This is a genomic window from Corynebacterium pseudotuberculosis, assembly GCF_002155265.1.
Classification (GTDB): domain Bacteria; phylum Actinomycetota; class Actinomycetes; order Mycobacteriales; family Mycobacteriaceae; genus Corynebacterium; species Corynebacterium pseudotuberculosis.
Window position 1 is genome coordinate 1,495,580 of sequence record NZ_CP021251.1, and the last position, 115,343, is coordinate 1,610,922.

Annotated in this window: 100 protein-coding genes, 5 tRNA genes and 2 pseudogenes (2 of these 107 running past the window's edge); 62 read left to right on the forward strand and 45 right to left on the reverse strand. The window is 49.5% G+C overall.

Features of this window, described 5'->3' with window-relative positions:
- Nucleotides 1–1,215, forward strand: partial view of a uracil-xanthine permease family protein gene (locus tag CpATCC19410_RS06970; RefSeq protein WP_013242097.1) — the 3' portion only. It extends 72 nt beyond the left edge of the window; the window shows 1,215 of its 1,287 coding nt (coding positions 73–1,287); the start codon falls outside the window, past its left edge; its stop codon occupies nt 1,213–1,215.
- A gap of 103 nt (nt 1,216–1,318) precedes the next feature.
- Here the strand turns inward: CpATCC19410_RS06970 and CpATCC19410_RS06975 are convergent.
- The 6 genes and pseudogenes from CpATCC19410_RS06975 to CpATCC19410_RS07005 all read right to left on the reverse strand — a co-directional run.
- Nucleotides 1,319–1,978 (reverse strand): annotated as a pseudogene (locus CpATCC19410_RS06975) (FMN reductase); the annotation flags it as partial.
- A gap of 3 nt (nt 1,979–1,981) precedes the next feature.
- Nucleotides 1,982–3,097 (reverse strand): CE1758 family FMN-dependent luciferase-like monooxygenase, encoded by a 1,116-nt coding sequence (locus CpATCC19410_RS06980; RefSeq protein ID WP_013242095.1) that lies wholly within the window; start codon nt 3,095–3,097, stop codon nt 1,982–1,984.
- Nucleotides 3,098–3,308: 211 nt separating this feature from the next.
- Complete coding sequence (locus CpATCC19410_RS06985; RefSeq protein ID WP_013242094.1) at nt 3,309–3,575, reverse strand: HPr family phosphocarrier protein; 267 nt, start codon at nt 3,573–3,575, stop codon at nt 3,309–3,311.
- Between the two features lie 261 nt (nt 3,576–3,836).
- Complete coding sequence (locus CpATCC19410_RS06995) at nt 3,837–5,885, reverse strand: PTS fructose transporter subunit IIABC (protein WP_014401232.1); 2,049 nt, start codon at nt 5,883–5,885, stop codon at nt 3,837–3,839.
- A gap of 147 nt (nt 5,886–6,032) precedes the next feature.
- Nucleotides 6,033–7,013, reverse strand: coding sequence for a 1-phosphofructokinase family hexose kinase (locus tag CpATCC19410_RS07000; RefSeq protein WP_013242092.1), 981 nt, complete (start codon nt 7,011–7,013; stop codon nt 6,033–6,035).
- Nucleotides 7,010–7,813 (reverse strand): DeoR/GlpR family DNA-binding transcription regulator, encoded by an 804-nt coding sequence (locus CpATCC19410_RS07005; protein ID WP_013242091.1) that lies wholly within the window; start codon nt 7,811–7,813, stop codon nt 7,010–7,012. Before CpATCC19410_RS07005 ends, CpATCC19410_RS07000 begins: the two co-directional genes overlap by 4 nt.
- Nucleotides 7,814–8,022: 209 nt before the next feature.
- On the opposite strand from CpATCC19410_RS07005, the gene ptsP reads away from it, so the two are divergent.
- Nucleotides 8,023–9,726 carry a phosphoenolpyruvate--protein phosphotransferase gene (ptsP, locus tag CpATCC19410_RS07010; protein ID WP_013242090.1) on the forward strand — a complete coding sequence of 568 codons (1,704 nt, stop codon included), beginning with the start codon at nt 8,023–8,025 and terminating at the stop codon, nt 9,724–9,726.
- 66 nt (nt 9,727–9,792) lie between these two features.
- Here ptsP and sugR read toward each other — a convergent pair whose 3' ends face one another.
- Nucleotides 9,793–10,569 carry a transcriptional regulator SugR gene (gene sugR / locus CpATCC19410_RS07015; protein WP_013242089.1) on the reverse strand — a complete coding sequence of 259 codons (777 nt, stop codon included), beginning with the start codon at nt 10,567–10,569 and terminating at the stop codon, nt 9,793–9,795.
- 291 nt (nt 10,570–10,860) lie between these two features.
- Nucleotides 10,861–11,568: a transcriptional repressor LexA gene (lexA, locus tag CpATCC19410_RS07020; protein ID WP_013242088.1), complete on the reverse strand. Its 708-nt coding sequence runs from the start codon at nt 11,566–11,568 to the stop codon at nt 10,861–10,863.
- Nucleotides 11,569–11,858: 290 nt separating this feature from the next.
- Between lexA and CpATCC19410_RS07025 the strand changes: the two genes are divergently transcribed.
- Nucleotides 11,859–12,233 (forward strand): hypothetical protein, encoded by a 375-nt coding sequence (locus CpATCC19410_RS07025; RefSeq protein WP_014300746.1) that lies wholly within the window; start codon nt 11,859–11,861, stop codon nt 12,231–12,233.
- Nucleotides 12,234–12,345: 112 nt separating this feature from the next.
- On the forward strand, nt 12,346–12,801 hold the full coding sequence (nrdR, locus tag CpATCC19410_RS07030) for a transcriptional regulator NrdR (RefSeq protein ID WP_013242086.1): 456 nt from the start codon (nt 12,346–12,348) through the stop codon (nt 12,799–12,801).
- Here nrdR and hrpA read toward each other — a convergent pair.
- Entirely contained in the window at nt 12,798–16,796 is a 3,999-nt protein-coding gene (hrpA, locus tag CpATCC19410_RS07035) for an ATP-dependent RNA helicase HrpA (RefSeq protein WP_014522731.1), read from the reverse strand. The genes nrdR and hrpA overlap by 4 nt on opposite strands.
- A 242-nt stretch (nt 16,797–17,038) precedes the next feature.
- On the opposite strand from hrpA, the gene CpATCC19410_RS07040 reads away from it, so the two are divergent.
- Nucleotides 17,039–18,067, forward strand: coding sequence for a hypothetical protein (locus CpATCC19410_RS07040; RefSeq protein WP_013242084.1), 1,029 nt, complete (start codon nt 17,039–17,041; stop codon nt 18,065–18,067).
- A gap of 76 nt (nt 18,068–18,143) precedes the next feature.
- Here CpATCC19410_RS07040 and CpATCC19410_RS07045 read toward each other — a convergent pair whose 3' ends face one another.
- Nucleotides 18,144–19,085: a hydrogen peroxide-inducible genes activator gene (locus CpATCC19410_RS07045; RefSeq protein WP_014401229.1), complete on the reverse strand. Its 942-nt coding sequence runs from the start codon at nt 19,083–19,085 to the stop codon at nt 18,144–18,146.
- 315 nt (nt 19,086–19,400) lie between these two features.
- Between CpATCC19410_RS07045 and CpATCC19410_RS07050 the strand changes: the two genes are divergently transcribed.
- Both CpATCC19410_RS07050 and ahpD read left to right on the forward strand, forming a co-directional pair.
- Entirely contained in the window at nt 19,401–19,997 is a 597-nt protein-coding gene (locus CpATCC19410_RS07050) for a peroxiredoxin (protein ID WP_014300742.1), read from the forward strand.
- 141 nt (nt 19,998–20,138) lie between these two features.
- Nucleotides 20,139–20,663: an alkylhydroperoxidase, AhpD family gene (ahpD, locus tag CpATCC19410_RS07055; protein WP_013242080.1), complete on the forward strand. Its 525-nt coding sequence runs from the start codon at nt 20,139–20,141 to the stop codon at nt 20,661–20,663.
- Nucleotides 20,664–20,760: 97 nt separating this feature from the next.
- Here ahpD and CpATCC19410_RS07060 read toward each other — a convergent pair whose 3' ends face one another.
- Nucleotides 20,761–23,301, reverse strand: coding sequence for a DEAD/DEAH box helicase (locus tag CpATCC19410_RS07060; protein ID WP_014401228.1), 2,541 nt, complete (start codon nt 23,299–23,301; stop codon nt 20,761–20,763).
- Nucleotides 23,302–23,453: 152 nt separating this feature from the next.
- On the reverse strand, nt 23,454–24,467 hold the full coding sequence (locus CpATCC19410_RS07065; protein ID WP_013242077.1) for a PAC2 family protein: 1,014 nt from the start codon (nt 24,465–24,467) through the stop codon (nt 23,454–23,456).
- Between the two features lie 385 nt (nt 24,468–24,852).
- Here CpATCC19410_RS07065 and CpATCC19410_RS07070 point away from each other — a divergent pair, with 385 nt between their 5' ends.
- On the forward strand, nt 24,853–25,920 hold the full coding sequence (locus tag CpATCC19410_RS07070; protein ID WP_013242076.1) for a DUF4192 domain-containing protein: 1,068 nt from the start codon (nt 24,853–24,855) through the stop codon (nt 25,918–25,920).
- Between the two features lie 39 nt (nt 25,921–25,959).
- On the opposite strand, the gene galE is transcribed toward CpATCC19410_RS07070, so the two are convergent.
- From galE to CpATCC19410_RS07100, 6 genes are all read right to left on the reverse strand, one after another.
- A complete protein-coding gene (gene galE, locus CpATCC19410_RS07075) occupies nt 25,960–26,943 on the reverse strand; it encodes a UDP-glucose 4-epimerase GalE (protein ID WP_013242075.1) in 984 nt (327 codons plus the stop codon).
- Nucleotides 26,944–26,954: 11 nt separating this feature from the next.
- Nucleotides 26,955–27,635: a metal-dependent transcriptional regulator gene (locus CpATCC19410_RS07080; protein ID WP_013242074.1), complete on the reverse strand. Its 681-nt coding sequence runs from the start codon at nt 27,633–27,635 to the stop codon at nt 26,955–26,957.
- 263 nt (nt 27,636–27,898) lie between these two features.
- Nucleotides 27,899–28,888: a sigma-70 family RNA polymerase sigma factor gene (locus CpATCC19410_RS07085; protein ID WP_013242073.1), complete on the reverse strand. Its 990-nt coding sequence runs from the start codon at nt 28,886–28,888 to the stop codon at nt 27,899–27,901.
- 138 nt (nt 28,889–29,026) lie between these two features.
- Nucleotides 29,027–29,461: a D-aminoacyl-tRNA deacylase gene (gene dtd, locus CpATCC19410_RS07090; protein WP_013242072.1), complete on the reverse strand. Its 435-nt coding sequence runs from the start codon at nt 29,459–29,461 to the stop codon at nt 29,027–29,029.
- 4 nt (nt 29,462–29,465) lie between these two features.
- On the reverse strand, nt 29,466–30,992 hold the full coding sequence (locus tag CpATCC19410_RS07095; protein ID WP_014401226.1) for a DUF7782 domain-containing protein: 1,527 nt from the start codon (nt 30,990–30,992) through the stop codon (nt 29,466–29,468).
- A 148-nt stretch (nt 30,993–31,140) separates the two neighbouring features.
- Nucleotides 31,141–31,647, reverse strand: a complete 507-nt coding sequence (locus tag CpATCC19410_RS07100) for a DUF3099 domain-containing protein (protein ID WP_014401225.1) — start codon at nt 31,645–31,647, stop codon at nt 31,141–31,143.
- Nucleotides 31,648–31,706: 59 nt separating this feature from the next.
- On the opposite strand from CpATCC19410_RS07100, the gene CpATCC19410_RS07105 reads away from it, so the two are divergent.
- The 3 genes from CpATCC19410_RS07105 (at nt 31,707) to CpATCC19410_RS07115 (ending at nt 34,318) form a co-directional block, all read left to right on the forward strand.
- On the forward strand, nt 31,707–31,946 hold the full coding sequence (locus CpATCC19410_RS07105) for a DUF3039 domain-containing protein (protein ID WP_013242069.1): 240 nt from the start codon (nt 31,707–31,709) through the stop codon (nt 31,944–31,946).
- Nucleotides 31,943–33,652, forward strand: a complete 1,710-nt coding sequence (locus tag CpATCC19410_RS07110) for a DEAD/DEAH box helicase (protein ID WP_013242068.1) — start codon at nt 31,943–31,945, stop codon at nt 33,650–33,652. The genes CpATCC19410_RS07105 and CpATCC19410_RS07110 overlap by 4 nt, the downstream gene beginning before the upstream one ends.
- Before the next feature lie 144 nt (nt 33,653–33,796).
- Complete coding sequence (locus CpATCC19410_RS07115; protein ID WP_013242067.1) at nt 33,797–34,318, forward strand: DUF4190 domain-containing protein; 522 nt, start codon at nt 33,797–33,799, stop codon at nt 34,316–34,318.
- Nucleotides 34,319–34,381: 63 nt separating this feature from the next.
- Here the strand turns inward: CpATCC19410_RS07115 and CpATCC19410_RS07120 are convergent, their stop codons facing one another.
- Nucleotides 34,382–35,935: an RNA polymerase sigma factor gene (locus tag CpATCC19410_RS07120; protein WP_013242066.1), complete on the reverse strand. Its 1,554-nt coding sequence runs from the start codon at nt 35,933–35,935 to the stop codon at nt 34,382–34,384.
- Between the two features lie 368 nt (nt 35,936–36,303).
- Entirely contained in the window at nt 36,304–37,056 is a 753-nt protein-coding gene (ppgK, locus tag CpATCC19410_RS07125; protein ID WP_014300737.1) for a polyphosphate--glucose phosphotransferase, read from the reverse strand.
- 233 nt (nt 37,057–37,289) lie between these two features.
- Here ppgK and CpATCC19410_RS07130 point away from each other — a divergent pair.
- Both CpATCC19410_RS07130 and CpATCC19410_RS07135 read left to right on the forward strand, forming a co-directional pair.
- Nucleotides 37,290–38,233 (forward strand): annotated as a pseudogene (locus CpATCC19410_RS07130) (inositol monophosphatase family protein).
- Between the two features lie 194 nt (nt 38,234–38,427).
- Entirely contained in the window at nt 38,428–38,721 is a 294-nt protein-coding gene (locus CpATCC19410_RS07135; protein ID WP_013242062.1) for a DUF4193 domain-containing protein, read from the forward strand.
- Nucleotides 38,722–38,876: 155 nt separating this feature from the next.
- On the opposite strand, the gene CpATCC19410_RS07140 is transcribed toward CpATCC19410_RS07135, so the two are convergent.
- Complete coding sequence (locus CpATCC19410_RS07140) at nt 38,877–39,374, reverse strand: DUF3093 domain-containing protein (protein ID WP_013242061.1); 498 nt, start codon at nt 39,372–39,374, stop codon at nt 38,877–38,879.
- A gap of 217 nt (nt 39,375–39,591) precedes the next feature.
- Here CpATCC19410_RS07140 and dut point away from each other — a divergent pair, with 217 nt between their 5' ends.
- The 5 genes from dut to dxs all read left to right on the forward strand — a co-directional run bounded on the left by dut (nt 39,592) and on the right by dxs (nt 45,130).
- A complete protein-coding gene (dut, locus tag CpATCC19410_RS07145; RefSeq protein WP_013242059.1) occupies nt 39,592–40,053 on the forward strand; it encodes a dUTP diphosphatase in 462 nt (153 codons plus the stop codon).
- 79 nt (nt 40,054–40,132) lie between these two features.
- Nucleotides 40,133–40,936: a DUF3710 domain-containing protein gene (locus tag CpATCC19410_RS07150; protein ID WP_013242058.1), complete on the forward strand. Its 804-nt coding sequence runs from the start codon at nt 40,133–40,135 to the stop codon at nt 40,934–40,936.
- A 24-nt stretch (nt 40,937–40,960) separates the two neighbouring features.
- The gene (locus tag CpATCC19410_RS07155; RefSeq protein ID WP_013242057.1) at nt 40,961–41,665 is read left to right on the forward strand and encodes a DUF3159 domain-containing protein; all 705 of its coding nucleotides are present in this window, start codon (nt 40,961–40,963) and stop codon (nt 41,663–41,665) included.
- Nucleotides 41,666–42,985 carry a class I SAM-dependent RNA methyltransferase gene (locus tag CpATCC19410_RS07160; RefSeq protein ID WP_014401224.1) on the forward strand — a complete coding sequence of 440 codons (1,320 nt, stop codon included), beginning with the start codon at nt 41,666–41,668 and terminating at the stop codon, nt 42,983–42,985.
- A gap of 222 nt (nt 42,986–43,207) precedes the next feature.
- Complete coding sequence (gene dxs, locus CpATCC19410_RS07165) at nt 43,208–45,130, forward strand: 1-deoxy-D-xylulose-5-phosphate synthase (protein ID WP_014401223.1); 1,923 nt, start codon at nt 43,208–43,210, stop codon at nt 45,128–45,130.
- A gap of 28 nt (nt 45,131–45,158) precedes the next feature.
- Here the strand turns inward: dxs and CpATCC19410_RS07170 are convergent, their stop codons facing one another.
- Nucleotides 45,159–46,364, reverse strand: coding sequence for an HRDC domain-containing protein (locus CpATCC19410_RS07170; protein ID WP_013242054.1), 1,206 nt, complete (start codon nt 46,362–46,364; stop codon nt 45,159–45,161).
- 10 nt (nt 46,365–46,374) lie between these two features.
- Nucleotides 46,375–46,983 carry a DUF3000 domain-containing protein gene (locus CpATCC19410_RS07175; RefSeq protein ID WP_013242053.1) on the reverse strand — a complete coding sequence of 203 codons (609 nt, stop codon included), beginning with the start codon at nt 46,981–46,983 and terminating at the stop codon, nt 46,375–46,377.
- A gap of 329 nt (nt 46,984–47,312) precedes the next feature.
- Here CpATCC19410_RS07175 and hemQ point away from each other — a divergent pair, with 329 nt between their 5' ends.
- Nucleotides 47,313–48,017, forward strand: a complete 705-nt coding sequence (hemQ, locus tag CpATCC19410_RS07180) for a hydrogen peroxide-dependent heme synthase (protein WP_038616464.1) — start codon at nt 47,313–47,315, stop codon at nt 48,015–48,017.
- Nucleotides 48,018–48,091: 74 nt separating this feature from the next.
- On the opposite strand, the gene msrB is transcribed toward hemQ, so the two are convergent.
- The 7 genes from msrB to CpATCC19410_RS07215 all read right to left on the reverse strand — a co-directional run bounded on the left by msrB (nt 48,092) and on the right by CpATCC19410_RS07215 (nt 51,299).
- Nucleotides 48,092–48,502 (reverse strand): peptide-methionine (R)-S-oxide reductase MsrB, encoded by a 411-nt coding sequence (msrB, locus tag CpATCC19410_RS07185; protein WP_013242051.1) that lies wholly within the window; start codon nt 48,500–48,502, stop codon nt 48,092–48,094.
- A 219-nt stretch (nt 48,503–48,721) separates the two neighbouring features.
- Nucleotides 48,722–50,029 (reverse strand): glycosyltransferase family 87 protein, encoded by a 1,308-nt coding sequence (locus tag CpATCC19410_RS07190; protein ID WP_013242050.1) that lies wholly within the window; start codon nt 50,027–50,029, stop codon nt 48,722–48,724.
- Between the two features lie 44 nt (nt 50,030–50,073).
- Nucleotides 50,074–50,871, reverse strand: coding sequence for a pyrimidine reductase family protein (locus CpATCC19410_RS07195; protein ID WP_014522725.1), 798 nt, complete (start codon nt 50,869–50,871; stop codon nt 50,074–50,076).
- Between the two features lie 58 nt (nt 50,872–50,929).
- Nucleotides 50,930–51,002: transfer RNA gene (locus tag CpATCC19410_RS07200), tRNA-Gly, on the reverse strand.
- A 37-nt stretch (nt 51,003–51,039) separates the two neighbouring features.
- Nucleotides 51,040–51,114, reverse strand: a tRNA-Val gene (locus CpATCC19410_RS07205).
- An 8-nt stretch (nt 51,115–51,122) separates the two neighbouring features.
- Nucleotides 51,123–51,193: transfer RNA gene (locus CpATCC19410_RS07210), tRNA-Cys, on the reverse strand.
- Between the two features lie 33 nt (nt 51,194–51,226).
- Nucleotides 51,227–51,299, reverse strand: a tRNA-Gly gene (locus tag CpATCC19410_RS07215).
- Nucleotides 51,300–51,622: 323 nt separating this feature from the next.
- Between CpATCC19410_RS07215 and CpATCC19410_RS07220 the strand changes: the two genes are divergently transcribed.
- Nucleotides 51,623–51,694: transfer RNA gene (locus CpATCC19410_RS07220), tRNA-Val, on the forward strand.
- Between the two features lie 40 nt (nt 51,695–51,734).
- On the opposite strand, the gene CpATCC19410_RS11120 is transcribed toward CpATCC19410_RS07220, so the two are convergent.
- Nucleotides 51,735–51,938, reverse strand: a complete 204-nt coding sequence (locus tag CpATCC19410_RS11120) for an excalibur calcium-binding domain-containing protein (protein ID WP_077176867.1) — start codon at nt 51,936–51,938, stop codon at nt 51,735–51,737.
- 344 nt (nt 51,939–52,282) lie between these two features.
- Between CpATCC19410_RS11120 and CpATCC19410_RS07230 the strand changes: the two genes are divergently transcribed.
- The 9 genes from CpATCC19410_RS07230 (at nt 52,283) to CpATCC19410_RS07270 (ending at nt 61,193) form a co-directional block, all read left to right on the forward strand.
- The gene (locus CpATCC19410_RS07230) at nt 52,283–52,855 is read left to right on the forward strand and encodes a copper resistance CopC family protein (RefSeq protein ID WP_014300733.1); all 573 of its coding nucleotides are present in this window, start codon (nt 52,283–52,285) and stop codon (nt 52,853–52,855) included.
- Nucleotides 52,856–52,858: 3 nt separating this feature from the next.
- Nucleotides 52,859–53,464, forward strand: a complete 606-nt coding sequence (locus CpATCC19410_RS07235; protein WP_013242047.1) for a copper chaperone PCu(A)C — start codon at nt 52,859–52,861, stop codon at nt 53,462–53,464.
- Between the two features lie 111 nt (nt 53,465–53,575).
- Nucleotides 53,576–54,883 carry a Dyp-type peroxidase gene (locus CpATCC19410_RS07240; protein ID WP_013242046.1) on the forward strand — a complete coding sequence of 436 codons (1,308 nt, stop codon included), beginning with the start codon at nt 53,576–53,578 and terminating at the stop codon, nt 54,881–54,883.
- Between the two features lie 234 nt (nt 54,884–55,117).
- Nucleotides 55,118–57,187 carry a threonine--tRNA ligase gene (gene thrS / locus CpATCC19410_RS07245; RefSeq protein ID WP_013242045.1) on the forward strand — a complete coding sequence of 690 codons (2,070 nt, stop codon included), beginning with the start codon at nt 55,118–55,120 and terminating at the stop codon, nt 57,185–57,187.
- 159 nt (nt 57,188–57,346) lie between these two features.
- Nucleotides 57,347–57,940 carry an ATP adenylyltransferase gene (locus CpATCC19410_RS07250; RefSeq protein ID WP_013242044.1) on the forward strand — a complete coding sequence of 198 codons (594 nt, stop codon included), beginning with the start codon at nt 57,347–57,349 and terminating at the stop codon, nt 57,938–57,940.
- The gene (gene pgsA, locus CpATCC19410_RS07255; protein WP_013242043.1) at nt 57,933–58,622 is read left to right on the forward strand and encodes a phosphatidylinositol phosphate synthase; all 690 of its coding nucleotides are present in this window, start codon (nt 57,933–57,935) and stop codon (nt 58,620–58,622) included. Before CpATCC19410_RS07250 ends, pgsA begins: the two co-directional genes overlap by 8 nt.
- A complete protein-coding gene (locus tag CpATCC19410_RS07260) occupies nt 58,619–59,536 on the forward strand; it encodes a phosphatidylinositol mannoside acyltransferase (RefSeq protein ID WP_014522723.1) in 918 nt (305 codons plus the stop codon). The genes pgsA and CpATCC19410_RS07260 overlap by 4 nt, the downstream gene beginning before the upstream one ends.
- Before the next feature lie 92 nt (nt 59,537–59,628).
- Complete coding sequence (locus CpATCC19410_RS07265) at nt 59,629–60,729, forward strand: glycosyltransferase family 4 protein (protein WP_014367166.1); 1,101 nt, start codon at nt 59,629–59,631, stop codon at nt 60,727–60,729.
- A 5-nt stretch (nt 60,730–60,734) separates the two neighbouring features.
- Entirely contained in the window at nt 60,735–61,193 is a 459-nt protein-coding gene (locus CpATCC19410_RS07270) for a LemA family protein (RefSeq protein WP_013242040.1), read from the forward strand.
- Nucleotides 61,194–61,208: 15 nt separating this feature from the next.
- On the opposite strand, the gene CpATCC19410_RS07275 is transcribed toward CpATCC19410_RS07270, so the two are convergent.
- Genes CpATCC19410_RS07275 through CpATCC19410_RS07285 form a run of 3 tightly spaced genes read right to left on the reverse strand, consistent with a single transcriptional unit; the run spans nt 61,209 to nt 64,684 of the window.
- On the reverse strand, nt 61,209–62,420 hold the full coding sequence (locus tag CpATCC19410_RS07275) for an aminotransferase class I/II-fold pyridoxal phosphate-dependent enzyme (RefSeq protein WP_014300730.1): 1,212 nt from the start codon (nt 62,418–62,420) through the stop codon (nt 61,209–61,211).
- Nucleotides 62,417–63,148, reverse strand: coding sequence for a 6-carboxyhexanoate--CoA ligase (locus CpATCC19410_RS07280; RefSeq protein ID WP_013242038.1), 732 nt, complete (start codon nt 63,146–63,148; stop codon nt 62,417–62,419). Before CpATCC19410_RS07280 ends, CpATCC19410_RS07275 begins: the two co-directional genes overlap by 4 nt.
- Nucleotides 63,149–63,208: 60 nt before the next feature.
- Complete coding sequence (locus CpATCC19410_RS07285; protein ID WP_013242037.1) at nt 63,209–64,684, reverse strand: glycosyltransferase family protein; 1,476 nt, start codon at nt 64,682–64,684, stop codon at nt 63,209–63,211.
- Between the two features lie 212 nt (nt 64,685–64,896).
- On the opposite strand from CpATCC19410_RS07285, the gene CpATCC19410_RS07290 reads away from it, so the two are divergent.
- The 11 genes from CpATCC19410_RS07290 (at nt 64,897) to CpATCC19410_RS07340 (ending at nt 78,230) form a co-directional block, all read left to right on the forward strand.
- Entirely contained in the window at nt 64,897–65,793 is an 897-nt protein-coding gene (locus tag CpATCC19410_RS07290; RefSeq protein WP_013242036.1) for an acyl-CoA thioesterase, read from the forward strand.
- A gap of 238 nt (nt 65,794–66,031) precedes the next feature.
- Nucleotides 66,032–66,784, forward strand: coding sequence for a YebC/PmpR family DNA-binding transcriptional regulator (locus CpATCC19410_RS07295; protein ID WP_013242034.1), 753 nt, complete (start codon nt 66,032–66,034; stop codon nt 66,782–66,784).
- A 333-nt stretch (nt 66,785–67,117) separates the two neighbouring features.
- Nucleotides 67,118–67,699, forward strand: a complete 582-nt coding sequence (gene ruvC, locus CpATCC19410_RS07300) for a crossover junction endodeoxyribonuclease RuvC (RefSeq protein WP_014401215.1) — start codon at nt 67,118–67,120, stop codon at nt 67,697–67,699.
- A gap of 159 nt (nt 67,700–67,858) precedes the next feature.
- The gene (gene ruvA / locus CpATCC19410_RS07305; protein WP_013242032.1) at nt 67,859–68,470 is read left to right on the forward strand and encodes a Holliday junction branch migration protein RuvA; all 612 of its coding nucleotides are present in this window, start codon (nt 67,859–67,861) and stop codon (nt 68,468–68,470) included.
- A gap of 21 nt (nt 68,471–68,491) precedes the next feature.
- A complete protein-coding gene (gene ruvB, locus CpATCC19410_RS07310; RefSeq protein ID WP_013242031.1) occupies nt 68,492–69,589 on the forward strand; it encodes a Holliday junction branch migration DNA helicase RuvB in 1,098 nt (365 codons plus the stop codon).
- 46 nt (nt 69,590–69,635) lie between these two features.
- Nucleotides 69,636–69,971, forward strand: coding sequence for a preprotein translocase subunit YajC (yajC, locus tag CpATCC19410_RS07315; RefSeq protein WP_013242030.1), 336 nt, complete (start codon nt 69,636–69,638; stop codon nt 69,969–69,971).
- A 333-nt stretch (nt 69,972–70,304) separates the two neighbouring features.
- Nucleotides 70,305–72,173 carry a protein translocase subunit SecD gene (gene secD / locus CpATCC19410_RS07320; RefSeq protein ID WP_013242029.1) on the forward strand — a complete coding sequence of 623 codons (1,869 nt, stop codon included), beginning with the start codon at nt 70,305–70,307 and terminating at the stop codon, nt 72,171–72,173.
- Nucleotides 72,170–73,291 (forward strand): protein translocase subunit SecF, encoded by a 1,122-nt coding sequence (secF, locus tag CpATCC19410_RS07325; protein ID WP_014401214.1) that lies wholly within the window; start codon nt 72,170–72,172, stop codon nt 73,289–73,291. The genes secD and secF overlap by 4 nt, the downstream gene beginning before the upstream one ends.
- A gap of 225 nt (nt 73,292–73,516) precedes the next feature.
- Nucleotides 73,517–75,157 (forward strand): ABC transporter substrate-binding protein, encoded by a 1,641-nt coding sequence (locus tag CpATCC19410_RS07330; protein WP_013242027.1) that lies wholly within the window; start codon nt 73,517–73,519, stop codon nt 75,155–75,157.
- Between the two features lie 160 nt (nt 75,158–75,317).
- On the forward strand, nt 75,318–75,875 hold the full coding sequence (locus tag CpATCC19410_RS07335) for an adenine phosphoribosyltransferase (RefSeq protein ID WP_014300726.1): 558 nt from the start codon (nt 75,318–75,320) through the stop codon (nt 75,873–75,875).
- Between the two features lie 75 nt (nt 75,876–75,950).
- Nucleotides 75,951–78,230: a RelA/SpoT family protein gene (locus CpATCC19410_RS07340; RefSeq protein ID WP_014522423.1), complete on the forward strand. Its 2,280-nt coding sequence runs from the start codon at nt 75,951–75,953 to the stop codon at nt 78,228–78,230.
- Nucleotides 78,231–78,338: 108 nt separating this feature from the next.
- Here CpATCC19410_RS07340 and CpATCC19410_RS07345 read toward each other — a convergent pair whose 3' ends face one another.
- On the reverse strand, nt 78,339–78,680 hold the full coding sequence (locus tag CpATCC19410_RS07345; protein WP_013242024.1) for a hypothetical protein: 342 nt from the start codon (nt 78,678–78,680) through the stop codon (nt 78,339–78,341).
- Nucleotides 78,681–79,006: 326 nt separating this feature from the next.
- The gene (locus CpATCC19410_RS07350; RefSeq protein ID WP_013242023.1) at nt 79,007–79,861 is read right to left on the reverse strand and encodes a peptidylprolyl isomerase; all 855 of its coding nucleotides are present in this window, start codon (nt 79,859–79,861) and stop codon (nt 79,007–79,009) included.
- Nucleotides 79,862–80,060: 199 nt separating this feature from the next.
- Between CpATCC19410_RS07350 and tpx the strand changes: the two genes are divergently transcribed.
- The 3 genes from tpx (at nt 80,061) to hisS (ending at nt 82,608) form a co-directional block, all read left to right on the forward strand.
- The gene (gene tpx / locus CpATCC19410_RS07355; RefSeq protein ID WP_032802544.1) at nt 80,061–80,558 is read left to right on the forward strand and encodes a thiol peroxidase; all 498 of its coding nucleotides are present in this window, start codon (nt 80,061–80,063) and stop codon (nt 80,556–80,558) included.
- 59 nt (nt 80,559–80,617) lie between these two features.
- Nucleotides 80,618–81,256, forward strand: a complete 639-nt coding sequence (locus tag CpATCC19410_RS07360; RefSeq protein ID WP_014300724.1) for an MBL fold metallo-hydrolase — start codon at nt 80,618–80,620, stop codon at nt 81,254–81,256.
- Between the two features lie 80 nt (nt 81,257–81,336).
- The gene (gene hisS / locus CpATCC19410_RS07365; RefSeq protein WP_013242020.1) at nt 81,337–82,608 is read left to right on the forward strand and encodes a histidine--tRNA ligase; all 1,272 of its coding nucleotides are present in this window, start codon (nt 81,337–81,339) and stop codon (nt 82,606–82,608) included.
- Nucleotides 82,609–82,835: 227 nt separating this feature from the next.
- On the opposite strand, the gene CpATCC19410_RS07370 is transcribed toward hisS, so the two are convergent.
- On the reverse strand, nt 82,836–83,975 hold the full coding sequence (locus CpATCC19410_RS07370) for a CaiB/BaiF CoA transferase family protein (RefSeq protein WP_013242019.1): 1,140 nt from the start codon (nt 83,973–83,975) through the stop codon (nt 82,836–82,838).
- A gap of 556 nt (nt 83,976–84,531) precedes the next feature.
- The gene (locus CpATCC19410_RS07375; protein WP_013242017.1) at nt 84,532–85,077 is read right to left on the reverse strand and encodes a MaoC family dehydratase; all 546 of its coding nucleotides are present in this window, start codon (nt 85,075–85,077) and stop codon (nt 84,532–84,534) included.
- 496 nt (nt 85,078–85,573) lie between these two features.
- On the opposite strand from CpATCC19410_RS07375, the gene CpATCC19410_RS07380 reads away from it, so the two are divergent.
- Nucleotides 85,574–86,476, forward strand: coding sequence for an HpcH/HpaI aldolase/citrate lyase family protein (locus CpATCC19410_RS07380; RefSeq protein ID WP_013242016.1), 903 nt, complete (start codon nt 85,574–85,576; stop codon nt 86,474–86,476).
- Nucleotides 86,477–86,646: 170 nt separating this feature from the next.
- Here CpATCC19410_RS07380 and CpATCC19410_RS07385 read toward each other — a convergent pair whose 3' ends face one another.
- The 3 genes from CpATCC19410_RS07385 to CpATCC19410_RS07395 all read right to left on the reverse strand — a co-directional run bounded on the left by CpATCC19410_RS07385 (nt 86,647) and on the right by CpATCC19410_RS07395 (nt 89,313).
- Nucleotides 86,647–88,053: an L-serine ammonia-lyase gene (locus CpATCC19410_RS07385; protein ID WP_013242015.1), complete on the reverse strand. Its 1,407-nt coding sequence runs from the start codon at nt 88,051–88,053 to the stop codon at nt 86,647–86,649.
- A 133-nt stretch (nt 88,054–88,186) separates the two neighbouring features.
- Nucleotides 88,187–88,723: a CE1759 family FMN reductase gene (locus tag CpATCC19410_RS07390; protein ID WP_013242014.1), complete on the reverse strand. Its 537-nt coding sequence runs from the start codon at nt 88,721–88,723 to the stop codon at nt 88,187–88,189.
- The gene (locus CpATCC19410_RS07395) at nt 88,711–89,313 is read right to left on the reverse strand and encodes a TetR/AcrR family transcriptional regulator (protein WP_013242013.1); all 603 of its coding nucleotides are present in this window, start codon (nt 89,311–89,313) and stop codon (nt 88,711–88,713) included. Before CpATCC19410_RS07395 ends, CpATCC19410_RS07390 begins: the two co-directional genes overlap by 13 nt.
- 161 nt (nt 89,314–89,474) lie before the next feature.
- Between CpATCC19410_RS07395 and CpATCC19410_RS07400 the strand changes: the two genes are divergently transcribed.
- Genes CpATCC19410_RS07400 through CpATCC19410_RS07410 form a run of 3 tightly spaced genes read left to right on the forward strand, consistent with a single transcriptional unit; the run spans nt 89,475 to nt 95,103 of the window.
- A complete protein-coding gene (locus CpATCC19410_RS07400) occupies nt 89,475–90,287 on the forward strand; it encodes an ATP-binding cassette domain-containing protein (protein WP_013242012.1) in 813 nt (270 codons plus the stop codon).
- The gene (locus tag CpATCC19410_RS07405; RefSeq protein WP_013242011.1) at nt 90,284–92,305 is read left to right on the forward strand and encodes a YhgE/Pip domain-containing protein; all 2,022 of its coding nucleotides are present in this window, start codon (nt 90,284–90,286) and stop codon (nt 92,303–92,305) included. Before CpATCC19410_RS07400 ends, CpATCC19410_RS07405 begins: the two co-directional genes overlap by 4 nt.
- A 35-nt stretch (nt 92,306–92,340) precedes the next feature.
- Nucleotides 92,341–95,103 carry a DEAD/DEAH box helicase gene (locus CpATCC19410_RS07410; RefSeq protein ID WP_013242010.1) on the forward strand — a complete coding sequence of 921 codons (2,763 nt, stop codon included), beginning with the start codon at nt 92,341–92,343 and terminating at the stop codon, nt 95,101–95,103.
- A gap of 44 nt (nt 95,104–95,147) precedes the next feature.
- On the opposite strand, the gene ypfJ is transcribed toward CpATCC19410_RS07410, so the two are convergent.
- A complete protein-coding gene (gene ypfJ, locus CpATCC19410_RS07415) occupies nt 95,148–96,023 on the reverse strand; it encodes a KPN_02809 family neutral zinc metallopeptidase (RefSeq protein WP_014522830.1) in 876 nt (291 codons plus the stop codon).
- Nucleotides 96,024–96,357: 334 nt separating this feature from the next.
- Between ypfJ and aspS the strand changes: the two genes are divergently transcribed.
- From aspS to nusB, 15 genes are all read left to right on the forward strand, one after another.
- Nucleotides 96,358–98,151: an aspartate--tRNA ligase gene (gene aspS / locus CpATCC19410_RS07420; protein ID WP_014300723.1), complete on the forward strand. Its 1,794-nt coding sequence runs from the start codon at nt 96,358–96,360 to the stop codon at nt 98,149–98,151.
- A gap of 135 nt (nt 98,152–98,286) precedes the next feature.
- Nucleotides 98,287–99,618, forward strand: coding sequence for a phosphotransferase family protein (locus CpATCC19410_RS07425; RefSeq protein WP_013242007.1), 1,332 nt, complete (start codon nt 98,287–98,289; stop codon nt 99,616–99,618).
- Between the two features lie 185 nt (nt 99,619–99,803).
- Entirely contained in the window at nt 99,804–101,141 is a 1,338-nt protein-coding gene (locus CpATCC19410_RS07430; RefSeq protein WP_013242006.1) for a replication-associated recombination protein A, read from the forward strand.
- 233 nt (nt 101,142–101,374) lie between these two features.
- Nucleotides 101,375–104,047: an alanine--tRNA ligase gene (gene alaS, locus CpATCC19410_RS07435; RefSeq protein ID WP_013242005.1), complete on the forward strand. Its 2,673-nt coding sequence runs from the start codon at nt 101,375–101,377 to the stop codon at nt 104,045–104,047.
- 337 nt (nt 104,048–104,384) lie between these two features.
- A complete protein-coding gene (gene ruvX / locus CpATCC19410_RS07440) occupies nt 104,385–104,978 on the forward strand; it encodes a Holliday junction resolvase RuvX (RefSeq protein WP_013242004.1) in 594 nt (197 codons plus the stop codon).
- A gap of 3 nt (nt 104,979–104,981) precedes the next feature.
- Nucleotides 104,982–106,130 (forward strand): endolytic transglycosylase MltG, encoded by a 1,149-nt coding sequence (mltG, locus tag CpATCC19410_RS07445; RefSeq protein WP_013242003.1) that lies wholly within the window; start codon nt 104,982–104,984, stop codon nt 106,128–106,130.
- Nucleotides 106,131–106,231: 101 nt separating this feature from the next.
- Entirely contained in the window at nt 106,232–107,107 is an 876-nt protein-coding gene (locus CpATCC19410_RS07450; RefSeq protein ID WP_013242002.1) for a shikimate dehydrogenase, read from the forward strand.
- A 54-nt stretch (nt 107,108–107,161) separates the two neighbouring features.
- Nucleotides 107,162–107,692, forward strand: a complete 531-nt coding sequence (locus tag CpATCC19410_RS07455) for a prepilin peptidase (RefSeq protein ID WP_013242001.1) — start codon at nt 107,162–107,164, stop codon at nt 107,690–107,692.
- 81 nt (nt 107,693–107,773) lie between these two features.
- Nucleotides 107,774–108,988, forward strand: coding sequence for a chorismate synthase (gene aroC, locus CpATCC19410_RS07460; RefSeq protein WP_014522829.1), 1,215 nt, complete (start codon nt 107,774–107,776; stop codon nt 108,986–108,988).
- Nucleotides 108,989–108,996: 8 nt separating this feature from the next.
- Nucleotides 108,997–109,593, forward strand: a complete 597-nt coding sequence (locus CpATCC19410_RS07465; RefSeq protein WP_013241999.1) for a shikimate kinase — start codon at nt 108,997–108,999, stop codon at nt 109,591–109,593.
- A gap of 50 nt (nt 109,594–109,643) precedes the next feature.
- On the forward strand, nt 109,644–110,723 hold the full coding sequence (gene aroB, locus CpATCC19410_RS07470) for a 3-dehydroquinate synthase (RefSeq protein ID WP_014367126.1): 1,080 nt from the start codon (nt 109,644–109,646) through the stop codon (nt 110,721–110,723).
- 2 nt (nt 110,724–110,725) lie between these two features.
- Nucleotides 110,726–111,166, forward strand: coding sequence for a type II 3-dehydroquinate dehydratase (gene aroQ, locus CpATCC19410_RS07475; RefSeq protein ID WP_013241997.1), 441 nt, complete (start codon nt 110,726–110,728; stop codon nt 111,164–111,166).
- Nucleotides 111,167–111,244: 78 nt separating this feature from the next.
- On the forward strand, nt 111,245–112,336 hold the full coding sequence (locus CpATCC19410_RS07480; protein ID WP_013241996.1) for a M24 family metallopeptidase: 1,092 nt from the start codon (nt 111,245–111,247) through the stop codon (nt 112,334–112,336).
- A 161-nt stretch (nt 112,337–112,497) separates the two neighbouring features.
- Nucleotides 112,498–113,061, forward strand: a complete 564-nt coding sequence (efp, locus tag CpATCC19410_RS07485) for an elongation factor P (protein WP_013241995.1) — start codon at nt 112,498–112,500, stop codon at nt 113,059–113,061.
- An 8-nt stretch (nt 113,062–113,069) separates the two neighbouring features.
- Nucleotides 113,070–113,696: a transcription antitermination factor NusB gene (gene nusB / locus CpATCC19410_RS07490; RefSeq protein WP_013241994.1), complete on the forward strand. Its 627-nt coding sequence runs from the start codon at nt 113,070–113,072 to the stop codon at nt 113,694–113,696.
- Nucleotides 113,697–113,793: 97 nt separating this feature from the next.
- On the opposite strand, the gene CpATCC19410_RS07495 is transcribed toward nusB, so the two are convergent.
- The 3 genes in view from CpATCC19410_RS07495 to CpATCC19410_RS07505 are tightly spaced (at most 4 nt apart) and all read right to left on the reverse strand, a layout consistent with a single transcriptional unit that may run on beyond the window.
- A complete protein-coding gene (locus tag CpATCC19410_RS07495; protein WP_013241993.1) occupies nt 113,794–114,222 on the reverse strand; it encodes a YbjN domain-containing protein in 429 nt (142 codons plus the stop codon).
- Entirely contained in the window at nt 114,215–114,688 is a 474-nt protein-coding gene (locus tag CpATCC19410_RS07500) for a type III secretion system chaperone family protein (RefSeq protein WP_014300721.1), read from the reverse strand. Before CpATCC19410_RS07500 ends, CpATCC19410_RS07495 begins: the two co-directional genes overlap by 8 nt.
- 4 nt (nt 114,689–114,692) lie before the next feature.
- Nucleotides 114,693–115,343 carry the final stretch of a TIGR01777 family oxidoreductase gene (locus CpATCC19410_RS07505; RefSeq protein ID WP_013241991.1) on the reverse strand. It continues 729 nt past the right edge of the window, so only the last 651 of its 1,380 coding nucleotides appear in the window; its start codon lies off the right edge, out of view; its stop codon occupies nt 114,693–114,695.

Consider the following 115,343-nt stretch of genomic DNA (forward strand, 5'->3'; position numbering starts at 1 on the left):
CCAGAAGAACGATTGAGTTGGGGTCGGACCATAGGTATCGGCATGCAGCACGTAATAGCAATGTTCGGTGCAACGTTGCTGGTGCCTACCCTGACTGGTTTCCCTGTGAATACCACGTTGCTCTTCTCTGGAATCAGCACCATGCTGTTCCTCCTGATCACTCGGAACCGGCTTCCCTCTTATTTGGGAAGCTCGTTTGGCTTTATCGCGCCGCTGATCGCCTCCCAAAGTGAGGGTATCGCTGTCCAGCTGGGTGGCGTAGTGGCCACAGGCCTTGTGCTTATCGCGGTGGGTTTTATTGTCAAAGCCGCTGGTAAACGAGTTATCGATCTTGTTATGCCACCTGCTGTCACGGGTGCTATTGTTGCGCTCATCGGGCTTAATCTTGCTCCGGCGGCTACCTCTAATTTTCAAGCGCAGCCGCTGGTAGCAACGGTAACTCTGGCTGCGATCCTCTTTTTTACGGTTGCTGGGCGCGGAATGATAGCCAGGCTGGGGATCCTCATTGGTGTCATCATAGGCTGGGTCTTTGCCGCCCTGACCGGAAACCTTTCTGAAGGCGCAACTACCGCTATTCACGATGCCTCATGGATTGGGCTGCCGCAGTTCCATACACCGCAATTTACTGTGCACACCATCCTGGTGACATTGCCAGTGGTGATCGTTCTTATCGCGGAGAATGTAGGACACGTCAAAGCCGTGAGTGAGATGACCGGGCGTGATCTAGACGATTTGGCTGGCGACGCACTCATCGCGGATGGTCTAGGAACTACTTTTGCCGGAGGCTTCGGTGGATCAGGTACCACCACATATGCAGAAAACATTGGTGTTATGGCAGCAACGCGAGTCTACTCAACAGCTGCTTATTGGATTGCGGCTTTGACCGCAGTTGTTTTGGCTTTCATCCCGAAGTTCGGAGCGCTCATTTTCACTATTCCTACGGGTGTTCTCGGCGGCGCGGCTATCGTCTTGTATGGCCTTATTGGAATGCTTGGTGTGAGGATTTGGCAGGATAACAAGGTCAATTTTAATAATCCTGTGAATCTTACTGCTGCAGCCGTGGCACTTATTGCGGGAATCGGGAACCTGACTCTCACAGTCTTTGGCGTTGAGCTTCAAGGTATCGCTTGGGGTTCCATGGGCATCATCGTCTTCTACCCAATCCTGCGATGGTTGTACACTCGCGTTGGCGAGGGACAAACAGCACGATTTTAAAAGAGTCCCGTGTCCCGATCTGTGAACTCTGATCGGGACACGGGATTCTTCTTTTTCTCGGGATGCTGACGTGGGTTTCCTGTTTCCCTGATCTCAGGAGTGAGCTCCCTGTATGCCCCCGTAGTAATTCGCTAAAGGGAATCAGATTCTCCTGTGGATTAGTGCCGCTGTGTCGTCGGACTTCGTTTTTTCCCATAAAGTCTCCGAGACCGTCTACCTGCGAGGAAACATTAACTATATGCTCTGCTAGTTCAGTGGCGGCTCGCTGAATTCTTGTCCGGAGCTCTTCTGACTCGATGCTGCCAAAATCTTCTGTAGCAACAAATATCCCTGTGGGTATAACTACTGCGCGCATGTAGGTGAACAGCGGGCGCAGCGCGAAGTCCAGAACCAAGGAATGGCGCGCAGTACCTGCAGTTGCACCGATCAGCACCGGCATATCGATGAGAGCTTCTTGATCAAGAACATCAAAAAAAGTTTTGAATAACCCGGAGTAGCTTGCTTTAAAGACTGGGGTCACCGCAACGAGAGCATCCGCAGACGATATTTTTTGCTTGATCTCTTCTAGACGTGGAGTTCCGATGCCCGTCGATAATGCGGTACTAAGATCCGGGATTAATTCAGATAATTCAACTACGTGAGTCTCTAAAGATTCGCCACGTGCAGTCACCGCAGCAGATACAGCGCGAGCAATAGTGTCGCTAACATTTGTGGTAGCTGAAGGGGTGGACAAACCTGCTGATATGACAACAAGAGAGCGCATAGTTTAAGACTCCTTAGGTGTTGGATCAACAAGGAAATGAGGCGAATCCCTATGTTCGGCAAGCCATTTATGGCTAGGGGGATTGCTAGGAACATGGTCTGGACGGCGGGCTTCCATACGTTTACGCAATTCCGGTACCACCTGTTTTCCTAGAATCTCAATTTGTTTCAGAACAACTTCTTGCGGAAGTCCCGCATGATCAATGAGAAACATTTGGCGCTGGTAGTCGCCGACCCAGTCTGCAAATTGCATCGTTCGTTCGATAACCTGCTCAACTGTACCCACAGTTAAGGGGGTTAACGAGGAGAATTCTTCTAGTGACGGGCCGTGACCGTAGACAGGGGCATTATCAAAATAAGGTCGGAAAAAACGTTTGGCTTCGGATTCTGTTTCTGCAATAAATACTTGTCCGCCAAGCCCAACGATCGCCTGATCTGCTTGCCCATGCCCATATGACTCATAGCGTTTGCGATAAACCCTAACCATTTTGGCTGTGTGCTCTTTGTTCCAGAAAATATTGTTGTGGAAGAACCCGTCTCCGTAATATGCGGCTTGCTCAGCAATCTGTGGAGAACGGATAGAGCCATGCCAAACAAAAGGTGGTACGGCTTCAAGCGGTGCTGGGGTAGACGTATAGCCTTGTAAAGGGGTACGGAATTTACCGTGCCAATTAACAACTGGCTCGCGCCAGAGCTTGCGAAGCAGATGATAATTTTCTACGGCTAGCGGCAGGCTGTCGCGAATATCTTTACCAAACCAAGGGTAAACAGGGCCAGTATTCCCACGGCCTAGCATGAGATCGACTCGTCCCTGTGCAAGGTGCTGGAGAAAAGCGTAGTCCTCGGCAATCTTTACTGGGTCATTTGTTGTGATGAGTGTGGTCGACGTGGAGAGCTGGATATTGGTGGTTTTAGCGGCGATATATCCCAGATGCGTAGTAGGGGAGGAAGGTACAAAAGGTGGATTATGATGCTCGCCGGTAGCAAAAACATCGAGTCCTACTTCTTCTGCTTTGAGGGCTATTTCGGTGATCCGGTTAATACGTTCGTGTTCCGTGGGATTCTCACCAGTAATAGGGTCCGGAGTTAAATCGCCGATGGTAAAAATTCCAAATTGCATGGTAATTCCTTTTTTATTATCTGAGGTATTTTAGAAAATATTTTATATGACATGTCAACAAAAATATTTTCTATCTATTCCATGCTGATTGGTAGGAGAGGTTTTCTGGCTAAGTTCTTGTGTATGGCAACGTAAGACAGAGGATGACGGAAGGCATAAGAAAAGCGCCGAGGTGCGGTGATTACCTAACCTCAGCGCTTTCTAGAAAAGATTATTCAGCGTCAAGATCTTTTTCAATCAAGGCTGCGATCTTTTCAACTGCTTCTGCATTCTCAGAAGTAACGGTGACTTTATCGCCTTTTTCTGCACCGAGGGCCATGATCATCAAGGATGAAGCTGCATCGGTTTCATCATCATCTTCTCCCTCAAGAGTAAGGAAGATTTCCTCATCGAACTCGCCAGCTGCTTCTGCGATGATGGAAGCGGGGCGTGCATGGAGGCCAACTGCGGAGCCGACTGCAACGGTCTTAGAAGCCATGGAATATTCCTTTCATAGTGCTGAATTCAGCTCTAAAGCGCCAAATTCTAACGCTTTCTTTAACCTCGGAGAATCTTATAGTTGCTTTTAGTGTGCATGAGAGCCTCAACGCCGCACAAAAAGCATGATTAAAGTTTCCTCTGTAGGTTCTATGCCCAATTCTATTCCGATTCTGTCGGTTTTTCCATTAAACGGGCATAGAATTGTCATAATGCTTTGCATTTGGTTGTTTTAGGTATCCTGGCGAGGCCTGGGATAGTTTTATGTTTGGGACTGAGCAGCTTCCTGTTGCGTTGTATTGTTCGGCCAGAAGCTTTTTAGTGAGATTACAGAAAAAGCGGAAACCAATACCCCAGATGCTATTCCGAGAATGAAACCCCAAAAAGGTTCGATGGCAAAGGAAACAAAAATTCCACCGTGCGGAGCTCGGGAGATAGCGTGGGTTGCCATAGTGATCGCACCGGTAACCGCGCCCCCTAGCATCATTGATGGGATGACGCGGAGTGGATCGGCCGCTGCAAAAGGAATGGCGCCCTCAGATACAAAGGAAAGGCCAAGTAACCAAGCCGATTTACCGTTCTCCTGTTCCACGGGGGTGAAAAGATTTTTTCTGATAAGGGTGGCAAGGGATAGCGCAATGGGTGGAACCATCCCAGCCGCCATAACTGCTGCCATGATCTGCAAGGAAGCCTGATCGCCTGTTGATAAACCGGCTGTGGCAAAAAGGTAGGCAGCCTTATTAACCGGGCCTCCTAGGTCAAAGCACATCATTAAGCCAAGGATGATGCCTAAAAGAACAGCGGAAGAACCAGACATTGTTCCTAGCCAGTTTTGAAGTCCCATCATAACCGCAGATAAAGGACGGCCTAGCAGTAGGAACATAATGAGCCCTATGAACAGTGATGTGAGAAGTGGGATGATAACCACTGGCATGAGCGATTGAACAATCCGATGCGTCTTCCAGGAACTAATCCAAAGTGCAATGACACCTGCTAACAATCCAGTAACAAGACCACCAATAAAACCAGCGCCTAAGGTTACGGAGATGGCACCGCCAACAAAACCAGGGGCTATGCCTGGCCTACCTGCTAGAGCATAAGCAATATAGCCAGACAAGGCTGCAACAATAAAACTCATTGCTGCTTGCCCCGTGGCAAAAAGGACAGCACCGAGATAAAGCAAGAGTCCTGATCTATCAAAAGTTATATCGGAACCATTGATAGTTACAGTGTTGCTAGGCAGGTTAGTAATCGAATATTCACTAGCAATCGTTTTCCAACCATCAGCTATGTCATACCCACCAAAGAGGAATCCCAATGCGAGGAGCAGCCCACCTGCGGCGACAAAAGGAACCATGTAGGAAACACCAGTCATGATTGACTGCTGCACTTTCTTTCCTAGACTTAGGCTCCCGCTTGAAGCTGATTTGTGAGTTGTTTGTTGATAAGACGAAGTTCCTGGAACTTTGTATGCTTGTGGATCGTGAGCTGCAAGAATAGCTTCTTCCAACATTGCTACTGGTTCGTTGATAGCTCGTTTAACCCCAGATTCGATCAGCGGTTTACCCGCAAAGCGTTCTCTGTCTTTTACGCCGACATCAGTGGCAAAAATAACCACGTCGGCGGCGGTGATTGTTTCTTGTGAAAGAGGGGTAACCGCCGAAGACCCCTGGGTTTCTACCGCCAATTCAATATCGTTGCGCTTGGAGGCCTCTTGACTAAGTGCATCCGCAGCCATATACGTGTGGGCTATGCCGGTAGGGCAAGCTGTTACCGCGACGACGCGAATAACCTGATTTTTATCGTTCGTTGTAGCTTCTGAAGAACGGGAAACTGTCGGGCTGTCAGTGTCTGGAGCTGGATGGATGACCCTATTTACCAAGTTAACCACTTGTGTTTCAGAAGCAGCGTTTTCTAAAGCCTCGATAAAATCTTTCCGAACGAGTGCTCTAGCTAGTTTGGAAAGAATCTTTAGGTGCTCTTTTCCGCCGTCGGCAGGGGCTGCAATCAAGAAAATAAGGGAAGCAGTGCCATCGGGAGCCCCAAAATCCACTCCTTTTTTGAGCCGGACAAAAGCAAGAGTGGGGGTGTGAATAGATTCGGATCGACAATGGGGGATGGCAATCCCACCGGGGACGCCAGTACTAGCATTTTTTTCTCGTGCCATTGCATCGGCGAAGAGCGTTTCTGCATGTTCTGTTCGCCCAGCATCAGAAACAATGGAGGTGAGAGAAGAAATAACATCTGCCGGAGTTGGACCGAACTCAGCGTCCAACCTCACCAGCGAGGTAGTGATTATAGGTTGAGCCATGTTTTTCCTTGAGGCTAGCTTCCGTTCGCCTCAAGGAGGATGAGAAATAGCTGTCCTTCATAGTGGCGGTGGAAGGTGAACTGTGCGAGAGAAGAGGCGGTAACTAAAAAACAGTGCTACGCGGCATTCCGAGCGAATCCGAGTATGCTAGGAAACTTTGATCTTAGTAAAAGCAAAAACTCGAGTGCCTGCCACATCTACAAGATCAGGCGTTGGGATAGTAGTACCAGGCAAGGCAGCTGCCGCGCTGCCGTACGCAACGCCTAGAGCAAGAGACTCGGGTTGGGACAAACCTGAGCTTTGTCCCATGATAAAGCCAGCGAGGGTGCAATCGCCAGCGCCTACGGTGGAAACAACGGTGGTTTTTGGAGGCTGAGCTATCCATGCCCCAGCTGCGGAGACAAGTACCGCTCCTGAAGCACCCAGCGTTACCAATACGGCTTCCAGCCCCTGTTTTAATAATTTTTCTGCTGCAGACACTACGGGCTCGTAGTTACCTTTTTCAGCTTCGGCTTCAAAATCTATATCCTCAACTCCAACGAGCTGTCCTAACTCCATGCCATTGGGCTTGATTATTGTGGGCGCTGCCTTATCAAAATCATTGGCTAGTGCAACAAGCGACTTATCGGAGGTGTCAACCGCGATGTTAATTCCGGGAATCTTTTGTTGCAGCTTTTCCACGAGTAGGGAGTACCAATTTATCGGCGCTCCGGGTGGCAAAGAACCAGAAAGAACGACCCAAGATGCGCGTTGAGAAAAAGCAAGAAGTTCAGATTCCAAAGTTTCAATGTTTGTGGAATCTAGCTTTGCGCCTTGATCATTGAATTTTGTCGTTGTCCCGTCAGGCTCGGTGACGGCGGTGTTGACGCGAACATGGCCACAGACTGGTACCGCATGTCCAGGAATGTTAGCTTGCTTGACCAGCTCTATAAAAGGATCATTGGTGGCGGAAGGGAAGAGAGCGATAGTTTCCTGGCCTGCTTTTGCTATCGCTTGAGATACGTTTACCCCCTTTCCGCCGGCTACGCTTTTGTTCGAGATTGGGCGCTGTACAGATCCACGTTGTAGCGCGGTATCTAAAGTAAGCGTTGTATCAATACTCGGATTAGGCGTGAATGTAAGTATCACGGGATCACCACCTGGGTGTTGAATGGGTTGAAGCTATCTTGTAGTTGTTTGGGAGCATGCCGGTCAGTTACTAGGAAGTCGATATCGTTAATGCTGGCAAAAGTAACGTCAGAAGTTCGGTTCAGTTTTCCAGAATCACATAGCGCGACTATGCATCGAGATTGTGCGATCATAGTCGCTTTAATGGATGCTTCTCGCGGGTCGGATGTTGTTAGCCCTGCTTTGAGGCTGAGGCCGGTTGTCCCCATGAAAGCGATGTCTGCTTTTAGAGTGCGTAAAGATGCTTCGGCTCTTTTCCCAACAATTGCTTGAGTTCTTCCTTTAAGCGTCCCACCAAGAATCATCACATCGGGAACCCCGGCGCCGCTAAGGGTTTTAGCCACGTTTGGTGAGTTGGTAACAATCAGCCAGTTTTGTCCGACGTAGTTGCGGGCCAGGATTCCTGCGAAACTCTCTGTTGTAGACCCTGCATCAATAAAAATGGCCGCGTTTGGGCTTGGTATGAGTGGCAGAGCTGCATGCGCAATAGCTTGTTTGCGCCGTTGCGACTGATGGATAGGAAGATCGTCATCATCATCCACTGCGAGTACTTCTACGTGAGGCATGGAGAAGCCAGATACGGCGCCACCGTGGACCCGCGTCAGTAATCCTTGGTGCTCAAGACTTTTTAAGTCGCGTCTGATTGTCTCGGGAGTAACACGAAATTGTTGAGAAAGCTGTGTCACACTACAGCGGCCCAGATCATTTGTCAGAGTGACAATTGCGGGCTGTCTAAGCTGAACCTCTTCGACGGTGGCCATAGTCACCTCCTAACAAAATGGCATTTTGTGAAGAGTTGAAACATGTTGATTTCCGCCGTTTTTACCGTTTCTGCTGGAAAAATGTTGAAACCAATGCCCAATTTATGCCCACTTGTGTCTGTTTGTCAATAGTTCTCTGTTTGTTTGGTTGCGGAAATGTTGAGTTTATGGTGATGTGTAGGGAGAATAAACTTCAACTGTGAAGATGGGTGGAAACCTTGAATAACGTTGCAACTGACACAGTTTTTAAAGGCACTGGAGTGGTCTCGGGTGTTCGTTATGCAAAAGCTGTGTGGATTAGCCCGCGTCCCGAGTTACCGCAGGCTGGTGAAGTGATCGAGGAGTCCCTACGTGAGGCTGAGTTTGAACGTTTTATAACTGCTGCAGACGCCGTCGCTAAGCGTTTGCTTGATCGCTCACAACGGGCAGAAGGCGCTGCTTCTGAGGTCTTGAAAGCTACTGCAGGCATGGTTAACGATCGTGGCTGGAGAAAAGCTGTGAAAAAGGGCACACAAGGTGGCCATCCAGCTGAGTATGCTGTTGTCGCTGCTACTACTAAATTTGTTTCGTTGTTTGAGGCTGCCGGTGGAATCATGGCTGAGCGCACCACAGATCTTCGCGATATTCGTGATCGCGTTATTGCACAGCTTCGCGACGAACCGGAGCCAGGTCTCCCCGATGTAGAAGAGCAGGTTGTGCTTTTCGCCGATGATCTCTCTCCTGCGGATACTGCCGCGCTCAACACTGATTTCTTTGTGGGATTAGTAACTGAATTAGGTGGTCCAACCAGTCATACCGCTATTATCGCTCGACAACTGAACGTTCCTTGTATCGTCGCAGCTGGAGAGAAGATTAATAAAGTGCAGCTCGGCGAGCCTGTGCTTGTCGACGGCGCCCTAGGGACCGTGACCCTTAAAGCAGACCCGGAAACCGCCCGTGCTGCGGAACAAGAGTCCAAGTTGCTTGCGGAGCGTATTGCGCAATGGCGAGGGCCAGCGACCACCAAAGACGGGCATCGTGTGCAGCTGCTGGCTAATGTTCAGGACGGCAAGGCTGCCCGCATTGCTGCCACTGATAGCCAGGCAGAAGGCATCGGACTGTTCCGTACCGAGATGTGCTTCCTCACTGCAACGGAGGAGCCAAGCGTTGAGGAACAGTCAGAAGTCTATAAGAAAGTCTTGGAGCAATTCCCAGACTCTAAGGTTGTTGTTCGATCCCTAGACGCCGGTTCTGATAAGCCCGTTGCCTTTGCCTCTATGGCAGATGAAATGAACCCAGCCCTTGGCGTAAGGGGACTCCGGGTAGCGCGCGCCAATGAGGCTCTTCTGACTCGACAACTTGATGCTATTGCTAAGGCCACCGCAGATCTTGGTCGTGATGAGAAATCACCGACTTGGGTTATGGCACCGATGGTGGCAACTGCGCGTGAAGCGAAATGGTTTGCTGGTTTATGTGCAGACCGAGGTTTGATTGCCGGCGCCATGATTGAGGTTCCAGCTGCTTCTTTGATGGCGGATAAGCTTATGCCACATCTTGATTTTGTCTCGATTGGCACAAACGATCTTACTCAGTACACCATGGCGGCGGATCGCATGTCTCCACAGTTGGCATACCTGACTGACCCATGGCAGCCTGCAGTATTGCGTCTTATTGCGCATACATGCAAAGAAGGCGCTCGATTTGGTACCGCGGTGGGAGTCTGTGGTGAAGCTGCTGCTGACCCATTGTTGGCTTGTGTGCTTACCGGATTAGGCGTTAACTCGCTATCGGCTGCCTCCACAGCTATTGCGGGTGTTGGGGCTCAGCTTGCTGCTGTTGATATGGAAACCTGCAAAAAAGCAGCGGAAGCAGCATTGGATGCTGAAGGCGCTAAAGAAGCACGTGCGGCTGTGAGATCTATCATTCAGCCATAAAATAGCTCACATAGAGCTACGGCCATGCGGGCGACCACTTAAAGTGGCCGCCCGCATGGCGTTTATTTATGCAGTTATAACTTCAACGTCATGCTCACGGAGGGCTTTGATAAAGGATTCAGGAGCATTTGAATCTGTAATCACTACGTCTATGTCTTTAACTGAACCAAAGCTGACTAGATAATCGGTTCCCATTTTTGTTGAGTCGCACAAAACGACCACTTTATGGGCATTAGTGATCATGGCAGATTTGATGGCTGCCTCCTGAGAATCGGCAGTGGAAAGACCGTGATCGATTGTTAGCGCATTTGTTCCGATAAACGCGACGTCTGCTCTCATGAGGGCCAAGGTTCGCAGTGCAGTGTCACCCACAACTGCTTGAGTAATTGCGCGGACGCTTCCGCCAAGGAGCTGAATCTCATCGAGGCCTGAGTTTGCAAGCGTCAACGCAATAGAAAGGCTGTTGGTAACGATCGACCAGTGCTTTGCGGCAGGTTGGACTGATAAGAGTTCCGCTAGCGCGGCCGTAGTTGTTCCTGCGTCGAGGAACATTCCACCATGAGATTCAGGGAGGTAGGATAGAGCAGCATGCGCAATGGAATTTTTAGCTCCGGATGCGGAACGCGCACGGGTATCTAAACTAAATTCGGTGGTTTGAAAAGTTTGGTTTGCTACCGCGCCGCCGTGAACGCGATGAACAACCCCTTCACGGTCGAGCACCGCCAAGTCTCGACGAATAGTCTCAGCAGTAACATCAAACCGGGCGGCAAGCTCAGTGACATTGACGCGTCCTTCTACCGCCGTGAGAGAGGCTATTTGGCGCCGTCGTTCTTCTGAGTACATGTCCAATCCCTTCGAGTGAAATCAAATATCGGAAAAGTCCGATGCCCGAACCGTGGTTTTTCACAAAACTTATCTCTTGTCATTTTGTCATGACTAAGTGGATAAAACAGTCAAACAGACAAATGAATCACGAATGTTCGGACATGAATCAAAATCTTTTTTGGGAAAAGTGGACGTTAGTCAAGGTGTCAGTGTCCGTTTTCCTTTGAATGTGATGTTTATCTTGATTTCTATGTTCTCCCTGAAATAGGGGGAGTAATGCTGTGCGATCTAAAAAGATAAGGGTGTGAGTTAGAGCTTCCGGATGACGGAGACTACTTTGCCCATGATGTCTGCTTGATCACCGGGAATTGGCGAGAACGCATCGTTGTGGGGGAGCAGCCACACTCCTGAGGCGTCTTTGTGGAATTCCTTTACTGTTGCTTCTCCATCAATTAGGGCTGCAACAAATTCTCCTTGTTCTGCGACTGGTTGGGCCCTCACGACCACCCAGTCTCCGTTGAGGATCCCGGCATCTCGCATGGACTCGCCTACAACCTCGAGCATGTAGAGTTCACCGTCTCCCACAATGTCTTGAGGGAGGGGATAGTAGGCATTGACGTTTTCTTCGGCCAGAATTGGGCTACCTGCGGCAATGGATCCGACAATAGGAATGAAGCTGGTGGGGGACGTCTCGGAGGGGACGGGTGATTTTTTAGCTTTGAGGTTTTGCTTCCTGCCTGGTTTTGACGCGCTGGATTCAGGTAGCGTCCTAACGTCGACTGCGCGCGGCTTGTTGGGATCGCGGCGTAAATAGCCTTTCTTCTCCAGCTCTTTGAGCTGATAGGCCACAGAAGAAGTGGACTGCAGCCCTGCAGCATCTCCGATTTCTCGAATACTTGGTGGGTAGCCTCGCAAGACAACGGCATCTCTAATTACTTCAAGGATGCGTCGCTGGCGCTCGGAAAGCTTCTTTTGGCCAGTTTCGGTGATGTTTTGTTTATTTGGTTGTTTTGTCATGGTGTTATGCCCCCTTTAGAGTTTTGAAAATTTTATTTGATGCTCCGTGAACGTGTTCGTTCTCTACTGCTGTTTACCTTAGCTTATCTTTGCCGGCTTAGGTTCATCTGTTCGAAAAAATGGATGAAAAACTTGACCATATGTTCGAAAGGGTGTAAAAATCGAACATGTGATTGATTACTCGAACATATGAACGCATCTTTGTGTTATGTGTTTGGGGAGATTTTTATAGTGACTCTATCGCTTGATTGATAGAGATAATTCTTTGCTGGGAAAAGTTAGGAAATGCAATGACGCTGGCTTATCGCCCTCAAACGGTGGTTAATTCCCGTATGGATCGCGCTCAAATTGTTCCCGCGTCTGAGGTGTGGGATATAGACGCGAATTACGATAATAATGTTGAAACGAGTGTTCGTACGCTTTCTTTAGTTGAAAAAGCTGGATATTGTGAATCCAGTCATAAGACGCGCCGGAGTTCGTTGAGCACACTAACTCCGGGTTGGAAAGAACACCTCAGTAATGCGCTTGCTGGTGCTGCCTTTGGACTTTGTCTTCTTCTTGGCATTATCGTTGCTGGTGAAATCGACGGAAACTCGTCTGAAGTTCTCCCGCAAGAGGTTCCTGGTTCTGCGATGCTACAAGCAGGAGTGACCTCTCAGCGATAGAAGCAAGTGCTGCACTTTCTTAGAAGCTCTTTTTAATATGTATGTTTGGGTTGGTGCGGTAGCCTTTAAACTACGTTAGTTAAACGGTTATCGAATGTAGGGATTATTTAAAGTGTACTGCCCGTTTTGCCATCATGAGCATTCCAAAGTTATCGATACCAGAATGATTGATGCTGGTTCAGCGATTCGACGGCGTCGTGAGTGTTCGGAATGTCGTGGTCGTTTTACTACTGTAGAAAAAGCACAGTTATTAGTAGTAAAGCGGAACGGGTTAACGGAACCATTTAGCCGAGATAAAGTTATCGTCGGAGTGCGGAGAGCTTGTCAAGGGCGCGATGTGAGTGAAGACGCACTAAAACGATTAGCTCAGCAAGTAGAAGAGCGTATTCGGAAACACGGAAGTTCTCAGATCCATGCAAATGACATAGGGCTAGCGATTCTGGATCCTCTGAGGGAACTAGATGAGGTTGCCTATCTTCGTTTTGCCTCTGTGTATAAATCATTTGAGAGCGCCGATGATTTTGAATCTGAGATCCGGTTGATGCGTCGTCGTGATCGTAGCCTTTAGAGCTGTTCGATTGCTTTTGCGATTTTTCTCTCAGAAACTGATTGCGTAGTCCCTAGCCGTTGGGCAAAAAGGCTGACACGTAATTCCTGAATCAACCACTGAATATCACGTACTTGGTGAGCAGATTTTCCTTGTCCAGATTTTTGGATTTTTTGTGCTAAGCCTCGCTCTAGTCGATTAACTAGTAACTGCCTGTCTGCATCCCGGTCTGGCATGCGCTCCATATCTTCGAGCCGAAGCGTGATTGCTTGCACGTACCTTGGGAGATGCTTGAGGCGGTGTGCCCCATGTTGGGATATCGCCCGCGGTGGAAGGAGAAAATTGAGCTGATTATTAATGTCGTCGATGGCTGGGCCGGTCCAGTTGTTTATCTCGGATTTAACGCGGAGATAAGAGTTAATGCCAGGGGCTAGCTCGACAACTATTGCGCGTACCTTACTCGGAACTAATGGTTTAATAATCGTTTGTAACTTAGAAAACTCTTCTGGTGATCTCACAGCGCCACCGTTAGCAATGATCAAGTCTCTTACAACTGCAACTTGAGCATCGTTGACAAAGCCTGTGGCCCCACCGTGAGGATAGTTTTCTATAGCAACTCGTTGCTGAAGTGGGAGGCCATTGAGCATCTTCTGAGTATTTACAGGCGTTGCTTTAAGCAGCAACGTTAGTGTGGCCGTAAACATAGAGATATCGGCCTCACGCTTAGTGGGCATGGCTTTGACCGAAATACCCTCTGGGGTAACAACGAGGGCTGGATACGTGGTAACCAGCTGTCCATCGACCTTTGTAGTCACTTCTTGTGAGATAGTGCCTAGAGACTGAGGCGTCCATTCTTTAGCAGAGGATTGCTCGACGGCATGGGACACTCGTGAAACTGAAGCTCGGATTTGTTCAGAACGTCGGGATTTGAGGGAATCGAGCGATTTGTCCCGATCAATGATACGTCCGCGTTTATCTACAGCAGCGAATGTTATTTTGAGGTGTTTAGGGAGTGTGTTCGGGTTAAAATCATCCGCAGATATTCCAGGACGCCCCAATTCAGATAGACATTCGGCGATGCGTTGATAGAGGAAACCATCGCGATAATTCAGCATGGTGGTGATTTTATGGGCAAAATCTGGTGCAGGAACAACGGTTTTACGCAGGTGTTTTGGTAAAGAACGGATCAGCTCAGTAACCAGATCTTCTAACAAACCAGGAACTAGCCATTCGAACCCGTCTGCATCGAGTCCTCCCAGTAATGGTACCGGAACAAGAACAGTGACACCGTCATCTTCGGCGCTGGGATCAAAGTGGTAGGTTAAGCCGAATTCTAAAGAACCTCGGCGCCAAATATCGAGGAAGTCTTCTTCATTGACGTTTGCTGACTCACCTCGGCGCAATTTTTCCAGATCAAAGTCTAGAAGATGAGGCGTTTTATGGACGGCTGTTTTCCACCAGCGGTCAAAGGAACGTCCTGTAGTGATGTGATCTGGGAGCCTGGAATCATAGAAGTTATAGAGAGCATCTTCATCGATTACAACATCGCGACGTCGGATTTTTTCTTCAATTTGCGCAGCTGAGAGTAGTTTTTCTGCGTTACGACGATAAAACTTATGATGAGTAGTCCAATTACCATTGACTAGGGCTTCTCTAATAAACATATCGCGAGCAGCACGAGGATCGATGGAAGCATACCCGACTGGCCTATCAGCAATAATCGGAACACCGTATAACGTAGATCTTTGGTGCACCATGGCTGCTACGCGCTTTGTAGACCAATACGGCTCAGAATAATTGTGCTTGAGCAGATTTTTACCTATATGTTCGACCCACGCTGGATCGATCTCCGCTACATTACGCGCCCATAACCGTGAAGTTTCCACAAGCTCTGCCGCCATAAGGAATTGCGGGGGACGCTTGGCCAATGAGGAACCAGGAAACACCAAAAACCTGGAGTTTCTGCTTCCTATGAATTCCTTAGAATCGCCATCTCTTAAACCGATGTGAGACAGTAGTCCGGCTAGGAGAGCTTTGTGCAGGTTATCTGGGATGAGATGACCTGCAATGTCATCTGGGTTGGTCCATCCAATTTGTTCGCCGATGCTACGTAACTGACGAATAAGATCTGACCATTCCCTAATGCGCATGTAGTGTAAGAATTCGGACTGCATGGTACGTCGAAAAGCATTACCAGAAAGCTCGGTGCGTTTTTCTGATATGTATTCCCAAAGTTTAAGGTAGCTAAGAAAATCGCTGCTTGTGTCTTTAAAACGTGCGTGGAGCTGATCAGCTTGACTTTGTTTTTCTAGCGGACGCTCGCGAACATCCTGAATACTCAGCGCAGCCACCACTATGTAGGCTTCTCTTAAACAACCAAATTCTTCTGCCGCGATCAGCATGCGAGCTAAACGAGGGTCCAAAGGTATCTTGGCCAGAGTACGGCCGACTGTAGTGAGGAGTGGGGAGTTTGTTTTGGCTGAATCTGCAAGGACTCCTAGCTCCTTGAGCAGTAAAAATCCGTCACGGATAGCTCTGGTATCGGGTGCTTGTATAAAAGGAAAATTTTCAATGTCTCCCAATTTGAGGGAAGCCATCCGGAGAATGACGCTGGCCAAGTTTGTTCGTAAAATCTCTGGATCAGTAAATTCTGGCCGAGATTCAAAGTCTTGCTGGGAGTACAACCTAATTGCTATGCCGTCTGTAACACGACCACAGCGTCCTGATCTCTGGTTAGCGCTTGCTTGAGAGATAGGCTCGATAGGAAGACGCTGGCCTTTGGTCCGGGTGGAATATCTTGAAATACGGGCTGTTCCGGTGTCCACGACAAAATGAATACCCGGAACAGTCAGCGAGGTTTCCGCGATGTTAGTAGCCAAAACAATTCGGCGCCCGGAATGTGGGGAAAAGACTCGATGCTGTTCTTGGTTGGAGAGACGCCCAAAGAGGGGTGTGACCTCTACGTTTTTCCACCGTTTGGCTTCGATAGCATCCATCGCTTCGCGGATATCTGCTTCGCCAGCAAAGAAACAAAGAATATCGCCGGGACCATATCCCATAAGCTCTTGGATGGCTTGGATGAGCCCATCAATGGGATCTACGTCTATAAGCTTTTCCCCATCGGGGATTTCAAGCGGACGATAAAGGATTTCAACAGGGTACGTACGTCCGGAGACCTCAATAATGGGCGCAGGTTCACCGTTTGCGTTGGCAAAGTGCTGCGCAAACCGCTCTGGGTCAATCGTGGCAGAAGTAATGATGACTTTAAGATCAGGACGGCGCGGAAGAAGCTGTTTGAGGTATCCAAGAATAAAATCGATGTTGAGGCTGCGCTCATGGGCTTCGTCGATAATTATCGTGTCATAAGCGTTAAGGAATCGATCCCGCTGCATTTCTGCGAGCAGGATGCCGTCAGTCATCAGCTTGATGGATGTAGAAGCAGAAACACGGTCATCAAAGCGGATGGCATACCCCACTGAAGAACCGATTTTTTGGTCAAGTTCTTCGGCTATACGCTCGGCAACAGTGCGTGCCGCGAGTCGACGCGGTTGCGTATGTCCGATTAATCCACGTACCCCGCGACCTAGCTCTAAACAGATTTTGGGTATCTGGGTGGTTTTTCCTGATCCTGTTTCTCCAGCAATAATCACAACCTGATTGTTGGTAATGGCTTGTGCGATAGCGTCGCGTTGGCTGGAGACCGGGAGATTCTCAGGAAAAGTAATAGAGGGAATGAGCGCTGCTTTCTGCGATAACGCTATCTGAGCCTGTTGGATATCTGCGGAGATAGCTGTGATTGCGCTCTTAGAAGAGGCTTTGAGAATACGACGAAGGAAGACTCGTTCCTCAGCGATACTGACCTGGCTAAGTTGTGCGCGAAGAGATTCTTTTGTTGAGCGTAGCTCGGTATCTGTTCGAGAGAAGTTTGCCAAGCTCCGTTGCTCCTCAGGAGTAGTTGGGATCGCCTTTGACTCAACGTCCCTCTTATTATGGGGCTGATGTTTCGCGGTACTCATAATTCCTAACTATGGTACTTGGCGGCGCTGGGTAAGAGAACTTTGACTGCTGGAGTACGGACTACTCGCAAAGAAGAACCGTGCTCCCCTTGATACCCCCAATGTAGGTAATATTTTTTGTCTTGAATACGTGTGTGCTCGAAAAAAGAGCTAAGTTCCACCCCCGTTCTGTTTAGATAGATAATCTATAGGATAAAGATCACGTTATTTACTATCAAGAAATGTATGCATCGGAGGGTGCTATGTCTGATCGTTCTGATGAAAGCGGCAAATCTACAGGAGATCATAATAAGGGTGGGGCAGATGATTTTCGCCCTTATCCAGAGGTTAATCATCCAGAAGACAAGCCAGATTTTCCCTATGGGGTTGCTCGTTCTGGGGAGAATCAGACAGGGAGCTACAACGGTTATTCTGTCAATGCAATGAATCAAACTGGGGACACCGCAGACGGTTACATTTATGAAAAATCAATGGGGAGGGAGATCCATCCTGATGTAGACCGATTCATGGTTACTAGTGGTTCTCAACTTCGCATTAAATCTGCGATTAAATATGGGTTTGGCATAACTTTTAGCCGTCCACTGCTGTGGATTTTCGGTACTTTTATTTTCTTTTTGATCGTTCTTAGCGGAAGCATAAGCGTGGCGATGGCAACGATGTTTTCTCAAGACAATGCGAGTTCTATCTCAGCACCTGAAAACACTGATAATGCAGCCTTCAATATCATCAGCTCGTTGATTGGCATGTTTTTAGCTGCATTCTTGTATCAATTATTGCTACGCCAAATAGACGGGAAAAGTATTTCCTTCTCTGCTGTTTTTCAAAAGGTGAACTATTGGCCTACAACCCTCACCTTGATCGTCATTTCGGTGATCAATTTTTTGATATTGCTTTTATGTAGCGTGGTGTTGGGCATCAATCTATGGAAAGTCTCTGGTGCCTTGAACGATCCACAACTTATTGCCTACCTCCTGGGAGGGATGGCAGTCTATATGTTTATCTCTCTGCTAATTCAGCCGTTTGTAAACTTTTCTGCTTATTATGCGGCAGATCGCCGAGGGGGAGTGAAAGACGCGCTTCTGTGGGGGGTTGCTACTGGAAAGAAACACTACCTTCGCATACTCGGATTTTTGCTTCTTACAGGACTTATTTCTCTTGTCCTGATGATCTTTACCCTTGGCCTGGGAAGGGTCATTGTAGCTCCGGCGATGTATAACGCTACGGCCCATGCATATAGGCAACTTGCGGGCGGTCCATACCCGAAATATTAAAGACCTGACTTTAGATAGAATTAGAAGGTGCTGATCAGCGACATATAGTACTCGCTGCCCAGCACCTTTGTTGTATCTATGCTATAGAAGCTAAGACATTATGGTAAGCCTGTCCGACAATTGAACCGAGCTTCTGATACTCCTCGGTACGAGTGGAAGAGGCGCGGAATACCAAGCCGACTTGGCGTGAGGCTGTGACCTCATGCGCAAAGCTTGCTGTTGCTACGTTCGGTCGAGCGCACTCAATAGATATCGAACTTTCGGGGACCAGTGTACTTCCAAGGCCCGCTCCTACAAGCTGCATAACTGTGGTGAGGCTGGCTGCGCGCATTTTGGCGTTTTTGGAACGGGCGGGATTAATATCTACTTGTTTACAAAGATCTACGATTTGATCGTGCAAGCAGTGTCCGTCGTCAAGCAAGATGAGATCGAGCTCTCGCAGGCTGCTTAAAGTGAGGTCATTACGCCCTGCGAATGGATGATCTTTGTGCAACACCATTCGGAAGTTCTCGGTATAGAGAGGCATCTCGATAATCCCAGGCTGCTCTGTGGGGAGTGCAAGTACCGCACAATCGATTTGGCCGTCGCGCAATTGTTGGAGTAAATACTTAGTTTGTTCTTCAATAATGCGTAGCTCGAGATTGGGAAAGTCCTCGTGCACTAAATCAAGTAGTTGCGGGAGGATATAGGGGGCAATCGTTGGGATAATTCCTAAGGATAAGGGGCCTGAAAGTGTCCCGGATGCGCCCTGCGCATAAGACGTAAAAGCTTCTGCAGCGTCTAATGTGGCTTTGGCAAAAGGGAGGAGGGCTTCTCCTGCTGGGGTTACGATAACCCGACGCGTGGAGCGCTCAATAAGCTGCACACCTAGTCCATTTTCTAGAGCAACCAGTGCCTGTGATAGGGATGGTTGAGAAATAGACAGCTTGGCTGCAGCACTTCCGAAGTGCTTATTTTCTGCAATTGTGACAAAAGTTCGTAGCTGTGCGAGAGTTGGTCGGTATCCTTTATTGCTCATACCTATTTATTATAGCCCTTTAGATCGTAAAGTCGTATTGACACTGTAGTTGGGAATAGGTATAAACGATTGTAGGTGCATGGCGCTATGGTGAAACCTATTAAGCATGCCTGTTATGAGATGGATTATGTGGGGTTATTGTGTGGCATAAAGCCTCTTAAACCCTAAGGAAAAATCGCAATCACAGGTATCTTTTGGCATGCATTTGAATATGATCTGCCGTGGTTGACCGAGAAAACCTGGGATTGAAATCCCTGGATTTTTCGGCTGATTATGGAAATGAAAACAACGTCATTTGTTTTATTGGAGGAAAACATGGCAATCCTGACAGTAGGAGAGAAGTTCCCTGAGTTTGAGCTGGTGGCCCTCAAAGGCGGTGACCTGCATGATGTTAACGCCTCTCAGCCTGAGGATTACTTCGAGACTATCTCTTTGGACAAGTATGAAGGCAAATGGAAGGTAGTGTTCTTCTACCCCAAGGACTTTACTTTTGTTTGTCCCACCGAGATCGCCGCATTTGGCAAGCTCGATGAGGAGTTCCAAGATCGCGATACCCAAATTCTAGGTGGCTCCATCGACAACGAGTTCTCCCACTTTAACTGGCGTGCCACTCACCCTGAGCTAAAGACTGTCCCATTCCCGATGTTCTCCGATATCAAGCACGAACTTATCCGTGAGCTTGGCGTTGAGAATGCGGCAGGCGTTGCAGACCGTGCAACTTTTATTATCGACCCTGATGGAATCATTCAGTTTGTTTCCGTTACCCCAGATGCGGTTGGCCGCAACGTAGATGAGGTTCTTCGCGTACTGGATGCTCTTCAATCTGAGGAAGTCTGTGCCTGCAACTGGCAGAAGAACGACCCTACCAAGAGCATTGACAAGTTTGAGGTAGTTCAGGAATCGCTGAAGTAATCAGTGGAAATAACCAACTGATAACGCCTGCAGTTAAAAGGCGTAATCGGCCCGGTTCATTCTTTGTATAGGAATTTTGTATAGAGAGATGGAGACCGGGCCATTTTTAGATAAGAGCAACATTTAGTGAAAGGAAAATGCATGTCCATCGAGAACCTTAAGAATGCTCTTCCCGAGTACGCAAAGGACCAAAAATTAAATATTGGAACCCTTGTTAGGTCCACTGAGCTGAGTGAGCAGCAGCTTTGGGGAACTTTAGTGGCTGCTGCGGCAGCAACCCGCAACGATACAGTTATTTCGGAAATCCTTGATGAGGCCAAGGATCATCTTTCCGCAGAAGCAATTGAAGCCGCTTTTGCTGCTGCGACTGTTATGGCAATGAATAACGTGGCGTACCGGGCAAAGAGCTGGCTTGGCGACGACTTTGCTCAGGTGAAGTTTGGTTTGCGGATGAACATCATCAACAAGACCGGCGTAGATAAAGCTGATTTTGAATTATGGTCTGTCGCTGTCTCCGCAATTAACGGTTGCGAGCACTGCGCAGTGGCACACGTAAAAACGGTGCAAGAAGAGGGCCTGACAAAGGAACAGGTCTGGGAAAGCATCAAGATCGCCGGCGTGATGCAAGCTATCGCCCAAGCCGTACAGATCGAGGCTGTTCGCTAAATACAGCCCTCACGTATTAAATAAAGTATTAGATGTGCGTAGTGCCTAGAGACGATTAAGTCCTAGGCACTACGCATTTGTAGAGCAACACGAGAATCTAGCGTGCATAGTCGAGTGTTAATTGTGAGAATCGTACCTCTCCTGCTTCATCGGAAGCATCGAGGTCAATAGTCCCAACAAACGCAAAAGCATTGTCATCTGCCGGGTCTTTAATTATCTGACGTGTCTGCCAGGATCGGCCAGATTCTTGAATAAAGAAATACTCTCGACCGCGGGCCTCCGGTCCCGTATCAAGGTCTGAGTACTCCTCAAAGTAGTCATCTAAAGCGGCGCCAAAATCGGGGACGTGGTTGAGATATGCGAGCATGTCCTTAAGCTCGTCTTCTTTTTCGTCTGCAAAAAGTTGGACTAATCGGAACATCGTGTTGCGGACCATAATCTTGAAAGCGCATCTATTGGCTGTAAGAGCTGTTGGGTCTTCCACTCCGAAAGCTAGCTCGCGCGCAAGGGTTTCTTGGGAGATCGGCGCATCCGGGTCTGCCATCTGCGCCCATTCGTCGACAAGCGAAGAGTCGACTTGGCAGACGACTTCTCCGAGCCAAATGATGACGTCATCAAGCTCCTCAGTGCGATATTCTGCGGGAACACTGTGCTGTAGCGTTCTCCAGGCGTCGGTGAGATATCTCAGAACCACGCCTTCGGAACGCGCAAGACCGTATGTGGCTATCAGATCACTGAAAGTCATGCCGTGTTCGATCATATTCCGGACTACTGATTTGGGGCTTAACTCAAATTCTTTAGCCCAGGGATGCCCATGTGCATATATCTCAAAAGCACTCTCTAGCTCGTCTTCTAACGGCTTGGGCCATGTGATGTCCTCGATCAATTTCATGCGTTCGGAGTAATCAACACCTTCTGCTTTGAGCGCCGCTATTTCGGCTGAGCGGGCTTCTTTTTGCTGCGCGATTAAAACTTGTCGGGGATCATCCAAAATCGCCTCGAAGGTACTGATTACGTCAAGGGCAAAAGTATCTGATTCTTGATCAAGCAGCTCAAGGGAAGCCAGCGCAAAAGGCGCCAAAGGCTGGTTAAGCGCAAAGTCCCGCTGCAATTCTTGAGTAATTGCATAGTGGCGGCCCGTTTCATCGGGCGTTTCTAGCTTTTCGACGATCCCCGCATTGATCAGTCCTCTGAATAATTCAAGGCAAGTCAGGATGTCTTTGTTTTGCTTTTCCCTCGAGTCATGGTTATTTCGAATTAAGTTTTTAAGATGATTGTACCCGTTACCAGGACGGCTAATGATATTAAGCAGCATGGAATTAGATACCCGAAACTGGCTTTGTAATTGCTCTGGATCAGCGGTGCTGAGGCGCTCATAAGTACGTTCCCCCCATACAACATCACCGTCACGTGCCGATTTTTTGCGTAACTTTTTTAGTTTTTTGGGGTCGCTTCCTGCGCGTTGCCTTAGCCTCCAATTTTCAATCTCAAATTCAGGGGCTTCAATTACTACAGAACCGACAGTGTCAAAACCTGCACGTCCTGCTCGTCCTGCAATCTGATGGAATTCTCTAGACGCCAGGATACGTTGTTTAGAGCCATCAAATTTAGCCAGGCCCGTAAACAATACGGTACGAATAGGCACATTGATTCCCACACCTAAAGTATCCGTGCCGCAAATTACCCGTAGGAGGCCCGTCTGAGAAAGTTTTTCTACTAGACGGCGATATTTGGGGAGCATACCAGCGTGGTGGACCCCAATCCCACGACGCAGAAGCTTGGAAAGAACCTGACCAAAGGTCGTGGTGAATTTAAAATCACCGATCTCTTGCACAATTTTTTCTTTAGCCTCGCTATCTATGATCGTCATGCTCGTTAGCGATTGGGCTCGTTCAATGGCCTCTCGCTGAGTGAAATGCACAACATAAATAGGGGCTTTGCCTTTTGAAAGGAGATCTTCAATAGTCTCGTGTATTGGCGTATAAACGTAAGAAAACTCCAGTGGCACTGGTCTTGAGGAACCGGAAACGAGTTGGGTGTCGCGGCCAGTGCGATGTTTCAAATCTTTTTCCAAGAAAGAGGCATCACCCAGCGTGGCTGACATCAGTAGGAACTGAGCTTGGGGGAGTTCCAGGAGCGGTACCTGCCAAGCCCAACCGCGACCAGGTTCGGAATAATAGTGGAACTCATCCATAATTACTTGGTCGATATCAGCTTGAGCACCATCCCGGAGCGCAATGTTGGCAACGATTTCGGCTGTGGCACAAATGATGGGAGCGCCACCATTGACGGTGGCATCGCCCGTCATCATTCCTACAGATTCGGGACCGAAAATATCGCATAGCGCAAAGAATTTTTCGCTAACAAGCGCTTTGATGGGGGCTGTATAAAAAGAGCGTTGTCCTCGGGCCATCGCAATAAAATGAGCGGCGGTAGCAACCATGGATTTTCCGGACCCAGTAGGGGTGGCCAAGATGACATTATCCCCGGCGAGGATACCCAGAGCGGCTTCTTCTTGAGCTGGATAGAGAGAAATTCCCTTTGTTTTTGTCCATCCTAGAAATGAATCAAAAATGGCGTCGTCTAAAAGTGACGATGGGACTTCTTCTAAGTCGGGGAGCATCTGAGTAAGGTTCACACTGATTAACCCTAGCCGGGTTTGTTGCTGTGTGCTGAACCGAATGCTACATGTGCTAAGGACAGAAAAACATAACTGAGGAACAGCTATACCACGCTGTAAAGCGAGGAAGATGGTGTTTACTATGCTTCCTCGCTTTTACTGTTTTAGCGTTAGAGATCTTTTTCCTCATCCGATGGATCGGCGGTATCTCCGTGAGGAGGCTCTTCTTTTTCCTTCTCGCTTTTCCCGCCATTTAATGAGCGGTTATCAATATCAGCAAGAAATTTCTCGAACTCTTCCCCTAGTAGTTCAGCGTTAGGGACAACGCCGTCTCCAGGCATAACAGCTTCGGGATGTGCTTCACGGTACCGCTCAAGCTCTTCATCATACTGTTGCTCCAAGAGTCGAACGACGTTTTCGATTTCTGCAGAATTTGCTACCTGTTCTTCAACCTGCATGGCAACCTTGCGGGAATCCTCTTCCAATGTGCGAAGCGGAAACTTCAATCCTGTGGAAGATGAGACCGCTTCAAGCAAACTCAAAGTTGCTTGAGGATACGGCGAGGCGGAAAGATAATGCGGAACATGCGCGGTGTATCCGGCTACATTTCTTCCTTGCTTATTAAGCAGGCGCTCGAGTTGAAGTGATGCAGAACCGGGTACTGTAATCCGAGTGTCTAAGCTGAAATGGTGATCAATTAGGTCTGTAGAATTTCCATGAGCGGAAACCACCATGGGCCTAGTATGCGGAGCGGCCATAGGTGCCGCGTACAGGCATATAGTACGCGATACACCAAAGCGTTCTACGAGGTCAGCTACGGCTTTAGTAAAAGCATCCCAACGAAGATCTGGTTCGGGGCCTGAGAGAAGTAGGAAAGGCGTTCCGGAATTATCCCGGAGAACTTCAATACCCAGTGCAAGTTCTTCTGCGCTAACAATATTATTGTGTTCGATGGTTACTGAGGGTCTCCGAGACCTGTAGTCGATGAGCTCGTCATTATTAAAAGACGCCACTGGCCTGTGCTCAAGAGCCGCAAGCAAATGTTCCGCACTCGCATCGATTGCGTGTCCAGCGTCTGCATAACCCTGGAGCGCAACGATGAGAGTCGGGCCTTCGCTATCTTTCAGCGAGACTTCAGGCGCAGGAAACTCTAATTCGTACATGCGAGCGTTTTTCTCTTGCATGTTACTCCTCCTAAACATCTTCCCACATTTTAATAGCGTTAATAGCGCAGAACTAAGAGTAAAACGAGGTTACTATTTACACCAAGCCCTCCATTCTAGTCTGTTTTATGATAATCGGGGTAAGCAGTCCTAGTTTTCTTTGCAAGGTGAAATAGTGGCGTTGAACAGATGTTTTCTGTGTACTTTAAATAACAGGTTGCGTGAGATTTTTGTTCCAAGCTGAGTAATTTTACGTGTACCAGGGGTTTTGTGGAAGCCGTCCTTTGTATAACAGAAAAGTTGTTGTACACAGGTAAGGAAGAAAACCTAACAGTTATCCACTGGTGGGGCTTTTCTAGGCATGACGCGCTATCCAATCAAGAACAACCTCGGTAGAAAATGAGGCATGAACATTGTCTTTACTCCGAGAGAAATACTTGCCAATATTCCCGGTTTACTTGGTTACTACCCACATGAATCTTTAGTCTTTGTTACCTGCGTCAAAAATTCTGAGAAGCGCATAGTTCTTGGTCCTGTACTGCGTTTGGACATCAGCGATGCGAGACACTTGCCAGATGTGGATCAGGCATTAAGCGCTGTAAACCCGGAATTCGTGATGGGATTCGTTGTCACTTCACGATTAAGCGCAGAGCAGATAGAAGATTTGCGAGACTATCTCTCACAATTATCCGATTGCGGGGTTCTTCGCCTCGATGGATGCTGGATTACTACGGAGATTACTACGTCCCAGCAGTATCGAGCGTTGTTCCTTGGGGATGACGCACAAAGATGGGCAGATAAGGATTCTGACTGGCGGGAAGGAGAAATCTCGCAGGTGTCAGCGTCTTTTACCAGCCAGGCTTTATTAGAGTGTGGTGAGCTACCAGCGATCAGCCGTGGGGAAGCTTTTTATTATTTTGAAGCGACGGGGGAGCAACTGGAGGATGTAGAAGTCGCTTCTTTGCAACAGCGTGCAGCAGAACGTGCCCAGGCGATAAAAGGCGACGGGCAGCAAGGCCACGATCTAGTTAATCAACTTCACGTGATTCTAATGGACGTTTGCGCTTCTACAACAAATACGCACTGTCTTAAGGAAGCCCAGTTGAGCTTAATTAGAGAGATATTTTCCAATTCCTTCCTCAGGGATTTATGTCTCTCTGAGTTTCTTGAACATCCGGAAGCTACACGACGTCTGGCGCGAGAAGTAGCACAAAGCTCACCCGGAAATATTCGTGCCAATGCTTTGTGTGTTTACGCTATTAACTGCTGTAGCAGCCCTCTGTCGCCCCGGATTCCTATTGCCTTGGCAAATGCTCTGGATGAACAACCCGATCACCGACTTAGTCGTTTACTATTAACTGGCTATCAAGCCGGGGAGCTGGCTCGTGTGTATGCGGCTGTACAGGAGGGAGTGCGGCAAACGTGGAGTTCTCTGGATTTTTGTCATGATGAGAAAACGAATGCAGCAGCATAAAACATAGAGATTTATGCTGCTGCAAATATTGAAGGTCCGTTATTTGGGCGCGCTATGGGCGCGCTCTCCTAACTTAGACGTAAAGGACCACGCATCCTCAACAATGGTGGAGAGATCAGTGCGTGTAGGATTCCAGCCCAGCTCCGACTGAGCCTTGGCTGAAGACGCAATCAAAACAGCAGGATCACCAGCTCTACGTGGAGCAACCTCCGCAGGTATGGGATGCCCCGTTACATCGCGACATGCTTTTATAACCTGTTTGACTGAAAAACCTTCCCCAGAACCAAGGTTAAATATTCTATGGATGCCCGGTTTATTGGACTCCATAGCTAGGACGTGCGCATCGGCGAGGTCGCGGATATGGATATAATCGCGAACCGCAGTGCCATCCTCGGTGGGCCAATCGTCGCCGAATATAAGAATTTTATCGCGGTGGCCTAAAGCAACTTGGAGAATTAAGGGGATGAGGTGAGTTTCAACTTCGCGATTTTCGCCGATGCTTCCATATGCTCCTGCGACATTGAAGTAGCGCAGACTTGTAGCACTAAGCCCATAAGCCTGTGCGTAAGAAGTTATGGCGTGGTCAATTGCGAGTTTAGTGGCTCCGTAGGGGTTTGTCGGCTGGGTAGGGAAGTCCTCGGTGATAGGAACGGAAGCAGGCTCGCCGTAGGTTGCCGCAGTGGAAGAAAAGACCAAGTTTGTTACCTTGTTGGCTCTCATCGCGTCGAGAAGTGCCAAGGTGGTAACAAAATTGTGCTGCCAGTATTCGGAGGGTTTTTCTACAGATTCGCCAACTAAGGATCGCGCTGCAAAATGAAGGACGGCATCGTAGGAATCAGAAGCGAGTACTTCACCGGCTTTGTCTCGGATATCTCCCTCTATAAGAGTGGCGCCAGCAGGTACGGCTTCCTTATTGCCAGTAGAAAAATTATCTACGATCGTAACCTCGTGGCCTTGTTCGAGAAGCACTGCGGCGCAGACGCTTCCTACGTATCCTGCTCCGCCGGTGACAAGGAGTTTCATGTGGGTACCCTTTAGATTTCTTCGATTCGTACTGCGTGAGCTAGGTCGTCGATAAGTTCTACTGTTTTTTCACCGTGCGTAATAATCACGCGACCGTCTACATCGCTGAGCGTGACGGTCGTTCCAATTCTAATGCCTGCGTCGATCAGAGCCTGAAACTGGTCAGAATCTACTTGCAATATCTCGTTGATTTGAACAATCTTTACGTCTCTGGGGGTGGCACGGGCTACATCCACGGCACGTTTGCCCGGTCCTTCCTTCTTTTTTATGGAGACGCCAAGTTCATCGAGACCTGGGATTGGGTTGCCAAAGGGGGAGCGGGTGACGTCCTCGAGGACATCAACAAGCCGCCGCTCTACTTCGTCGCTCATGACGTGCTCCCAGCGGCATGCTTCATCGTGCACCTTGTGGATATCTAAGCCAATAATGTCTGTAAGGAGGCGCTCTGCGAGGCGATGTTTACGCATTACGGCGGTGGCTAAAGCGCGCCCAGTGGGCGTCATTTGAAGACTACGGTCAGACGCAACTACAACGAGCCCGTCACGTTCCATGCGGGCAACTGTTTGGCTGACTGTAGGGCCTGACTGATCGAGGCGTTCGGCGATGCGTGCGCGAAGGGGAGTTACTCCCTCTTCTTCCAGCTCGTAGATGGTCCGCAGATACATTTCTGTGGTATCGACCAAATCTTTCATTTTCAACCTCTTTCCTTTATCCACCGTGGGGCAGGCTAATCAAAGTTCGTGGCGAGTTCTCCTACATAAATCTATATGGATTCTGTCGAACTTGCAGGTTTGGGCTAAATAGCATGCGTAGGGGTGTCAGCCGTGCGCACTAATAATAGTATATCAGGATTGGTTGATGTAAATAAATTGAAAAATTCAATTTATTAGAGGAAAGTGAAAACTCCCTTGATGTGAAAGATTTCCTGATACAAGGGAGTTTTATGGTGGTGAAATTAGATCGCGTAGGCGCGGAGTTTGTCTGCGCGGGCGCCATCGCGAAGCTTAGTCATGACTTCACGCTCGATTTGACGCACACGCTCGCGAGATAAACCGAATTGTCGGCCAATTTGATCAAGAGTTCGGGGTACCCCATCGTCTAAGCCATAACGCATTCTGATCACGTCTTGTTCACGTCGCTCAAGTGTATCCAGGACTGAACGGATGTCAGAGTGTCGCAAGGAAGCGACGACTGCGGATTCGGCATCGGTTGCTTCGGAGTCTTCAATAAAATCGCCCAAAGGGGCTTCTTCATCGGCGCCGACTGGCATGTCTAAGCTAACCGGGTCGCGAGATTGGCGTAGAAGAATCTCGATCTTAGACTCGTCAATTCCGGATTCTTCCGCGAGTTCCTCATTTGTAGCTTCTCTGCCAAGATGCTGGTACATTTCGCGTTTGATTCGTGAAAGCTTGTTTACCTGTTCTACAAGATGAACAGGAAGCCGGATGGTCCGAGACTGATCTGCCATGCCTCGCGTGATTGCCTGTCTGATCCACCAGGTTGCGTAGGTGGAAAATTTGAATCCCTTGGAATAATCAAATTTTTCCATGGCTCGGATAAGCCCAAGATTGCCTTCCTGAATGAGATCAAGAAGCGGCATGCCACGGCCTGTATAACGCTTAGCTAGAGACACGACAAGGCGAAGATTCGCCTCTAAAAGATGAGCTCGGGCTTTGCGTCCGTCTTTAACTAAGACTTTAAGATCACGCTTCATTGCGCGCGTTAGTGGTTCTTCTGAGTCCTCTAGAAGATGTGCGGCATAAAGACCTACCTCAATGGTTTGGGCTAGCTCCACTTCATCTTCTGCGGACAGCAAAGCGGTTTTACCGATTCCGTTGAGATAAACGCGGACGAGGTCTGCAGAGGGATTATCATTGGTTTGCCCACGGCGACTTCCACGGTCAATCAACTCCTGAGCTAGTTCTTGGCTGGATGATTCTGTCATCATGACCTCCTCAAGTCGGCGCTTCTATGGAACTCAACGGAAAACCTTCTCAGAAAGTTCCCGTTTTCCTTCAATGAATTAACTTGGGGTTATCTTTCAGCCCCGAAAGCGTGCAATTAGGTAACCTTTTTGGGTAAATCAACAATCCACTATCACAGTGAAAGGTCCTTGGTTAACAGAGGCAACCTCCATCGTTGCCCCAAATTGGCCTTCCTCCACGTGTATTCCGCGTTGCTTTAATGCTGCAGCAATTTTTTCAATGATGGGTTCTGCTTCTTTTCCAGGAGCTGCTTCCACCCATGAAGGTCGCCGGCCTTTAGCAGTAGCTCCCATGAGCGTGAACTGGCTAATTAGAAGAACAGGAGCATTTGCGTCGGAAACACTCTTTTCTCCTTCGAGGATGCGAAGCTCCGCAATTTTTCGGGCCATTGTCTTCCATGCATCAGGGGCGTCGTTTCTTCCTACACCTACTAGTGCGAGTATCCCTCCTGTATTTGGAGCGTCAATGCTGCCCACGATGTGGCCGTCTACGGAGACGGATGCCGAACTTACTCTTATGAGAACTGCGCGCATTTAATTACCAACCGGTTGTGATATCTGCGGGGAGGATGATCCCATGCTGGATGAGAGCGACGATTGGTTGGATGAGCTCCGTATAGAGGGAATCCTCCTCAAGGCCATTGCTAAAAGCATAAAGTTCTGCGACTTCGCGTAGAGACAGTCCCGCTGGATGTAATCCGGCGATAATAGCAGCAATATGCTGATCCACCTCGTGGCTAAAGCGTAAACCATCGGTTCGGGTTAAACGAAGCACCGTCGATGCAAAACCCATGCCTGCTTGTATATCAGTAGTAGAAATATCTTCTTTGGCTACACCAGGGCGCAAATAATACTGCGCATCTAAAATGGCCTCCGCGTCTTTATTTCGAAGCCATTCCATTCTTACAAAATGCTCTTGAATCTCATCTCCGACATAGGAATCGATGGGGTGAGAAACATGTTCAAAGACGACCTCAGAAGGGAGGTGATCGTCGATACGCTTCACTGCGACGAAACGAAAACCTATCGCGGTGACCTGGGCATGTTCAAAATGCTGTAGCCAGTGTTGCGTACGTTGTGCACCTTCGTTGCTGCGGGGGTCTATCGACTCGTCTCTTAACCACGTATTGATGTAATCGATGCTATCTACGGTGTCTCGTTGAATGAACCACGCCGATACGCCCGTTTCTGGAATCCACGACGCGACGCGTGCAGGAACAGATTCTTCTTCACGATACGCCCAAGATCCCAAGGCATGAAGGCAGCCTTGCTCTTTGAGATGGTCGATTCCTTTTCTGACAACATATTCGGTTGCGCCGTCTAAATCGAGACCAGAATCTCGATAAACATGCCCTATTTCTGGAGGTCCGACAACAAAAGGTGGGTTGGCTACGATTCGATCAAATTTTTCGCCGGCCACTGGGTCAAACCAGGAACCAGAGCGTATCTCGAGTGGTACCTTATTCGCCGCACTGTTGGCTTCGGCGAAATCCAGAGCACGATCATGAATATCAGTAGCAATGATCGTGTGTGCATGAGGTGCTTGTCCCAGGGCTTGGATGCCGGAACCCGAGCCAAGGTCGAGCAATGTGTGAACGGGTGTGCGCGGCGTTGCAGATAGCAACGACAAGCTGGCTGCGCCAATGCCCAGGACATGGTCTTTTCCTGGAATGTGATTTGCAACCAGAGATGCATCCAAGTCGGAAAAAATCCAGATCAGCCGGCCATCGATGAGGGTGCTACGGATGTCAAATCCAATGGTGACTAAGGAGTTCTTCTCTTGCGCCATGCCGAGCGTTAAAAGAGTTTCTACGATCTGCGGGGTAAGAACCCTATCAAGTTGCTGCCTAGCTACTTCAGTATGTACTAGAAAAGCACGTATCAGAATGGCTAGCGGTTCTGCCTCCCTATTGCGCAGCGTGTAGAGAATCGATGCGGGCTCGCCTCGGGCTATAGAAGAATAAGCCGCAGGTCCTAAGTATTCTTGCAGCGTGGCAGGCGTGAATCCTTCTTTTTCAAGTATTTGGACAAGACGAGGCGAGACCTCAGTGAGCGCACTACGCATATATGGAGTAGGTCTTTCTATGAATCGGCATGGGAAAACGTGGGTGAAACACTGTAGAAACCGTAACAGGTTAAACAACGGAAGCTAAAGAGGGAAGCATGACGACGTCTGCCGCCCTCTGTCTAGCTCAATGTTGTGCGCTCAACCACTAGGTTGGATTCTGTGGGATATTATCGTCTGCTTCATCTGCGTTAATAACCACAGGTTGATTTGTAGTTGAGGAGGGGGCGGAAAGCCGTTTTTGATTGTCGTAGGCGGCTTTCAAATAGAGCTCTTGCTCTCGAGCCGCAGCAGGTTTGTATACGGTGGGCGCGCGAGGGTCTCTTTTCTCTCCCACACCATTGGCAATAACTACGGCGATCCAGGGGAGGGGCACACAAATGATAAAAAGAATCACTGATAAAACCATGTTGTGCATCCAGATGTAGGCAGCCATGGCGGCGAGTAGAAAAGGAATCCTTAGCGCTTGGATCCAGGAGTAGACAACTTCGCGATGATGCCGATCTTCTGATGGGCTTTTCTTAGCGTCGGTGATTAATTCCACACGATGGCCCGTGAGGCGGCGTAGGACACGGGCCTTTCGGCTTAGATTGAGTTCGGCTACCTCAGTATCAGCAAGATTATGTTCGTTGTGGTCTCCTTGATGCTGCTGCATAACCTCCTAGGGTAGACCCACGTAGCCGAGACCACACATCGTGGTGCAATATAGGTGGAGTGAGTACGAGCACGCAGACTATCGAACGTCCAGACATCAGAGAAGATAATCTTACTGGTGATGACACCCCGAAGTTTTTCCATTACGTGAAAAAGGATCAGATCGTCGATTCTGCAATTTCAGGAAAAATGGTTGTCGCTCTGTGTGGGGAGACTTTCCCCGTGACCAAACAAGCCAAGCCCGGGTCACCGGTATGCCCAGATTGTGAACGTATTTATAGAGGTCTACGTAAAAAGTGAAAAGCGACCTACGCGCCTGGCAGCGCAAGGCGCTTACTAAATATTTGATGAAAGGCCCGCGGGATTTTCTTGCTGTAGCCACGCCTGGAGCCGGTAAAACTACTTTTGCTCTGAGAGTTGCCACAGAACTAAAAGAAAGCCGTACGGTCGACCGGATTATCGTGGTGGTTCCTACCGAGCACTTGAAGGTGCAGTGGGCGCAGTCGGCGGCACGAGTGGGGTTGTCCTTAGACCCCTACTTTAAAAACTCCGATGCGGTCAATCCCCAATACGATGGCATTGTGGTGACTTATGCACAGGTTGCTATGCACCCGTTTAAACATCATGCCGTGTCTACGGCAAAGCGCTCCCTGGTTATCATGGATGAGATTCACCACGGTGGCGATGCCAAAAGCTGGGGGGATGGAATCCGCGATGCTTATGGCGACGTGGAACGTCGATTAGCTTTGACTGGAACCCCCTTCCGGTCAGATGATTCTACGATTCCGTTTGTGCGCTATGAAGAGGATGGTGAAGGCCACCTCGTATCTCAGTCGGATCACACGTATGGTTACTCGGATGCGTTGGCGGATGGTGTGGTGCGTCCTGTGGTATTCCTGGCCTATTCTGGGGAGGCTCGTTGGCGCACAAACGCCGGGGAGGAGTTTGCTGCGCGTCTGGGGGAGCCTTTGAGCCCAGAGCAAACAGCGCGCGCATGGAAAACAGCTCTAGACCCTAGGGGGGACTGGATACCTGCGGTGCTACAGGCCGCGCATACGCGGTTATTGCAGTTGCGTAAACATATCCCCGATGCTGGTGGACTTGTGATCGCTACGGATAAAACGACGGCGCGTGCCTATGCCAAGATTTTGGAGAGTTTGTCCTCCACACCAGTCACTGTGGTGTTATCTGATGAGGCGGGGGCGTCGCAGCGCATTGAAGACTTCAATGGTTCTACTGATGAATGGATGGTAGCAGTGCGCATGGTTTCTGAGGGCGTAGATGTCCCTCGGCTTGCCGTCGGCGTGTATGCAACATCCGCATCTACTCCATTATTCTTTGCGCAGGCAATTGGGCGTTTTGTGCGATCCCGTAGGAAAGGCGAGACCGCGTCGGTTTTTCTTCCTTCAGTTCCCGTACTACTTGATTTAGCGGCAAAGCTGGAAAACTCGCGTGACCATGTTTTAGGGAAGCCAGATAGGCCCAGCGAAGGCTGGGATGATGAGCTATTAGCTCAAGCTAATAAAGAGGAGACCGAGAAGGACGATCTTCCTAGTTATGAGTCGCTGGGTGCGGACGCGGAACTGGATTCACTGATCTATGATGGTTCATCCTATGGGACAGGCACCTTTGCGGGCTCAGATGAAGAGGCTGATTACCTGGGACTCCCGGGGCTTCTAGACGCCGACCAGATGCGAGCGCTACTCCGAAAGCGTCAGACTGAGCAACTCGATGCGAGGGATGCTGAAGCGAAGCAACGCGAAAAACTCGAGAATAGCGTTAAGGTAACGCAGCAGCAGTCGGAACCTGCAGGAGACATTGCGAGCGTTGAGATTCCTCGGCTTCGCAAAGAACTAAATGCACTGGTTTCAGTAACGGCTTCACGTACTGGCAGACCCCATGGAGCTATTCACACTGAAGTGAGGAAAAAATGTGGTGGTCCTCCTACCGCAATGTGCTCGGCCGAACAGCTTCAGACGCGTATCGACTATTTGCGGCGCTGGTAAAAATCAGGTGAGCCACGTAGCTATTCCTCCGAATGTTACGAACTTCTAACTTTAATTGAAAAAGAAACACTATTATTGCGAAAATAATTGCTCCGATAGGCATAATAGAGTTTACAAGTATGCCCATTTACGCGGAAGGACGTTATGACCACTCCGAAGAACCCTTATGGCAACAATGAAAATGATTTTGGTAGCGGGTTATCGCAACCGAACTCAATGCCTGCATATCCTGGAACTGGGAATACAGAAGGGGCTTATGGCCAAGATTCCTTCAACGGAATGAGCTGTAACAATCAAGAATATGGTGCAGTAGTTCCGGTGAACAATACTATCGCTTATTGGGCGCTGGGTTTTGCTGTTGTTTCTATTCTTGCTGTTCTCAGCATTGTCGGCCTTGTTTTTGCTTTTATTCCAGCACTTATTGCTCTTGTTCTAGCAATTATTGCGTTGGTGAAAGCTCGTAAGATGCCTTTAGGTGCGAAAACGCATAAAGGTATGTCTATTGTCTCACTGGTTCTCAGCGTACTGGTTATCCTTGCTTCGCTGGTGGGCACTCTGATTCTAGGGGCTTTTGTTGTAGACACGGCGGGGAACTGCGTTAATCTTCCTCAAGAAGAGCAACAGAAGTGCATTGAGTCCGAGCTGAGCAAAAAGTTTAATAACTAAGTAAATGTGTGGGCCCCTCCCAACTGGGAGGGGCCCACACATTTACCTTGTAGCTATGACTAGTTAATCAAGGTAATCACGGAGAACCTGGGAACGCGAAGGGTGCCGTAGCTTGGACATAGTCTTAGACTCGATCTGGCGGATACGCTCACGGGTAACTCCATAAACCTGGCCGATCTCATCGAGAGTTCGGGGCATGCCATCGGTGAGGCCAAAACGGAGTTTGACCACGCCGGCTTCGCGCTCTGAGAGGGTGTGGAGAACATCCTGCAGCTGGTCTTGCAGTAACGTAAAGGAAACTGCGTCAACAGCGATAACTGCCTCGGAATCCTCGATAAAGTCACCAAGCTGACTGTCGCCTTCGTCGCCGATAGTCTGATCGAGAGAGATCGGTTCGCGCGCATATTGTTGGATCTCGAGAACCTTTTCCTCGGTGATATCCATTTCCTTGGCCAGCTCTTGCGGAGTGGGCTCGCGTCCCAAATCCTGGAGCAGCTCACGCTGGATTCTACCCAGCTTGTTGATGACCTCTACCATATGGACAGGAATACGGATGGTTCGGGCTTGATCTGCCATTGCGCGGGTAATGGCTTGTCGGATCCACCAGGTAGCATACGTGGAGAACTTGTATCCCTTGGTGTAATCGAACTTTTCCACTGCGCGGATAAGTCCAAGGTTGCCCTCTTGGATTAAGTCCAAGAAAGCCATACCGCGACCGGTATAACGCTTAGCTAAAGAAACCACGAGGCGCAGGTTGGCTTCTAACAAATGATTCTTAGCCTTACGCCCATCGCGAGCGATAGCGCGGAGATCGCGTTTAACTGCAGGCGTTAGCTTTGCTTCCTTATCGCCGTTGTTAAAAGCCTCTTCCATCTGCTCCATGCGGTAAGTGGCATAAAGACCCGCCTCAATACGCTTAGCTAGGGAGACTTCTTGCTCTGCATTAAGGAGAGCAACTTTACCGATCTGCTTCAGATAAGCGCGCACCGAGTCTGCAGAAGCTGTAAGCTCGGCATCTTTACGTGCCTGGCGTAATGCCGCGGACTCATCCTCGTCCCAGACAGAAGACCCCTCGTCTTCCTCGTCTTCCTCAGATTCCTCTGAGGTGTCTTCCTCATCGTCATCGTCGAGGACCGATACGAGGTCGTCTTCTTCATCATGAAGATCATCCTCTGCGTCACTGAGAGGATCGTAATCGTCGGCGTCGTCAGCTTCGAGATCATCTTCATCGGTAACTTCCAATTCAGGAGAAATCTCTACTGGCTCTTTGACCTTGGATGCACGTTGAGGTGCTTTCTTGGCTACCTTTTTAGCGGTTTTCTTAGCCGCTTTTTTCACGGGAGCAGAATCCTTCAACTCGACAGAATCCGGTTCGATGGATGACGCGGTGGAGGATTCAGCTTCAATACCGCCGACGGGACCCACTGTTGTGGATACCGGCTCAGCTTTGCGCGGAGCAGCTTTCCGAGCGACCTTGCGGGCCGTCTTCTTTGCCGCAACTTTCTTTGCCGTCTTCTTTACGGCAGGGACGGCTGCTTCACTGGCAGAAACGCCAGAGAGACTAGTGCCGTTAGCGCGTGCCGTTGCGGAAGATTCTGAATTATCAGTGGCTGCCACGTACGCCCTTTCGATTGGATGAGTGAGTTTCCTCGTAAAAAGATCTATGCCAACTAAGACTTGGAGAACAAAGTTGTCTTATCAGTCTAAGAGTGTTAGACCCGATGGAAGCTTTAACGTCAAAAACCTCATTATTGTTCCCCTGCCTAACATGTGCACTTGAATAAAGCGCAACAGGCGGAAGGACGCAGAGAGAACTGGAAGGTCGGACGAGGAAGTTCCCAGGCATTTTACTAATTACGACTTGGACAAAGCGCCATTATAAAACATTTAAGGAGATTGCGGGGGTTTGAGGGGGCGTTACTTGTAAAAAGCAACGGATTTTAGGAGTAACGTCCCCTCTAGAATTCGGTGAGTTTTGTGATGCGCTAAGGCCTGATATTTTGGTCTGCCGCCATTGCTGCTCCTACGATACCTGCGGTATTACGTAGTTTTGCAGGTATGACGGGCGTATCGATAGTGAGTTTGGGTACCCATTTATCAGCTTTGCGTGAGATACCACCGCCTACGATAAAAACGTCTGGCCAAAAAAGTCGTTCGTATTCGCTGAGGACTTTAGAAACGCGCTTGGCCCATTTGGAATAGCTCAACTCATCGCGATCTTTTGCTGCAGATGAAGCTAGATGCTCGGCTTCCTTTCCCTCTACGATCATGTGCCCTAACTCGGTGTTGGGGAATAAGACCCCGTTGATAAAGAAAGCGGAACCGATCCCAGTGCCTAGAGTGAGCAAAATGGCGGAACCACGTCGAGCTTGATCTTCTCCGAAGGCTACCTCGGCGATGCCCGCCGCATCGGCGTCGTTAAGCACTGCGATGTTACGCCCGCCCAGGGTCTTGGTAAATAATTTTTGAACATCAACATTGATCCATGATTGGTCAATGTTGGCGGCAGAAAGTGCTACTTGATTCCGGATTACGGAAGGCAGCGTTATTCCGACGGGTCCTTCCCATTCGGCCTCTGCAACAATGCGAGAAATCGTTTGGGCGACCGCTTCGGGGGTGGCAGGCTTGGGGGTTAAAATTTTGATCCGATCTCCGACAAAATCACCGGTATCCAGATCAACGCGGGCACCTTTAATCCCAGATCCGCCAACATCAATGCCAAAGCCAATTCGTGTCATGAACTTGAGCTTACTGAATGGCACGCGGCTACGAGCACAATTGCAGCTCATTTACGTTTCTAGCGATATAAATAACGTAAATATCACGATGGCGGACCGAAGCTAAAATGTATGGGAGACTTGTGTCCCCGTTTGGCCGTCGTACTGCATAATTTAAGGGAAGAAGTGAAAAGGCCGGGTAAATAGTTGTGGTTAAAGATGCCACTTTCTCGATTTAAGGACAGTTGAGCACCGTGTCAGATAATAGTATTCGCAATACAAATCCAGATTTGGCGCAAGAAGACCTACAAGAAGGGACTGCGTGTGCTTTAGTCGAACAAGCGATAGCCCTTTTGACCGCAGAACACGATACAGAGCCTAATAACGCGGTCAAGCTTGCTGGTGATGCTATCGCCATTGCTAATTGTGCTGCGGTAGCTATTAAAAGACAGGTTGCGCAGCTGGAGGATATTTCTAGTTTTGTGCAAACTAAGTCTTCACCTGTGGATCCAGTGACAATAGTGGATACGGAAGCAGAGCGAATTATCACTGAAGAAATTACTCGTCGGCGTCCGAGTGACGGCATTATCGGTGAGGAAGGTAGCGACGGGTATCTGTTAGTGGGGTGACCTGGATCGTTGACCCCATTGACGGTACCGTTAATTTTCTCTATGGAATTCCTCACTACGCGGTATCGGTGGCGGCTGCGATAGACGGCCAGGCCGTTGCCGGTGCAGTGGTGAACGTAGCCACTGGGCGTATGTATGCTGCTGCGGCAGGGGCGGGAGCAATTGCTACCGGTGAAGATGGTGATTGGTCGATTATCGGGATCCGCTATGTTAATGACTTAGCCACGGCGCTTGTAGCCACTGGGTTTTCTTATAAGGAGCAACGGCGAAAGAAACAAGCTGAGTTGCTCGTCCGTGTGCTACCTCAAGTACGTGATATCCGCAGGATGGGAAGCGCTGCTTTAGATCTGTGTTCCGTGGCCGAGGGGAAAATCGACGCTTATTTTGAGCACGGGCTTAATTCTTGGGACTACGCTGCTGGGGCGTTGATCGCAACTGAGGCGGGTGCTGTTGCCCGAATCCCTGCGCTTTCTACACCGGGAGCTTCGGGGGAAATCTTGTGGGTGTCGTCTCCTAATATTTCGATGGAGTTAGAAAAGGTTCTTACCTCATATAACGTGCAAAATTGAGAAAACTGAATTGATGGATTCAATCCTTTGAAGTTACCCCCGTTGGGGAGGTCGGTGGAAGCGAAGTGACAATCTCAGGTTTGTGCCTTAATATGCGCGTCGATAGATGCCACACAGTAGTTCGGGCATGGGCAGGCACAACAACGCCGCTGGCGCGATGACTGTTCTGCAATTTACTTCAGGAAGCGAGACACATGGCGACTGACTACGACGCACCCCGACGTCGAGAAGAAGACGAGATTGAGACTGACTCCTTAGAGGGGCTAAAAGCCGCGGAGTCAACTAAGAATGATATTGACGATGACGGTGAGATTGTCGAACCTTTTGAGCTTCCCACGGTAGACCTTTCGGGCGAAGAACTGAACGTTACCGTGATTCCTCGTCGTTCTGACGAGTTCACTTGCTCCATTTGCTATTTGGTTCAACGCAATAATCGTATTGATCACATCGAAGAGGACGGCAGCGTGGTCTGCAAGGATTGCGCCTAATTGGGCATACTCGTCTTGCCATGCGCGCACCGCAGGTAATCCGATAGCGGGTAACTAACAGATGTGGACTTTGCGTGTTAATACACAAAGAGAAGGTCAGGAGCAGCGATAAAATGCCCTGACCTTCTCTCATAGCCTTGGTGGAACAGCTAATATCACGCGTTGGTAATTTGATGAGGTACAAAACTCCGGAGTAGCTGTTCTGGGTTCTTAGAAGAGATCAACCAGTAGGGGGTGGGATCGTCTTCATCGTCTAGCACAAGCATCACCATCTCGGGCACCCAGCCATGCGAGACCATAAAAGCCGCAGGATCAAATTGGCGTCCCATCGCATTGCGTTTGGCGGAAGATGGGACAGCCAAAGATCGCGAAACCACAGTCGCTGGTAAGTTAGCTTCGCCAACAACAAGCCAACGGGTTCCCTCCGAGTCTTCTTCCACAGTGATTTTTGTGCCAGACCAAGAAATCAGTACCCACGTCGATATTGCTGCTAAAAGAAGCGCAGTGCCGTAGAACCAGAGAGCAGATCTGTTTATCCCGGCCTGCGTCGCAATAAGGGCGATGAAGGCTGCGGCAAAAAGCCACCAGTACCACGGAACCCATTGCCGTTCGCTGTACAAGACTTTTACTTGATTACGTTCCCCATCAGTCACGCAGCTAGTCTACTGCAGTCAGGCGGACTGCAACTGCTTAGTACTGAGAGCCTGCAAGCTTTACGACGCCTAGCGTGGTGGACCTTAATCCTCTTCAAGTAGATAGCCTTATTAAATGTGAGGATTTGTGCGCTAGTGTGGCATTCTTATGCGGTATCTGTGTCGCACCGGCACAAAAAGACTTAGGTCAGATGAAAACAGAGCAAGGAGCTGCATCGTGGATTCCTACAGTGACTACCAAATAGGGCCTGTGTCGGTTAAACGACTAGATAAGAATCTTCCCCTTCCTCAACGCGCACACAGGGGAGACGCTGGAGTGGATTTGTACTCTACTGAGACTCTTGAGATTAAGCCAGGCCAACGAGCTCTCGTAGGTACAGGGATAGCATTAGCCTTGCCATTGGGCACAGTGGGGCTGATTCACCCTCGTTCAGGACGCGCACTGAAAGAAGGCCTCAGCATTGTCAACGCCCCGGGCACAATCGACGCGGATTACCGAGGGGAAATCAAGGTGTGCTTGATTAACCTTGATCCGCAGACCGCCATCTCTATTGAGCGGGGTCAGCGTATTGCTCAACTTGTGATCCAAAAAGTCGAGCTGGTTGATTTTGTAGAAGTTGAGGAGTTAGACAACACAACACGAGGCGCTAGCGGCTATGGCTCTACAGGGGTTAACTAGTTACTAGTCGTGTTCCTTGTGCTACCAGCTTTTGATTAGCCACAATGAATTGTAAGCATTGCAAGCGTGAAGGAAGAATATGTCTATCTGGCCTTTTGGAAAAAATAAAAATGAGTCTGCCGATAACCAGGAGGCGGACCGACAAGAAGAACCCGGATACGTAGCAGAAGCAGAAACTGATTCGACTTTGGCAGCGACGGATACGGGGGTTGATTCTGTATCTGAAGGAGCTGAAGAAGCAGACCCTATACATGATGCGGTCAATGGACATAGAGGCCCTTTTGACGCTGGACACGTGAACATTGAAGATTTTGATTTCTCTGATTTCTCCGATGGCACGCTAAATCTAGGATCCTTGCTTGTCCCGCTTCCTCGTCCTTCTGAAGTGCAAGTGGAAATGGGGCCAGAAGGACCGAAGATGCTTCATATTCTTACGGAACATGGTCGTATTACTCCGGTTGCTTTTGCTGCGCCCTCTTCCGCTGGACAATGGCGTGAATCAACTAAAGAAATTGCAGCGGGAATGCGCGAAGATGGACTCCTTGTTCATATTGAAGATGGACCTTGGGGGCGTGAAATCGTGGGCTCCGCAGATGGCGGAAATGGCATAATCCGCATCATAGGTGTGGACGGGCCTCGTTGGATGTTGCGGATGACTCTTGCTGCTCCGGCGGAGTCTGCTGAGCAGATGGCTAAGCTTGGACATGAAGTTATTGCTCGTACCTTTGTAAACCGCGGGGATGCTCCTATTTTGGCTGGAAGCTCTTTGCCGGTAGCCCTTCCACAACCGCTTGCAGAGCAAGTACAGGAAGAAATGTCGCGACGAGCTGCGATGGAAAACGAATCGCATAATGCTGAATCTCCAGCGGAACCTTCTGAATAACCCACTGATAGTAAAAGGAATTAAGTGGACTCTTCTGTTACAGAACCTGAAGGAAAAACCAAAAACACTGGTACGTTTTTGGACCAAGTGGGCGGTCTTGGAGGCTTAGTTTCCTCGACCTTACCTATTCTTATTTTTGTTCCTATCAACAATAAATGGGGACTCAATAGCGGACTCTTAGCTGCGATTTCTATCGCTATAGCAATCACAGTGTGGCGTCTGATGCGGAAAGAAAACCTCCAGCCTGCGGTCTCAGGTTTTATCGGAGTTGGTATTTGCGCGGCAATTGCATGGTGGACTGGAGATGCCAAAGGTTACTTCCTCTATGGCATTTGGATGTCTGGTTTGATGTCCCTCGTATTTATAATCTCGTTGATTGTGCGCTGGCCTATGGTCGGTATCATCTGGAAGGGGATTAATGGCGAGGGCATGACGTGGAGGGGAAATATAGCGGCGCGTCGTGCGTATGCTGTGGCTACTTTTGGCTGGGCGTTGTTATTTGCAACGCGCTTTGTGGTTCAACGTAATCTTTATGAGGCTGATGCAACTAATGCTCTGGCGCTTGCCCGCATTTTAATGGGGTGGCCGCTTACAGGATTAGTCACGTTACTTACTGTGTGGATGGTTAAGAAAGCCGCACGCGCAATGAATGCAGAGCAAAACATGCCTGGAGAAGAAGCTGTGGATCGGGAAGATAGTCCTGTCGATCCTGGAGAAGGACATAAATAAATGACTGAGGTGGCGTCGAATATGCCCGAGGGATCCAACATAACCATCCATAAAGGAACAAAAGTTGAGTTGACCATTGAGCGGTCAGCGCATGGAGGCGAAGGCATAGCGTTGGCCGAGGAGCGGGTAGTTTTTGTTCCTGGAACCTATCCTGGAGACGTAGTCGAGGCCACAATTACTCAGGTTAAGAAAAAATTTGCTCGCGCAGAACTGGGTACGGTGGTACGAGCATCTGATCTTAGGACAAACAATAGGTGTCCAGCAGCGCTGCATGGTGCCGGATGTTGTGATCTAGGTGATATCAGGCCCCAAGAAGAAGCTCAGTTCAAAGCGAATATCTTGCAAGACCAACTTCAGCGGTTGGGTAAAATATCTGATATTCCTACCATTGATGTACAGACCATCGGGGCACCAGTGGGCTGGCGTACCCGAATGCGCCTTGGCGTCGATGCATTAGGAAACGCAGGTTTCCGTCGCCGTAACTCTCATGACATAGTGACGCATTATCCGTGTACACAAGCAGTCCCGGGATTGTTAGACGGAATTGTTGAGGCTGAAGGAGCCTCAACAAATTTTACGTTCACACCGGGTTCTCAGATCGTAGTCGTTATGGACGATGCGGGTAAACGCTCTGTTGTGGAGACGCGAAAGCCATCGCGAGGACAACGCGCCGAGTCGATCCAAAAAATATTGGAAGGTGAAGGCAACGTCACTCAAGTCGTAGACAACACAGAGTTTAGTATTGCAACGACGGCTTTTTGGCAAGCTCATAAGGCTTCAGCCCAGCATTACGCCTCTACTATTCAACGCTGGATTGCCAGCATGGTGCAGGAACTCTCACAAGATGACTGTGCTAATAGCAGAATTGTTGGATGGGACTTGTACGGCGGGGCAGGTGCTTTTGTACCCGCGATACTGAATGGGTTGGGGGATCACAGCGTGGTCCACTCTGTGGAGTTATCACCGGAAGCCGCAAAAGCTGGAAAACAAGCTCTACGAAATGCCTATGCCGCAAAACGAGTGGTTTTCCACTCAGCGTTGGTGGAACGGAGTATTCCGGGGCTGCCTAAGCCTGCCATTGTGGTACTTGATCCGCCACGAGTGGGCGCTGGACAAGCAGTAATTGATGATATTGCGCTAGCATCCCCTGAGGCTGTGATTCATATTGGATGCGACCCTGCCACGTTTGCTCGTGACATGTCTTATTGGCAAGAAAACGGATATGTATTGGCTCGTCTCCAGCTTGTGGATGCTTTTCCAGGCACACATCACTTTGAGACTCTTGGTTTATTGGTTCGTACTAAGAGCCACCAATCGTAACTGTTATGTTTGTGGCGACATGCGGAAGCGGTGGGCTTTGTTAATCGGAGTGAATGACGGAGTAGAATACGTGTAAGAATTTTGTCACTTCAGGCTTGTGGCTGCATGCATCCCCAATCGCATGTCTCCTCAGATTGCAGTTGCCCTCCGGTATCTCTCAACGGAGAGTATTAATAGCTAGGCCCGTCGTCCGCGATCAATGAAAGGGTGCGCCTTTCCTCCATGGGTATTCTTCACACTGTCTCGTCTCCGGCCGACGTGAAAAAGCTTTCTTTTGATGAACTCGATTTACTCGCCGCGGAGATTAGAGAATTTCTTGTTGAAAAAGTATCTGCTACCGGAGGGCACTTGGGGCCAAATCTTGGAGTAGTCGAGCTTACGATTGCGCTGCATCGTGTCTTTTCTTCTCCCTCGGACCCCATTATTTTTGATACGTCGCATCAGTCTTATGTTCATAAGATTCTGACCGGACGCGTAGGATTATTCGATTCGCTGAGGCAAAAAGGGGGATTGTCTGGTTATACGGATCGTGCAGAGAGTCCTCACGACTGGACTGAATCTTCACATGCTTCCGCTGCATTATCGTATGCAGATGGTTTGTCAAAAGCATTTGAGATTCAAGGGGAGACTCATCGTAATGTTGTCGCGATTGTTGGCGATGGCGCTTTGACTGGTGGAATGTGTTGGGAAGCTCTTAACAACATTGCAATGAGCAAGGACCGCAACGTTGTGATCGTGGTTAATGATAACGGTCGCAGCTATTCCCCGACGATCGGAGGCTTCGCCGATAACCTAGCGGATCTTCGGATGCAACCGTTTTACGACAAAATGATGGAGCAGGGGAAGAGTACGCTGAAGGCCCTAGGCTGGGTGGGCGAGCGAACTTTTGAAGCTCTTCATGCCTTCAAAGAAGGCGTTAAATCTAGCGTTATTCCTACAGAAATGTTCCCTGAGCTGGGTATGAAGTATATCGGTCCGGTTAACGGACACAATATCAAGGCTGTGGAAGCTGCGCTCCGATATGGACGAGATCATAAAGGTCCGCTGATAGTCCATGTGGTTACCGAAAAAGGTAAAGGCTATGCCCCTGCCGAGAACGACGTTGCGGAACTCATGCATTCTACGGGAGTTATTAATCCCAAAACAGGTGAGCCCGTAGGGACAAAAAGCCCCGGCTGGACGTCCGTGTTTAGTAGGGAGCTCGTAGAGGTTGGCAAAGAGCGCCAGGATATTGTGGCTATTACCGCTGCGATGGCTGGGTCTACTGGCTTGTCGGCGTTTGGTGAGGCTTATCCGGAGAGATTTTTTGACGTAGGAATTGCTGAACAACATGCGATGACCTCTGCGGCAGGTTTGGCCTTGGGAGGCTTGCATCCGGTAGTCGCCGTGTACTCGACATTCCTTAACCGTGCTTTTGACCAAATGGTCATGGATGTCAGCCTTCTTGATCTACCGGTTACTATTGTGCTCGATAGAGCAGGTGTGACAGGCTCCGACGGAGCAAGCCACAACGGTATATGGGATTTCGCTATAACATCTGTGATCCCGGGAGTGCGTGTTTCTGCTCCCCGAGATGGCTCACAGCTTAAAGAACTCTTCCGCGAAGCCGTCTCCATCGATGGCCCCACGGTAGTAAGATTCCCCAAAGGAAACCTTCCTGAAGAGATTCCTGCATTAATAAGGCTTGACGACGGCGCGGAGGTTCTGGCTTACGCGGACACCGAAGGCGCTGATAATGATTCGCCCAATATCCTGATTGTTGCGGTAGGAATTATGGCTAAGACTGCGATGGAAGCGTGTACAGCCTTGGTCAAAGAGGGCTTGAACGTAACTGTGGTTGATCCACGATGGGTTTCACCTGTTGCGCCATCGCTTATCGCTATGGCCGCAGATCATGACTTAGTAGTCACAATAGAAGACGGCATCATCCACGGTGGTATTGGCTCGATGATTAATGAATCCCTTAACGCTGCAGAAATTGATGTGCCGGTCCGGAATCTAGCTTTCCCCGAAATATTCCCTGAGCACGCGTCCAGAAGCGAATTGCTTACGATGGTGGGGCTTGACTCTCAAAGCGTGACCACCACTATGCGAGGTTGGGCAGAAGATCTCTTTGGCTTTGGGGAAACAGAAGAAAGCAACTAGAGATGTGCTGCGCCGGGAGCAATGATTTTTATAAAAGCTTGCGGTGCAGCGGCTCGAGAACAATCTGGATTTGCCATTCGCGTACTTGGTGATCTTTTAAGGCTTGCACCAGGTCATCATGAGAAGTAATTGAGTACGTGGTGCAGCACAACCAGACGATTTCCCGGAGTGCTGCAGGCTGAAGAATATTCTCAATAGGAATCTCTAACTGGAGGGATAGAGAATTCAAAGAGCTCTGCACATCATCCCAGACAGCCAAGACTTCAGGGTAATCACGCCCCCACAAAGATTTCGCTGGATAAGGTCGCGGTGGGCGAGGGTTCCTTTGCGGACGTTGACTAGGAGGCAGCTCACGAGCAGCCCTGACAATCCCCAGCCACTTACGAGCCGCTTTCCGTAATCGAGAAGGATAACCGGGAGAACGTTCTACCGCCCGTACACTCTGCGGCATAGAAAGAGCCAAACCAACTATTGCTTTATCTGGTAATAATCGCGATGCCGCCTTGTCTGTTTCACAAGCTTCTTTTTCTCTAGCATTCCAGATCTCTCTGGCAACGATAAGTTGTTCAGGATCGTTAATGGAACCAATTCCTTTAAGATCTACCCATTGCTTCGGCTGCCGCGGATTTTCATATTCCATGCGGACAAGATGCTCAAACTCTTGCTCAGCCCATTCAAGCTTGCCCTGAGAATCAAGTAATTCCGCCATTGCGTCGGCTAGATCCAAAAGGGTTTCTACGTCTAAGGCAGCATAGTTGAGCCAGTCTATAGGAAGAGGGCGCCTGGACCAGTCCTCTGCGCCATGGCCTTTGAGCAAAGTAAGACCCACGATTTCTTCCGACATTGCTGCAAGGTTGACTCGTGGCATACCCATGAGACGACCTGCAAGTTCAGTGTCAAAAATATTGGAGGGGCGTAGCCCTAGTTCCCGGAGACAAGGGAGATCGCTAGGAGCCGCATGAATGATCCAGGTATGGGAATTGATAGCTTTCCCAAGGTGCTGGGTAACGGCCTCTGGATGAACCGAGGGGTCAATAAGTACCGTGCCAGCTTGCCTTCTGCGGATCTGCAGGAGAAAAGCGCGGTCGTCATAACGAAAACCAGAAGCACGTTCTGTATCGATGGCAAAAGGTCCAACGCCAGATTCAAGAAGCCTCGCAGCACTGGCTATTTCTTCTACTGTCGTGCACAGCGGAGGAAGACCCTCCCGGGGTTCGTAGAGAAGCTCAGGCATAATTGAAGTATTAGTGACCTATCGTGGAAACACCCTCAGGGGGCAAGCCTGCGACGTTTGCAAGCACTTTTGAAAAAGCTAGAACGTGTGGTGCGAGATCATGGGACTCTGCTGTCCAAGAGGCTCGCATTTCAACCTGATACGCACGTGGCGGCCCACCGATGTCTCCAAAACGAACCGAGGAGGTGGAAGTCACAGTTCCGCCTAAGTTGCTAAAACCCGCATCTGACAGCCCCTCAGTAAGCCATTCCCACGCAACCTCCGGAAGTAGGGGATCATTGGCTACGGAGTCATCCATATCGGCTTGGATATAAGCAACGAGGCGCATGCTTCCTTCCCATGTGTCCTCGGAGTGAGGGTCATGTAGAAGAATGAGTCGGCCAAAAGCATCGCCTTCGCTGCGGTCAGGGATACGTGAGCCCTGACTGGGGTCAGATACCTCTAAGCCGATTGCATGGCTAAACGGGGCGAGACGCTGCGGGGGACGGATTGTTCCCAGAGTGATCTCAGGACGCAGCATGACCTGATGCATGGATTCGACTGCCTGGGAGAACTCAGGTGGAGTCGAGTCCGCGGCATCTGAGAGATTGGGCGTCGACGGTGCTTGAGAATCAGTCACAAAGGAGAACGTAACTTTTGCCGCGTGGGTTTGGTTGGAGGCGCGCCGGGAGTAAGTAATGCTTGAACTGTGTATAGGAAATAATCTGATATGGGGTGAAAAGAGAAGGGGAAGCTTGCGTAGCGCGGAGAGCGAACAATGCTCTTTGGCTATAGAGTGAGATAAAATTTAAGATTGATAGTTGGACGGGAATTTGATGGAGCAATCGGGTTTGAGAAAACTCCTCTCCATGAGGACCTGTTTAATTGCTAGGAATGAGCAAGACAACGAACCATACTGTAGCGATGCGTTCTAGGTGGCAACTTCGCGCAGGTAGAAAGGGCTATGCAGTGGCAAAGAAGATTAATTTCGATGAGTTGAACAGCTTGCAAAGGTATTCGCAGTTTGCAACGTTTAAGGCGATACCTGGGGCGTTGGGAACAGATAGAAGCGATATTGTTGCTCAAGCACAAGAATTTTTCGCTGAGCTGGAACGCGAAGGCGTGGTTTCAGTCCGTGGAATATATGACTTATCGGGATGCCGAGCCGAAGCTGACTTTATGATCTGGTGGATTGCGGAGGAATTTGAACAGATTCAAGATGCATACTGTAGATTCCGTCGAGATACTGTGCTAGGGCAGACCACCGAGGTCTTCTGGCTGGGCAACTCGCTTCACCGTCCTGCAGAGTTTAATCGTTCGCATCTTCCGTCCTTCATTATGGGAGAGGAACCCGGTCAGTGGATCACTGTTTATCCCTTCGTTCGTTCCTATGACTGGTACCTCATGGATCCGCAAGAGCGTCGCGCTATTCTAGTCGAGCATGGCCAGGCGGCCCGGGAATACCCAGATGTTCGAGCTAATACCGTTCCAGCTTTTGCCTTGGGTGACTATGAGTGGATGCTAGCTTTTGAGGCTCCGAGCTTGGATCGTATTGTTGATCTGATGCATCAGATGCGCTATACCAAGGCTCGACTACATGTGCGTGAAGAGGTGCCTTTCTTTACCGGTAAGCGAGTGCTATCTATCGGCGATGCGATTTCAGTACTGCCTTAATCACATGGGCTAAGAAAAAGATTCCCCTCGTCTCTGAGGATACAAAATGGCTAAGACGAGGGGAATAGTGAGAGCTAGTCTATGGGCTTCTCTTCTAACTCAAGGCAGATTGAGTTAATGCAATAGCGCAGATCTGTGGGGGTGGAGTAGCCTTCACCTGCGAAAACATGGCCAAGGTGTGAGTTGCAAGTGGCACAAAGTACCTCGGTACGCACCATTCCTAGAGACGTATCGGAGCGCTCGATAATCTTATCTCCTGCTAATGGGGAGAAAAAGGAAGGCCAGCCACAATGGGAATCGAATTTCTCCGTGGATCTGAACAACTCAGTCCCACATGCTCGGCAGGAATACACGCCCTCAGTTTTTGTATTGGTGTATTTACCAACGTGGGGAGCTTCAGTTCCAGCTTGCCGTAGAACCCGATATTCTTCAGCATTGAGCCGTTGCCGCCACTGGTCATCGGAAATCAGCTTGAAGTCAGTCATGATAAGCACTCCTTGTTAGTCGACGGGCTTGGAAATAAGCGCCAATGGATCTTGTGTATCTATCAACGCGTGAGTTTTCCTTATATTTCCTTTTATGAGCCGATTCAGGAATTTAACAGCAACACAGCAGGATTATGGTAACTTCCACCGGAAAATCGCAGGATAGATACTGAATAAAAAGGGGGAGCAGGGGCGGGTTCTGGTGCTGTTTCTTTAGGTTTAAGCGGCCGACGTTTTTACTGTAATGGCGTTGTCAGCACTAGTTCCTCGCCATGCTATTGCACTGACGCTGATTGCAATGATGAGGAGTCCCCAACCAAAAGTAGCTTGGAACGTATTGATCCAGGGGCCTACTACCGGCCAATAGGATGAAGTCCAATCAAAAGGCGCAAGCACAAGTAGCGCGCCAATCCAGGCCGTCCAGGTATGCATGGGAGAGCGGGCTAGGAGGACTGTAAAAAGTAGGGGGAAAAGTGTCATGGAATAGTACATTTGTCCCAATGAGGACAGGAAAAAACCAGCGAGGAGCAAAAGCGATGCCGTGGAAATAATCCACAATAAAGGCTCCTTTGCCCGCCATGGAAGAAGGAATAGAAGACCTGCAATAACCAGTCCGGTAAAGAGCAGGAAGAAGAAAACACTAGCCCATTGTGGTACGTCAAAGTACACTGCCATGCCTCGTAAGGAACTGTTTGCGTAGTCTCGAACTTCTTTAAGATAAGGGGCGGTACGAGTAAGGTATTCGGAGGCATCTGGGACTAGGAACCATCCGACAAGATTAGCCAAAAACGGGATACCCAATGCAGCGCACAATGTTTGCCAATGCAACAAGACTAGTGGGATGAAAAGAACTGGCAAGAAAACGGGTTTGACCAAAATTGCTAGGCCAATAATAATCCCGGCCCACCACCGTCGATTATCAAGGCTTAATCGGAGGAAAGCTACAAAAGCTAGAAGCAGGATTCCATTGATATTGGAAAAGACTAAAGTGTTTCTTACGGCTTCTGTGAGAAAAGCTACGGTGATCACCAACGGGAAGAGCGCGCTCTTAAGTGAGTAGCCAAAAAGTCGAGTAAGAAGCCCCAAGGTAGCAATGATGGAAGCTGCGTTTGCGATGATGAACATAAGACGCTGAAACGCAAAATTAGTGCCTAAGGCTATCGGCGATAGGAGAATAGTGGCCCCCGGGTTGTAGAGATAATGCGGATCCACAAAATAATATGTTTCGTTATAGACGGGAACACCGTCGATGAAACGTCGTAAAGCATTATAAACGGTGGAGAAATCATCGGTGATGCTGCCGTTAACGCCGAGAACTGCAACGCTGTATATGACCAAACCGATGGCCAGAGGATATAAGGCCTTTTTCCCCAGGGCGTCCCATGGCATTTGGATAGGTGCGGGAGGGGAGTAGGAGAACGAGCGGGATATCTCCGCCTGCCGACGCATCCATTGAGGGAAAGAAAAACGGGTGCTACGGGTAATTTGATTCTCGGTCACCTTGATTACCGTAGTGGAAAAAACCATGAGGTGGGGGATTGAAACTGGTTATTACCTCGAAAAATCTGTTGTTAGGATTCGCTGTGGGTGTTGGTTTTGAGTCTGAGGAAAACTGATCCGTCGGTAGCGGTGAGCGTTTCTTCTACAGCAAAGTGGTAGAGGTCTGTATCGGTCACAGGGTTGGCGCCAAAGCTGGGTGTTTCTACTGGTAAAGCAATGACAGGGGCGATAGTGAGGTGGAGGATATCGATGAGCTGAGCCTCTAGAAGCTTCCGATATAAAGATGGCCCGCCCTCGCAACTGATGCGAGCAAAACCGCTTTTGCGTAAGGACGTAAGCGCGGATTGCAAGCCTGAGGGAGTAGATAAATCGGAAACTGACAGAATAGACACTCCTGCGTCAAGGAGCTGACGATATCGATGAGCCCGCTGGGCATCATGCTTATCGACTTTCTCAGTAATCACAAGTAGAAAATCTCGTGTGCTTGGCTCAAAAACGATTGAATCGTCAGGGAAATCTAGAGAATGGCTAACTATACCGAGAGTGGGAAGTGGATCCTGGCCTCTGGTTTTTCGCTCTAGTTGCGCTTCTGACGAGAGTGAGACGGCGCCATAGGATTCGACCTTAACAGTCGCGGATGTAACCATCACAAGATCTGACCATGCCCGTACTGCCGTGATTATTTCTGAATCTAGAGGTGTAGAAGAGAAGCCAGATATTCCGTTGATGGTCGCGGATCCATTCAGGGTAGCTAAAGTAACTGCTCGTAACTCTGGGGACTGAATCGGCTGAACCTTCCCTAGCAACTGTTGGGCCTGCTGCTGATAAGAGAGTTGTGTCTGAGAAGACTGCTGTGAGGAAAAAGGCATAAAGCAATTAGAACACAAAACAAGGCGACACTTTCTAGAAAGTGTCGCCTTGAGGCTGAGCGGATGACGAGACTCGAACTCGCGACCCTCACCTTGGCAAGGTGATGCGCTACCAACTGCGCTACATCCGCATGTTTCTTTTATATTGAAAAGCCTGAAACAGGGCTTTGGTGCGCGATACTGGGATTGAACCAGTGACCTCTTCCGTGTCAGGGAAGCGCTCTCCCGCTGAGCTAAACGCGCTTAATACGAGGTGGAAACGGGAATCGAACCCGTGTGCACGGTTTTGCAGACCGTTGCCTCACCACTCGGCCATTCCACCGTGGCGTTACCGCCATGGGTACTAGCGTACCTGAGCGGATGACGAGACTCGAACTCGCGACCCTCACCTTGGCAAGGTGATGCGCTACCAACTGCGCTACATCCGCATTGCAACTGTTGTTGCGAGATGAAACTCTAGCCTGAACTATCCGTTTAATACAAATCCCCAGCGAAACTAAGTGAAGTGTTCGATCTGACATGGGGCGTGGCTGCGATGAGAGGCTTCGTTGATGCGGCCCTTTGAAAGGAGAAGTTGGTGAGCAAGGGTTGGTAAACGCTTGCTCCAAGCGATGCGTTGGGTAAAAGATTTGGGAATCCCTAGGGGGTGAGTCAGGAAGCTTAAAATATGCCTCTGCATTGGGGTTTTGAATGGAATGCGGATAGTGCTAGATTTTAGATCTGTTGCACAGTTTATGCACTGTGTTTTTAAGGTCCTATGGCTCAGTGGAAGAGTGTTCCGTTCACACCGGAAAGGTCGCTGGTTCGATCCCAGCTAGGACCACAGGATTGAAATGCCCCACACAGTAACCGTGTGGGGCATTTCAGTTTATGTGCAGTGTGAAGTGCTGTGGGAGTGAGCCCCAAGCAATGCCGTCCTTATTCCTGTCGAGCCTTGATTTATAGGTGGATTCTCCGCGACGAATGCGTGAGCATCCTGTAGCTCTGGCTTCTTGGTAGCTACTGAAATAAATGTCTTGGGTGTGGGCGCTAGAGGGGAAGTTCGAATGCCGTGACTTTTCGTACATCTAGAAAGTAGCGATGAGAACATGTGGCCTTGAAGTGCGGGGGTGTCTAAGGGAACGTGGAACTTATATTGAAGTAGGACAAAGGGGGAGAAAGCAGCGTCACTAGGAAAGCTTGTCATGGAGAGTTCGTATCGTCGAACTTTTGTCGAGGACATATTTAAAGAATTTTAACGTCGCTGGGGAACTTCTTTATCCAAAGATCCGACTCTTAATTGTGTTCGCATCTTTATGTATTCAATGTCACTATAGATGGTTATAGATGTCTCAGATCTTGTTACATAAAGCAGAGAACGATCCAATATGGAAGAAGCGGGAGAATCTAAGTGAGTAGTGCTGAGTTCAGCGTGTATGGTCGCGATACTCCCATTCTGCGTAAGGCTATTGTCGGAGCTGCTGCACTGGCTACATCCTGTGTGCTTTCTATAAGTACAGACTCCGTTGCGTTTGCTCACGATGTGGTCATTGATTCCAACCCTGTAAACGGTGCAACTATTGACGCTTTTCCAAGGTCGCTTTCTCTGGTTTTTTCTGGCGAACCAAAGCCTGGGTTTAATACGGTTGCTGTGAGCGATGCGTCTAACTCCAAGGTGCTTTTTACCGCGGACCCTCATATTGAAGGGCGAAACGTTAGTGTTGATGTGCCCTCGGACTTAAATCCAGGGCCAGGTAACTATATTTTGGGTTTTCAGATTACCTCGTCAGACGGGCATGCCACCCGGGGTAAGACTACTTTTACGGTGGCGGGAGACCGTGCTGAGGGGGCGTCGACAAGCTCGGATCCGAATGACGCAACTAAAACGGAAGATTCTCACGGAACTTCTCGGTGGCTATGGCCTGTTATTGGATTGATCGCGGTTGTGGTTATAGGTAGTGGGACTATTGTGGCACTTAGGTCTCGTAAACAGAAAGGTATTTAATATATGTCTATCGTTAGTTCTCGTATCAAGGTCGGAATGTGTGCTATCGCTGTTACCTCGCTTGCGCTGACCGCATGTTCTAGCTCCGAAAAAGATTCCGCTAAAAAGGTAGATACCGCTACCTCTGCGGCAGCGTCTGCTGGTGCTAAGGCATCCGACGCGATGTCCGCTAAAGGCGTTGAGCTCGTCGACCCCTATGTGCGTGCCATGGGCGAAGGCAAAGAGATGACCGCTATTTTCGGTCAGATTAAGAACCATACTGATAAAGAGATCACAGTCACCGGCTTCACTTCTTCTATGAACGCTAAAATGAATCAGCTGCATGAAGTGGTCGATGGTGTGATGAAAGAAAAGGATGGCGGCTTTGTAGTTCCTGCAGGCCAAGCTCTAACAATGGAGCCCGGTAAAGATCACATGATGCTCATGGGACTGGGCAAACCTGTCGCAGCGGGAGACTCTGTAGACGTGACTCTGCAACTTTCTGATGGCTCAACAGTAGACGTCAAAGACGTACCTGTCCGTACTGTTGCTGCTGGAGACGAGAACTATGCTGAAGATGGTTCTCTGCATAAGGAGACTGGTTCCACAGGAATGATGCATAAGCATTAAAAATAGATGCTGCATAAGGCATTACGCAGCTTTTAAAACTATGGTCTTACTTTTTGTTGAGTAAGACCATCAGCCTTGTTGATACCCCATTCAATGACCTCGGAGCATATGATGACAGCCGCTCAGCCCCATTCTGATTCCCAACTGCAGTCAGAAAAATCGCCGCCGATCAAAGGGATATCTCGTCGTAGTTTTCTTTTAGGGTCGGCTACCGGGGCAACGATGGTTGGTGGGGCAGCGTTGGCCGGTTGTTCCGATGCAGGAAAACCTGCGGCAGCAAAGGAATCGGCTGTCAGCGCTGCCTCGGTAGCTCAAGCGCGGGAGCCCTTTGACGGAGCACATCAGGCGGGAATCGCTACCTCAGCACAAGCGCACCTTACCGTCATTGCCTTGAACTTACGCGCAGGCGTTAACAGGGTTGGGGCACAGCGTTTGTTCAAGTTGTGGACTGAAGATGCTCGTCGTTTAACCCAAGGTGAGAATCCTTTGGGTAGCTTGGAACCAGAAATGGTGACTAAACCTGCGCGTTTGACCATCACCTGCGGAGTGGGGAAGCGATTTTTTAGCATCATTGGAAAAGAAGACCAGCGTCCCGCTTGGTTGGAACCTGTTCCCGCTTTTTCTAAAGACAAGTTGGATCCCAAATGGGGCGAGTCCGATATCGTAATCCAGATTGCATGCGACGATCCAGTAACTATGGCTTTTGCAACTCGCCATATGATTCGTTCTGGCACTGATTATACGGAGACACTATGGTTGCAAAAAGGCTTCCTCAACGCCAATGGGGCCAATGAAAAAGGTGAAACGCCGCGTAACCTGTTTGGACAAAAGGACGGCACTGTTAACCCACACAATGATCAAGAGTTTGATGCTCAGGTGTGGATCGATAAAACAGATGATTCTCCGGCTTGGCTTGAAGGCGGATCGTGCATGATTGTTCGCCGTATTGCTATGAATCTTGATACCTGGGAGATTCTTGATCGAGAATCTCGTGAGATTGTCATTGGCCGAGACCTTAAAGATGGCGCCCCGTTAAGTGGTGGTTCTGAGTTTGACGCAGCAGATTTTCATGCTGTTGATGAATATGGGCTTCCTAAAATTGACCCTCGGTCTCATATGGCCTTGGCGGCTCCACCTTCTGATACTCCTGATCAGAAGATTCAGCGCCGAGCTTATTCCTATGATGAAGCGCCTATTCCAGGTTCTGGGCAACTATCCAATGTGGGATTAGTATTTTGTTGCTTCCAAAAAGACCCTAGGAAACAATTTATCCCTATTCAACAGCGCCTTAATGATTCAGATCGGTTAAATGAATGGACTACCCATATTGGATCAGCTGTGTATGCAATTGTGCCGGGAACATCCGAGGAGAGCGGGAGCAAAAAACGCTACTGGGGAGCTGCTCTCTTTGAATCCTAACAACTAGCTGTAGGATAGGAGCCGAGCGTCGGTAAGCATTGGTGTGATACATCTGCAGTTATGCTCGCATGGGGGCTGTACTTGAGAAATAGTTCTTTTTAGGTGCAGCCTTGTGCGGGCATTTTCTTAACTAGCAAAACTTTTCATATCCAGTTTTGGCCTTCGCCGTATTTACAGCCCACGCGTCCAGGTATGACGCTGAGCATGAGCGCAAGTAAGGAGCGCATTTTTATAATGGCACATCTCATCGAGGCGACGCCTAATCTGCATCAACCGTTCATGGTTCCCGCAGGAGTAGCAGCAGGTGCTGCTATGCGAGAGCTTGAGCTGCCCAATAAGGGGCCAGAAGCAATTGTCTGCGTGAAGGACTCCGAAGGAACTCTGAGGGACCTTTCCTTTATTCCTGAAAGAGACATGCAGGTAACCCCTGTACCGGCAAACACGGAGGAGGGGCGTGAAGTCATCCGCCATTCGTGTACTCACGTGCTGGCGCAGGCGGTGCAGGCTGAGTTCCCTGGGACAAAACTAGGCATTGGCCCGGCAATCGAGAACGGCTTCTACTACGACTTTGATGTTGCAGAGCCTTTTACCCCAGAGGATCTGAAGCGCATTGAAAAGCGGATGAAGAAGATCATCAAGCAGGGACAAAAGTTTGAGCGTCGTACTTTTGCCTCTGTGGAGGAAGCGTCGGAAGCTCTTAAAAATGAGCCCTATAAGCTTGAATTGATTCGGGATAAAGGCAACGTTGACCCTGATTCCGATGAAGCTACTGAAGTCGGCGCGGGCGACCTGACGGGTTACTACAATCTCAACCCGCGTACGGGAGAGGTCGACTGGTATGACCTCTGCCGTGGCCCTCATGTGCCTACTACCAAGTATATTCCGGCTTTTTCTCTTACCAGGTCTTCCGCGGCGTACTGGCGCGGAGATCAATCTTTGGCTGATTTGCAGCGGATTTATGGCACTGCATGGGAGTCCAAAGAGGCTCTTGAAGAATACCAAACGATGATGGCAGAGGCTGAGAAGCGAGACCATCGGCGTCTAGGCGCTGAACTTGACTTGTTCAGCTTCCCTGATGAGATAGGTTCGGGATTCCCGGTATTTCATCCCAACGGTGGAGTTGTGCGCCTGGAGATGGAGGAACACTCCCGCAGACGACATATTGCAGCGGGATACTCTTTTGTTAATACTCCGCACATCACCAAGGGTGATCTGTTTAAAAAGTCTGGTCACCTAGACTTTTATGCCGATGGAATGTTTCCTCCTATGCAACTTGATGGTGAAATTGATGAGGACGGAAACGTTACTAAGCAAGCGCAGGATTACTACGCTAAGCCGATGAACTGTCCGATGCACAATCTCATTTTTGCGTCGCGAGGACGGTCGTATCGTGAATTGCCTCTCCGACTTTTTGAGTTTGGAACGGTTTATCGCTATGAGAAATCGGGAGTTATTCACGGTTTGACCCGTGCACGTGGGTTTACGCAGGACGACGCCCACATTTATTGCACGGAAGACCAGCTGGAAGCGGAGCTCACTTCGGTTCTAGACTTCATTATTTCGTTGCTCAAAGACTATGGGCTTGATGATTTCTACTTGGAATTGTCTACAAAAGACCCAAATAAGTTTGTTGGATCGGATGAAATTTGGGATCTGTCAACCTCGATTTTGGAGCGCGTGGCCACTCAGTCCGGTCTTGAGCTGGTTCCTGATCCGGCAGGCGCTGCATTCTACGGACCAAAGATTTCTGTCCAGGCTCGTGATGCGATTGGACGTACGTGGCAGATGTCTACGGTGCAATTGGACTTTAACCTGCCGGAGCGCTTCAACTTAGAGTACACAGCTCCTGATGGCAGTAAGCGTCGACCGATTATGATCCACCGGGCTCTTTTTGGTTCCATTGAACGCTTCTTTGGCGTGCTCTTAGAACATTATGCTGGTGCTTTCCCAGCTTGGTTAGCTCCGCACCAAGTTATCGGTATCCCCGTGGCTGATGCTTTTGTGGATCACCTTGAAGAAATGATGGCGCAGCTACGTCAACGAGGCATTCGTGCAGATGTGGATACTTCTGATGACCGCATGCAGAAGAAGATCCGTAATCACACCACAGGTAAGGTTCCTTTTATGGTTCTTGCCGGTGCTCGTGACGTTGAGGCTGGCGCTGTTAGCTTCCGGTTCCTGGACGGAACTCAGGTTAACGGAGTTCCAGTAGAAAAGGCTGTAGAGATTATCGACCAGTGGATTCGTTCACGGAACAATGATCAACCAACAGAGGAATCAGTAAGCGCTCTGATTCTTGATTAAAGAATCAGGCTACTGATATTGGATGGTTTTATCAGAAACACCGTAACCGCCGAGCCCATTTTGTAAGGTAAGCGACTACGGTGTTTCTGTAGGTTGTAAAGCCGTTGTTATATACAGCTGAGCTTACGTAGTTTGTGGATGCTGAAGGAGTTCGCGGATATGCCCTCGTATGGGGAAAACGAGACGTACACAGATCAAGGTGTTGGTGTATCCGACGGCCTAGAGCGACTGTGGGCGCCGTACCGAATGTCCTATATCCGTAACGATGGCTCCGGAAAACAGCGTAATGCCAGTGATCGGATAACTAATCCGTTTATCCGCATTCCTGAGCTTAGCGACGAAGAAGGATTGATCGTTGCTCGCGGAGAGCTTGTCTATTGCGTGCTCAATTTGTTCCCATACAATTCCGGTCACATGATGGTCGTTCCTTATCGGCAAGAGCGAAACTTAGAAGACCTCACCGCGGCGGAATCCACAGAGCTTTTTTCTTTCGCTCAGGCTGCAATTAAAGTGCTTAAGAGTGTCTCTGCTCCCGATGCCATTAATCTCGGTTTCAACTTAGGGAAAGCGTCGGGAGGTTCCGTGGGAGAACATTTGCATATGCATATTGTTCCGCGATGGACAGGCGATGCAAACTTTATGACGATCATTGACGGAACAAAGGTACTGCCTCAGCTTCTGCGGGATACTCGTTCGCTCCTCGCACAAGCATGGGATGAGATGGAAGGAATTCCTGGAGTCGCACATGCTTAGTGTTCATGGTAGAAAACCTGCAGCTGTTATCGTTGAACCAGTTGCGCAGTGTTTCAGCAAAATGGGGTTATCTCCCAATAGCGTTACTGTGTTGGGCACAGTAATCACCGTAGCCATCGCAGTCTTTTTGATACCCACCGGTCATTTGGTGGCCGCCGCGTTATTGTCGGGCCTTTTCGCGGCCTTTGACATGGTAGATGGGACTATGGCCCGTATGCGGGGCGGCGGAACAAAATTTGGAGCGACTCTCGATGCCTCATGTGACCGCATCACCGATGGAGCACTCTTTGGCGCTATCACGTGGTGGCTTGTCTATAGCTACAACGCCCATAAAACATTGGTGGCGGCGTCTCTGATTGTGCTCGTTTGTTCGCAGGTAATCTCCTACGTTAAAGCCAGGGGAGAGGCCAGCGGATTTTCGATGGTTGGCGGGCTTGTGGAGCGCCCTGAGCGTCTTATTATTGGGTTGATTGGAATCGGCCTGACAGGCTTTGGCGTTCCATTTGCCATAGACATAGCACTGTGGATTCTTGCTATAGGCAGTATTTTTACGGTAGGTCAAAGACTGTTTATTGCGTCTCGGTCAGAATTTGCTCAAGATAAGATTGCTCCTCCTGCTGGGGCGAAAGAACAGCCGCGTGGGCGTGTTGTTGATGCTGGAGTTTCCCAGGAAGACGCATGAGCGGCAGCACATCTTGGCGGGCACAAGTAGTAGAACAAGCGATAGCATGGGGGTATCGCGCTGGTTGGGCGGTAGTTCGGATGCTGCCCAGTCGGATGGCCGATTCCATTTTTGTCTTTGGTGCTGATGCTATCTCTCAGCATGGCGCGGGGATGAATCAACTGAGGAAAAACCTGACGAGGGTCGTAGGCGCTGAGAATGTAACTAAGAGTCTAGTTCGGACTTCAATGCGCTCCTACGCGAGATATTGGAAAGAAGCTTTCTGTCTTCCTAGCATGGTAGGGGATCCTCGCGTGATGCGACGCTTGGATACCGCTATGCAAGGTAAAGAAGCTTTAGAAGCTTCTGTGCGTTCGGGACGCGGGGTGATCATAGTCCTGCCGCATTCGGGTAATTGGGACATGGCCGGAATGTACCTTGCCCATGCGTTTGGTCCTTTTACTACGGTGGCCGAACGGATTAAGCCGGAAAGCCTTTATCGAGCATTCGTAACTTTTCGGGAGACCTTGGGGTTTGAGGTTTTACCTTTAACCGGTGGCGTGGCCCCTTTTTCTGTGTTGAAAAACAGATTGATTGATGGCGGCATTGTGTGTTTGCTGGGAGAACGCGACCTGCGAAAAACAGGAATTAACGTAGAATTTTTCGGCGAGCAAGCACGGATGCCGGCAGGGCCTGTAAAACTGGCCATGGAAACCGGGGCTGCACTCCATGTTGGACACGTGTGGTTTGAAGATGACGGCTGGGGATTAAGTATTTCTCCAGAAGTACAAGTTACTGATGCGAGTTCGACAGTGCAGCGCGTTGCTGACATAATGCAGGAGAATATCTCAGCTCATCCCGAAGATTGGCATGTGCTACAACCACTGTGGATTGCGGACCTGAACCAAGATCGTTTTGAAGCTGGATTGGCCTAGCCCATCAGATAGTAGGGGCGTTGTTTGCGCCAGTGCTATGTCTTAAAAGACTGCTTAGATGACCAAAAGCCTATTGGAACAGAGGAAGATACATGCGCATAGGAATTGTGTGCCCCTATTCCTTTGATGAACCAGGTGGCGTTCAATCTCATATTCTTGACCTCGCGCGTAAGCTTATACAGATGGGGCACTACGTTGGTGTGATTGGCCCTTGCTCAGACTCAACGAATGTGCCTGATTTTGTGACAAAAGGTGGTCGCTCGTGGCCGATTCCTTATAATGGCTCGGTAGCGCGGCTGTCTTTTAGCCCAAAGACTTTTAGGCAGATACGTGAGTTTATTCAGGAGGGGAACTTTGACGTACTCCACATCCATGAGCCAAACTCTCCGAGTTTTTCTTTAGCCGCGTTGAAGGTGGCACAGGGGCCGATTGTGGCCACCTATCATGCGTCGAGTAGCAAGTCGACGCTTCTGACGCTTGCTTTACCGTTCTTGCGTGGTTCGTTGGAGAAAATCCGTGGAGGAATTGCGGTGTCTGAAATGGCCCGCCGTTGGCAGGTGCAAATGCTGGGAGGTGATCCCGTGTCTATCCCCAATGGGGTGGACACATCGCTTTTTGCGCAGGCTCGCAAAGATGTTTTTCTTAAAAATACAAAGGATCCAGTGGAAATCGTCTTTCTGGGGCGTATCGACGAACCACGAAAAGGTTTAGACATCCTTTTACAGGCTATAGACCAGCTTGATTGCCGCGTCCACGTCACTGTTATCGGTGGCGGAGCACCGCGTTCTAATACAGAGGCTGTGGAGTTTGTCGGGAGGGTCTCAGAGGAACGGAAAGCTGAAATTTTGGGCGCAGCTGATATTTATGTTGCGCCTAACACCGGAGGCGAGAGCTTTGGTATCGTGCTGGTCGAGGCAATGGCCGCTGGTTGCGCAGTGGTTGCAAGTGACCTAGAGGCTTTTCACGCAGTATGTGATGCAGATTCTCCTACACCAGCTGGATTGTTGTTCCATAACGGGGATGCTTCTGCGCTGGCGGATGCGCTGCGGTTACTTATACATTCCCCAGAGCGTAGAGAACAACTAGCTAGAGCCGGTGAGACTAGAGCAAGTCAATATGACTGGGAGCGGATTGCCTCTGAAATAGTCCGGGTTTATGAGACTGTTGCTGATGGCACGAAAGTAGAGATCTGATTGCTATGACCACCATATTGATGATAGTTATTGCGGTCCTGCTCACTTTTATCGTGGTGTGGGCATGGATGATGGCACAGAGGCTGAACCGTCTGCATATCCGCACAGATTCTGCGTTGCAAGCATTGCAGGCGGCTCTTGACCGGCGTGCCGCGCTGGTAGCTGCATTACATCCTGAGACAGTGTTGGAAGCTCAGGCGGCTCAGAAAATTCAACTTGGGTATGAGACGTTTGCTGATCGAGCGGAAAAAGAGCGGGTAATTTCTGCCCGGATTGCCGCGATTGGAGAGTCTGCGGAACCGATGATCGTTGATGCGGAAACTCGTCTTTCTTTAGCGCACCGCTTTTATAATGACGCTGTTGCGGATACCCGCGCATTACGAACGCGAACGCTCGTGCGTTGGTTGCGGCTAGGAGGTACAGCGAAGCTTCCCGAATTTTTCGAATTCGCCGATTATTCATAAGCCGGCAACAACAATTTAGTGATTCTGCGGCATCAGCCGCTGGATGGCCTCAGCAAGTCGCCTTAATTGCTGAGTAGTGTGGGCTGCGGTTAGCGTGACTCTCAAGAGCGCTGATCGCCGGGCTACAGTGGGATATCTGATAGCGGGTACAAAGAATCCTTCATCGGCAAGTGATTGCGAGATGCTTACAGCACGTGCGGAATCACCTACATGGATAGGGATGATGGGCGTTTGGGATACCGGGATACCCAGGAGTCGGCTGAAATATACGATGTTGTTGTGTAAAGCCTCTAAACGCTCAGGCTCATCCTCAATGACTGAAAGAGCGGCAGCTACACTGGCAACAGTCGCAGGTGTTGGCGACGTAGAAAAGACGTAGCTTCGCGCTCTATTCCGCAATAAGGTTGCCACCTCATGATTGCATAGGACAAAGCCGCCTTCGGAGCCTAGGGCTTTGCTTGCAGTGCCGATGAGAATTTCACGAGTAGAATCGATGCCAGTTTTTTCAGTAATACCTTTTCCCGTGGGGCCTAGTGCTCCGACCCCGTGGGCGTCGTCAAGCAAAAGCCAAGCGCTATGTTTGTTACAGAGCGCGCGTAAATCATTAATATGCGCGGTTTCGCCGGTCATGGAAAAAACGGCATCGCTGATAACCAGGGCATGCGGTGTCCTGCAGTCTTTGAGCATGCGCTCGAGTGTCGGCATATCGTTGTGCGGATACACGCATACCTGAGCCTTGGACATCCGGCATCCGTCAATAATGGATGCATGGTTGAGCTCATCTGAGTACACGGTGGTTGATGCTGTGGCAATTGTGGCGATTGTAGAAAGATTAGCTTGGTAGCCGGTCGCAAAAAATACAGCATCCTCAACGCCAAAGAACGTTGCGAGTTGTTGCTCTAAAGCGGAGTGGAGATTGGTGCCTGTGGTAAGCCTGCTCCCTCCGGATCCTGTGCCAAAATCATGAATAGCCTGGATGGCAGCTTCTTGCACCGCTGGGTGAACTGATAATCCGAGATAGTCAGAAGAAGCAAACAAACACATCTCCGCGCCCTCTATAAGGGTTAGCGGCGTTTGCGGCCCATCGAATCGTGCTGGAGTTCGTAATAGTCCTTGATCAGACCAACAACGATTTTTCTCTCCCGCAAACTCTCCGAGAGGGGAGAAAACTGTTGTACGACCTGGATGCGCAGATGCTGCGGGATGCTGAGAGTCAGGGAGAGTCATAAAATTAAAACCGGGGTGTTCTCTATGTGATTGATTGCTGTGGCAACGCTTGCTTTCTCCGAATCTAAAATAAATACTCTTCCGCCTAAGGGAGAGCCCAAGCGCTTCATAGTATGTACACGAGTATAAACGCCGTTTAAAGAAACATACCCGGTGGTGTAATCGGGGTCGTCTGAAATGCAGATCTCTGCGATAATTCCCGGCGCACTCATAACCTTGGAAGATAGAATGAGCGCCTCGTGGTAGTGGTTTTTGCTTATTCCTATTTCTTTGTTGTCAGGCTTCGCCGAGATTGATGATGCGTCCCCGAAATTGGAGGCCCGGATACCTCTGTTGTGATCGGGTTCGAGTCGGCGAGCAGAGTGAGCATCTAATAGGATTGCCCCACGCATATTACGGATTGTAAGAAGTAAATCTACGGCCTTCTGTGCAACTTCAGCAGAGCACACTGTAGTAAGTTGCTGTTGTACAAAGCCATGGGCATCGTGGCAGTCACGCGCTTGATACTCTCGTGTGAGAAGACGAGGCACACGTTGAATATCTGACTCGGGGATACTCTCTATTTTTGTGGTAATTGCGTCGGGGACGCCTTTGGCATGATTCATGGCGCGTTCAACGAATTGTGCGGTCAGGCGGGGCACATCTGTGGGACAAGAAACAAGGGTTTCGGCCCCAGAGATATGTTGCCCCTGAAGACTTGCCCGCATCCTAACGCTGTAGAAGGTCATAGTTGCGTAATTATAAGCCACTAATTGAACGATGTTCAATGATTTCTGGGTAGCCTGAAACTATTTCTTCTGCATGCCAGATGTGAAAGAACTGGGTTGACCGGAATGTGTTGACTGATCGGACACGATGCGCGGTGCCTGCGCAGCCCAATCTGTGGCTTGCTTTATAGCACAAGGTTGTGTGTGCTCGGGCTGCAAGATCGGTGATTGCACAGGAGGCTCTTGCATAGACAGGAGGGATGGGTTTTCTATGCTGGAGCTTTCTTCTTTTAATTCAGGAAATGTTTTTGGCAAAGCTTGAAAAGACCGTTCTGTGGGCAGCGTAGGGTCATGATCCACAACAGAGGCCCGTATCGCCCATACAAGAGCAACGGCAGTAGCCACTAGGTACAAAACATTCCGAATTACTAGTGCATTAACGCCATCAGTGTGATCAAAGGGAACCTGCATGATGCTGGGGTAATTCTGCGGATATACCTGCCAACTGAAATAAGCTAGCGCCACCATGATGAGAGCCTCAATGACTGCAAATACGGACTTAGGCTTAACCAGTAATGCAATGGCCACGAGCGGACCTACCCAGATGATGTACTGGGGTGATAGCACCTTATTGGTCACTATTAACAGCAAGGCAACAGCAATTGACCAACATAAAGTGGGATATGCGCGCCACGTACCAAAAAGAAAATGTTTGAGCGCCCAGAGCAAAACAAAGACAACGGTAGCGCCCATGAGCCACGTGCTTATCGACGCCGCGGTTTCTACACCCGGTCCTATAATTTCAAAGCTTTTCGACGCCGCGTAGAAGACCTCATAATCTTCAGGTGAAGTTATCGCCCGATACATGAAGAGGGTGGCTGGCAAAGACTCAATCTGTAAGCCGCGATCGCTCTGATACGTCAGAGGGGAAAGGAGACGCTCCCACCCACCCTGAATATAAACGATAGACCCGAAGGCTAGGAGGGCAACCGCAAAAGAGAGAAGGCGCAGCCAACTTTTGCCGGAAGAGAATTTTCCTACCAAGCCAGCAGCAAGAACTCCAGGCCAAAGCTTCATGCTTGTAGCGAAAGCTAGTATCCATGAGGCCACATAAGGATGCGAGAACAGAGATAATGCAGCTAGTCCTACAAGCACGCCAGGGACAATATCTAGCCTGAGTATGAACACCTGCATAGTGGCCAGACCAAAGGCACACCAATAAAGGGCCGCTATAGTGCGACCGCGCCAGCGCGATGTGACTAGAAAAGCGTAGAAGAGGGCGTCGACAAGCAAGCACATAATGACAAAGCCAATAATAAAATGCTCTAAGTTGCTGCCGGTAATCCAGCCCAGCAGGTTAATAGGCCATGTGCCCACCTCGGGATACTCTTTTAACGCGCCGGGGACTAGGCGGAATACACCGACAAAATAGTATTTTACGTCGCCTACTGGGCTGGTCTCCTGTAAAACGAGCCGCACCAGAGTTACTCGCGAAGCTACCCACAATACCCACAACAGAAGACTCACCAAGGCAGAGCTTGGTATCAGTTTTTTCACTACGTGCACCCTACGAACAACCGACAGCATACATAAGGGAACATACCGCAGCCTCAATAGTATTAGACGTCTAGACACAGGGATCGGGAACAAAAGTTACGGTAGGGGTACCCAGTCTGAGCATAGGGATAGGACCAATGAAAAACCCTAGAGGTGCAGGTAGATTTGACCAGGGTAGTAGAAAATAGGTGGATGACGGTGAAGGATTATCGATGAGCAAGATATATGAAGTTTTAAATCTTGAAAATATTGATAGAGATATTTTTCGCGGTCCTGCAGTGGCATCTTCCCTCACTCGAACCTTCGGCGGCCAAGTGGCTGCACAGGCATTGGTAGCAGCGACCCGAACAGTTCCTTCTGAAGCCTTTATCGTGCATTCCCTTCACGCTTACTTTGTTCGTGCCGGTGACTCTTCACAGCCTACGATCTTTCAGGTTGACCGGGTGAAAGACGGCAGGAGTTTTATTGCTCGACATGTGACCGCAATCCAGGACGGACGCCCTATTTTTAGTATGCAGTCGAGCTTTCATCGACGAGATGACTGCGGCCCAGAGCACTCCGACCTCATGCGCCGGGTGCCTGAGCCAGAACAAGTTCAAGTGGACAGAAAAGCTCTCCCCGCAAGTTCTAGGGAGCTCCTTGATGAATGGGGCGACTGGGACATTAGGAAAGTGCCCGATGCTGACTTTGATCACAATCCTTATACCGCAAGCCAACAGGTAATCTGGTTCAAATCAAAAGAAGCGTTGCCTGATGATGAAACCTTCCATATTTGCACTCTTGCGTACATGTCTGACATGACGCTATTACATGCTTCGCTCGTTCCTCATTCGCAGGAGCGAGTTAAAATAGCATCACTAGATCATGCGATGTGGTTCCTCCGCCCCTTTAGGGCAGATGAGTGGCTCCTTTATGATCAAGTCTCTCCGTCTGCACACGGAGGTCGCGCGCTGACCCAAGGGCGGATTTTTAATCGTTCTGGTGATCTTGTTGCTATCACCACTCAAGAAGGATTAACCAGAAGCATTTCAGACACAGAAGAACCCCTTCCTTTTGCCACGCCAGAGGTAAAGGGAGAGTCTGAAGGCGGTGTGGAGAAGCTCGGATAGAAGAAAATAAGGCTCAAAATCTGCCGAACGCTAAAAAATTGCAGAATCTGCCGTATAATGGCGCCGTTGCGTTACATGACGACGTCGTATGTTCAGTTTTATGGCATTACCGTTATGAGTTTGCTGTCTATAAAAGCAGCTCGTTCAGACACCATTGGTAATGGCATCAGAATCAAAATATCAGTGCTCACCTTATAAAAGTGGGGATTGTACGGCGCACCACTATGAAAGGGAGTCAATGTCAGGCCACTCCAAATGGGCTACCACCAAACATAAGAAGGCTGCTAACGATGCTAAGCGCGGTAAAGAATTTGCCAAGCTGATTAAAAATATCGAGGTTGCTGCACGTACTGGTGGTGGGGACCCTTCTGCGAATCCAACCTTGGATGACATGATTAAGAAGGCCAAGAAGGCTTCCGTTCCTAACGATAATATTGAGCGTGCCCGTAAGCGCGGATCCGGTGAGGAAGCCGGTGGCGCAGACTGGCAGAACATCATGTATGAAGGCTACGGCCCCAACGGGGTAGCAGTACTTATTGAGTGCCTTACCGATAATCGCAATCGAGCAGCTTCTGAAGTTCGTACCGCTATGACCAAAAACGGCGGAAATATGGCAGAGTCCGGTGCGGTTTCTTACATGTTTAAGCGTCGCGGGGTAGTCCTGGTAAACAAGGGAGAACTTACTGAGGACGACGTGCTCATGGCTGTACTCGATGCGGGAGCAGAAGAAGTCAACGAAGTCGGCGATAAGTTTGAGGTGCTCTCAGCGCCGGGCGACACCGCGGCTATTCGCGATGCACTCACGGAAAATGGCATTGAGGTGGAGGACGCAGATTCTGATTTCCGCGCAGACGTTCTAGTTCCTCTGGAGGCTAACGATGCTCGGAAAATTTTCCGCTTGATTGATGCACTTGAAGACTCTGATGATGTTCAGAATGTCTTTACAAACATGGATCTTAGTGATGAGGTTCTCGCTGAGCTCGACGCTTAGCAAATAGCCCACCAGATCAGCCCACCGTAGTTAGTGCAGTGTACTAGGCGGTGGGTTTGTTCTTGTTCTTGGGTGGCGGAATTAGAGCGAGAGAATTTTCGCAATTATGTGCTAAATTTAGAACGTGTGTGGAATTCTTGAGTTGCTAGAAATAATTAAAAGTACAAAAGCAACCGTGCTTTGTGTGGATTATTAGCTCTCAGGATAATTGAGCGAGACTGCATCACCTTTTTATATGTGGTGATTTTTTGTTGTGTGATACATACGAAAAGCCTTGGCAACAATGGCTTTTAATCGAGAGCTCCTAAGGGGACAGATAAAGGGAATGTGGGAATGAGCACCGAAGGTTTACGAGTAATGGGGATTGACCCTGGTCTTACCCGGTGCGGCCTATCCGTAGTACAAGCTGGACGTGGTCGGCAAGTAATGCCTATTGCGGTAGGGGTGGTACGAACTCCACCTCACGCTGATCTTACTGTGCGTCTGCTGGAACTGAGTGATGCAGCAAACGAATGGATGGATGAGTATCAGCCCGATGTAGTGGCTATTGAGCGGATTTTTGAGAGAGGCAACGTCTCTACGGTGATGCATACAGCACATGGAGTCGGGGTATTGGTGCTAGCGGCAGCTCAGCGTGGAATTGATGTACACATGTACACCCCTAGCGAAGCGAAAAAAGCTATTTCTGGGAATGGGCGAGCAGACAAGAAACAAATGACCGCAATGATTACCCGGATTTTGGGTTTAAGTGAGCCTCCTAAACCTGCCGATGCAGCAGATGCTTTAGCGCTTGCGGTTTGTCACTGTTGGCGTGCCCTTATGCTGGAGATACAACGTAAAACCGAAAGACAGAGTGCAGAACAGAAAAAACGGCTAGCCTTGCTGGCTAAAGCAGCTGCAGAAAATAACACATAAGTCGATGCGATCCGTGAGGCGCGTAGCCCGATAATTTTGACGATACGATTGATGGAAGAAAGCTGAGCCGCTGCGGATTGTCTCTGGAATAGCGAAATAATCTTCCCAAAAATATTCACAATGTGCGGAAAAGAAGATTTTCAATGAAAGGTATTAACCATGATCGTTTCCCTTCGCGGGACTGTAGCCTCCATCGGTCTTGGTAGCGCAGTTATTGAATGTAACGGGGTTGGGTATGAGGTGCTCGCTAGTCCCAGCACTTTGTCTCAAATGCGCAGAGGCGAAGAATTCTTTGTCCTGACTACGATGGTGGTCAGAGAAGACTCCCAAACTCTTTATGGGTTTGCTAGTGATGAAGCTCGGCAGATGTTTACGCTGCTGCAGACTGTCTCTGGACTAGGGCCAAAGCTGGCGTTGGCGGCACAATCAGTGTTGTCAGCAGTGGATTTAGCTCAGGCGATTGCTAATCAGGATGCAAAAACTCTACAACGTATCCCCGGGGTGGGAAAGCGAGTCGCAGAGCGGATTATTGTCGACCTCAAAGACAAGGTTTCAGCTTTTATTACCGATGGGGGTGCTACCCCTGCGTCGGGAGGCTCATCTTCTGCAACGAGTGATGTTTCCGCACAGGTGTTGGAGGCTCTTCTCGGACTTGGTTTTACAGAGAAAGTTGCAGAACCTGCGTTGAATTCCGTGTTGAGCGAATCTCCGAACGCTACTACATCCCAGGCGCTGCGGTTAGCCCTGAGCACGCTGGGGAAAAAGAAATAGGACGAAGGGCAGCGATAATCCATGGCAAACATAGAAAAGACAGAATTCAATATTGTTCCGTCTGGAGGCCAGGTTTCTGAGACCGGTAGACCTAAAAATGCCCCGGTCGATGCTCGTCAGCAGGCTGGCGAAAATGATGCAGAGACAACACTGCGGCCGAGAAGCATCGAGGAGTTTATCGGACAGCCTAAAGTTCGGGGACAACTTAACCTTGTGCTGACGGGTGCAAAAAAACGTGGTGTTACTCCAGACCACGTGCTGCTGTCTGGCCCACCTGGTTTGGGAAAAACAACGATGGCAATGATCATTGCCTATGAGTTGGGAACGAGCCTAAGAATGACCTCAGGGCCGGCGTTGGAGCGAGCCGGAGATCTGGCAGCGATGCTGTCTAATCTGATGGAAGGCGACGTGCTTTTTATCGATGAAATTCACAGGATGGCGCGTCCTGCAGAAGAGATGTTGTACATGGCAATGGAGGATTTTCGGATCGATGTGATCGTGGGTAAGGGGCCAGGGGCCACATCGATTCCGTTGGAACTAGCGCCGTTTACCCTTGTAGGTGCTACGACTCGCTCCGGGATGCTCACAGGTCCTTTGCGGGATCGTTTCGGTTTCACTGCACAAATGGAGTTTTATGAAAATTCTGACCTGACTAAGGTTGTGCTGCGTGCTGCTAAGATCCTTGGCGTTACCATCGATGATGCGGCGGCAATCGAGATAGCTTCGCGTTCCAGGGGAACGCCTCGTATCGCTAACCGGCTTTTGCGCCGGGTGCGGGATTTTGCAGAGGTTCACTCCGATGGGCATATCGATGTGGAGGCTGCGCGTTCGGCTTTAGTTGTGTTTGACGTGGACGAAAAAGGGCTTGATCGTCTAGACCTGGCTGTTTTGGAGGCGCTTATTAAGGGCCACGGGGGAGGGCCTGTGGGAGTAAACACACTGGCAATCGCCGTGGGGGAAGAGCCCTCGACGGTGGAAGAAGTGTGTGAGCCGTACCTAGTACGCGCAGGAATGATAACGAGAACAGGGCGGGGGCGTGTTGCCACTGCTGCAGCCTGGCGTCATTTAGGATTAGTGCCTCCGGAAGGCCTGGCACATTTTGGTGACGAGTCTAGTTAGGGGGCGGCTAACGTTAGTGCCATTCTTTCTGGCAAACTGAGGTCCTATGTCTACTAATTTCCTCCTGCTTATTGCCCTCCTACTAGTTCTAGTACTTCCGTCGTTTTTGCTACAGAAGAAGCAGAAGCGACGGATGCAAGAGCTCAAGGAGCTACAAGATAGTGTGATGATCGGAGATGTTGTTGTCACCACAGCCGGATTGCATGCGACGATCCGGGGTATCGATGCGGAAACCGTTGAGCTTGAGACAAGTCCTGGTGTGGTTAGTACGTATGAAAAGTTTGCCGTGGTTAAAAATTTGACCGCAGAAACCAATAAAGCGGCTGCGGAGGCTAAGCCGGAAAACCATGAAGATGACACTCAGCTGGGCTCAAATAGCTAAACGTGGGGTACTAAGCGCCCCATGGACATAAGCTAAGCCCCTTGGAATTCCGCGAGCGTAAAAGATTTTTAATTATTAGGGTCACCTTAACCGGGTGGGTGTCTGACATCTTGCCGGGGTTATGCCGTACCATTAGCCGGGATATCCCTGTTAGCGTTTTCTCAGGCGCGGAATGGAACGGTTGTGGCGACGGTTTTCCCGTTAGGCCTGACCGATATCACACATAGATTTGATTTTGTTGACGACGAGCCATAGTGCATGTTTGCGGAATCATCGTCGCTCTCTTCTATACATAAAAGAGGAGAGCAGAATTGTTAAGAGGAGAACTTTCAATTGCCTTCGCAATCACAGAAGGCGGCTAAAGGATCCAGAGCGTGGCCCAAACGGGCACTTGCTCTTTTTATCCTGATTATCGCCGTGATCTATGCATTGATCTTTGCCACAGGTGACCATAAGGCCACACCAAAGCTTGGTATTGACCTGCAGGGTGGTACCCGCGTTACTTTGGTACCACAAGGCGCAAACCCTACTGATGAACAGTTGCGACAGGCGCGGATGATCCTCGAAAACCGTGTGAACGGTATGGGAGTCTCAGGCGCAAGTGTTGTCACGGACGGGAATACCCTTGTTATTACTGTTCCAGGTGAAGACACTTCTCAGGCACGAGCACTCGGACAGACGTCTCAGTTGTTGTTCCGTCCTGTTGCAACCCCAGCCCAGCCGGATACCGCAAAATTGCTTGATTCCTTAGAAGCTATGGCAAACCGTTGGGTCTCTATCGGGGTGCTTAATGCTGATGAGGCAAACACCGCGCTTGAGAACACCTCTAAGGCTTTGGCTAAATCCCAAGGCAAAGAAGAAAAAGACGCAAAGGCACCCAAAGTTACCGCTGCAGCTCCGGAGACTCCAGCGAACTCTATCGAGGCCGAGGCTTTCCGTAAAAAAGTTATTGATGCGCTGAAGAAGGATCGCCAGTCTACGGATGCCACAACACAGTTGGCTGCAAGCTCTTTGCTTAAATGCACTGATCAGCCGGATCCACTTCAAGGAACTGATGAGGCAGCTTTGCCATTGGTCACTTGTGACCCCAGCAGCGGTCGAGTTTATGTACTTGACCCAGTTCCTACGCTTATCGGGGAGAACCCAGAAGCCAAGGACGCAAAGCGGCTTACTGGCAACGAGATAGACACTAACCGCCCGATCACCGGTGGTCTCAACAGCCAAACCGGCCAGATGGAGATTGGTTTTTCCTTCAAATCAGAAAATGGCGATCAGGGGAGTGCTACCTGGGCTGATTTGACACAGAAGTATCTGCAAAAGCAAGTAGCAATCACCCTCGACTCCCAAATCATTTCTGCTCCTGTAATCCAGTCTCCGACACCAGTTGGCTCGGCGACATCGATTACGGGTAGCTTTAGCCAGCAAGAAGCTCAAGAGTTGGCTAACAATCTGAAATACGGAGCACTCCCGTTGAGCTTTGCGGGTGAAAATGGTGAATCTGGTGGAACCACCATTACAGTTCCTGCATCTTTAGGAACGGCTTCGTTGAAAGCCGGCCTGATTGCAGGGCTTGTAGGGCTGGCATTAGTAGCAGCATTTTCCTTCTACTTCTACCGGTTCTTTGGAATCATCTCGATCTTCTCACTATTTACTTCTTTCGCTCTGGTGTACGGGTCTTTGGTTTTGCTCGGCCGCTGGATAGGTTATTCCTTGGATCTGGCCGGTATCGCAGGTTTGATTATTGGTATTGGTACTACAGCTGACTCCTTCGTAGTTCTCTATGAGCGCATCAAGGATGAGGTAAGAGATGGACGTACTTTCCGTTCAGCCGTTCCTCGCGGTTGGGAACGTGCTAAGCAAACGATTATCACTGGTAACGCTGTTACGCTCATCGGCGCGGTCATTATTTATATCCTCGCCGTCGGAGATGTTAAGGGCTTTGCATTTACGTTGGGTCTTACGACGCTCTTTGACATTGTGGTGACCTTCTTGGTTACTGCGCCACTGGTGATTATGGCTTCACGTAAGCCGTGGACCGCTCAACCGAGCGCGAATGGGATGGGCAAAATCTTTAAGATCGCCCAACAGCGTGAACAGGAACGGAAGCTGCGCGAAACCACAGTAGCTGACTCCGAACAGGGGCTCGTCGGGGTATCCGTCGACTCCAAAGAAGCTGATAAGCACGAGGGAGACAACAAGTGAGTTCCAAAGGAGTTCTAAATAAGCTTTATACCGGTGGCGGCGGCCTCGACTTTGTAGGCAGGCGCCGGACTTGGTACTGGACAACTGCGGCAATTCTGCTTGTATGTCTTGTCAGTATCGCTCTTCGCGGGTTTAGTCTCGGTATTGATTTTGTTGGCGGTACAAAAATCAACATGCCGGCAGGAAATCTGGAAACCGCTTCAGTTTCTAAAACCTTTGAGGATGCCACGGGCGTTGAGCCAAAGTTGGTCCAGATCGTAGGAGCTGGCGATACCCGGATCCTAGAGATTAATTCCAAGAGGCTTTCGGAAGAACAGATCGGCAGCGCCCGGCAGGCACTTTTTGAGGCTTATAAGCCTGCCGACGCCTCCGGGAAACAAACTCCAGATGCTATTGGTGATTCCACGGTCTCAGAATCGTGGGGTTCTACGATCACTAAGCGGATGTTGATTTCCATGTTCGTCTTTTTGGTTGCCGTGTTTATCTACATTGCTGTGCGTTTGGAACGCGAAATGGCCGTGGCGGCTATTACGGCGCTTCTCATAGACTTTGTTGCCATCGCAGGTATCTATGCGCTTCTCGGCTTTGAAGTTTCTCCCGCAACAATCATTGGTTTGCTCACGGTTCTCGCGTTTTCGCTTTATGACACCGTCATTGTTTTTGATAGAGTCCGCGAGAATACAGCTGGTTACTTAGGAAACCGGTCTCGAACTTATGCCGAGCATGCAAATCTAGCAGTGAACCAAACCGTGATGCGTTCCATTTCCACTACCGTTATCTCGGCACTTCCGATTCTTGCTCTCATCGTTATTGCAGTGTGGCTGTTGGGCGTAGGAACGCTCAAGGATTTGGCGCTTGTACAGCTGATTGGTGTTATTGAGGGAACCTTCTCCTCTGTCTTCCTTGCTACTCCGATCCTTGTGAGTCTGAAAAACCGCTCGAAGGAGACTAAAGCCCACAACGCTGAGGTCGAGGAACATCGAAATCCGCAGAATAAGGCTAAAGACTCTGTGGAAAATTCCGGTGACGTGTATGTCTCTGATCTTTCTCAGAGCCACAAGCGCACCGTAAGTTCTCCTACGTCTACAGGTGCTAGCTGGCGCCCACAACGTCGTTAGGCAAAACACAATCACGTACTGCCTCTTGTCCCCGGGTACCAGGGACAAGAGGCAGTTTTGTAAAAAGCGCAGCAACGTCGGATGCAAGAAAGAATATAATAAGGATTGATGTGGTCAGGGTGTGGCGTTCTATACTTTTTGATAGAGAAGCGTAGAGTTTCTAACTCTTTGACTAAGTGAAGGGTCCGTCTATTGAGCGCACCGAAAGACCACGGATATAGCCATATGAGGTGGCCATTACCGGTAAAACCTGGTCGGGGCATAGGGTTTGCTCTGAAAACACTTGCCGCAGTAATCGCATCCTCAGTCCTTTTGACTGCTTGTGGTAGCGACGGGGCTCGAAATGGGGCAGCTGGTAACAGCAAGCACTTTGGGTACGCAGTAGACGATTACCTGGTAACTACAAACGCCGGTACTAATCTCGGAATTTCTACGAATGCTCAGCTGATGGCCGGAAGGCTTTATCCTTCTGCCTATGTTTCAGGCCCCAAAGGGCAGTTGATTCCCAATAGAACTCTGGTGGAGACCCAGGTTCTTCCTGGCCCCAACCAACGGGTTATATACAAGATTGCGGATAGCGCTGTGTACTCGGATGGGAAGCCCGTGACATGCGATGCTTTCCTTTTAGCTTTTACAGCTGGCAGCATGAATTCTTTATTTGAGTCGCACATGCCATTGGCTCAGCAGGTTGACCATGTCGATTGCACAGCAGGCTCAAAGCAAGCGACAGTGGTGTATAAAGAAAACTTTGGTGCGCGGTGGCGCCAGCTTTTTGGTGCTGGCGTTCTTATGCCTGCACACGCAGTGGCCGCTAAGGCTGGAATAGATCTCGAAGAGCTCAATAGGCTTCTCAAATCCAGGGACTATACGGCTTTGTCCAGGGTTGCAGATATCTGGAATAACGGCTTTAACTTGAGTCATTTTGATCCAGAGCTACAGGTCGCCTCAGGACCTTTTAAAATAGAGTCGGTCGGGGACAAAGGGGAAGTCGTCTTTGTTCGTAATGATTTGTATAACGGAGAAAAAGCCGCGCTTGATCGACTAGTTGTTTGGCCACGGGGCATTGATCTCAATGAGTTGAGAAATAACGGCAGCCTACAAATTGCAGACGTGACTAACACAGATTTGATTAGTTGGCTCGACCGCAATGATTCTCACAATCCTTACACGGTAGCAGCAGAAACGGGCTTGTTAACGGACTCGCTGATATTGGGTAATGCTGGAATATTCTCGGATGTTGAAGCACGTCGGGCTTTGGCCGCATGCGTAGACCAGGCGAGCGTAGCTAAGGCGTCAAGCACCGCATCCGGAGTGGATGTTCAACCGGTGCACGCGAGAACAGTGCGCGCGACTGATGCAGTCAATGCACAGCTGAAAGACATCATCGAGCCGCACACTCACGTTAATATTGACGCAGCTAAGCGGCTAGAAGGCAAGACAATCAAGGTGGGATATGATGGCCCAGATCCGCGGAAGAAAGCCATGGTCGAGGAAATTAGTAAATCGTGTGCTCCTGCCGGAATCACAATCGAAGATGCGGCTAAAGAGGCTGCATCTCTAGCGGATCTGAGTCACACTCACGTCACAGATTCTGGCGTTGGTCTCATCGAGGAAGGCACTATCGACGCGATCTTGATGGCAATAGATCCGGCATCGGAGTACGCGGATGTGTCCAACCTGAGCAATAATGTCCAGGCGACGCGGGCCGCAGAGCGGCGTTCTTGGGAAGAAGTACCCACTATTCCTTTAGCTTCTCAACCCCGAGTGTTCGTGGTGGATAAGGCAGTGGGTAACGTAGTTACTAATACAGACTTATCTGGGATTGGTTGGAATATGGACCGCTGGAACGTAGTGGGGGCTCGATAGCTTTAGTTCGTTTTATGACTCGCTGAAGATGATGCTGAGTCTGACGCTTGATAAGGACGTCGACAAGCATTTTCTTGCTGCGTTTTCCCCGCTGAAATCATGGTAGGAATGCATGATTCCTGTCCACCCATTTGAATTACGTTGCTCCAAGGATAAAAGCATGAGCCACTGCACTTATATGAACGCACGAGATGCGCTTGCCTCGAAGACGAGGTTTGTTCCAGACTTTCCTGCTCCCGGTATTCTTTTTGAAGATCTGACCCCAGTATTGGCGGACCCCGAGGCATTCCGACTTGTTGTAGATGAGTTGTTGGCGGCGGCGACAAAGATGGGCGCGGACCTTATCGGAGGGTTGGATGCGCGTGGTTTCCTTCTCGGCTCGGCGGTGGCTTATAACACGGGTAAGGGAATCCTCGCCATCAGAAAGAAGGGTAAGCTTCCACCCCCTGTGCATACTCAAGAATATGAACTTGAATATGGCACGGCTGCTTTAGAGCTGCCAGGCGAGGGGATCGATCTTCATGGTAAAAGGATAGTCCTCATTGATGATGTTTTAGCCACAGGCGGTACACTCATAGCAGCGAAGTCGCTGATTGAAAATTGCGGTGGAACAGTTGCCGGGTATGCAGTTGTTTTAGAAGTAAAAAACCTCAAAGGACGAGAGCGGCTCAGCGACGCACCTCTTGTAGTAGTGAATGAACCAGAGAGCATAAATTAATCTCCGGTTAGCGGATGGATACAAGGGGCTGCTTTACCGGCCCTGCGTATACGGAAAGGGCACATGGGTGTGGCGATGGCGCAAGAAAAACGACCACAGAAGCAGCAAAGCTCAATGCGGAGCATGTCTGCACGTTTGGCGCGAAGCTTAACGGGCAACCGAGTTCGCGTTAATCCGGTCCTGGAACCATTATTGGCTATCCACCGGGAATTTCATCCCAAGGCTGACCCTGTACTTTTAGACCGAGCCTATACCACTGCAGAGCATCTTCATGAAGGCGTCTTCCGGAAATCAGGTGATCCCTATATCACCCATCCGCTTGCAGTGGCGACGATCGCCGCGGAAATCGGCATGGATACCACAACGCTTGTAGCTGCGTTGCTTCATGACACCGTAGAGGACACAGAATATTCCTTAGAAGACCTCACGCGCGACTTCGGAGAGGAAGTAGCACGGCTTGTCGACGGCGTGACCAAGCTGGATAAAGTAGCCCTAGGCGCCGCTGCGGAAGCAGAGACCATCCGAAAAATGATCGTGGCTATGAGCCAAGATCCCCGCGTGCTGGTGATCAAAGTGGCTGATCGCCTGCACAACATGCGTACTATGCGCTTCCTTCCACCAGAGAAGCAAGCCAAAAAAGCACGTCAAACGCTTGAAGTGATTGCTCCTTTGGCCCACAGGCTCGGAATGGCGAGCGTGAAGTGGGAGCTTGAAGATCTTTCTTTTGCGATCCTCTACCCAAAAAAGTATGAGGAAGTGGTGCGTTTGGTAGCAGACCGTGCGCCTTCGAGAGATCGGTATCTCAAAGAAATAACCTCTCAACTGCAGCAGGCTTTAAAAGAAAATCATATTGAAGCCGAGGTTATGGGACGACCAAAGCATTATTGGTCTATTTACCAGAAGATGATCGTACGAGGAAAAGATTTTGAAGATATCTTTGACCTCGTTGGAATTCGGATTCTCGTAGATAGCATTAATAATTGTTACGCGGCGATCGGCGTTGTCCATGCCTTCTACGCTGCAATGCCAGGACGGTTTAAAGACTATATTTCTTCCCCTAAATTTGGGGTTTATCAGTCTCTTCACACCACAGTGATGGGGGATACCGGTAAGCCGCTTGAGGTCCAGGTGCGAACGCATGAGATGCACTTCAACGCTGAATACGGCATTGCCGCGCATTGGCGTTATAAAGAGACTAAAGGCAAGAACAGCGGCGAACAAGCCGAGATCGACCAGATGTCCTGGATGCGACAGCTGCTGGACTGGCAAAAGGAAGCAGCTGATCCCAATGAATTTTTGGATAGCTTGCGTTATGACCTTACAAGTAAACAAATTTTTGCTTTCACGCCTAAAGGCGATGTGGTCAACTTACCGGTGGACTCAACCCCTGTTGATTTTGCCTATGCAGTGCATACAGAAGTGGGGCATCGCTGTATCGGCGCTAAGATCAACGGTAAGCTCGTAGCGCTTGAAACTAAACTAAAATCTGGTGATCGGGTCGAGGTATTTACCTCAAAGGATCAAAATGCAGGACCGTCGCGCGATTGGCAAGATTTTGTTGTCTCGCCGCGTGCTAAAGCAAAGATCCGACAGTGGTTTGCAAAAGAACGCCGTGAGGAATACCTCGAAGCTGGACGCGATGCTCTCGCAGCAGAGGTGCAACGAGGCGGACTTCCTATGCATCGTTTGTTCACTGCACATTCGATGAAACAAGTATCAACGGAGCTGCACTATCCAGACGTAGATGCTCTTTATACCGCTATCGGATCGGGGTCGGTATCTGCAGCGCACGTGGTCAACCGGCTCATGGCTGCATTTGGCAGTACAGACGATGCTGAAGACACTTTGGTAGCACGTACACCTTTTAGCGAGCTGGTTAATTCTAAGACACAGGTCACGGACAAAAATGGCATCTTGGTTGAAGGAAGCCCGGATGTCATGGCAAAGCTAGCTAAATGCTGTATGCCAGTTCCTGGTGACGAGATCTTTGGGTTTGTCACACGCGGGGGCGGGGTATCTGTGCATCGGACGGATTGTACCAACGCAGATAGTTTGAAAAACGAGCCTCAGCGCCTTATTTCGGTCTCGTGGGCATCTGAAGGTGGCTCGGTCTTTGCCGCCACACTCCAATTGGAAGCGCTCGATCGCGATGGTCTGCTTATGGACCTGACCCGGGTGATCAATGAACAACGAGTCCAGGTTATAGCCATGAACTCCAATTGCTCTGACGATCATGTGGCTACCGTACGCTTTACTTTCTCCGTATCGGACACTAAACAACTAGGGTCATTGATGACTCAGCTGCGAAACACCGAGGGAGTTTTTGACGTTTATCGAGTGACCTCTGGAGGCTAGCGGAAGCAATAAAGGTTGTGGCGCTTTTTGGATCCGAATGGGGGATTCACAATAAATGGGCTTATCTCCTTAAGGAGATAAGCCCATTTATTGTGAAAGAATTAATTCTTACTTCTTGGAGAAGAGGCGATCAATTTTTCCGCTGAAGGTGATAATGGTGGTGAGGATGCCTAGTACAGCAGAGATGATGCCAACCCATGCTTTGACATCTTCAAAGATCTTGGTAGCGTCCTTTTTCTTAGCGGTTGCGGTAGCGGTGCCCGTGGTGCTGTCTGCAGCGGTGTCCTCGGAGGAAGAGGAAGAAGAGAGCAAGTCCTTAAGGCTGGCAAGGGAGGAAGCAGTAGGGGTTTGTTCTTTATCCTCGGCGATAGCTGGGGCGGAGAGGGAACCTGCTGCAACGGCGGTAGCGGTGACAACCGAAACAAGAGCCTTGCGGGAGAGGAGCTTCATAGCTAATGGTCCTTTTAAGTTAAGGGAAATCTAGACTGACGGTGATGGTAGCCTAGTTGCGCACTTTGCGCAACTTTCCTTTTTGCATGCTGTCAGGGGAAATGAGTATCACCTTACTTTTATGCGAAAAGCGAAAGTTCACTAAGCGTGCATTTCCATTTTTGGGAAAATAAAGAGAAAAATCTCAGGGAAATTATATATTATCGGCGGTGTGTGATCAATTCTGTTGATTCATGAGAAGCGATTTTAAAAGCCCCATGGAGGTTTTCCCGTCGCGTGCTGGGATCTCCATGGGGCTTTACTGTAAAGCCTAAGTAGCCATGAAACTATGACTGCACTGTTGCCTTTTCAATTTTGACTTCTTCAGCGGGTGCGCCGTCAGCGGCGCCGCCTTTTACGCCTGCCTCCGCAATAGAATCGAGAACTTTTAGGCCGCTGTCCGAGATCTTGCCAAAGTAGGTATAGTTCGGCGGGAGCAGGGAGTCCTTGTAGTTGAGGAAGAACTGGGAGCCGTTGGTGTCATTTCCTGCGTTGGCCATGGCAATGGTGCCACGTCCATAGACGACTGGTGCGGTTGCATCTTTCATCTCGTCTGTTGGGTATTCATTAGCAAATTGGAATCCCGGACCGCCAGAGCCGGCTCCGCTTGGGTCTCCACACTGGAGCACAAAGATGCCATTGGTGGTCAGACGATGGCACACGGTGTTGTTGTAGTAGCCTTCGGATGCTAGATGCTCAATAGCGTTGACCGTGCAGGGAGAGACTGTGCGGTCTAATTCCAGATCAATATCGCCTTTATTGGTCTTAAGGTCAACTTTTACCGTGCCTTTGGCGGACACGTTAGAGGTTTTTGGCTTAGATACTTCCTTGGAAGCTTTGCCGGAATCTTTGTAATCGCAGGACACCGAGTCCGGAAGGGCTTTTTCTCGCGTGAGCGATAGTGGTTTGTAATCCGGCTTTTCGGCTGTAGTTGTAGCGGTAGAGGAGGCGTCTGCAGAGACCTGCTCGTCGTTAGAGCCCGAAGAGTTTGCCCAATAGATTCCACCGACGATAGCTAGAACGGCTACGGCAGCTGTGGCTACTACTCCGAGTGGCTTAGCTTTCTCGGAACGGTCCCGTGACTTAATCTCTTTTTCTAGCGCACGCATCGATTCTTCACGACGCTGTTTATTGTTGCTCACAAGTTGTTTCCTTACGTTTTATTGATCCTTGGGCGGATGAAGTCGCGGATTATTCTAGATTGAGCCTAGTGGGAGACAGCATCCGATAAAAACTGATGCTGTTATTTAAATCAACATAAAATTGAAAAGTGCTGGGAATTTTTAGTTTTTCTGAGCCTAACTATGGCAAAGCTCGTTATAGACACCTATTGTGGCTGGCATGGCAATAACACATTTTCATGGAACAGACGTAACTACCAGTGGGAATCTTCCGGGCGTGGGAGAGCAAATTAAACGATTTTCGCTGGCAGGATCAGACCTTGCAGATCTCAGCGAGGCTACTTTTGCGGGAAAACGCATTGTTTTTAATATTTTCCCTTCCGTGGACACCGATGTGTGTGCAGCATCTGTCCGACGTTTTAATGAACTCGCAAGCGGAATGGACAATACGGTTGTCCTGTGCGTATCCATGGACCTCCCCTTTGCTCTTAGCCGCTTCTGTGCCGCGGAAGGTTTGGATAACGTAATTCCGGCGTCGGCATTCCGTTCCACTTTTGGAAAAGACTTTGGCATTGTTCTAGAAGGCTCTCCACTAAAAGGACTGTTTGGGCGAGCTGTGGTGGTTACCGATGAACAAGGGGTTGTGCATCACCAAGAGCTCGTTTCAGAAATCACTGAGGAGCCAGACTACGATGCGGCCCTAGCAGCGCTACGTTAATTTTATTGGGGGAGACTGCTCTTCGCGTTTAGTCAGATAGGGGCCTAATGTAAAACGTCATGGAGATTCTTGGCTTTGCTACTGGCCCCTATCAAACAAATTGTTATGCCGTAATTAGCGGCGATCAAGTCAGCGTTATAGATCCAGGGATGTATACGCAGCCTCAGATTGAGGCGTTTCTCGCTGAACGGGCTGCCTCCCTTGCCCAGATAGTGCTTACTCATGGGCATATTGATCACATCCGTGATGCGGCGGCTTTGGCAAATAAGTGGGGCGTGCCGGTTTGTATCCATGAATCGGACGCTGAGTTCTTGGACAAAGGTAAAGGTATGTCTAAAGAATCTCTGCTGCTTTTTGCTGCTGAGGACATGCCGTTGCCCAAACACATGCTCGGGTTGGAACACAAACAGCATATTGAGCTAGGGGGAGAACAATTTGAAGTATTGCACGGGCCAGGGCATTCACCGGGGTCTGTGCTGCTAGTGGGATCTGAATTTTGCTTTTCGGGTGACATCCTTTTTAAAGGGTCGATTGGGAGAACTGACCTTATTCACTCCGACCCCCAATCAATGCAAGAAACCCTAAAAAATCAAGTTCTTTCCCTTGACGATTCTCTTCAAATCTTGCCGGGGCATGGCCCGATGACCACCATGCGCGCTGAACGAATGTACAACCCATATTTACGTTCCTTGGTTTAAAAGCCTGTAGAGGCGGTGGAGCATGCGATTGTGTGAACCCGCTGCGCTTTTTGTGCCACTCATGACTAAAGTAGTTCGATGTGAATACAAAGAAGCCTCAGATAATCTCGGCACCGAAGGGCGTGCCTGACTATATTCCGCCGGTGTCGCCGGCGTTCCTTGGTGTTCGAGATACCTTCGCCCATCAGGCTCACCTTGCTGGTTACGAGCACATCGAGCTTCCTGTGTTTGAAGAGACCACGCTTTTTGCCCGAGGTGTTGGTGAATCAACGGATGTTGTGACAAAAGAAATGTATACGTTTGCTGATCGTGGAGAACGCTCAGTAACGTTGCGCCCTGAGGGAACTGCCGGTGTTATGCGAGCAGTGATTGAACACAACCTCGACCGAGGCCAGCTCCCCGTAAAGCTAAAATATTATGGCCCATTTTTCCGCTATGAACGCCCCCAGGCAGGCCGATATAGGCAGCTGCAACAAGTGGGGGTTGAAGCGATTGGTATTGATGATCCAGCTTTAGACGCAGAAGTGATTGCTCTTGCTGACCGTTCCCTCAAGGCTATCGGGCTGCAAGGATATAGGTTGGAATTAACTTCTCTCGGCGATGGATCCTGCCGCCCGGCGTATCGTCAAAAGCTTCAAGATTTTCTTTTTTCGTTGCCTCTCGACGAAGAAACACGTCGTAGAGCTGAGATTAATCCGTTGCGCGTACTTGATGACAAGCGGCCGGAAGTACGTGACATGACTGCTGATGCGCCTCTTATGCTGGATAATCTTTCTTCAGAATGTCGTGAGCACTTTGAGACGGTAACGGGGCTTCTTGATGACCTCGGCGTGGCATATGAGATTAATCCTCGGATGGTACGCGGTTTGGACTATTACACGAAGACCACATTCGAATTTGTTCATGATGGTCTTGGCACGCAGTCGGGAATCGGCGGCGGAGGACGTTACGATGGGTTGATGGCTCAGCTCGGCGGGCAGGAGCTTTCTGGAATCGGTTATGCCTTAGGCGTTGATCGCTGTTTGCTAGCACTTCAATCAGAAGAAAAAACTATTACCGACGGATCTCGTGTTGCTGTTTTTGGTGTTCCCATGGGGGAACAGGCTAAGCGGAGTATGGTGTCTATCGTCGATAAGCTACGCGCACAGGGTATTCCTGCGGATATGTCTTACGGTGACCGTGGACTGAAAGGCGCTATGAAAGGCGCGGACCGGTCAGGAGCTCGCTTTACGCTTGTTTTGGGAGATCGTGAACTGGAACATGGCGTAGTTGCAGTGAAAGACATGGTCTCAAAGGAACAACGCGATATTGCTATAGACGAGCTTGTTGTTCAGCTGAAGGCGAGTCTTTAAGCCTGACCTGAACTATTCCTACATTATGCGGGTCTAGTCGGAGCAAGAATCAGCTCTTATCGGCGCTTCGAGGATGATTAAAGTCATGGAAGCTCAAAGGTAACCTGGCACGCCGACTAGAGCACAACAAAGAGTATTTTGTCGTGGGGTACGCAGTGCGCGCATCCCACGGTTTTGTGCATATCAAGAGCAGATATTGGTGTATGTCTTTCTAAGGCCGGTAATATCTACAAGTTGAACTCTTTAAATACCTGGTTAGTGTGTTCTCCTAACGCTGGAACCTTAAACCATTTTGGCTCTACCCCGACAGGTAAAAAAGACGGTAACAATGCACGGGCTCTTTCACCTGTGCTGGTTTCTACCTCACGCCATCGGTTACGCTCTTTCAATTGCGGATGTGCATCGTATTCATACATGTTACGTAGACGCGCGGTGGCGATATTGCAGCGTTCAAGGCGCTCGATAAGCTCATCGCTTGTGAGCGTTTTTGTTTTGGAACTTATGAGGCTTACGAGCTCATCACGGTTGTTTAAGCGAGCGGAATTGGGAGTGAACTTTGGATTTGTGGCTAGCTTTGCCTCGTCGAGGACTACGCTGCAAAAGTTTGCCCATTCGCGTTCATTCTGAAGTCCAAAGAACACTTGTCCGTCCATTGTGGGAAAGGGGCCGTACGGAACAATAGAGTTATGCGATGCTCCGCTTCGTTTTGCTAGCTGGCCACCATAGTTGGCAAAAAGATGCGGCTGGCTCATCCACTCACCAAGTGCTTCAAGCATGGATATTTCATGCACGGCTCCTTTACCGCTTTTACTGCGCTGGATGATAGATGCAAGTATGCTGCTGAACGCGTACATACCTGAGGCTATGTCTGCTATGGAGGGACCGACCTTAGAAGGATGCTCCTCAGTGCCTGTTACGGATAACATTCCTGACTCGCATTGGATGATAAGGTCATAGGCTTTTTTCTTAGAATAAGAGCCGCCCGGCCCGAAACCCGAGATAGATACATGTATAAGTCCTGGATTATCTTTGTGCAATGCTTCTGCTCCAAGACCAAGCCTTTCAATTGCACCAGGCTTGAGATTTGACACGAATACGTCTGCTTGGGAAATGAGTTTCTTTATAGCATCATTTCCCTCCTTAGATTTAACGTCTAAGACAACAGACTCCTTTGTGCGATTAAGCCAGACAAAAAAACTGGAATCACCATGCACTTTGTTGTCGTAAGTACGGGCAAAATCTCCCGTATCGCGCTCAATTTTGATAACACGTGCTCCCAAGTCTGCAAGTTGACGAGTGGCAAATGGGGCAGCCACGGCTTGTTCCATGGACACTACTGTGATTCCGTCCAATGGCAATAAAGACATGTCATCCTTTCAACAAAAATGCTTTCATTTAAATCGGCGGGAGAGCTTAGTAGCGAGTATGGGCTTCTGCGCCTGCCGACTAGGAGAGATCAAAGCGAGAATAAAAAGAAGTGGTTAAGAAGCTAATTGGCAGAAGTTTGCCTGTGCGCCAGTGTTGTTAGTGTGAAGAGCCCTGTGCGTATGGCGCATGGTTTTATGAAAGAAAATCCAGGTTGGTTAAGGTCAATCAGTTTGGGGTATCCAACATAGAAACAACCCGTTTTCCGGGTGAGGATAGAAAACAGATTGTCCAGGGCATTGATCGGCTCGGGGTGATCTATACGCTGGTTCTTTTATCCAGGATCGATATGAAAAAGTTTTACGATTTTTCCTTGCGGGAAAAATAACTTGTTACAAAGGCTGGGCTAGTAGGTAGCTGGTTCGCTGGAAAATTGTTTGAAAACTGGGCTTTCTGGCCCCGTAAAGAAATTAGGGGCAATTTTTGGATTAAAGGGCTGTCTACAGTTGAGCGCTGGAATTAATTCCAGCGCTCAACTGTATGTTCTCCTGAACCTATTTATCCATCGAGACCTGTAGTTTTTCGCGTATGGTCATCCCAAATTGGTTCTACGGTTGCATAGCCTGGACCGTAACCCTTTTTGTACACCATGATGGTTCGCTCAAAAGTGATCACGATCTCGCCTTTTTGGTTGTAGCCAATAGTACGGACTTGAACAATGCCCACATTGGGACGGGATTTGGACTCTCTTTTATCTAGAACCTCTGACTGGGAATAGATAGTGTCACCTTCAAACACCGGATATGGCAAACGCACTCGATCCCATCCGAGGTTAGCCATAACATTCTGTGAAATATCAGTCACTGACTGGCCTGTGACAAGGGCTAGGGTAAAGGTGGAGTCTACCAGCGGGCGACCGAACTCAGTTTGTGAAGCATAGTGCGCATCAAAGTGAATAGGCGCGGTGTTCTGCGTTAATAAGGTTGTCCAAGAGTTATCTACCGGTAAAATCGTGCGGCCGAGGGGATGGCGATAAACATCGCCTATTTCCATGTCCTCATAGTAACGTCCATGCCAACCTGGCTTCAGATTTTCTTTATTCATGTTCTACACCCTTTTCACTCGTTTTGTCTGGGTGCTCAGCAGACGTACTGTAAGCCAACACTCAGATTTAGAAAACTTAATCAAATTCTACAATATGAGAATTCATATTTAAGTAAAATCAATATAATTCACATAATATTTTACAGTTTCTAACGTTGTGGCGACTGGTGATTTGCAGTGGGTGATATGGGGTGTGGGCATGTGGGGCTTAAGGGGTTGGGCCTGTCTGCGGTGGTATTTTGACAGTTTGCTCAATGTTGCAACTGACGGTTCGCCTGATTTTGGATCTGCAAACCATTTAGAGGGGGGTGTATGTGAAAACCGGGTGTGAAAATTTTTAATACGAAGTAATTCTTAATTCCTAGTAGGGTTTTCTTATTTTATGTTTTAATGGTTATTAATTGGCATTATTTAAGCTTTTATTTAAGAAGCGACGGAAGGGTTTTTCTGCTTATAGGAGCTGCCAAACTGGATAATCAATCTAAGGAGCCTATTTATGACTTTGCCCCAATCGGTCAGTTCGGTTACCGCTACAGAGGGGTCGTTTGGACAAACTTCCTGGACGTCAGATCGACCTGGTCATAGAACAACAACTGCTGGTTACTCGGCTCTTTTTTGTCCTGCTGATCGTCCTGACCGTGCTGCTAAAGCGCTTGCGTCCAAAGCTCACTTAGTTATTTTGGACCTGGAGGATGCAGTGGCTCCTTCCAATAAGGATTCAGCTCGTGAGAGATTGCGTGAGTTAATTATCCTCAACCCTAAGCGTAAGGGGATAGTAGTACGGATTAACTCCTTGGACTCTGCTTACGGAACGGAAGATTTAGCTACTGTGCGCTCGATAGTTGAAGCGCATGAAGACATCGACCTTTCAGTAATGCTTCCTAAAACTTCTATGCAGAATCTTCCACCTGCGGGGGAATCTCCAGTGCCAATTATCGCGCTGATCGAAAGTGCTCAAGGGCTGAAAGACCTTGAAGACGTAGCCGCGCATCCTAATGTAGTACGTCTTGCGTTGGGGGCATTTGATCTTTCAGTGGAATTGGGCTGTAACAATCCATCTGTCCCTATTAATTATGCACGTGCTCAACTTGTACTTGTCAGCGCCTTGTATCAGCTCTTTCCTCCATTAGAAAGTCCGTGTTCTGATTTTCATGATGAGACGGTGATGGAGGAGGCGGCGATAAAAGCTGCCCGCGACGGTTTTGGCGGATCCCTCTGTATTCACCCTGCTCAAATTGAAGCTATTCACAAGGCATTCATGCCATCGGAAAGTGAGATCGAATGGGCCAAGAGGGTAGTAGCTGTAGGTGATTCAGCTGTTCAAGTGGATGGGAAAATGGTCGATCGTCCTGTTGTTCTACGAGCTCGACGTATCCTCGAAATCGTAGATCGGTCCTGATTTTTCATCCACTAAAAAGTCATCAGATTACTGTCGGGTGACTTTTAGCATATTTCCCAGAGCCTATCTGAGAAAGTAAGTGTTTGTTTGCTCAGTCTGGCTTGGGAAATATGATGTATAGATCTGCAGCTTGCTACGTTGGGGCAGGAGAATTACTGCTGCCCCTGGTTCTAGCATTCGGTTAGGTTGACTGGAAGTCCAAGGTTGACAGCCAAACCTCCCATGGAGGTCTCTTTATATTTTGTGAGCATATCTTTGCCGGTATCTGCCATTGTTTTTACGACTTCATCGAGCTTGACACGGTGTGGTCCGGTTTCAATAAACGACAATCGAGCTGCGTTGATGGATTTTACGCCTCCGATTGCATTGCGTTCGATGCATGGAATCTGAACCAAACCGGCAACTGGGTCACATGTGAGTCCTAGGTTGTGCTCAAGTGCTATTTCTCCTGCATGTTCTACCTGCTCGGGAGAACCTCCCATAACTTGGCATAAACCAGCTGCTGCCATAGCTGACGCTGATCCGACTTCTCCTTGGCATCCGACCTCTGCTCCTGAAATGGAAGCATTGAGCTTAATGATCACTCCTACGGCTGCGGCGGATAGGAGGAAATCGCGGTGCCAACCAGGAGCCAAGTCTTTGCGGAAATCTCGCGCATAGTGCATTACCGCGGGAATGATGCCTGCAGCACCATTGGTAGGTGCTGTGACAATACGGCCGCCGGCAGCATTTTCCTCATTGACCGCGAGGGCATAAAGGTTAACCCACTCCATGGCCCATAATGCATCGTCTTGAGTGTTAGTCGTGCTGCGGTGAAGATATTCATGCAGTTCGGGTGCCAGGCGCTGAACATTCAGCCCTCCTGGCAAAATGCCCGGGGTTTTAATGCCTTGGGTTACGCAATCCTGCATAGCTTCCCAGACTGCGTCAATGTGCTGAATTACTGGTGCTGCATCACCATGGATGGCAACCTCGTTTGCCAGCATGATCTCTGCCACGGATAGGCCGGACTTTTTACATATAGATAGCAGCTCATCGCCTGTGTGAAAGCGATACGGTAGAGGGTCATCCGAATCGACTCGGGAAGTTGTGGAGGCTCCAGAGCCAAGAGGCTCTTGCTGCGCATGGAATTCTTGCTCGGTTAAAATAAACCCGCCGCCGACTGAAAAATACACCTCGGGCTCTGAAACCTGGTCACCCTCAGGGCCGTGGGCAATAAAAGTCATTGCGTTAGGATGCTCTGGTAGGGGCGTCGGATCGAAAACTAATTGATAAGAGACTGTTCCGTTGGGGCCGGTTACTGTACCTTCCATGGGTACTGGTTCACCAAAAGCGGGAGCGATATCGGGTGTGGTGGCAGTCGGCTCATAACCTACAAGGCCGAGTATGGTTGCACGGTCAGTTCCATGTCCTACACCAGTTGCAGCCAAGGATCCGTGCAAGGTAACGGAAATTTTTTCCTTTAAGAGCTCTGGATGCGCGCGAGAAAAATGGTTTGCAGCACGCATTGGCCCTACGGTGTGCGAAGACGAAGGGCCGATGCCTATGCTGAACAAATCGATGATACTGATGGTCATCTGTGCTCCTTTTAAAACGGGTGAATGAGATCCATGGTAGAGATAGAACACGCTAAGTTCAGCTTTTGAGTGGTAACGATATGGCATCTAACGCGCTATTGGGTTGTGATTGAGATGCTTAGATTCCAAAGACTTAAGGCTTTAGTAGAAGTGCCAGTTCGTGCGCAGCGCGGTGGATTCGCTGCCGGAATACATCGGAGTTTTCCTGCAGTCTATCGTGCGGCGTAGCCAGAATTGCAGTAGGGACAGTTGCTGCTTTGAGGTAGGTGAATAATGGTCGTACAGCATATTCAAGAACAAGTGCATGCCGTTGAGAACCTGCATTGGCTGCGATAATAACAGGCATTTCATGGATATCTTGAGGGCGTAACACATCAAAGAACATCTTGAATAGGCCGGAATAGCTGGCTTTAAATACCGGTGTTACCGCAATGAGTGCGTCGGTGGAGCGTACGCAGTCGATGGCCTGCTGCAATTGCGGAGACGTAGTATCTCCAGTGATAGAACGTGCGAGATCAACCGCAAGATTACGCAACTCGATTATTTGTAGATTGAGAGTTTGCCCTGTGCCTGTGACCTCCTTGCGAACTGCCGCGGCGATGTCTTGAGCGAGAGCCAAAGAACTTGATGGCGTGGATAGTCCGGCGGACACGATGGTTACTGTTGGCACGATGAGGGAGTCTCCTTACCAGATATTCCAGCGCGGCATCCCGCTAGATAGATATTGATCAGGTGTTTTGTTGATGGAACTGAGAGCGTTTCCATCTCAAAGTGTGGGGGTGCGCATAACGCGATAATTCCAGTGTAGAAGTCGATCCCGGAGATGCTGGAATGAATAAGCCCTGTGGCTCGAAGATTTTCGTCAATTCTACGGATCTGAACGAAAAGGGCTTCGCGCGGTCTTACAAAATCCGGGGGAAGCTGTTTTTCTTCAGGCTGAACCAATGCCGGGATGAGTATATTGAGACCGACACTGGTGATGAGGCTAACCAGTTCATTGAGTTGATTTAAAGCAGTTTCTTGGTCACGCGGTGGGTTGTTAGCTATGCGTTTAAGCTCGGCAATTCCGCGGTCAGCGATAGCAATAATGCAGCTGTGTACCAGATCGTTACGGGTGGGGAAATTACGGTACAAGGTAGCAATGCCCACTCCGGCTTTCTCGGCTACTGATTCCAGCGTCATGTCCTTTCCGTCTCTAATGAGTAGAGACATCCCGGCTTCAATGAGGCTGTTACGTCTGCGTATGGCATCGGATCGCATTGCTGGTTTTCCTTGTAATGAGAGGGACACTGCTCTGGCCTGAGACTCTACAGACAGGCTCGTTTGACATTGTTACATGAGGGGAGAAATATGTTGGTGACTCCAATATGGAGGGTAACATCTCACTTTGGTTCCCGTAAACCAGTGAAGCAGAGGAATAAATGGACTCGTCTGAAGTACATACGTCATCACAACTCCCTGACGCGCCAGTGGTGTTGACCGCTAGAGACCTTGTACTTACTAGTGGCACCGAACTGCCTTCTCTTGATATCGCGTTAGGGCTTACGTTGCTGCATTGTGGTCGCGAAAACTCGGCGACCACGCTGTCTTTAACTCTCGCTGGACGTATGAAGCCGAAATCAGGGATAGTGATGCTTCACTCTGCGCAGGGAGAGATGTCCACTCCGAAGCAGCTTCATAAACACGTGGCCTTGGCAGGAATCCCCGAATTTGACTCTCTAGAGCGGCTTGTTCCGGTGAAAGCGGTGGTACGAGAACACGTGGCATGGACAAATAGCTGGTGGCGCCGGGTGCCTTCTTCCATTGAGAAGATTGATAGTTTTGTTCAAGCAGCAGAACTGCTCGGTATTCATGCCACTGAGGCTTTTGCTAAAAGAAAAGTTGGCGATCTAGATCCATTGGAGCGCTTTACATTAAGAATTGCTCTGGCGTTGACTGTGCGCCCTGAGGCGGATCTTCTTATCGTGGACGATATCGATCAGATTAGAAGCCTACGTCTACGAGCCGATCTCTTACGGCAGTTGAAAGTGGTGGCTGAGGTGCTGCCGGTGGTTACCGTATCCGCTAACTCGGATGTGGATGGGATTTGTGATGCAGATATACCGGTTGCCGGTGCGTTGAAACGGGCACAGGAAAGAGAGAAAAATTTACTCGATAACCTGCTGCAACGGGGGACACCAGCGAATGATATGAATCACCAAATCCAACGGATAGGAAAGGGGATAGGCCAGTGAACCTATTCCACATAGGAACCGAGTTCCGTAGATTCGGCCATGGCAAGCTTCCTCCGCTGGCCATTATCGTTATCGTTTTAATGCCCCTACTTTTTGGTGGCCTTTTTGTGTGGTCCTATTGGGACCCGATCGGACGTCTAAACAAGCTTCCTGTAGCCGTGGTCAATTCAGACCAGGGTACGAAAAAAGACGGCAAAGATATTAAAGCCGGTGACCAGATTGTAGAAAACCTTATCAACAATCCAGCGGCTAAATTTATCGAAGTCGACCCAGAAGCCGCGAGAGAGGGAATAGCTAACGGTACGTATTATTTTGCTATAGAACTACCCTCGGATTTCTCAGAAGCCGCGATTAGCGCTGGTACGGACGCACCACACCAAGCCAAGCTCAATGCTGCGTATAACAACGCCAATGGTTTCCTCGCTACCACAGTAGGAAACCAAGTAGTAACGCGTGTGCTAGCTAGTGTTAATGAAAAACTTGGGGCACAAGTGGCTAACCAACTGCTGGTAGGTTTTAACACGATCGGTAGTGGACTTCACGCTGCAGGAGACGGCGCCCATAAGCTTGCCGACGGCACAGGGACAGCAAAAGACGGTGCTCAGAAGCTGGAAGGCGGTGCGAATCAACTTCATGATGGTATCGAGACTGCCGACCAAGGTGCCCATAAGCTTGCCGACGGAACAAAACAGCTGCATCAAGGCATCGGCGCGGCAAAAGATGGTGCAGATGCTCTAGCGTCGGGGCTCCAGCGTCTAAATACTGCGACAGATACTCTAGGGGATGGAGCAGGACAGGTATCGGCGGGCGTCGACAAGCTCGTTGGCGTTGCGCGCCGGGCAAGTAGTGCTCAGGATCAATTGACTATTCCACTGGTTAACCTGAGCGCGCAGTTACGCGCAACAGGTATTCCTCAAGCTATTGAGCTAGCAAATAGTGCAGATGCAATCATTGCTTCTCTCACTGCACAGGGTATAGGTGGAAACTCTGAAATAATTGGGCAGTTGAATAAGCTTTCTCATGGTGCTGCGGAAATCCATCGACAACTTTCAGACCCAGCGGCTGCCTATCGCTCTGGCGTCGACCAAGCAACAGATGGGGCGCAGAAACTCTCCACCGGTTTGCACAAGCTTTCTGATGGTTCCGAACAACTTGTCGTAGGGACGCAAACTCTTGCAGACGGAACAAGCCGGCTTTCTGAAGGCTCTCAACAACTTACCGTTGGAGCTGCACAGTTAAGCTCTGGTCTGGTCGAACTTTCTGAAGGCTCTGGTGAATTATCCCTTAAGCTCAATCAGAGCGCGGACAAGGTTCCTTCTTTCGAAGAAAAGACGATAGATGATGCCGCGCGTAATGTGTCTACTCCCGTCAAACAAGAGGTAATCAAAGACACCATGTCTCTCTTTGGCGTGGGGCTCGCACCAATGTTTATTGCGCTCGGACTATTCATGGGTGGAACCGTTACTTTTATGCTGATGCGTCCCCTGCAACGACGAGCCATTGATACCGGGATAGCTCCTTTTAGAGCAGTGCTTGCATCGTATCTTCCGGCAGTAATCGTGGGTTGTTCCCAAGCCACCGTGATGTTTTTTGTGCAGCGCTATGCTATTGGTCTCCATGCGCACAATGAGATCGGTCTTTGGGCGGCGATGTGCATATCCTCTTTGGCTTTTATGGCTATTGCCCAAGGTCTTAATGCAGTATTTGGTTCTACCGTAGGGCGGGTACTCTGTATCGCCTTTATGTCCTTGCAGATCGTTTCCTCCGGCGGACTGTACCCGCCGGAAACTCAGCCTGCACCGTTACGCTGGTTCCATACCTATGATCCAATGACCTACTCAGTAAACCTTCTGCGTCAGATGATTTATCACACCGATATGGCGCTAGACCATAGAGCGTTGCAGTCTTTGGTAGTGCTCTTTTTCATCGCGGCGCTGTTCCTTAGCCTCTCAACATTTGCAGCATTGAGAGACCGACAGATGAAGTTGAAGGATCTACACCCAGAAGTTTCCGTCTAACAATAGGCTCGAGGAGTAACCTAGACTCCTAATGTATGGAGCGTAGTCATCTTGCCGCTATTCGAGGCCGCGCGCAACAGCTCATCTCTCTCAAAGACAGAGCCGTTGCCGTGGCGTCATATGTTTCCGCCGATCTCCCTACAGCGCGTGCCGTGCACCTGGGGGTTGAAGCAGGATCGGTGCGTTTGATTGACACATCCACTATCGTTTGGCCGCACGAACTTTACTTATACGCTGAGTTCGCGGAGGAAAAAGAAACGATAATGGCTACAGTGCAGAACTATTCTGCACTCGTCGCCCCACTCATTCCTTTGTTAGATCAGTCTGCGGCTGCTGCAAACGGGCGGTTTTTCAGCTTTTTTAGCTCTACTAACGTGGCGGCTGCTCAGCAAGCGGCAGCCGAACTCGAGCGTCTTCTAGAAAATCCAGCCATTAGTAGTGCTGCATTGAGTATCACTCATATTCTTTCGCGCGCTGATGAGGCTAATCGTATCCAACAATTAGGTGTGCATCTCACTCCCGGCGTTCACGGTACGCCAGAGCGTTACACAGTTGCTGCGCGCAGTTCACTAGCCCAGGCCCTGGGGCTAGGCATAGGAATAGACTCTGTATCTTTCGACTCTCTTGACCGTAGCTATGTCATTCCCGCCAGACAACTGGTAACCCAGATCGAAAATGACCATAATTCCGTTCCTAACCTACGCGGGCAAGCAGAACATATCGCACGAGCAATCACGGCGCAGCAAGCCTCTGAATTGATACGTGGCCTACCGTTGGATGCGCTCAAAGAAGTAACCAACGAACGCTTAAGGTTCACGGGGCTAGAAAGCGTAGGAGTTTTTAGCGTACTTGACGTACTTTCAACCCCGGAGACTACGCTCACGCAGGTCTCTGGAATCGGAGCCGCCACAGCTAAAAGAATCAAAGGTGCTGCTCAGACGCTTTACACAGAAGCCATGGCCGCGCCGTTGGGCAGCCTTGGGGATACCCGTACTCCCGAACTCGTACAATTGCTACGGATATTGGCCCGCTTTGAACAAGCTGACCAACTATCGGAAGAACAACGCAATAGAAGAGACCGGCTTATTAGTTACTTCCGTGGTACTCCACGAGATATAGCCCTCATCGGAGCGCCTTTTCTTGTTGCCCGGACAACCGATAATCCTATGGGATTTGACGGCCTTTCATCGTCGTATAGCAGCGCTAATGCAGATTATGAGCAGTTCATTGAAGATATCTCATGGGCTAATGCGGCACCTCAAACCTTTTCTACTCCTCCCGTTACGGATCCTGGGGAATCAGTGTGGGAGGATTATCAAGCGCGCCCAGCGCACTACCAAACCCTATGGTCTGCTTTAAGACAAGTAGAAAGCAATGAAGCGGGACAATCTGCTCTGCCGGAGGAGACACTCGCCAAAATACGTGCTCTTCGACTTGATCAATCGTTGCTCACCGAGCTTTATCTCCGCGGATATCAAAGCTTTGGTGCCAAGTTCGCCCTAGTGCAAAAGAAAGTCATTCTTGGCGATGAAATGGGATTAGGTAAAACAGTCCAAGCTATTGCTGCCGCAGCGCATATCGTGGCGCAAGCAGAGGCCGCAGAAGATGTACGAATACTTATCGTAGTTCCTGCGTCTCTCATAGTTAACTGGCGTCGAGAGATCGACAAATTTACAAAGATTCCTGTTCACGTAGCGCACGGAGAACTGAAGGAATCAGCACTTTCTACTTGGACTGTCAACGGGGGTGTGTTGATTGTGACCTATGAGGGGGCACGATCTCTATCAATTCCTGCGCCAACTATGTCCATCATTGATGAGGCGCACTTTATTAAAAATCCTGCTGCGCAAAGATCCCAAGCTGTCAGAAAACTCATCGAAAATTCCGAATATTCCTTGCTTATGACAGGTACTCCGCTGGAAAATCGGCTGAGTGAATTCCGACAACTAGTAACGTATGTACAACCAGAACTACTGCCTCAAGAAGAGAATCTTCGCCCACAACAATTTAAAAACACAATCGCGCCAGCTTATCTGCGTAGGAACCAAACAGACGTGCTCGATGAACTTCCCACAAAAATTGAAATAGATGAGTGGATAGACCTCACAGAGCAAGATCTCACAGAATATAAACGTGCTGTGGCAGAAAATAATTGGATGTCTGCACGTCGAGCTGCGATGGTTGTGCAACGCCCCCTGTGCGCAAAAGTTGAACGGATCATCGAGCTAGCTGATGAGGCGGCATCTGAAGGCCGGAATATTCTTATTTTTAGCTATTTCCGAGACGTCCTTGATCGGCTGCACCTTGAATTTGATCAAAGAAGCGTCGGAATCATTAACGGTGATGTTGCCCCGATCAAAAGACAAGAGCTTGTAGACACGCTTGGGGCCAATGGACAAGACATTTTGTTGGCCCAGATTGGTGCCGGGGGCGTCGGCCTGAACATTCAGAAGGCCAGTGTGGTTATCCTCACTGAAGCACAGGTGAAGCCTGCTTTAGAAGACCAAGCTATTGCCAGGGCGCATCGTATGGGACAAACAAAGCCAGTAAGCGTTTATAGGATACTCGGAGATGAGACCATCGACGAGCGATTATTGGAGATCAACGCACAGAAACGTAAGCTTTTTGATGAATATGCGCGTGAAGCCACGTCTGCCGACGTACATGATGCAGTGGATGTGTCTGAAGCTCAACTGGCTCAAGATATCTTAGCCGCCGAACGCGAGCGTCTCGGGCTAGAGGCTATTGAGCCACGTGACTCCGGTGATATCGGAGAAAACGTTGTGAGCTTGAAGTAAAGCTCCGCTCTGGTTGTCAGATAGGAGGCGGTTATAGCAGGGCGCTATTTGTATGCGTTGCGCTGAAGGAAATCGCAGGAGCTCATCTTTCCAGAGCGATATCCTGCGAGGAAAGCCTCCTGGCGTTGTTGAGAAGAGCCGTGAGTAAAGGATTCTTTGTTTACTCGTCCAGTAGCACGCTCTTGAATATTGTCGTCGCCCACTGCGCGCGCAGCATTGATGGCGTCATTAACCTGTTCTTCGGTGATTGGCTCTAGGAAAGCATTCTCGCCTTTATCTGCATAATGTCCCCAGATGCCTGCGTAACAGTCTGCCTGAAGCTCAATTTTAACTGCGTTAGAGTTAGGGCCGGGATCATTGTAATCAGATAGCCCTAGCGTGCCCTCGATGTTTTGGATATGATGGCCGATCTCGTGTGCAACGATGTATTCCTGTGCAAACGGTGTGTTTTTACCGCCGTATTTGGAAAGTTGATCGAAGAAACTTACGTCAAAATAAGCGGTCTCATCCCGAGGACAGTAAAAGGGGCCCGTAGCAGCAGACGCTGCTCCGCATCCTGTATTGACGGCACTCTTAAACACGAATGGCTGAATTTTTTTAAAAGTCAGGCCCGCCTGTGCCGGGAGCTGTTCCTCCCATATTTTGTTGACAGAGATAGCGGTGAACTCTACACGACAATCTGCATGTTGATTGGCGTCATCAGTTGTTTTGCAGTGTTCCAACCTTCCGGAGTCTTGAGAGACCTGCGGTTGGTTTGTGTCCCCTAAAATCTGTCCTAGCTCAGAAGGGCTTCCTCCCATAAGTAAAAATATGCCAACAAGGAGGAGCGTGCCGATTCCACCGCCAGCCGCAATTTTTCCACCGCTGCCACCAGAACGTGCAAGGTTTTCAGGTTTTTCTATGCCGCCACGGAAAGTCATGGGATTATCATGCCACATGACTTGACTGCTTAACCGGCAGAAAAGGAGAAAAGAAGGAAAGATTCAGCAAGGCTTCACCTAAAAGCTGCGAAACTGGGAGAAAGCCATCAAAAAGAATACCCCTTGGATAAAAGCTTGGTGAGATCAAAGCTTTACGAGAGCACTTGAGCAGTAAGGTTTTCCGGGGCATCTCTAGCTGGCCAAGTTCCCGGTCTAATTGATTACAGTAATTTGAGTGCCCACTGTCGCGCGTGCCGTACCTCAAGGGGTAGAATCGAGCAGTTGATAAGCAAAGGGCGGATTGAATCCGCACAAGCGAAAGGATTTGGTGCACGTGTTGCGCACTCATCTCGCGGGTGATCTCCGTAAGGATACCGCTGGGCAGACTGTTACCCTCACTGGTTGGGTTTCTCGCCGTCGTGATCACGGTGGCGTTATCTTTATCGACCTGAGGGATTCTTCCGGCCTTGTTCAAGTGGTCTTCCGTGAGAACGACGTCGCTGAGAAAGCTCACCATTTACGCAGTGAATTCTGTATCAAGGTTACTGGTGTGGTGGAAGCTCGCCCCGAAGGATCTGAGAATCCTAACCTGGCATCGGGTGAGATTGAGATTAATGTTAACGATCTTGAGATCTTGAATGAAGCAGCAGCACTGCCGTTCCAAATCGATGATGCATCTCAAAGCGGCGGGGAAGTGGGAGAGGAGGCAAGACTCAAGTATCGCTATCTCGACCTTCGACGTCCTACTCAGGGCGGAGCACTGCGCCTGCGTTCAAAAGCTAACCAGGCAGCACGACGAGTGCTCGATACCCATGATTTTGTGGAGATAGAGACTCCCACCTTGACTCGTTCCACGCCCGAAGGTGCGCGAGATTTCCTAGTACCTGCTCGCTTGAAGCCCGGTTCATGGTACGCGCTTCCACAATCGCCACAGCTTTTCAAACAGCTGCTGATGGTTGCAGGTATGGAACATTATTATCAGATTGCACGCTGCTACCGTGACGAGGACTTCCGTGCTGATCGTCAGCCAGAGTTTACTCAGCTTGACATTGAGATGAGCTTTGTCGACCAAGATGATGTCATCGCCCTCGCAGAAGAGATTGTTAGCGAACTCTGGAAGCTCATCGGCTATAACATTCCTACCCCGATCCCGCGCATGACGTATGCCGATGCTATGCGTCTTTATGGCTCTGATAAGCCAGATCTGCGTTTTGATATCAAGATCGTAGAGTGCACTGACTATTTCAAAGACACCACCTTCCGGGTTTTCCAAAACGAATACGTGGGTGCTGTGGTCATGGAGGGCGGGGCTTCACAACCACGTCGTCAGCTTGATGCATGGCAGGAGTGGGCTAAACAACGTGGTGCAAAAGGCCTTGCATACATTCTGGTGGGAGAAGATGGGGAGCTGTCTGGTCCGGTAGCCAAGAACATTACTGAATCAGAGCGCGCAGGAATCGCTGCGCATGTTGGAGCACAACCAGGCGATTGCATCTTCTTTGCGGCCGGTGATACCAAGAGTTCCCGAGCTCTTCTTGGTGCAGCTCGCGGTGAGATCGCTCGCAAATTGGGCCTTATCAAGGATGGCGATTGGGCTTTCACCTGGGTTGTTGATGCTCCTTTGTTTGAATCTTCTGCAGACGCTACTGCTTCGGGCGATGTAGCTCTTGGACATTCTAAGTGGACAGCGGTGCACCACGCGTTTACTTCTCCAAAGCCAGAATGGCTGGAATCTTTTGATGAGAACCCCGGAGAGGCTACGGCCTATGCTTACGATATCGTGTGTAATGGCAACGAGATCGGCGGAGGATCGATTCGTATTCACCGCCGTGATGTGCAAGAACGCGTCTTCAAAGTGATGGGTATCACGGAGGAAGAGGCTCGTGAAAAGTTTGGCTTCCTGCTTGACGCCTTTGCTTTTGGCGCTCCGCCACACGGAGGAATCGCCTTTGGCTGGGATCGCATCGTTTCGCTCCTAGGCGGCTTCGACTCTATCCGTGACGTCATTGCCTTCCCTAAATCCGGTGGCGGAGTTGATCCTCTCACCGATGCTCCTGCGCCGATCCCACTGGAACAGCGTCGTGAGACAGGGGTAGATTTCAAACCTAAGAAGAAGTCTGCGGAATAGTCTGGTATTAAGCGATCCCGCATTTTGTGAGAATTACCGAGGCTTGCCTCGATCATCATCCGAGTCGATTTGTTTGGTTGTGCGCCGATAATTCGGCTCGGGTGCAGCACGACATGCTCGAGGAGGGCAGTGCACATGGGCCGAATGAGCAAGAACAGCAAACTTGGTGTCCAAATGGTCGTTGACCATGTTGAAGACAAAACATCCGTCGAATCTATAGTGGAAGCAGCACAAGAGCTACTTTCAAAGCGGTATGGTGGTCGGCAAGAATTATTAGAAGTAGAACAGCTCAATGGCTCTGGTACTGCAATTGTGCTTAGGGCTAGGGTTGCGCCGTCGCCATTTTTACAGCAACGTTCGGTGGTACTTAAATATATTCCTCCAACGGGGAGGCTTATCGACGAATCCACGTTAATGCGGGAAGTGGTTTCTTATCAGTTCACGACTTCCTTGAGCGAAGAAGTCCGACCAGGCCCAGTGCTACTGGCATATGACGTTGATGAGCATATCCTCGTGATTTCGGATTCTGGCGATGGTGATACTTTTGCTGACCTGCTGGATAGCTCAAACTCGGATTTGCGTATTGAGATTCTCCGTAACTTAGGAGAAGCGATAGGCAAATTGCATGTAGGAACGGCATCCAAAGAGCAAGATTTTGACATCTTGTTGCATCGAATGCTGACCAAACACCCTGAGATCACGGAAATGCACGATTTCCGTGAGCGTTTACTCCGAATGTATATCGAGGTAGGCATCAAACTCATTGAGCAGCAGGGAATCGTTGTACCAGAGGTAGTAAAGGAATTTGCCAATAATGCCCGACGCCGCTTGACCTCAGGGCAGCATCGAGCATTCACACCTTTTGATCTGTCCCCAGACAACATCATTGTTTCCGATAAAACACACTTCTTAGATTATGAGTGGGCTGGGTTCCGCGATGCTGCTTTTGACGTTGCATGCGTGGTCGCGGGTTTCCCGCAGTTCCTTTTTGCTCGTCCAGTCATGGATGACGAGGCGGACATTTTTATCGACTCCTGGGCTCAGCAGGTAGCCGATATGTGGCCCAATGTTCGGAATCTTTCGAGACTCCATGCTCGTATTCTCACTGCGCTGGTCGGTTGGGCGTTTTCCTCCGTGGCGATGATGCATATGGGATACGACAACGAGGCGTTTGAAGACCTTTATCAAGGAATGGTCTCTGATGGAGCAGAGTCCATGAACGTTGACGCGATAGTTACCAGGCTCACGAATTCAGGAAACACTTTGCTGCAAGATATTTTCCGTATCGCTGATGCAGAAGACGAAGAAAATACCGTTTTTGATGAGGACAAAGAGGCCCTTCTCTTGATCAGAAGAGACCTGTATGAAACATTTGAAGCCTTGTACAGGTTTGCTCGTCGTGAGTCAGACTCACGCTTCCCCGTGGTAGCGGATTTTGCAGGCAAGCTCGTAGAAAAGCTCAATTAATAGCTTAAAAATAACGTTGGTTAAAGAAAACGAGTAATTATTAAGTTCCCATCGTATAGAGGTGCTAGGGATATACTGGCACCTCTCTATTTTTCATAGACCTATTTGAAGGCTCTCTTAAAACTCACGGGATGCTGTAGCTTATCAAGTTTGTGTTGAGCTCAAAGAGGAGGAGTGAACACAGCATGGAAGATCTCTTTACTACAGGGGAAAAAAGAGACAAGATTCAATCTGAAGTCTTCGCCGCCGGCGTGCATTCTCCTCTAGCTGCAAGAATGCGTCCTCGTTCGCTTGATCAGGTGGTAGGGCAGCAGCATTTATTGGGGCCAGGGCGACCGTTGCGTCGTCTTATAGAAGGAGCTGGTGAAGCATCCGTTATTTTGTATGGGCCGCCGGGCACCGGTAAAACTACTATCGCGTCTCTCATTAGCACGGCCACTGGTCACCATTTTGTTGGTTTATCGGCGCTGAATTCTGGTGTAAAAGAGGTACGTGCGGTTATCGACGAGGCCCGACGTAGCCTTATCCACGGCAAAAGGACTGTTCTATTTATCGACGAGGTTCACCGTTTTTCTAAGACACAGCAGGATGCTCTGCTCGCTGCTGTAGAAAATAGAACCGTGCTTCTGGTCGCTGCTACGACAGAGAATCCTTCTTTTTCGGTTGTCTCTCCGCTTCTTTCTCGTTCTTTGGTACTGCAATTGCAGCCGTTAGATTCGGGGGCCATTAAAGAAGTGCTCCAACGTGCCATCGTGGATTCCCGTGGCCTAGGATCGCGGATCCACGTCACAGATGAGGCTCTTGAACAGCTGGTGCTGCTCGCAGGAGGGGACGCTCGCAGGGCACTTACGTATCTTGAAGCCGCAGCAGAGGCTATTTCCGATGATGAGCAGCTTACGGTTGACACTATTCAAGAGAACGTAGATCGGGCCATTGTTCGTTATGACCGCGATGGTGACCAACATTATGATGTAACCAGTGCCTTTATTAAGTCAATTAGAGGCTCAGATGTGGACGCTGCGTTGCACTATTTAGCTCGAATGATTGATGCGGGCGAGGACCCGAGATTTATCGCGCGTCGATTGATAATTCATGCTAGTGAAGATATAGGTATGGCTGATCCTTCTGCTTTACAGATAGCTGTGGCAGCAGGGCAAGCGGTTCAACTGATCGGAATGCCCGAGGCCCGGATAACGCTAGCTCAAGCAACAATTCATCTAGCTACTGCGCCGAAGTCTAATTCCGTGATTTGTGCAGTAGACGGAGCTCTTGCAGACATCAAAAAAGGAAAATTTGGCCCAGTGCCGGCTCACTTACGCGATGGGCATTATGCAGGGGCAAAGCAGCTAGGGAATGCGGTGGGTTATAAATATCCACATGATGATCCACGTGGGGTGGTACAACAACGTTATGTGCCAGCTGAATTAGATGATGCAGTGTATTATCATCCCACAAAACACGGGGCAGAAAAACGGATTTCTGATTACATCGGTCGGCTTCGCCGTATGATTCGCCCCTCGTAGTTTTAGCCTTCTGAGCTATTTCTTGAGGGGGAATCAGTGGTTATTGAGGGAGCCGGAATGGAATCAGAGCTACGAGCGGGTAGAGTAGTAGCCCGACTACCTATATTCTCCCGCATAGGGCGAAGAAGGGACTCATGAGGCGTAGTTGCGTGTGATGCTGGATGGTTTAGAAAGCCGCTGCTTGCCTCGTGAGCATTACTAGATTCTCAAGACAACAAGCGAGGAACACTGCCGTGCAGACCCATGAAATTCGGGAACGCTTCACCAATCACTTTGTTAAAGCTGGCCACCAGGCTGTGCCAAGTGCGTCGCTGATCTTGGATGACCCGAACCTGCTGTTTGTAAACGCTGGCATGGTTCCTTTCAAGCCATACTTCCTAGGTCAACAGAATCCGCCGTTTCCCAATGGCACCGCCACGTCGATTCAAAAGTGCGTTCGTACCCTAGATATTGAAGAAGTCGGCATTACGACCCGCCACAACACGTTTTTTCAGATGGCCGGCAACTTTTCTTTTGGCCAGTATTTTAAAGAGGGCGCTATTACCCATGCGTGGGCGTTGCTCACAGATTCTGTAGCTGAAGGTGGGTTTGGCCTTGATCCAGAGCGCCTTTGGGTCACCGTTTACCTTGATGACGATGAGGCCGCCGATATCTGGAACAAAAAGATCGGGATTCCCACGGAACGCATCCAACGACTAGGGATGGCGGATAATTACTGGTCGATGGGCATTCCAGGACCTTGTGGTCCGTGCTCTGAGATTTATTATGACCGCGGTGCTGCATATGGCAAAGAAGGCGGCCCAATCGCCGACGACAATCGTTACATGGAGATCTGGAACTTGGTCTTTATGCAAAACGAGCGTGGCGAGGGAATCGGAAAAGACAACTTTGAGATTCTCGGTCCGCTACCTAAAAAGAACATTGATACCGGTCTGGGAGTTGAACGCGTCGCTTGTATTCTCCAAGGGGTAGATAACGTCTATGAGACAGACCTGTTGCGTCCAGTGATCGATGTAGCAGAGAAACTTACGGGTGCTTCCTACGGTGAAGGTGCCCCACACCAGGATCTCATCCGATTCCGAGTGATTGCGGATCACTCCCGTACCGGCATGATGCTGATCCTTGATGGGGTTACTCCAGGCAATGAGGGACGCGGCTATATCTTGCGCCGTCTCTTGCGCCGTATTATTCGTTCCGCGCATCTTCTTGGGGCTAAGGGGAATACGCTGGAACAGTTCATGAACACCATTATGGATACGATGACGCCGTCCTATCCCGAGATTGCGGAAAATCGTGAGCGTATTTTAAAGGTTGCCCTTACAGAAGAGAAAGCTTTCCTTAAAACCTTAGCTTCGGGGACGCAGCTTTTTGAGGAAAAAGCAGACGAGGTTAAAACCGAGGGAAAGAAGCTTCTCGACGGCGCATCTGCATTCAAACTGCATGATACTTACGGATTCCCTATCGATTTGACTCTGGAGATGGCTGCTGAGGCTGGACTAGAAGTAGACACAGCAGGCTTTGATTCACTCATGGCTGAGCAGCGTGCGCGCGCCAAGGCTGATAATCGTGCTAAAAAGCACGGACATGTGGATCTCAGTATCTACCGTGAATGGGTAGACGAGCATCCGACCGAGTTCACGGGATATAGCGAACTCAGCACGGAATCAAAGGTGCTAGGTATGATCGCCGGAGGCGCTAAGGTAAACGAGGTTACCGCTGGTGATGAAGTCGAAATTATCTTAGAGGCGTCTCCGCTATACGCCGAGGCAGGCGGTCAGACAGGAGACCGCGGTACGATTATTATGGGCGATACCATAGTAAACGTTAACGACGTGCAGAAGATCGGCAAGAAACTATGGGTTCACAAGGCAACCGTTACGCAAGGTGGATTGAGCATCGGCGATACGGTTTCCGCGAACGTGGATAAGCAATGGCGTCATAGCGCGCGTCAAGCACACTCAGCTACCCATCTGATTCACGCCGCGCTGCGCGATGTGCTCGGCCCCACAGCGGTCCAGGCAGGTTCCCTCAATAGGCCAGGCTATCTTCGTTTTGACTTCAACTACACTGAGGCGCTCACGGCTGATCAACTTGCACAAATTCAGTTGATTACTAATCAAGCGGTAGACGTTGACTGGACTGTGAACACCATAGAAACCTCACTTGATGAGGCAAAAGCTATGGGGGCTATGGCATTGTTTGGTGAGAACTACGGTTCTACTGTGCGTGTTGTTGAAATCGGTGGGCCATTCTCAATGGAACTCTGTGGCGGAACACATGTCGAGCATTCCTCACAGATCGGCCCAGTATCTATTCTTGGAGAGTCTTCTGTGGGCTCTGGTGTGCGCCGCATCGAAGCATATTCTGGTCTTGATTCTTTCCAATATTTGGCAAAAGAGAAGGCCTTGGTTGAAGGAATCGCTGCCTCGATGAAATCCAAGACGGACGATATTCCTGAAAGGATCGCATCTCTCACTCAGAAGCTAAAAGAAGCGGAAAAAGCCGTTGCCGATCTACGCGCAGCACAATTGCGTAATCAAGCAGCTAAGCTCCTGACCGATGCTGATGAAGTAAACGGGGTAAGCGTTGTGGCGCATCGTCTAACGGAAAACGTTTCTAGCAACGATGTGCGTGCTTTGGCCCTTGATCTGAAATCGCGACTAGGGGATAAACCAGCTGTGATTGCATTGATTGCGGAAGACGGCACAGGTAAGACGCCATTTGTGGTTGCTGCAACTAAGGCTGGAGTCGCACAAGGCGTGAAAGCCAACGATCTGGCCAAGGTACTTGGTAGTTACATCCAAGGTAATGGTGGCGGTAAACCGGATATGGCTCAGGGGTCTGCCCGAGACATTGCGGGCTTTGATTCCGGTGTTGCTGCTATTAAGGATGAGATCCGCAACTAGGCTGCAAAGCGCAGCGCAAGAGGCACTGTTCTCAAAAGAAATAAGATCTTTCTGGGGAATAGTGCCTTTTGTGCATGGCGGATTGAGGCTCTGAGCTGTGGTTGCGAAAAACCATTTTATGGAACTTCCTATGTGTGCAAACTTGAGACTGAATTAATGACCGTTGGACGCACCCTGTTACAAAAAGGTAACGTTATTATGTCCTGTTCCATTCTTTGGAACGTAGTTTTTGAGTGATTCACCTTTTGTGCAGGTATAAGCGTTCTTTTGCTGAAGACGTTGTGCCATGCATAGGTGTTCAGTTCAGGTTGTAGCTAGAAGAGTTTAAAGGATACCTATGCCAATTACCCCCGATACCCCTGGTATTGATGATCCCGGAAATGGGCGACGATTGGGTATTGACGTAGGCACTGTGCGAATCGGTGTGGCTGCATCTGACCGAGATGCTCGTTTGGCAATGCCAGTGGAAACTGTGCCTCGCAAAACAGGATTGAGAGACCGCGATCAAGGGGATATAGATCGGCTGTTGGAAATTATCCGTGAGTACGCCGTGGTTGAGGTTGTAGTAGGGCTTCCTCGGGATCTCAAAGGAAATGGTTCCAAGAGTGTGAAGCATGCCAAAGACATAGCTTTTAGGATTTCTCGACGTCTTCAAGCCTCAGAATCTTCGATTCCCGTGCGGTTAGCTGATGAGCGGCTGACCACGGTCGTTGCTACGCAGGCCCTTCGTGCTTCCGGCATTTCTGAGAAAACAGGGCGAAAAGTGATTGATCAGGCTGCTGCAGTAGAGATTTTACAATCGTGGTTGGATGGTCGACACGCATATAAAGAGCGGAATGATGTGGCAGGCTCGACAGAAAACGGCTACACAGATGACTCAGACTCCCCAGAAGTAGCTTTGAATCCAGAATCCCCGAATGAAAGGCGTTGACCGATGCGAATGGAAAGTAAGTATGTCAAGCGCCGTCAGCGTGGCCTAGCTGTTTTGGTGGCAGCACTTGTTTTGATCATTGGTGCTGTTACTTATATTGGTGTGCATATTTTTAACGGTGGATCAGACTACAAGGGAGCCGGTAACGGAAACTATGAGTTAGTGGAAATTCCCGAGGGATCCTCCCTTTCAGAGCTAGGGCCTGAGCTGGAAAAGCGCAAGGTAGTCGCAACGAATAATGCTTTCCAAGCCGCCGCGTTTTCCCATCCTAATGCTAGCCGCATTGAACCGGGCTTTTATCGTTTGCAACAGCATATGAGCGCAGCTGAGGCTGTTAAGGCCCTCCTTGATCCTGCTAACAAAGTCGAGGCCTTGGGAATCCCCGGTGGCGCTACGTTGTTAGATGTCACAGTGGTTAAGGGGAATACCCGCAAGGGGATCTATTCCATGATTTCCGACGTAACCTGTACTCAGGGATCTCCAAACTGTATTGCTCCAGAGGAACTTCAGAAAGTAGCGGGGACCGCAGATCCTGCAGAGTTGGGAGTTCCTGCATGGGCGATTGAAGCAATAAAGGCTCGGGGTAATGATCCTAAGCGCCTTGAAGGGCTTATCGTTCCTGGAACGTACATCGTTAACCCCATGAACGATGCCAAGGGCATCTTGAATGATTTGGTTACTCGTGGTGCTAAAGAGTTTGAAAGCACAGATGTAGAAGGACGCGCTAACGCCATGGGAATTAAGCCGTACGATTTGCTTACTGCGGCATCACTCGTGGAGCGAGAAGCACCTGCGGGGGACTTTGATAAAGTCGCTCGAGTTATTTTGAATCGCCTGGCTAAACCAATGCAGCTGGAATTTGATTCCACTGTTAACTACGGACTTAGCGAGCAAGAAGTGGCTACTACGGATGAAGATCGTGGGAAAAAGACTGCATGGAACACATACGCCATGGAAGGCCTGCCTGCGACTCCGATTGCTAGTCCCTCCAAAGAAGCTATCGACGCAATGGAAAACCCAGCAACTGGCGATTGGCTTTACTTTGTCACCACCGATCACGATGGAACAACAGTATTTAGCAATAACTTCGATGATCATCAACGTGCAACGCGTGATTCGATCCAGAACGGCGTTCTAGATAGCAACCGTTAACGCTGCTGGGATCCTAATAGGAAAGCCTCCGGCTACGTTTCAGACAGCACTTTGTGCTGAACACGAGACGTAGCAGGAGGCTCTTTCTATACTTGGCTACTATGACCACAATTCCTGCATCAACAGCATCTTCAATAACAAGCACACATCGGGCTGCGGTGCTGGGAAGTCCCATTGATCACTCTTTATCTCCTGTTTTGCATAACGCTGGTTACCGGAGTCTGGGGCTAACCCATTGGAGTTACGATCGAATTTTGTGCACAGATAAGCAATTGCCTGATCTAATAGACAATGCAGATAGCACGTATCAAGGATTTTCTGTGACTATGCCGGCAAAATTTGCTGCGCTGGAATACGCTTCAGAGGCCACTCCTAGAGCTCTCCGAATCGGTTCAGCAAACACTCTAGTGCGCAGGGATGCTGGGTGGCTCGCGGATAATACAGACGTTGATGGGGTAGTGGGTGCTCTTGGCGAATTATTTGCTGAAGATCTCACTCCGCTTCAGGGGGAGCAAGCGCTGGTCATTGGCGCAGGAGGAACAGCAAGGCCTGCCGTGTGGGCTTTGATTCTTTCTGGAATTAGACATATCACAATAGCTAACCGCAGTGATCGTAGCTCAGAGTTTTATCCTCTTTTAGAAGACACGGATGCGTCCTTAAACTTTGTCCGTCTTGATGAAGATATAAGTGAGTTTGCTACAAAAGCTGCTGTAACGGTTTCCACCATTCCGGCGCAAGGAAGCAGCAATCTAGCACAGCAGGTTATTCATGCTCCGCTTCTTGACGTGATTTATTCTCCATGGCCCACCCCGCTAACTCAAGCAGCAAGTGCTCACGGCACTCCTATAGTAGGCGGTCATGTGATGCTTGCTCATCAGGCGTTTACGCAATTTAAGCTCTTTACCGGAGAAGATGCTCCGCGCGACGTAATGAGATCAGCTCTATATCAGGCTCTGAATATAGCTCCGGAGAAATAAAGCGGTGAGAGAAAATAGCAGACGTCGAAAAGCTAAAACGCTAGTGTTAACGCCATGGGGGAACAACATAATGCGTTAATGCTAGGAGGGGGCGCTGAAATAGCGGTAGCCCTGATTATTTTGGTGTGGGCAGGTGTCTTGTGCTTTCAAGACTTATGGCAGCGCACGATACCGGACATACTTACTATTCCCGTGATCGTAGGTATCGTTGCGGGGTCTGTAGGAGCTGGGCAGCTGAGCTGGTTATTAGACGGGATGATATGGGGAGGGACTTATTTCTTATTAGGAATAATCCTGCAAGGTGTCATAGGCGGTGGCGATATTAAACTAGCGCTCATCACCGGTACCTCTGCGGCGATGCATTCGCCGTTAGCCGTGGTATATGCGATGATAGCGGCCCAGCTTGTCACTTTATGTGCTGGAACCATGATGTACTTTTATGAGAAAACTCAGGGTATCCTGGCGCGACGCGAGAAAAAGAAGAGTCATGCTGATGGCGAGCATGCTCAGCGGCACATAATACGCATCCCGCATGGTCCAGCGATGCTCCTGTCCACGGCATTATCGTATGTGGTTACCCCCTAAAGGTGTCTCATGCAATGGGATGGGTGCCATTTTGGTACCGAAAGGGGGCTTATGTCATGCCTTCATGCCATAATGCGTACCATGCTTCGTTGGACTACTTCAGGAGAATCTCACGGTCAGGCGCTGGTTGCCATGCTTGAGAACATGCCCGCCGGTGTCTCTATTTCTAGGGAAGATATTTCTGCTCAACTCGCGCGCCGCAGACTTGGATATGGCCGAGGGGCTCGCATGAAATTTGAAGCAGATGAGGTGACAATTTTTGGCGGAGTCCGTCACGGTAAGACTTTGGGAAGTCCGATCGCTATTATGATCGGCAACACTGAATGGCCTAAATGGACGGCCATCATGGCTGCTGACCCATTGGATCCTGATGATCAAGAGGCTATAGATGCTATGAATTCGGGTCGCGGTGCTCGATTAACGCGCCCGCGCCCTGGACATGCTGATTTTTCCGGGATGATCAAATATGACTTTGATGAGGCACGGCCAGTTTTGGAGAGATCATCTGCTCGGGAAACTGCCGCACGGGTAGCTGCAGGAACCGTAGCCCGAGCTCTTTTGCGTGAAGTATTCAACGTGGACGTGATTTCTTATGTCGTTTCCATTGGACGCTCAGAACCCTATGAAGGCCCACTGCCTTCTGCCGCGGACCTGGATAAAATTGATGCGTCACCAGTGCGCGCCGCGGATGCGGTGTCAGAATCCTCCATGGTGAGTGAGATCGAACAGGCAAAGAAACAAGGAGATACGCTCGGAGGCATCGTTGAAGTAGTGGTCTCTGGTCTACCTATCGGGTTGGGCTCACATGTTTCTGGTGATGATCGTCTTGATGCACAGCTGGCAGCTGCGTTGATGAGCATACAAGCGATTAAAGGAGTTGAGATCGGTGATGGGTTTGAAGAGGCTCGTCGTAGAGGAACCGAAGCCCATGATGAGATCGTGCGTACTGCTGATGGTATTCAACGTCTGAGTAACCGTGCGGGTGGATTAGAAGGTGGCATGACTAACGGAGAAACTTTACGTTTGCGCGCAGCCATGAAACCCATATCAACGGTTCCTCGTGCTCTGAAAACTATAGATATGACAGATGGGAAACCCGCAACGGGGATTCACCAACGATCTGATGTTTGCGCTGTACCCGCAGCAGGTGTGGTCGCGGAGTCGATGGTGGCATTGGTATTGGCTCGTGCCGCGCTGGAGAAGTTTGGCGGAGACTCAGTTACAGAAACTAAACGGAATGTAAATTCTTATTTAGAATATGTAAAGAGCCGGCTAGGCTTTGATACGGAAAGCTAAGAGGGACAATGCCTAATCAGACTATGATTCCTAACGATCCTGCAATGCAAGAGCTTGAGGAATGCACTGTGGAACAATCTGTTCCTAAAATGCATCCCTTAGTAGTGCTTGTGGGGCCACCAGGAGCAGGAAAAACCACAGTAGGTAAGCGGCTAGCTAATGCGCTACACACTAATTTTGTGGATACAGACGCCTTGATAGAACAATCCACAGGACAATCATGCGGTGCTGTCTTTAGCAAGATAGGTGAGCCCGAATTTAGAAAACTTGAAGAGTCTAAAGTGCGAGAGGCCCTTGGTACCTCCGGAGTAGTCAGTTTGGGGGGAGGAGCAGTTTTAAGTCCTCTCACTCGGAATCTATTGCTCGGACATACTGTGATATGGATAGACGTGGATCCGGAGGAGGGAGCGCAGAGAACAGGAGCAGATAACTCCCGGCCGATTCTCCAAGCACAGGACCCTATTGCTCACTATCGTGAGCTAGTTGAAACTCGACGCCCGTTGTATCGCGAGGTATCACGGCATCGCTCTAACACCACTGGCAGAGGCCCGCAGCGAGTAGTCTCAGACATACTTGGTTATTTAGAGTCAATTAAAGAACACTGACATAAAAGTTATTCTCGATTTCCTTTTCACGCAGTACAAGACGGGAAAATATGCAAACCATTGAAGTCAACGGAGCATCACCGTACGAGGTAACGATAGGACACAATCTTTTTAAAGACGTTGCCAAAAGCATGAGCCAGCTGGGGGCGAATCAGGCTGCCATCATTACCCAGCCGGTGATGGGAGAGACGGCTAAAAAACTAGTAGGGGCGATTGAAGCTCTAGGTAAAGAAGCAACAATCATTACCGTTCCCGATGCTGAGGACGGAAAAAACTTAAATGTGGCTGGTGACTGCTGGGATGTATTGGGAAGAAAAGCTTTTGGGCGCAAAGACGTAATCATCAGCCTTGGCGGTGGTGCGGTGACTGATCTCGCAGGATTTGTCGCGGCTTGCTGGATGCGGGGGATTGCCGTGATTCACGTGCCGACCACGCTTCTATCAATGGTGGATGCAGCCGTGGGAGGGAAAACCGGGATCAATACGTCAGCCGGAAAAAACCTGGTAGGGGCTTTTCATGAGCCTTCTGGAGTTTTTATCGATCTAGACATGATCGCCACGCTGCCAGATCGGGAAAAAATTTCCGGTTCAGCAGAAATCATTAAAACGGGGTTTATCGCGGATACTAAGATTCTTTCACTGTATGAAGAAGATCCGGAAGCCTGTTTCAACGTAGAAGGATATTTGCCTGAACTTATTGCCAGATCTGTGGCCGTAAAAGCTCGTGTGGTTGCTTCAGATTTAAGGGAAGCAGGGCAGAGGGAGATCCTTAATTATGGACATACCTTTGGTCACGCAGTAGAGCTAAAAGAAAAATATGAATGGCGGCACGGTAACGCTGTATCTGTGGGAATGATGTTTGTGGCAGCATTGGCGCGCAACCGAGGCTTGATCACAGATGAGTTGTATCTGCGTCACAAAAATATTCTTAGTTCTGTGGGATTGCCTACCACCTACCCAGAAGGACATTTTGCCGAGCTATATCAAGCGATGCTGCGAGATAAAAAGAATCGAGATGGCCGTATCCGCTTTGTCGCCTTGATCGGCGCAGGAAAGACTATCCGTATAGAAGACGCGGATAGAGCTGAGCTGATTGCTGCATATGAGACCCTAAATAAAGGGGGTGTGTAGCTATGAATATTCTGGTTCTGAATGGACCTAACCTTGACCGATTGGGTAAACGACAACCAGAAATTTATGGTCGGACCACGTTAGCTGATGTGGAAAAACTACTCGTGAAGCGTGCTGATGCGCTGGGGGTGACGGTTATTGTTAAACAATCCAACTATGAGGGGGAACTCATAGATTGGGTGCACGAGGCTGCTGATGCTGGCTGGCCTGTGATCATTAATCCTGGCGGTCTAACTCATACCTCAGTATCGTTGCGCGATGCTCTCGCAGAGATTCATGATGGCGCGGGTTTTGTAGAAGTGCATATCTCCAACATCCATGCGCGTGAGGAATTCCGACATCACAGTTTTCTTTCGCCTATAGCACGAGGAGTTATCGCTGGTTTAGGTGTTATGGGATATGAATTAGCTCTTGAGTATTTGGTGCTCAATAGTCATTCTTGAATTACGTAAGAGTGAGGCGCCACGGAGCACTCAAAAAGCACGAATTTTCTAGAGATCAATTTCAGATGGAGCATAGAAATGACCTTGCACGACACCCGATTTGAGACGCGCCGTAGGGCCTTAGCTGCAGAGCTAGCCAGTCAGCGCATTGATTCCATGTTGATTACTCATCTCACTCATGTGAGGTATTTGTCTGGTTTCTCGGGCTCTAACGCGGCTCTTATCCTCAATAAAGATTTGTCTGCGCGCATATGCGCGGATGGTCGTTATACCACGCAGGTGGCGGAGGAAGTTCCTGATATTGAGGCCCTGATCAAACGCAATTCTGCCCAGGAATTATTATCTCAGGTTTCTGGCCCTCGTCGTGTTGGCTTTGAGGCTGATTATGTTTCCTATGCTCAAAAAGACATGCTGCAAAAAATCTGTGGCGATGACATCACGTTAGTTCCAGTGACTGGAGTGATTGAAAATATACGTCTGCAAAAAGATCCGCACGAGCTTGATATGCTCCGTGAAGTCGCAGATATTGCTAACTCGGCTTTTCAAGAGCTTATCGACGCTGGCGAAATTGCGGCAGGGCGTACCGAAATGGAGGTTGCGGCAGACCTGGAATATCGGATGAGGCGTAAAGGGGCAGAGCGGCCCAGCTTTGATTCAATTGTAGCTTCAGGGCCTAACTCAGCTAAGCCGCATCATGGAGCGGGATCTCGGGTTATTCAAGCAGGAGACATAGTCACAGTTGATTTTGGCGCTCACGCTTGGGGTTATAACTCTGATACCACGCGCACCGTTATGGTGGGGCATGCGACGGATTTTGCGCAAGAAATCTATGGCATCGTGTTAGAAGCCCAGCTGGCTGGTTGCGCTGCTGCTGTGCCCGGTGTGGAACTTGTGGAAGTTGACCGAGCTTGCCGGGCCGTAATTGAACAAGCTGGCTATGGTGATTTTTTTGTTCACTCCACAGGGCATGGGCTTGGCCTAGACGTGCATGAGGCTCCCTCTGCGGCGCAAACTGGTACTGGTGTACTTGAAGAAAACATGACATTGACCATTGAACCTGGTATTTATGTCCCTGATCGTGGCGGGGTAAGGATTGAAGATTCCCTCATCATTAAGCATGGTGGCGCTGAAAATCTGACCAAACTGCCCAAAGATCTTTTGATTCTTTAAAAGCGAAAAACACTGCAGTCTTGTGCTGGATTAGCTAAGTCGTTGGGATCCACTCTTATGTAGAAGGGCACCCTCGTTATGAGTACATCGGGTTCCATGGTGTACCCTTGATAAGCTATTGACAGCATTAGGCTTTCCAACCACAGAAAGAAGTTCTAAGCGTGGCAACCACCGCTGATTTCAAGAACGGTCTTGTACTTAAGATCGATAATAAACTGCAGCAGATTATCGAGTTCCAGCACGTCAAGCCGGGTAAGGGTCCTGCTTTTGTTCGTACCAAGCTGAAAGACGTTGTCTCAGGCAAGGTTACGGATAAAACCTTCAATGCTGGTGTGAAGGTAGAGACCGCTACGGTTGATCGCCGTGACATGACTTATCTTTACAACGATGGCAGCAACTACGTGGTCATGGATGAAAAGAACTATGAGCAAGTAGAACTCGCTCCCCATATCTTGGGCGATGCTGCGCGTTTCCTCTTGGAGAATACATCAGTTCAGGTCTCCTTCCATGAAGGAGAGCCACTGTTCGCAGACCTTCCCGTCTCTGTTGACCTGCGTGTTGAGCACACCGATCCAGGCCTGCAAGGGGATCGTTCCACCGGAGGTACTAAGCCTGCTACCTTGGAAACCGGTGCGGAGATCCAGGTACCTTTGTTCATTGAGACCGGAAACGTGGTCAAGGTTGACACCCGTGATGGTTCTTACCTGTCTCGCGTCAATAACTAGTTGTGGGCATGAGCGAATCTAAAACGAACAATTCCGAGGCAGGGAAAACCTCGGAATCCTCACGAGTACGTGGGCGCAAACGCCATGGTTCCCGATATAAGGCGCGGCGCCGCGCAGCGGAAGTTCTTTATGAAGCCGAAGTGCGGGATGTAGACCCCGTAGCGATCATAGAGGACCGAATCGCTCTGTCTTATCATCAAGACCTTGGGGTCGCTCCGGTAGCCGCATATACAAAGGAAATCGTAGCGGGCACGGCTCAAGAACTTGACCGAATCGATGGGCTTATCGCTGCGAACCTAGCTGAGAACTGGGAGCTTGAGCGTATCTCTGCGGTTGACAGGGCTGTTTTGCGCGTTGCTGTATGGGAACTCATCTTTAATGAAGACGTCCCCGTTGCTACTGCTGTTGTTGATGGAGTGGAACTTGTAAGCCAGTACTCAACTGATGTGGCGCCTGCCTATGTCAACGCTCTGCTTGATAGCATCGCTCAGAATATTGAAAGTCACCGTGCTGAGCCTGTTGAGGAATCTCCGGAAGAGTCGTCGGAACAAGATTCCTTAGATGAACAGCCGGAGACCGTAGCGGAGAATACCTTGACAGAGGTTACAGATGAGGATCGTAGCGCTCTTGAATAGTCTTTGGATAGACGTAAGTTAGTTCTTGTTAAAAAGGGCCATTAAAATTCAAGCCAAAGGTCGATCCCATGTCGACGATGGGATAACGACCTTTGGCTTATTTTAAAGCGTTGTTTTCCGTTAATGAGCGAGTCGCGGAGTCGAAGGCGTCGAAAAGCTTAAAAACTGTGTTGATTGATGTTTCTAAGACAGTACGTAGTTGTTTATCTGTCAACCCGGCTGCGCATGGATTCTCTACCTCGGCTCGAAGAAGAGGCGGGGTAGTTCTATTTACTATGGTTACTGAGCCCAGCACTGCTGAATTATTAACGCTATTGGTAGCAATGCATAGAGCAGGAATTTCGCCGGATAAAGCTCGATCGGAACGTATGACAAGGGTTGATTGAAGAACCATGAAAACGAATTCCGCGCCGTTAAGGTTCGCCATGGCGATTCCTCGTTGTGAATCAATAATACGTAACGTGATTCCAAACGTGGACATCATCGCAGTAACTCGCTCCAAGCTCGTAGCTAGAGGCTCAGGCATCAGCGTTCTCCCAACTGACAAGGTGAGGGAAAGCAACATCAAAATGGTTCCACAAACCTACAAAAGCATCGATGGTAGATACCACGAAAGCTCCGACCTGATTGAAACTAGCCCCCTCGGAAACTAGTAACGCTCGGTGGGAAGTAACCCGCAAATTATGATCAGTCGTCTCATAAAATTTTACTGTTGGTAGTAAAGTAGTGAGATTCCACTCATTAACATGTGCTAATAGTTGAGCGCCTTGATCGGTGGGGACATTCGCGCGCCATTGGCTGCGCGCCAAGAGGTAGCCGTCGCAGATAGCTAGACTGATGGAATTATTGATAAAGCCGGTCCGCACCATCTCCCCGTCACGTACATACTCGAGGTTTTCTTGAGCAAGGACGTCCTCTACAGTATTAAGGCTGAGCGGGGTGACAATGAGTCGATTGTGCTCTGTTAATGAAACATTATGGGAAGTATTCATGGCGTTACTTTGCTCCGGCATCGGGAGCATCCGCTAAATGTTCTCCGCCTAATTCATGCGCAAGGCAGGAATCAACGTGTAAGTACCTGAAGGTGTGGCCGAGTTTCAGTAGCGCGGAGGGGGAGACTCTCTGGTTAGCAAAAGCAACTTCTTCTGCGCCTTGAGTACCCAGAATTAATTTCGGCCCGATGGATGGAATGGGGAACTTGGAGGGGCGTTTAAGCTGGGTTCCTAGAGCCTTTGCAAAATCCTGGTTACGGATGGGGTTCGGAGCAACAGCATTGATGGGGCCAGACATTGAAGGGTCAACTAGTGCTCTTACATAAAGATCACATAAGTCATCGATGGAGATCCACGAGAACCACGGAGCACCCCCTTCAAAAGATCCTCCTAAGCCCACAGAAAAAAGAGTTTTAAGTACCGGAAGGATTCCGCCGCGACCACTCAGAGTAGCACCGGTGCGTAGATAGACAGCTCGCTTACCGGCTTCTGCAACTGAGGAACTAGCAAGCTCCCAATCTTTGACAACGTCCGCGAGGAAACCGGATCCTGCCGATGCGTCCTCGCCTAGTATTTCTTCCTCACGTTGCGCGCCATAAAAACCAACGGCAGATGCTTGCACAAGAGTATGGCAGGTGGGACTTTTTGCGATTAG

Bases quoted from the DNA above. Each gene is read 5' to 3' on its own strand.
- CpATCC19410_RS07425 (WP_013242007.1), top strand. From the start codon at position 98,287: ATGGGCCGAATGAGCAAGAACAGCAAACTTGGTGTCCAAATGGTCGTT.
- CpATCC19410_RS07360 (WP_014300724.1), top strand. From the start codon at position 80,618: ATGGAGATTCTTGGCTTTGCTACTGGCCCCTATCAAACAAATTGTTAT.
- CpATCC19410_RS07275 (WP_014300730.1), bottom strand. From the start codon at position 62,420: ATGACTCTCCCTGACTCTCAGCATCCCGCAGCATCTGCGCATCCAGGT.
- galE (WP_013242075.1), bottom strand. From the start codon at position 26,943: ATGAAACTCCTTGTCACCGGCGGAGCAGGATACGTAGGAAGCGTCTGC.
- CpATCC19410_RS07040 (WP_013242084.1), top strand. From the start codon at position 17,039: ATGTCTGATCGTTCTGATGAAAGCGGCAAATCTACAGGAGATCATAAT.
- CpATCC19410_RS07375 (WP_013242017.1), bottom strand. From the start codon at position 85,077: ATGAATAAAGAAAATCTGAAGCCAGGTTGGCATGGACGTTACTATGAG.
- CpATCC19410_RS07330 (WP_013242027.1), top strand. From the start codon at position 73,517: ATGAGGTGGCCATTACCGGTAAAACCTGGTCGGGGCATAGGGTTTGCT.
- CpATCC19410_RS07170 (WP_013242054.1), bottom strand. From the start codon at position 46,364: ATGCCTGAGCTTCTCTACGAACCCCGGGAGGGTCTTCCTCCGCTGTGC.
- CpATCC19410_RS07370 (WP_013242019.1), bottom strand. From the start codon at position 83,975: ATGTCTTTATTGCCATTGGACGGAATCACAGTAGTGTCCATGGAACAA.
- CpATCC19410_RS07465 (WP_013241999.1), top strand. From the start codon at position 108,997: ATGCCTAATCAGACTATGATTCCTAACGATCCTGCAATGCAAGAGCTT.
- CpATCC19410_RS07100 (WP_014401225.1), bottom strand. From the start codon at position 31,647: ATGCAGCAGCATCAAGGAGACCACAACGAACATAATCTTGCTGATACT.
- CpATCC19410_RS07450 (WP_013242002.1), top strand. From the start codon at position 106,232: ATGACCACAATTCCTGCATCAACAGCATCTTCAATAACAAGCACACAT.
- tpx (WP_032802544.1), top strand. From the start codon at position 80,061: ATGGCAATAACACATTTTCATGGAACAGACGTAACTACCAGTGGGAAT.
- aroQ (WP_013241997.1), top strand. From the start codon at position 110,726: ATGAATATTCTGGTTCTGAATGGACCTAACCTTGACCGATTGGGTAAA.
- ruvX (WP_013242004.1), top strand. From the start codon at position 104,385: ATGCCAATTACCCCCGATACCCCTGGTATTGATGATCCCGGAAATGGG.
- CpATCC19410_RS07025 (WP_014300746.1), top strand. From the start codon at position 11,859: ATGACGCTGGCTTATCGCCCTCAAACGGTGGTTAATTCCCGTATGGAT.
- nusB (WP_013241994.1), top strand. From the start codon at position 113,070: ATGAGCGAATCTAAAACGAACAATTCCGAGGCAGGGAAAACCTCGGAA.
- ruvB (WP_013242031.1), top strand. From the start codon at position 68,492: ATGGCAAACATAGAAAAGACAGAATTCAATATTGTTCCGTCTGGAGGC.
- pgsA (WP_013242043.1), top strand. From the start codon at position 57,933: ATGCTTAGTGTTCATGGTAGAAAACCTGCAGCTGTTATCGTTGAACCA.
- CpATCC19410_RS07280 (WP_013242038.1), bottom strand. From the start codon at position 63,148: ATGACCTTCTACAGCGTTAGGATGCGGGCAAGTCTTCAGGGGCAACAT.
- CpATCC19410_RS07265 (WP_014367166.1), top strand. From the start codon at position 59,629: ATGCGCATAGGAATTGTGTGCCCCTATTCCTTTGATGAACCAGGTGGC.
- ahpD (WP_013242080.1), top strand. From the start codon at position 20,139: ATGTCCATCGAGAACCTTAAGAATGCTCTTCCCGAGTACGCAAAGGAC.
- aroB (WP_014367126.1), top strand. From the start codon at position 109,644: ATGCAAACCATTGAAGTCAACGGAGCATCACCGTACGAGGTAACGATA.
- CpATCC19410_RS07250 (WP_013242044.1), top strand. From the start codon at position 57,347: ATGCCCTCGTATGGGGAAAACGAGACGTACACAGATCAAGGTGTTGGT.
- CpATCC19410_RS07395 (WP_013242013.1), bottom strand. From the start codon at position 89,313: ATGCGATCCGATGCCATACGCAGACGTAACAGCCTCATTGAAGCCGGG.
- CpATCC19410_RS07080 (WP_013242074.1), bottom strand. From the start codon at position 27,635: ATGAAAGATTTGGTCGATACCACAGAAATGTATCTGCGGACCATCTAC.
- CpATCC19410_RS07455 (WP_013242001.1), top strand. From the start codon at position 107,162: ATGGGGGAACAACATAATGCGTTAATGCTAGGAGGGGGCGCTGAAATA.
- CpATCC19410_RS07150 (WP_013242058.1), top strand. From the start codon at position 40,133: ATGTCTATCTGGCCTTTTGGAAAAAATAAAAATGAGTCTGCCGATAAC.
- CpATCC19410_RS07050 (WP_014300742.1), top strand. From the start codon at position 19,401: ATGGCAATCCTGACAGTAGGAGAGAAGTTCCCTGAGTTTGAGCTGGTG.
- CpATCC19410_RS07380 (WP_013242016.1), top strand. From the start codon at position 85,574: ATGACTTTGCCCCAATCGGTCAGTTCGGTTACCGCTACAGAGGGGTCG.
- lexA (WP_013242088.1), bottom strand. From the start codon at position 11,568: ATGACAAAACAACCAAATAAACAAAACATCACCGAAACTGGCCAAAAG.
- CpATCC19410_RS07385 (WP_013242015.1), bottom strand. From the start codon at position 88,053: ATGACCATCAGTATCATCGATTTGTTCAGCATAGGCATCGGCCCTTCG.
- ppgK (WP_014300737.1), bottom strand. From the start codon at position 37,056: ATGACACGAATTGGCTTTGGCATTGATGTTGGCGGATCTGGGATTAAA.
- CpATCC19410_RS07410 (WP_013242010.1), top strand. From the start codon at position 92,341: ATGGAGCGTAGTCATCTTGCCGCTATTCGAGGCCGCGCGCAACAGCTC.
- CpATCC19410_RS06985 (WP_013242094.1), bottom strand. From the start codon at position 3,575: ATGGCTTCTAAGACCGTTGCAGTCGGCTCCGCAGTTGGCCTCCATGCA.
- CpATCC19410_RS07270 (WP_013242040.1), top strand. From the start codon at position 60,735: ATGACCACCATATTGATGATAGTTATTGCGGTCCTGCTCACTTTTATC.
- CpATCC19410_RS07400 (WP_013242012.1), top strand. From the start codon at position 89,475: ATGGACTCGTCTGAAGTACATACGTCATCACAACTCCCTGACGCGCCA.
- CpATCC19410_RS07430 (WP_013242006.1), top strand. From the start codon at position 99,804: ATGGAAGATCTCTTTACTACAGGGGAAAAAAGAGACAAGATTCAATCT.
- CpATCC19410_RS07240 (WP_013242046.1), top strand. From the start codon at position 53,576: ATGACAGCCGCTCAGCCCCATTCTGATTCCCAACTGCAGTCAGAAAAA.
- sugR (WP_013242089.1), bottom strand. From the start codon at position 10,569: ATGTACTCAGAAGAACGACGGCGCCAAATAGCCTCTCTCACGGCGGTA.
- yajC (WP_013242030.1), top strand. From the start codon at position 69,636: ATGTCTACTAATTTCCTCCTGCTTATTGCCCTCCTACTAGTTCTAGTA.
- CpATCC19410_RS07195 (WP_014522725.1), bottom strand. From the start codon at position 50,871: ATGCCTTTTTCCTCACAGCAGTCTTCTCAGACACAACTCTCTTATCAG.
- CpATCC19410_RS07235 (WP_013242047.1), top strand. From the start codon at position 52,859: ATGTCTATCGTTAGTTCTCGTATCAAGGTCGGAATGTGTGCTATCGCT.
- hrpA (WP_014522731.1), bottom strand. From the start codon at position 16,796: ATGAGTACCGCGAAACATCAGCCCCATAATAAGAGGGACGTTGAGTCA.
- CpATCC19410_RS07295 (WP_013242034.1), top strand. From the start codon at position 66,032: ATGTCAGGCCACTCCAAATGGGCTACCACCAAACATAAGAAGGCTGCT.
- CpATCC19410_RS11120 (WP_077176867.1), bottom strand. From the start codon at position 51,938: ATGTACGAAAAGTCACGGCATTCGAACTTCCCCTCTAGCGCCCACACC.
- CpATCC19410_RS07190 (WP_013242050.1), bottom strand. From the start codon at position 50,029: ATGGTTTTTTCCACTACGGTAATCAAGGTGACCGAGAATCAAATTACC.
- CpATCC19410_RS07480 (WP_013241996.1), top strand. From the start codon at position 111,245: ATGACCTTGCACGACACCCGATTTGAGACGCGCCGTAGGGCCTTAGCT.
- CpATCC19410_RS07085 (WP_013242073.1), bottom strand. From the start codon at position 28,888: ATGACAGAATCATCCAGCCAAGAACTAGCTCAGGAGTTGATTGACCGT.
- ypfJ (WP_014522830.1), bottom strand. From the start codon at position 96,023: ATGACTTTCCGTGGCGGCATAGAAAAACCTGAAAACCTTGCACGTTCT.
- msrB (WP_013242051.1), bottom strand. From the start codon at position 48,502: ATGACTGACTTCAAGCTGATTTCCGATGACCAGTGGCGGCAACGGCTC.
- dtd (WP_013242072.1), bottom strand. From the start codon at position 29,461: ATGCGCGCAGTTCTCATAAGAGTAAGTTCGGCATCCGTCTCCGTAGAC.
- CpATCC19410_RS07340 (WP_014522423.1), top strand. From the start codon at position 75,951: ATGGCGCAAGAAAAACGACCACAGAAGCAGCAAAGCTCAATGCGGAGC.
- CpATCC19410_RS07045 (WP_014401229.1), bottom strand. From the start codon at position 19,085: ATGAGCAATAAAGGATACCGACCAACTCTCGCACAGCTACGAACTTTT.
- CpATCC19410_RS07005 (WP_013242091.1), bottom strand. From the start codon at position 7,813: ATGGCCACCGTCGAAGAGGTTCAGCTTAGACAGCCCGCAATTGTCACT.
- ruvC (WP_014401215.1), top strand. From the start codon at position 67,118: ATGAGCACCGAAGGTTTACGAGTAATGGGGATTGACCCTGGTCTTACC.
- CpATCC19410_RS07335 (WP_014300726.1), top strand. From the start codon at position 75,318: ATGAGCCACTGCACTTATATGAACGCACGAGATGCGCTTGCCTCGAAG.
- CpATCC19410_RS07115 (WP_013242067.1), top strand. From the start codon at position 33,797: ATGACCACTCCGAAGAACCCTTATGGCAACAATGAAAATGATTTTGGT.
- CpATCC19410_RS07495 (WP_013241993.1), bottom strand. From the start codon at position 114,222: ATGCCTGAGCCTCTAGCTACGAGCTTGGAGCGAGTTACTGCGATGATG.
- CpATCC19410_RS07065 (WP_013242077.1), bottom strand. From the start codon at position 24,467: ATGCAAGAGAAAAACGCTCGCATGTACGAATTAGAGTTTCCTGCGCCT.
- CpATCC19410_RS07135 (WP_013242062.1), top strand. From the start codon at position 38,428: ATGGCGACTGACTACGACGCACCCCGACGTCGAGAAGAAGACGAGATT.
- CpATCC19410_RS07095 (WP_014401226.1), bottom strand. From the start codon at position 30,992: ATGCGTAGTGCGCTCACTGAGGTCTCGCCTCGTCTTGTCCAAATACTT.
- CpATCC19410_RS06980 (WP_013242095.1), bottom strand. From the start codon at position 3,097: ATGCAATTTGGAATTTTTACCATCGGCGATTTAACTCCGGACCCTATT.
- CpATCC19410_RS07260 (WP_014522723.1), top strand. From the start codon at position 58,619: ATGAGCGGCAGCACATCTTGGCGGGCACAAGTAGTAGAACAAGCGATA.
- thrS (WP_013242045.1), top strand. From the start codon at position 55,118: ATGGCACATCTCATCGAGGCGACGCCTAATCTGCATCAACCGTTCATG.
- CpATCC19410_RS07070 (WP_013242076.1), top strand. From the start codon at position 24,853: ATGAACATTGTCTTTACTCCGAGAGAAATACTTGCCAATATTCCCGGT.
- CpATCC19410_RS07290 (WP_013242036.1), top strand. From the start codon at position 64,897: ATGAGCAAGATATATGAAGTTTTAAATCTTGAAAATATTGATAGAGAT.
- CpATCC19410_RS06995 (WP_014401232.1), bottom strand. From the start codon at position 5,885: ATGGCTCAACCTATAATCACTACCTCGCTGGTGAGGTTGGACGCTGAG.
- CpATCC19410_RS07500 (WP_014300721.1), bottom strand. From the start codon at position 114,688: ATGAATACTTCCCATAATGTTTCATTAACAGAGCACAATCGACTCATT.
- ruvA (WP_013242032.1), top strand. From the start codon at position 67,859: ATGATCGTTTCCCTTCGCGGGACTGTAGCCTCCATCGGTCTTGGTAGC.
- CpATCC19410_RS07160 (WP_014401224.1), top strand. From the start codon at position 41,666: ATGACTGAGGTGGCGTCGAATATGCCCGAGGGATCCAACATAACCATC.
- aroC (WP_014522829.1), top strand. From the start codon at position 107,774: ATGCTTCGTTGGACTACTTCAGGAGAATCTCACGGTCAGGCGCTGGTT.
- mltG (WP_013242003.1), top strand. From the start codon at position 104,982: ATGCGAATGGAAAGTAAGTATGTCAAGCGCCGTCAGCGTGGCCTAGCT.
- CpATCC19410_RS07345 (WP_013242024.1), bottom strand. From the start codon at position 78,680: ATGAAGCTCCTCTCCCGCAAGGCTCTTGTTTCGGTTGTCACCGCTACC.
- dxs (WP_014401223.1), top strand. From the start codon at position 43,208: ATGGGTATTCTTCACACTGTCTCGTCTCCGGCCGACGTGAAAAAGCTT.